109 protein-coding genes and 1 pseudogene (2 of these 110 only partly in view) are annotated in these 113820 nt (G+C 60.4%); 55 read left to right on the forward strand and 55 right to left on the reverse strand.

The window, feature by feature from the left end:
* Nucleotides 1–504, reverse strand: the 5' portion of a protein-coding gene (locus AXG89_RS35130; RefSeq protein WP_075358070.1) for a TetR/AcrR family transcriptional regulator. It extends 174 nt beyond the left edge of the window; only the first 504 of its 678 coding nucleotides appear in the window; the start codon lies at nucleotides 502–504; its stop codon lies beyond the left edge, outside the window.
* 54 nt (nucleotides 505–558) lie between these two features.
* On the opposite strand from AXG89_RS35130, the gene AXG89_RS43935 reads away from it, so the two are divergent.
* Nucleotides 559–1128: a response regulator gene (locus AXG89_RS43935; RefSeq protein ID WP_231941508.1), complete on the forward strand. Its 570-nt coding sequence runs from the start codon at nucleotides 559–561 to the stop codon at nucleotides 1126–1128.
* Nucleotides 1129–1145: 17 nt separating this feature from the next.
* On the opposite strand, the gene AXG89_RS35140 is transcribed toward AXG89_RS43935, so the two are convergent.
* Complete coding sequence (locus tag AXG89_RS35140) at nucleotides 1146–1991, reverse strand: phytanoyl-CoA dioxygenase family protein (RefSeq protein ID WP_075358071.1); 846 nt, start codon at nucleotides 1989–1991, stop codon at nucleotides 1146–1148.
* Between the two features lie 212 nt (nucleotides 1992–2203).
* Here AXG89_RS35140 and AXG89_RS35145 point away from each other — a divergent pair, with 212 nt between their 5' ends.
* The 3 genes from AXG89_RS35145 (at nucleotide 2204) to AXG89_RS35155 (ending at nucleotide 5635) form a co-directional block, all read left to right on the forward strand.
* Nucleotides 2204–3226: a TcdA/TcdB catalytic glycosyltransferase domain-containing protein gene (locus AXG89_RS35145; RefSeq protein WP_075358174.1), complete on the forward strand. Its 1023-nt coding sequence runs from the start codon at nucleotides 2204–2206 to the stop codon at nucleotides 3224–3226.
* Nucleotides 3227–3459: 233 nt separating this feature from the next.
* On the forward strand, nucleotides 3460–4977 hold the full coding sequence (fliD, locus tag AXG89_RS35150) for a flagellar filament capping protein FliD (protein ID WP_062001452.1): 1518 nt from the start codon (nucleotides 3460–3462) through the stop codon (nucleotides 4975–4977).
* Between the two features lie 124 nt (nucleotides 4978–5101).
* Nucleotides 5102–5635: a YbaK/EbsC family protein gene (locus AXG89_RS35155; protein ID WP_075358072.1), complete on the forward strand. Its 534-nt coding sequence runs from the start codon at nucleotides 5102–5104 to the stop codon at nucleotides 5633–5635.
* 100 nt (nucleotides 5636–5735) lie between these two features.
* On the opposite strand, the gene AXG89_RS35160 is transcribed toward AXG89_RS35155, so the two are convergent.
* On the reverse strand, nucleotides 5736–6710 hold the full coding sequence (locus tag AXG89_RS35160) for a sulfonate ABC transporter substrate-binding protein (RefSeq protein WP_119024769.1): 975 nt from the start codon (nucleotides 6708–6710) through the stop codon (nucleotides 5736–5738).
* 224 nt (nucleotides 6711–6934) lie between these two features.
* On the opposite strand from AXG89_RS35160, the gene AXG89_RS35165 reads away from it, so the two are divergent.
* Nucleotides 6935–7756, forward strand: coding sequence for a MetQ/NlpA family ABC transporter substrate-binding protein (locus tag AXG89_RS35165; protein WP_075358074.1), 822 nt, complete (start codon nucleotides 6935–6937; stop codon nucleotides 7754–7756).
* Between the two features lie 12 nt (nucleotides 7757–7768).
* Here AXG89_RS35165 and AXG89_RS35170 read toward each other — a convergent pair whose 3' ends face one another.
* Entirely contained in the window at nucleotides 7769–8668 is a 900-nt protein-coding gene (locus tag AXG89_RS35170; protein ID WP_205583113.1) for a LysR family transcriptional regulator, read from the reverse strand.
* A gap of 105 nt (nucleotides 8669–8773) precedes the next feature.
* Here AXG89_RS35170 and AXG89_RS35175 point away from each other — a divergent pair, with 105 nt between their 5' ends.
* The gene (locus AXG89_RS35175) at nucleotides 8774–9697 is read left to right on the forward strand and encodes an NmrA family NAD(P)-binding protein (protein WP_075358175.1); all 924 of its coding nucleotides are present in this window, start codon (nucleotides 8774–8776) and stop codon (nucleotides 9695–9697) included.
* Nucleotides 9698–9769: 72 nt separating this feature from the next.
* Here the strand turns inward: AXG89_RS35175 and AXG89_RS35180 are convergent, their stop codons facing one another.
* The 4 genes from AXG89_RS35180 to AXG89_RS35195 are packed head-to-tail and all read right to left on the reverse strand — an operon-like array spanning nucleotide 9770 to nucleotide 13747.
* Nucleotides 9770–10576, reverse strand: coding sequence for an ABC transporter permease (locus AXG89_RS35180; protein ID WP_075358076.1), 807 nt, complete (start codon nucleotides 10574–10576; stop codon nucleotides 9770–9772).
* The gene (locus AXG89_RS35185) at nucleotides 10573–11331 is read right to left on the reverse strand and encodes an ABC transporter ATP-binding protein (protein WP_062001445.1); all 759 of its coding nucleotides are present in this window, start codon (nucleotides 11329–11331) and stop codon (nucleotides 10573–10575) included. The genes AXG89_RS35180 and AXG89_RS35185 overlap by 4 nt, the downstream gene beginning before the upstream one ends.
* Nucleotides 11328–12635: an acyl-CoA thioester hydrolase/BAAT C-terminal domain-containing protein gene (locus AXG89_RS35190; RefSeq protein WP_075358077.1), complete on the reverse strand. Its 1308-nt coding sequence runs from the start codon at nucleotides 12633–12635 to the stop codon at nucleotides 11328–11330. The genes AXG89_RS35185 and AXG89_RS35190 overlap by 4 nt, the downstream gene beginning before the upstream one ends.
* On the reverse strand, nucleotides 12632–13747 hold the full coding sequence (locus tag AXG89_RS35195) for an ABC transporter substrate-binding protein (protein ID WP_236873662.1): 1116 nt from the start codon (nucleotides 13745–13747) through the stop codon (nucleotides 12632–12634). The genes AXG89_RS35190 and AXG89_RS35195 overlap by 4 nt, the downstream gene beginning before the upstream one ends.
* Nucleotides 13748–13956: 209 nt before the next feature.
* On the opposite strand from AXG89_RS35195, the gene AXG89_RS35200 reads away from it, so the two are divergent.
* A complete protein-coding gene (locus AXG89_RS35200) occupies nucleotides 13957–15117 on the forward strand; it encodes a GDSL-type esterase/lipase family protein (protein WP_075358079.1) in 1161 nt (386 codons plus the stop codon).
* Nucleotides 15118–15146: 29 nt separating this feature from the next.
* Here the strand turns inward: AXG89_RS35200 and AXG89_RS35205 are convergent, their stop codons facing one another.
* Both AXG89_RS35205 and AXG89_RS35210 read right to left on the reverse strand, forming a co-directional pair.
* Nucleotides 15147–16820 (reverse strand): purple acid phosphatase family protein, encoded by a 1674-nt coding sequence (locus AXG89_RS35205; RefSeq protein ID WP_075358080.1) that lies wholly within the window; start codon nucleotides 16818–16820, stop codon nucleotides 15147–15149.
* A gap of 108 nt (nucleotides 16821–16928) precedes the next feature.
* Nucleotides 16929–17843: an AraC family transcriptional regulator gene (locus AXG89_RS35210; RefSeq protein ID WP_075358081.1), complete on the reverse strand. Its 915-nt coding sequence runs from the start codon at nucleotides 17841–17843 to the stop codon at nucleotides 16929–16931.
* Nucleotides 17844–18009: 166 nt separating this feature from the next.
* On the opposite strand from AXG89_RS35210, the gene AXG89_RS35215 reads away from it, so the two are divergent.
* Nucleotides 18010–18777 (forward strand): SDR family NAD(P)-dependent oxidoreductase, encoded by a 768-nt coding sequence (locus AXG89_RS35215; RefSeq protein WP_075358176.1) that lies wholly within the window; start codon nucleotides 18010–18012, stop codon nucleotides 18775–18777.
* A gap of 18 nt (nucleotides 18778–18795) precedes the next feature.
* Here AXG89_RS35215 and AXG89_RS35220 read toward each other — a convergent pair whose 3' ends face one another.
* Nucleotides 18796–19680: a LysR family transcriptional regulator gene (locus AXG89_RS35220; protein WP_062001438.1), complete on the reverse strand. Its 885-nt coding sequence runs from the start codon at nucleotides 19678–19680 to the stop codon at nucleotides 18796–18798.
* Between the two features lie 118 nt (nucleotides 19681–19798).
* On the opposite strand from AXG89_RS35220, the gene AXG89_RS35225 reads away from it, so the two are divergent.
* Both AXG89_RS35225 and AXG89_RS35230 read left to right on the forward strand, forming a co-directional pair.
* Complete coding sequence (locus tag AXG89_RS35225) at nucleotides 19799–21100, forward strand: aspartate aminotransferase family protein (protein ID WP_075358082.1); 1302 nt, start codon at nucleotides 19799–19801, stop codon at nucleotides 21098–21100.
* Between the two features lie 9 nt (nucleotides 21101–21109).
* A pseudogene (locus AXG89_RS35230) lies at nucleotides 21110–21412 on the forward strand (RidA family protein); the annotation flags it as partial.
* A gap of 20 nt (nucleotides 21413–21432) precedes the next feature.
* Here the strand turns inward: AXG89_RS35230 and AXG89_RS35235 are convergent.
* Both AXG89_RS35235 and AXG89_RS35240 read right to left on the reverse strand, forming a co-directional pair.
* Complete coding sequence (locus AXG89_RS35235) at nucleotides 21433–21741, reverse strand: ArsR/SmtB family transcription factor (protein ID WP_062001436.1); 309 nt, start codon at nucleotides 21739–21741, stop codon at nucleotides 21433–21435.
* Nucleotides 21742–21787: 46 nt separating this feature from the next.
* Nucleotides 21788–22537 carry an SDR family NAD(P)-dependent oxidoreductase gene (locus AXG89_RS35240; protein ID WP_062002303.1) on the reverse strand — a complete coding sequence of 250 codons (750 nt, stop codon included), beginning with the start codon at nucleotides 22535–22537 and terminating at the stop codon, nucleotides 21788–21790.
* Nucleotides 22538–22797: 260 nt separating this feature from the next.
* Here AXG89_RS35240 and AXG89_RS35245 point away from each other — a divergent pair, with 260 nt between their 5' ends.
* Complete coding sequence (locus AXG89_RS35245; RefSeq protein ID WP_062001435.1) at nucleotides 22798–23496, forward strand: peroxiredoxin-like family protein; 699 nt, start codon at nucleotides 22798–22800, stop codon at nucleotides 23494–23496.
* Nucleotides 23497–23520: 24 nt separating this feature from the next.
* Here the strand turns inward: AXG89_RS35245 and AXG89_RS35250 are convergent, their stop codons facing one another.
* The 4 genes from AXG89_RS35250 to lpxA form a co-directional block, all read right to left on the reverse strand.
* Complete coding sequence (locus AXG89_RS35250; protein ID WP_075358083.1) at nucleotides 23521–24423, reverse strand: LysR family transcriptional regulator; 903 nt, start codon at nucleotides 24421–24423, stop codon at nucleotides 23521–23523.
* 37 nt (nucleotides 24424–24460) lie between these two features.
* Nucleotides 24461–24871 (reverse strand): RidA family protein, encoded by a 411-nt coding sequence (locus tag AXG89_RS35255; protein WP_075358084.1) that lies wholly within the window; start codon nucleotides 24869–24871, stop codon nucleotides 24461–24463.
* A gap of 115 nt (nucleotides 24872–24986) precedes the next feature.
* Nucleotides 24987–25460, reverse strand: coding sequence for a VOC family protein (locus AXG89_RS35260; RefSeq protein ID WP_075358085.1), 474 nt, complete (start codon nucleotides 25458–25460; stop codon nucleotides 24987–24989).
* A 154-nt stretch (nucleotides 25461–25614) separates the two neighbouring features.
* A complete protein-coding gene (gene lpxA, locus AXG89_RS35265; protein WP_062001432.1) occupies nucleotides 25615–26403 on the reverse strand; it encodes an acyl-ACP--UDP-N-acetylglucosamine O-acyltransferase in 789 nt (262 codons plus the stop codon).
* Here lpxA and AXG89_RS35270 point away from each other — a divergent pair.
* From AXG89_RS35270 to AXG89_RS35285, 3 genes are all read left to right on the forward strand, one after another.
* Nucleotides 26381–26740 (forward strand): hypothetical protein, encoded by a 360-nt coding sequence (locus AXG89_RS35270; RefSeq protein ID WP_143325541.1) that lies wholly within the window; start codon nucleotides 26381–26383, stop codon nucleotides 26738–26740. The two genes, lpxA and AXG89_RS35270, sit on opposite strands and share 23 nt — an antisense overlap.
* A gap of 163 nt (nucleotides 26741–26903) precedes the next feature.
* Nucleotides 26904–27536 carry a LysE family translocator gene (locus tag AXG89_RS35275; RefSeq protein ID WP_075358087.1) on the forward strand — a complete coding sequence of 211 codons (633 nt, stop codon included), beginning with the start codon at nucleotides 26904–26906 and terminating at the stop codon, nucleotides 27534–27536.
* Between the two features lie 369 nt (nucleotides 27537–27905).
* Nucleotides 27906–28475, forward strand: a complete 570-nt coding sequence (locus AXG89_RS35285; RefSeq protein ID WP_075358177.1) for a cysteine hydrolase family protein — start codon at nucleotides 27906–27908, stop codon at nucleotides 28473–28475.
* Between the two features lie 43 nt (nucleotides 28476–28518).
* On the opposite strand, the gene AXG89_RS35290 is transcribed toward AXG89_RS35285, so the two are convergent.
* On the reverse strand, nucleotides 28519–28962 hold the full coding sequence (locus AXG89_RS35290) for a type II 3-dehydroquinate dehydratase (RefSeq protein WP_062002300.1): 444 nt from the start codon (nucleotides 28960–28962) through the stop codon (nucleotides 28519–28521).
* A 16-nt stretch (nucleotides 28963–28978) separates the two neighbouring features.
* Nucleotides 28979–30346: an MFS transporter gene (locus AXG89_RS35295; protein ID WP_086381644.1), complete on the reverse strand. Its 1368-nt coding sequence runs from the start codon at nucleotides 30344–30346 to the stop codon at nucleotides 28979–28981.
* Between the two features lie 226 nt (nucleotides 30347–30572).
* Between AXG89_RS35295 and AXG89_RS35300 the strand changes: the two genes are divergently transcribed.
* The gene (locus AXG89_RS35300) at nucleotides 30573–31355 is read left to right on the forward strand and encodes an IclR family transcriptional regulator (RefSeq protein WP_062001429.1); all 783 of its coding nucleotides are present in this window, start codon (nucleotides 30573–30575) and stop codon (nucleotides 31353–31355) included.
* 42 nt (nucleotides 31356–31397) lie between these two features.
* The gene (locus AXG89_RS35305) at nucleotides 31398–32303 is read left to right on the forward strand and encodes a LysR family transcriptional regulator (protein ID WP_075358089.1); all 906 of its coding nucleotides are present in this window, start codon (nucleotides 31398–31400) and stop codon (nucleotides 32301–32303) included.
* 44 nt (nucleotides 32304–32347) lie between these two features.
* On the opposite strand, the gene AXG89_RS42635 is transcribed toward AXG89_RS35305, so the two are convergent.
* A complete protein-coding gene (locus tag AXG89_RS42635; protein WP_075358178.1) occupies nucleotides 32348–32971 on the reverse strand; it encodes a cupin domain-containing protein in 624 nt (207 codons plus the stop codon).
* 283 nt (nucleotides 32972–33254) lie between these two features.
* Between AXG89_RS42635 and AXG89_RS35315 the strand changes: the two genes are divergently transcribed.
* Together AXG89_RS35315 and AXG89_RS35320 are read left to right on the forward strand one after the other, a co-directional pair.
* On the forward strand, nucleotides 33255–34136 hold the full coding sequence (locus tag AXG89_RS35315; RefSeq protein ID WP_075358090.1) for a DMT family transporter: 882 nt from the start codon (nucleotides 33255–33257) through the stop codon (nucleotides 34134–34136).
* A 496-nt stretch (nucleotides 34137–34632) separates the two neighbouring features.
* Nucleotides 34633–35490 carry an oxidoreductase gene (locus AXG89_RS35320; protein WP_062001426.1) on the forward strand — a complete coding sequence of 286 codons (858 nt, stop codon included), beginning with the start codon at nucleotides 34633–34635 and terminating at the stop codon, nucleotides 35488–35490.
* Nucleotides 35491–35573: 83 nt separating this feature from the next.
* On the opposite strand, the gene AXG89_RS35325 is transcribed toward AXG89_RS35320, so the two are convergent.
* Nucleotides 35574–36050: a MarR family winged helix-turn-helix transcriptional regulator gene (locus AXG89_RS35325; protein ID WP_075358091.1), complete on the reverse strand. Its 477-nt coding sequence runs from the start codon at nucleotides 36048–36050 to the stop codon at nucleotides 35574–35576.
* Between the two features lie 189 nt (nucleotides 36051–36239).
* Between AXG89_RS35325 and AXG89_RS35330 the strand changes: the two genes are divergently transcribed.
* Nucleotides 36240–37799, forward strand: a complete 1560-nt coding sequence (locus AXG89_RS35330; RefSeq protein ID WP_062001424.1) for an MFS transporter — start codon at nucleotides 36240–36242, stop codon at nucleotides 37797–37799.
* Between the two features lie 63 nt (nucleotides 37800–37862).
* Here the strand turns inward: AXG89_RS35330 and AXG89_RS35335 are convergent, their stop codons facing one another.
* Nucleotides 37863–38477 (reverse strand): TetR/AcrR family transcriptional regulator, encoded by a 615-nt coding sequence (locus AXG89_RS35335; protein WP_062001423.1) that lies wholly within the window; start codon nucleotides 38475–38477, stop codon nucleotides 37863–37865.
* An 82-nt stretch (nucleotides 38478–38559) separates the two neighbouring features.
* Here AXG89_RS35335 and AXG89_RS35340 point away from each other — a divergent pair, with 82 nt between their 5' ends.
* Nucleotides 38560–39687, forward strand: a complete 1128-nt coding sequence (locus AXG89_RS35340; RefSeq protein WP_062001422.1) for an MBL fold metallo-hydrolase — start codon at nucleotides 38560–38562, stop codon at nucleotides 39685–39687.
* A gap of 34 nt (nucleotides 39688–39721) precedes the next feature.
* Here AXG89_RS35340 and AXG89_RS35345 read toward each other — a convergent pair whose 3' ends face one another.
* Nucleotides 39722–40678, reverse strand: a complete 957-nt coding sequence (locus AXG89_RS35345) for a LysR family transcriptional regulator (RefSeq protein WP_075358093.1) — start codon at nucleotides 40676–40678, stop codon at nucleotides 39722–39724.
* A 124-nt stretch (nucleotides 40679–40802) separates the two neighbouring features.
* Here AXG89_RS35345 and AXG89_RS35350 point away from each other — a divergent pair, with 124 nt between their 5' ends.
* On the forward strand, nucleotides 40803–41621 hold the full coding sequence (locus AXG89_RS35350; RefSeq protein ID WP_062001420.1) for an alpha/beta fold hydrolase: 819 nt from the start codon (nucleotides 40803–40805) through the stop codon (nucleotides 41619–41621).
* A gap of 20 nt (nucleotides 41622–41641) precedes the next feature.
* Nucleotides 41642–42433 (forward strand): MBL fold metallo-hydrolase, encoded by a 792-nt coding sequence (locus AXG89_RS35355; protein ID WP_075358094.1) that lies wholly within the window; start codon nucleotides 41642–41644, stop codon nucleotides 42431–42433.
* Nucleotides 42434–42548: 115 nt separating this feature from the next.
* Here the strand turns inward: AXG89_RS35355 and AXG89_RS35360 are convergent, their stop codons facing one another.
* The 5 genes from AXG89_RS35360 to AXG89_RS35380 all read right to left on the reverse strand — a co-directional run bounded on the left by AXG89_RS35360 (nucleotide 42549) and on the right by AXG89_RS35380 (nucleotide 47153).
* Nucleotides 42549–43466, reverse strand: coding sequence for an ABC transporter substrate-binding protein (locus AXG89_RS35360; RefSeq protein WP_062001418.1), 918 nt, complete (start codon nucleotides 43464–43466; stop codon nucleotides 42549–42551).
* A 65-nt stretch (nucleotides 43467–43531) separates the two neighbouring features.
* Nucleotides 43532–44038 carry a flavin reductase family protein gene (locus tag AXG89_RS35365; RefSeq protein ID WP_075358095.1) on the reverse strand — a complete coding sequence of 169 codons (507 nt, stop codon included), beginning with the start codon at nucleotides 44036–44038 and terminating at the stop codon, nucleotides 43532–43534.
* Nucleotides 44039–44088: 50 nt separating this feature from the next.
* Complete coding sequence (locus tag AXG89_RS35370; RefSeq protein ID WP_062001417.1) at nucleotides 44089–45405, reverse strand: LLM class flavin-dependent oxidoreductase; 1317 nt, start codon at nucleotides 45403–45405, stop codon at nucleotides 44089–44091.
* A gap of 51 nt (nucleotides 45406–45456) precedes the next feature.
* Complete coding sequence (locus AXG89_RS35375) at nucleotides 45457–46260, reverse strand: amino acid ABC transporter ATP-binding protein (protein ID WP_075358096.1); 804 nt, start codon at nucleotides 46258–46260, stop codon at nucleotides 45457–45459.
* A 2-nt stretch (nucleotides 46261–46262) separates the two neighbouring features.
* Nucleotides 46263–47153 (reverse strand): amino acid ABC transporter permease, encoded by an 891-nt coding sequence (locus AXG89_RS35380; protein WP_083637802.1) that lies wholly within the window; start codon nucleotides 47151–47153, stop codon nucleotides 46263–46265.
* A 226-nt stretch (nucleotides 47154–47379) separates the two neighbouring features.
* Here AXG89_RS35380 and AXG89_RS35385 point away from each other — a divergent pair, with 226 nt between their 5' ends.
* Entirely contained in the window at nucleotides 47380–48288 is a 909-nt protein-coding gene (locus AXG89_RS35385; RefSeq protein ID WP_119024770.1) for a LysR substrate-binding domain-containing protein, read from the forward strand.
* 298 nt (nucleotides 48289–48586) lie between these two features.
* Here the strand turns inward: AXG89_RS35385 and AXG89_RS42640 are convergent, their stop codons facing one another.
* The gene (locus AXG89_RS42640; protein WP_143325542.1) at nucleotides 48587–49072 is read right to left on the reverse strand and encodes a hypothetical protein; all 486 of its coding nucleotides are present in this window, start codon (nucleotides 49070–49072) and stop codon (nucleotides 48587–48589) included.
* 336 nt (nucleotides 49073–49408) lie between these two features.
* A complete protein-coding gene (locus AXG89_RS35395) occupies nucleotides 49409–51613 on the reverse strand; it encodes an OsmC domain/YcaO domain-containing protein (protein WP_119024771.1) in 2205 nt (734 codons plus the stop codon).
* 482 nt (nucleotides 51614–52095) lie between these two features.
* On the opposite strand from AXG89_RS35395, the gene AXG89_RS35400 reads away from it, so the two are divergent.
* Nucleotides 52096–53088, forward strand: a complete 993-nt coding sequence (locus tag AXG89_RS35400; protein ID WP_162916233.1) for an urea transporter — start codon at nucleotides 52096–52098, stop codon at nucleotides 53086–53088.
* A gap of 207 nt (nucleotides 53089–53295) precedes the next feature.
* On the forward strand, nucleotides 53296–53730 hold the full coding sequence (locus AXG89_RS35405) for a pyridoxamine 5'-phosphate oxidase family protein (RefSeq protein ID WP_062001412.1): 435 nt from the start codon (nucleotides 53296–53298) through the stop codon (nucleotides 53728–53730).
* 185 nt (nucleotides 53731–53915) lie between these two features.
* Here the strand turns inward: AXG89_RS35405 and AXG89_RS35410 are convergent, their stop codons facing one another.
* The 3 genes from AXG89_RS35410 to AXG89_RS35420 form a co-directional block, all read right to left on the reverse strand.
* Nucleotides 53916–54386 (reverse strand): ribonuclease, encoded by a 471-nt coding sequence (locus AXG89_RS35410; protein ID WP_075358101.1) that lies wholly within the window; start codon nucleotides 54384–54386, stop codon nucleotides 53916–53918.
* A gap of 188 nt (nucleotides 54387–54574) precedes the next feature.
* A complete protein-coding gene (locus AXG89_RS35415; RefSeq protein WP_062001410.1) occupies nucleotides 54575–55216 on the reverse strand; it encodes a dihydrofolate reductase family protein in 642 nt (213 codons plus the stop codon).
* 142 nt (nucleotides 55217–55358) lie between these two features.
* A complete protein-coding gene (locus AXG89_RS35420; RefSeq protein ID WP_205583114.1) occupies nucleotides 55359–55874 on the reverse strand; it encodes a GNAT family N-acetyltransferase in 516 nt (171 codons plus the stop codon).
* Between the two features lie 183 nt (nucleotides 55875–56057).
* Between AXG89_RS35420 and nudC the strand changes: the two genes are divergently transcribed.
* From nudC to AXG89_RS35435, 3 genes are all read left to right on the forward strand, one after another.
* Nucleotides 56058–56996: an NAD(+) diphosphatase gene (gene nudC, locus AXG89_RS35425; protein ID WP_075358102.1), complete on the forward strand. Its 939-nt coding sequence runs from the start codon at nucleotides 56058–56060 to the stop codon at nucleotides 56994–56996.
* Nucleotides 56997–57026: 30 nt separating this feature from the next.
* On the forward strand, nucleotides 57027–58088 hold the full coding sequence (locus AXG89_RS35430) for a DMT family transporter (protein WP_075358103.1): 1062 nt from the start codon (nucleotides 57027–57029) through the stop codon (nucleotides 58086–58088).
* 181 nt (nucleotides 58089–58269) lie between these two features.
* Nucleotides 58270–59451 (forward strand): polysaccharide biosynthesis/export family protein, encoded by a 1182-nt coding sequence (locus AXG89_RS35435; RefSeq protein WP_083637763.1) that lies wholly within the window; start codon nucleotides 58270–58272, stop codon nucleotides 59449–59451.
* 150 nt (nucleotides 59452–59601) lie between these two features.
* On the opposite strand, the gene AXG89_RS35440 is transcribed toward AXG89_RS35435, so the two are convergent.
* Nucleotides 59602–60129 carry a GNAT family N-acetyltransferase gene (locus tag AXG89_RS35440; protein WP_075358104.1) on the reverse strand — a complete coding sequence of 176 codons (528 nt, stop codon included), beginning with the start codon at nucleotides 60127–60129 and terminating at the stop codon, nucleotides 59602–59604.
* Nucleotides 60130–60471: 342 nt separating this feature from the next.
* Here AXG89_RS35440 and AXG89_RS35445 point away from each other — a divergent pair, with 342 nt between their 5' ends.
* The 6 genes from AXG89_RS35445 to AXG89_RS35470 all read left to right on the forward strand — a co-directional run bounded on the left by AXG89_RS35445 (nucleotide 60472) and on the right by AXG89_RS35470 (nucleotide 70330).
* Nucleotides 60472–60783: a DUF4148 domain-containing protein gene (locus AXG89_RS35445; RefSeq protein ID WP_062001404.1), complete on the forward strand. Its 312-nt coding sequence runs from the start codon at nucleotides 60472–60474 to the stop codon at nucleotides 60781–60783.
* Between the two features lie 502 nt (nucleotides 60784–61285).
* On the forward strand, nucleotides 61286–62500 hold the full coding sequence (wecB, locus tag AXG89_RS35450; RefSeq protein ID WP_062001403.1) for a non-hydrolyzing UDP-N-acetylglucosamine 2-epimerase: 1215 nt from the start codon (nucleotides 61286–61288) through the stop codon (nucleotides 62498–62500).
* A 227-nt stretch (nucleotides 62501–62727) separates the two neighbouring features.
* Nucleotides 62728–64905 carry a cellulose synthase gene (locus tag AXG89_RS35455; protein ID WP_086386610.1) on the forward strand — a complete coding sequence of 726 codons (2178 nt, stop codon included), beginning with the start codon at nucleotides 62728–62730 and terminating at the stop codon, nucleotides 64903–64905.
* A 9-nt stretch (nucleotides 64906–64914) separates the two neighbouring features.
* Entirely contained in the window at nucleotides 64915–67038 is a 2124-nt protein-coding gene (locus AXG89_RS35460; RefSeq protein ID WP_086381595.1) for a glycosyl transferase family protein, read from the forward strand.
* Nucleotides 67035–67895, forward strand: a complete 861-nt coding sequence (locus AXG89_RS35465; protein WP_231941502.1) for a twin-arginine translocation signal domain-containing protein — start codon at nucleotides 67035–67037, stop codon at nucleotides 67893–67895. The genes AXG89_RS35460 and AXG89_RS35465 overlap by 4 nt, the downstream gene beginning before the upstream one ends.
* Nucleotides 67896–67936: 41 nt before the next feature.
* The gene (locus AXG89_RS35470) at nucleotides 67937–70330 is read left to right on the forward strand and encodes an NfrA family protein (protein WP_075358105.1); all 2394 of its coding nucleotides are present in this window, start codon (nucleotides 67937–67939) and stop codon (nucleotides 70328–70330) included.
* Nucleotides 70331–70409: 79 nt separating this feature from the next.
* Here the strand turns inward: AXG89_RS35470 and AXG89_RS35475 are convergent, their stop codons facing one another.
* On the reverse strand, nucleotides 70410–71159 hold the full coding sequence (locus AXG89_RS35475; RefSeq protein ID WP_062001399.1) for an SDR family NAD(P)-dependent oxidoreductase: 750 nt from the start codon (nucleotides 71157–71159) through the stop codon (nucleotides 70410–70412).
* Nucleotides 71160–71353: 194 nt separating this feature from the next.
* Here AXG89_RS35475 and AXG89_RS35480 point away from each other — a divergent pair, with 194 nt between their 5' ends.
* The 4 genes from AXG89_RS35480 to AXG89_RS35500 all read left to right on the forward strand — a co-directional run bounded on the left by AXG89_RS35480 (nucleotide 71354) and on the right by AXG89_RS35500 (nucleotide 75078).
* Nucleotides 71354–72001 (forward strand): DUF429 domain-containing protein, encoded by a 648-nt coding sequence (locus AXG89_RS35480; protein ID WP_075358106.1) that lies wholly within the window; start codon nucleotides 71354–71356, stop codon nucleotides 71999–72001.
* Nucleotides 72002–72023: 22 nt separating this feature from the next.
* Nucleotides 72024–72677 (forward strand): hypothetical protein, encoded by a 654-nt coding sequence (locus tag AXG89_RS35485; protein WP_075358107.1) that lies wholly within the window; start codon nucleotides 72024–72026, stop codon nucleotides 72675–72677.
* A 396-nt stretch (nucleotides 72678–73073) separates the two neighbouring features.
* On the forward strand, nucleotides 73074–73952 hold the full coding sequence (locus tag AXG89_RS35495) for a LysR family transcriptional regulator (protein WP_075358109.1): 879 nt from the start codon (nucleotides 73074–73076) through the stop codon (nucleotides 73950–73952).
* 229 nt (nucleotides 73953–74181) lie between these two features.
* Entirely contained in the window at nucleotides 74182–75078 is an 897-nt protein-coding gene (locus tag AXG89_RS35500) for a fructose bisphosphate aldolase (protein WP_062001395.1), read from the forward strand.
* A gap of 232 nt (nucleotides 75079–75310) precedes the next feature.
* Here AXG89_RS35500 and AXG89_RS35505 read toward each other — a convergent pair whose 3' ends face one another.
* Complete coding sequence (locus AXG89_RS35505) at nucleotides 75311–75919, reverse strand: NIPSNAP family protein (protein ID WP_062001394.1); 609 nt, start codon at nucleotides 75917–75919, stop codon at nucleotides 75311–75313.
* 61 nt (nucleotides 75920–75980) lie between these two features.
* On the reverse strand, nucleotides 75981–76307 hold the full coding sequence (locus AXG89_RS35510) for a YciI family protein (protein ID WP_075358110.1): 327 nt from the start codon (nucleotides 76305–76307) through the stop codon (nucleotides 75981–75983).
* 130 nt (nucleotides 76308–76437) lie between these two features.
* Here AXG89_RS35510 and AXG89_RS35515 point away from each other — a divergent pair, with 130 nt between their 5' ends.
* Nucleotides 76438–77337, forward strand: coding sequence for a LysR family transcriptional regulator (locus tag AXG89_RS35515; RefSeq protein WP_172811981.1), 900 nt, complete (start codon nucleotides 76438–76440; stop codon nucleotides 77335–77337).
* Between the two features lie 133 nt (nucleotides 77338–77470).
* Complete coding sequence (locus AXG89_RS35520) at nucleotides 77471–77803, forward strand: hypothetical protein (RefSeq protein ID WP_075358111.1); 333 nt, start codon at nucleotides 77471–77473, stop codon at nucleotides 77801–77803.
* A gap of 25 nt (nucleotides 77804–77828) precedes the next feature.
* Here AXG89_RS35520 and AXG89_RS35525 read toward each other — a convergent pair whose 3' ends face one another.
* Nucleotides 77829–78554, reverse strand: a complete 726-nt coding sequence (locus AXG89_RS35525) for a sulfite exporter TauE/SafE family protein (protein ID WP_062001390.1) — start codon at nucleotides 78552–78554, stop codon at nucleotides 77829–77831.
* Between the two features lie 77 nt (nucleotides 78555–78631).
* A complete protein-coding gene (locus AXG89_RS35530) occupies nucleotides 78632–79018 on the reverse strand; it encodes a MerR family transcriptional regulator (protein ID WP_062001389.1) in 387 nt (128 codons plus the stop codon).
* A gap of 86 nt (nucleotides 79019–79104) precedes the next feature.
* Between AXG89_RS35530 and AXG89_RS35535 the strand changes: the two genes are divergently transcribed.
* Nucleotides 79105–80013 (forward strand): alpha/beta fold hydrolase, encoded by a 909-nt coding sequence (locus AXG89_RS35535; RefSeq protein WP_062001388.1) that lies wholly within the window; start codon nucleotides 79105–79107, stop codon nucleotides 80011–80013.
* Between the two features lie 26 nt (nucleotides 80014–80039).
* Complete coding sequence (locus AXG89_RS35540) at nucleotides 80040–80942, forward strand: alpha/beta fold hydrolase (RefSeq protein ID WP_075358112.1); 903 nt, start codon at nucleotides 80040–80042, stop codon at nucleotides 80940–80942.
* Nucleotides 80943–81049: 107 nt separating this feature from the next.
* On the opposite strand, the gene AXG89_RS35545 is transcribed toward AXG89_RS35540, so the two are convergent.
* The 3 genes from AXG89_RS35545 to AXG89_RS35555 are packed head-to-tail and all read right to left on the reverse strand — an operon-like array spanning nucleotide 81050 to nucleotide 84881.
* Entirely contained in the window at nucleotides 81050–83365 is a 2316-nt protein-coding gene (locus AXG89_RS35545; protein ID WP_075358113.1) for a xanthine dehydrogenase family protein molybdopterin-binding subunit, read from the reverse strand.
* The gene (locus AXG89_RS35550) at nucleotides 83365–84351 is read right to left on the reverse strand and encodes an FAD binding domain-containing protein (protein WP_062001385.1); all 987 of its coding nucleotides are present in this window, start codon (nucleotides 84349–84351) and stop codon (nucleotides 83365–83367) included. The genes AXG89_RS35545 and AXG89_RS35550 overlap by 1 nt, the downstream gene beginning before the upstream one ends.
* The gene (locus tag AXG89_RS35555; RefSeq protein ID WP_075358114.1) at nucleotides 84351–84881 is read right to left on the reverse strand and encodes a 2Fe-2S iron-sulfur cluster-binding protein; all 531 of its coding nucleotides are present in this window, start codon (nucleotides 84879–84881) and stop codon (nucleotides 84351–84353) included. Before AXG89_RS35555 ends, AXG89_RS35550 begins: the two co-directional genes overlap by 1 nt.
* A gap of 367 nt (nucleotides 84882–85248) precedes the next feature.
* On the opposite strand from AXG89_RS35555, the gene AXG89_RS35565 reads away from it, so the two are divergent.
* The 7 genes from AXG89_RS35565 to AXG89_RS35595 all read left to right on the forward strand — a co-directional run bounded on the left by AXG89_RS35565 (nucleotide 85249) and on the right by AXG89_RS35595 (nucleotide 94623).
* Nucleotides 85249–86205 (forward strand): NADP-dependent oxidoreductase, encoded by a 957-nt coding sequence (locus AXG89_RS35565; RefSeq protein ID WP_075358116.1) that lies wholly within the window; start codon nucleotides 85249–85251, stop codon nucleotides 86203–86205.
* Between the two features lie 143 nt (nucleotides 86206–86348).
* Nucleotides 86349–86777 carry a cupin domain-containing protein gene (locus tag AXG89_RS35570; protein ID WP_062001383.1) on the forward strand — a complete coding sequence of 143 codons (429 nt, stop codon included), beginning with the start codon at nucleotides 86349–86351 and terminating at the stop codon, nucleotides 86775–86777.
* A 118-nt stretch (nucleotides 86778–86895) separates the two neighbouring features.
* A complete protein-coding gene (locus tag AXG89_RS35575) occupies nucleotides 86896–87513 on the forward strand; it encodes a GFA family protein (protein WP_236873663.1) in 618 nt (205 codons plus the stop codon).
* A gap of 288 nt (nucleotides 87514–87801) precedes the next feature.
* Complete coding sequence (locus tag AXG89_RS35580) at nucleotides 87802–88374, forward strand: DUF2760 domain-containing protein (RefSeq protein WP_075358117.1); 573 nt, start codon at nucleotides 87802–87804, stop codon at nucleotides 88372–88374.
* The gene (locus AXG89_RS35585) at nucleotides 88371–90218 is read left to right on the forward strand and encodes an Hsp70 family protein (RefSeq protein WP_075358118.1); all 1848 of its coding nucleotides are present in this window, start codon (nucleotides 88371–88373) and stop codon (nucleotides 90216–90218) included. The genes AXG89_RS35580 and AXG89_RS35585 overlap by 4 nt, the downstream gene beginning before the upstream one ends.
* A gap of 30 nt (nucleotides 90219–90248) precedes the next feature.
* Nucleotides 90249–93074: an Hsp70 family protein gene (locus tag AXG89_RS35590; protein WP_075358183.1), complete on the forward strand. Its 2826-nt coding sequence runs from the start codon at nucleotides 90249–90251 to the stop codon at nucleotides 93072–93074.
* Nucleotides 93075–93126: 52 nt separating this feature from the next.
* Entirely contained in the window at nucleotides 93127–94623 is a 1497-nt protein-coding gene (locus AXG89_RS35595; RefSeq protein WP_075358119.1) for an argininosuccinate lyase, read from the forward strand.
* Here AXG89_RS35595 and AXG89_RS35600 read toward each other — a convergent pair.
* Complete coding sequence (locus tag AXG89_RS35600) at nucleotides 94617–94886, reverse strand: hypothetical protein (protein WP_075358120.1); 270 nt, start codon at nucleotides 94884–94886, stop codon at nucleotides 94617–94619. The two genes, AXG89_RS35595 and AXG89_RS35600, sit on opposite strands and share 7 nt — an antisense overlap.
* Nucleotides 94887–95221: 335 nt before the next feature.
* Here AXG89_RS35600 and AXG89_RS35605 point away from each other — a divergent pair, with 335 nt between their 5' ends.
* Nucleotides 95222–95419, forward strand: a complete 198-nt coding sequence (locus AXG89_RS35605) for a hypothetical protein (RefSeq protein ID WP_062001376.1) — start codon at nucleotides 95222–95224, stop codon at nucleotides 95417–95419.
* Nucleotides 95420–95498: 79 nt separating this feature from the next.
* Here AXG89_RS35605 and AXG89_RS35610 read toward each other — a convergent pair whose 3' ends face one another.
* From AXG89_RS35610 to AXG89_RS35635, 6 genes are all read right to left on the reverse strand, one after another.
* Entirely contained in the window at nucleotides 95499–95960 is a 462-nt protein-coding gene (locus AXG89_RS35610; protein ID WP_236873664.1) for a DUF6622 family protein, read from the reverse strand.
* Between the two features lie 194 nt (nucleotides 95961–96154).
* Complete coding sequence (locus AXG89_RS35615) at nucleotides 96155–97006, reverse strand: carbohydrate ABC transporter permease (RefSeq protein WP_062001374.1); 852 nt, start codon at nucleotides 97004–97006, stop codon at nucleotides 96155–96157.
* A gap of 17 nt (nucleotides 97007–97023) precedes the next feature.
* On the reverse strand, nucleotides 97024–97932 hold the full coding sequence (locus tag AXG89_RS35620) for a carbohydrate ABC transporter permease (RefSeq protein ID WP_062001373.1): 909 nt from the start codon (nucleotides 97930–97932) through the stop codon (nucleotides 97024–97026).
* Nucleotides 97933–97989: 57 nt separating this feature from the next.
* Nucleotides 97990–99222, reverse strand: coding sequence for an ABC transporter substrate-binding protein (locus tag AXG89_RS35625; protein ID WP_086386611.1), 1233 nt, complete (start codon nucleotides 99220–99222; stop codon nucleotides 97990–97992).
* 34 nt (nucleotides 99223–99256) lie between these two features.
* A complete protein-coding gene (locus AXG89_RS35630; RefSeq protein WP_075358123.1) occupies nucleotides 99257–101212 on the reverse strand; it encodes a beta-galactosidase in 1956 nt (651 codons plus the stop codon).
* 11 nt (nucleotides 101213–101223) lie between these two features.
* A complete protein-coding gene (locus tag AXG89_RS35635) occupies nucleotides 101224–102366 on the reverse strand; it encodes an ABC transporter ATP-binding protein (protein ID WP_119024773.1) in 1143 nt (380 codons plus the stop codon).
* A 281-nt stretch (nucleotides 102367–102647) separates the two neighbouring features.
* Here AXG89_RS35635 and AXG89_RS35640 point away from each other — a divergent pair, with 281 nt between their 5' ends.
* Complete coding sequence (locus AXG89_RS35640) at nucleotides 102648–103667, forward strand: LacI family DNA-binding transcriptional regulator (protein WP_075358125.1); 1020 nt, start codon at nucleotides 102648–102650, stop codon at nucleotides 103665–103667.
* Nucleotides 103668–103671: 4 nt separating this feature from the next.
* On the opposite strand, the gene AXG89_RS35645 is transcribed toward AXG89_RS35640, so the two are convergent.
* Nucleotides 103672–105057: a dihydrolipoyl dehydrogenase family protein gene (locus tag AXG89_RS35645; protein ID WP_075358126.1), complete on the reverse strand. Its 1386-nt coding sequence runs from the start codon at nucleotides 105055–105057 to the stop codon at nucleotides 103672–103674.
* A 76-nt stretch (nucleotides 105058–105133) separates the two neighbouring features.
* Here AXG89_RS35645 and AXG89_RS35650 point away from each other — a divergent pair, with 76 nt between their 5' ends.
* Entirely contained in the window at nucleotides 105134–106150 is a 1017-nt protein-coding gene (locus AXG89_RS35650) for an AraC family transcriptional regulator (RefSeq protein ID WP_236873665.1), read from the forward strand.
* A 4-nt stretch (nucleotides 106151–106154) separates the two neighbouring features.
* Here the strand turns inward: AXG89_RS35650 and AXG89_RS35655 are convergent, their stop codons facing one another.
* A complete protein-coding gene (locus AXG89_RS35655; RefSeq protein WP_075358128.1) occupies nucleotides 106155–106505 on the reverse strand; it encodes a DOPA 4,5-dioxygenase family protein in 351 nt (116 codons plus the stop codon).
* Nucleotides 106506–106695: 190 nt separating this feature from the next.
* Nucleotides 106696–108207, reverse strand: a complete 1512-nt coding sequence (locus AXG89_RS35660; protein WP_086386612.1) for a CoA-acylating methylmalonate-semialdehyde dehydrogenase — start codon at nucleotides 108205–108207, stop codon at nucleotides 106696–106698.
* Nucleotides 108208–108319: 112 nt separating this feature from the next.
* Between AXG89_RS35660 and AXG89_RS35665 the strand changes: the two genes are divergently transcribed.
* The gene (locus tag AXG89_RS35665) at nucleotides 108320–109261 is read left to right on the forward strand and encodes a LysR family transcriptional regulator (protein ID WP_075358184.1); all 942 of its coding nucleotides are present in this window, start codon (nucleotides 108320–108322) and stop codon (nucleotides 109259–109261) included.
* A 24-nt stretch (nucleotides 109262–109285) separates the two neighbouring features.
* Here the strand turns inward: AXG89_RS35665 and AXG89_RS35670 are convergent, their stop codons facing one another.
* A complete protein-coding gene (locus tag AXG89_RS35670) occupies nucleotides 109286–109792 on the reverse strand; it encodes an RrF2 family transcriptional regulator (protein WP_062001364.1) in 507 nt (168 codons plus the stop codon).
* Nucleotides 109793–110043: 251 nt separating this feature from the next.
* Here AXG89_RS35670 and AXG89_RS35675 point away from each other — a divergent pair, with 251 nt between their 5' ends.
* A complete protein-coding gene (locus AXG89_RS35675; RefSeq protein ID WP_075358130.1) occupies nucleotides 110044–111264 on the forward strand; it encodes an NAD(P)/FAD-dependent oxidoreductase in 1221 nt (406 codons plus the stop codon).
* Here the strand turns inward: AXG89_RS35675 and AXG89_RS35680 are convergent.
* On the reverse strand, nucleotides 111195–112469 hold the full coding sequence (locus AXG89_RS35680) for a diaminopropionate ammonia-lyase (protein ID WP_075358131.1): 1275 nt from the start codon (nucleotides 112467–112469) through the stop codon (nucleotides 111195–111197). The two genes, AXG89_RS35675 and AXG89_RS35680, sit on opposite strands and share 70 nt — an antisense overlap.
* Nucleotides 112469–113644, reverse strand: a complete 1176-nt coding sequence (locus tag AXG89_RS35685) for a M20 aminoacylase family protein (protein ID WP_075358132.1) — start codon at nucleotides 113642–113644, stop codon at nucleotides 112469–112471. Before AXG89_RS35685 ends, AXG89_RS35680 begins: the two co-directional genes overlap by 1 nt.
* 146 nt (nucleotides 113645–113790) lie before the next feature.
* Here AXG89_RS35685 and AXG89_RS35690 point away from each other — a divergent pair, with 146 nt between their 5' ends.
* On the forward strand, nucleotides 113791–113820 hold the 5' end (the start) of the coding sequence (locus tag AXG89_RS35690; RefSeq protein WP_075358133.1) for an Lrp/AsnC family transcriptional regulator. It continues 450 nt past the right edge of the window; only the first 30 of its 480 coding nucleotides appear in the window; the start codon lies at nucleotides 113791–113793; its stop codon lies beyond the right edge, outside the window.

Raw genomic sequence — 113820 nt, forward strand, 5'->3', positions numbered from 1 at the left:
CGGTGGCTGCGTCGCTTCCGGGGTGTCATCGGTGACATCGGATAAAGCCATTGCCGATGCACGCCGCGCCTCGACCAGCGATGGACGCGTGTTGTCGAGCATTTCCGCTCGCGACATGAGCCGGAACAAATCCGGGTTCGTCACCGCGAAACTCACGTAGCCGCGCGCAATGGCACGGCGCCGTTGCGGCCCGGGCTGCAGGCCATGCGCGTGTTTCGCCATGGTTTCGGTGAGACGAAGATGGCCGCTCGCTGCGAGTTCGCTCAGGACGCCGGCGGTATCGCCGAAATGATGTTGGGGCGCCGTGTGCGACACGCCGGCTTCGCGCGCGATGGATCGCAGGCTCAGCCCGCCGATGCCGTCATGGCGAAGCACGGTTTCAGCCGCCGCCAGCAGCGCGTTGGGGAGCGAACCGTGGTGATAGGGCTTTTGCTCGGACGTTACATCAGCGGACTGCGTTTTCTTCGACCGGGAAACCGCTGCGGGTTTTCGGCTTTCGTTCATAGGGAATCACGGACAAGGAGATGAGAGGGGCTCTAAAAACTTTCCAACGGAAACATGCTCGCGGCGTGCGCTGCGATTGTCAACTGCTTTTCTCGCGCTTGTAACAATGACCCGCACGCCGCAGACAAATACGCCGGACGTGCGCCACGGCTGCGCCGGCGTCACCTGGCATTGTCGTTGCATAGCTTGTCTGTGAACGCGCGATCTCGTTCATCCCACCTGCCAGCAGGACGAAAACTCCGAGCAGAAAAACCGCTTAATACCGAGGGAATCGTGCATATCCTTTTTATCGACGACCATAAAGATTCAGCCGATGCATTTGGCGAAATAGCCTCGGGCCTGGGACACAAAGTGCAGGTGGCGTATGACGGCCGCGCCGCGCTGGAGCTGACGCAAGCGCAGAGCTTCGACGTGGTTTTCTTCGACATCGAACTGCCGGACGCCGACGGCCGCGAACTTTGCAGGAAGGTGCGCGAAGACGGTGCATCGCGTGACGCGTGCGTGATCGCGGTGACCGGGCGCACCGATCTGCGCGACGATGACCTCGAACCGTTCGACGGATATCTCCACAAACCGATCAGCGCCGGCGCTTTGGAACGGGCGCTGCGGTTTTCCGAAGGGTAAATCGATAAACCCGCGCCCTAACGCCGTGCGTTCGTGCGCCCCTCTGCGTTCGTCGCGACAGCGACGGCGTCGAGATTCTGCGGATATGGAAAATTCAGGCCGAGCAACTGGCGCATCGTCGGACTGGCGTTTTTCACAAACGCCTCGCCGGCCATCGCGCGCAGGTCTTCCATCGGCTTGACGAACTTCGGCAGGTACTGGATCAGCACGGCGCTGCGGTCCTGCGTGCTGTGATTCGGCATCGCGCAATGCCACGTCGCGCCGAAAAACACGATCGCGTCGCCCGGGTCCGCTTCCATCCGTTCGCAGCGTTCGAAAAAGGCATCGCCATCGCCGGGATATCGCAGTTCGTGCTGCGTGTGAGGCACGAACGCGGTCGCGCCGGTCAGCGGCGTGAATGGATCGAGTGGAATGGTGACTTGTGCGTTGAGCGGAAAGCTGGTGTTGATGCCGACCGGAAACGTGCCAGGTGCATGAAAATCCCAGTATGGATAATCGATATGCGGTTCCTGTCCCGGCCCGTCCGGCAGAATCCGGTTGGCGGCAATCGATCCCATGATGAAGTCATCGCCGAGAAAAAGCCGCATTGCTGCGACGATCACAGGATGCTCGGCCATCTCTGAAAATACACTGCCTTTAGCCAGCAGATTCCAGACACGCCGCTGCAAATGCAGCCGCTGCTCTTGTACCGCCTGCCCCTGGAAATGCGTGACGGTCTGCGCGCGATCGTCGGAATGCGCCATCACGACACGGCGCGCCTCCGCGACCTGCGCCGCGCTGAACGCTCCTCGAATGCGAACCGCGCCGGGACCGCGCAAAAGTGCATCGACCACGCCGTCAGGGGTCATGGCATCGGCCTGCATGCTGTTCACGGCTGTCTCCTTGTTTTTTCACCACGGCGCTTCGGCCGCTGGTACGGACAAGCATAGAAGAGCGTTCACGCCAGTGCAACGAAAATTTCACCTGAATTAAACATGGAATTTTCATTCCAATTTATTCTTGCGCGGGAAAGCGCAATGGAATATGCCAAGGGGCTTAAGTGTTTCTCCTGAACGACAGACTTCAGGAATCCGACGTGAAAGCCATACCTAAGAAGCTGCATATCATCTGGATCGGTAACGACATCCCGCAACGCAATCGTGACTGCATCGCAAGTTTTCCGGCTAAAAATCCTGACTGGGAAGTCAATCTCTGGATCGATGCAAAACAGTTGCTGACAGGCGAACGGCGCCGCGCTGCGACCGCGCACTACACGGCGCAGAACAACGGCGCGGGCGTGAGCGCGGACCAGTGGAAAACGGTCGCCGAGCACGTGGGAAAAGACGGCGACGATCGTGCCACGATGAAATACCTGCAGGAATTCCTCAACTACCGTGGTGAAGCATTGCAGGGCATGCGCGTGCAGAAGGTCAATTCGATCATGGCCTTCTGCAACAGCAATCGCATCAAGCTGCGGGAGGTGGAGCGCGACCTGAACATGGGCAAGACCGCGCCGATCTACCGCCGGGAGCTGGTCGAACGCGGCGGCAATTTCGGCGCGGCGAGCGACATCCTGAGAATCGAGATCCTGATGCAGTACGGGGGCGTCTATGTCGATACCGACGTCTCCTGCGCAAGTAAGCTTGGATCGATCGTTTGTCACGAGTCGTATCCACGATTCTCGGCCGTCAATTACGCCTGGAAGGACGGCGTCAGCCAAAGCGACTGGGAATCGGACGCATGGTGGGCGCGCAAGGTCGGCGGCCAGACGCCGGCAATCAGCAATTCGGTCATTGCCTCTCACCCGAGGTGCAAGGGGATGAAGACCTACAAAGCCATGATCCAGAGCAATTTCAAATCGCTCAAGAGCGACACGGCACGGCGCGATCTCTATTTCAACGATGTCCGCAAAAGCACCATTCAGATGACGGGGCCGACCGCGGCCTCGAAAGGATCGGGATTCGCGAAAGCCAAGGAGAAAATGGAGAGCGGTGTTGCCGGAATTACGACGCAGGATAAATTGACGCGAAAACAGGCCAGCGACAACGCTTTCATGCGGGAAAACTGGTACTTCCCGATGTATATGATCGTCGATCGCTATTTCCATGACTGGCTTTAGCATCGAATCAATCGAGCGCATGCCTTTGAACGTTAATTATATGAATAAACTAGCAAGTAAACTGTAAGCTGAATTACAATCCGTTACACGATGTTTGACGCGGCCAGAAAGAGTGAATGCCAGCTGTTTTTTGCGTCCGTCTGTCGAATTTCACACGTTCGTCATATCAGGCAAGGCCACCAACGCATGGCTCCTGCCTGAATCGCGGCGCGACAAAAATAACGGAGCAATGCATGAGCACGATCTCTTCATCCAGCGTGAATCCGAACAGCGCCGTCCAGCAGGCGGCGCAATCGATCATCAGCGGCTCGACCGGAAGCAAGACCGACGTGAACGCGCTCGTCACTGCTCTCGTCAATGCGAAGGTGGCGGGTCAGACGGCAGCGCTCACCAACAAGACCAAGTCGGACAACACCCAGCTTACGGCGCTTGGTCAGTTGAAGTCGGTAATGTCGCTTTTGCAAAGCTCGATCGCCTCGCTTTCCGACGGCACGACCATGTCCGCATTCACCGCAATCGGCGACGGGAAGGGCATCACCGCCAAAGGCACGAAAGGCGCCGTGGCAGGATCGTATTCCGTCCAGGTATCGAATATCGCGACGTCGCAATCGGTTACGTCGGGCGCGTTCAAGGCGGGCAGCACGCTCGGTGCCGGCACGATGACACTGTCGGTCGGCGGCAAGAGCATGTCCATCAACGTGGATTCGAACAACAACACGCTCGCCGGCATTGCCTCGGCCATCAATTCGGGCAAAGGCAATCCGGGGATCACCGCGGCGATCGTCAATGGCACGGACGGCGCGCACCTGGTGCTGCGGTCATCGTCGACGGGGGTGTCCAACGGGATCAATATTTCGATCGCGGGCGCCGGCCCGGACGATGCGCTGAACGATCTGGCCATGACCTCGGGCACCGTGTCCGCGCCGGCAAACAGCGCGGAAACGGCCGGCAATTACACGGGCTCGGCCACAAGTGTCGCGACCGGCAAGTGGTCGCAAAGCGTCGCGGGCCAGGATGCGAACTTCATGATTGCGGGCACCGCCGGCACGAGCGCGAGCAACACGATCACGACTGCGCTGAGCGGCGTATCCATGACGCTCGATTCAGCCTCGGTCGGCACTACGCAAACGCTGACCGTCGCGCAGGATACGACGGGCCAGGCAACCGCCATCAACGCCTTCGTTACGGCGTACAACAACTACATCGGCACGGTGAAGACGCTGACCTCGTTCGATTCGAGCCAGCCGAAGGGATCGCAAGGCGGCACGCTTCTCGGCGACGCCATGATGAACACCATTCGCAATACGCTTGCCGGCGTGTTGAGCAGCGGCGTCGGCAAAGGGGCATCGTCGATCAACCTTGGGTCCATCGGCATCACGCTCAAGCCGGACGGCACGCTCAAGACCGATGCCGACGCGCTGAACGCCGCGTTGAAGAGCGATCCGACGAAGGTATCGCAGCTTTTCAATTCCACCGATGGCGTCGGCACGCAGATGAACGACAACCTGACGTCGTTCCTGTCGACGGGCGGTATCGTGGAAACACGCTCCAGCGCGCTCACCGCCGACCTCAAGAAGCTGGTCACCAAGCAAACGGCGCTCGACGCACTCACCGCGCAGCTCACGACCGCATACAACGATCAGTTCACGTCGCTCAACACACTGATGGCGAATTCGCAGATGAACGCCAGCTACCTCACCGCGCTGTTTGGCGGCACGAACAGCGCCGGTTCGCTAGCGAACAACAAGTAACTCGCAACGGGTTTTACTGATGGAAGGCCGGCCTCGCGAGCCGGCCGCCGAGCACGCCGCCGCGGTTTGCGCTACGCTTGCGGCCGAATAAGGCTCCTTCCATCACGCGACTTTCGCCACGCAAATGAACCTGTACGAGATCAACGCCACAACCGACGTCATCCCCGCCGATCAACTTGACCAGCACCTTCCGGCGCATGTGGCGGCTGCCATAGAAGGCCGGGACGTGGTCGTGTTCGCCGTCGCCGACGACGCATCGGACACGGCCGATTGCAGCGCGCGCTATGGCATTCCGCTGGAGGATTGCGCGAACACCATCGTGCCTCGATACAAAAAGGACGGCGAAGAGCATTTCGCGGCGGTCGTGACGCTCGGTTCGCATCGGCTGGATGTCAACGGCGCCGTGCGGCAAACGCTCGGTGCGAAAAAGGTCTCGTTCGCGCCGCGCGAAGCGGCCGTCGAGCACAGCGCAATGGAATTCGGCGGCATCACCGCGTTCGGGCTGCCCGCCGGCTGGCGCGTGCTGATCGAGTCCGCTGTCATGGCGCGTGCGCAGATCGTGATGGGCGCCGGTATCCGCACAGCGAAGCTGGTGCTGCCGCCGGCCGTCCTTGCGGCGCTGCCGGGGGCGGAAGTTGCATCGATGACCGTCGCCTGAAGCACGCGCTCATATTCTCATGGCGTTTGCGTAGTTCAGGTTCGGCGCATGCAGGTATAAGTCACTATGACCGACATGAGCGGCCGACGGCGCCAAACGCTCAGGCGAGCGTTCGCGGAGCCGCCGCCGTCACGTCGATTTGCGATGGCAACAGCTTGAGCTTGTAGAACGCGTCCGCAATGCGCTGCTGATTCGCCAGCGCATCGCGGGAAATGGGCTCGGTCCCATATTTGAGCCGCGTGAGCGCCGTGATGACGATGGGTTGCGGGATGCCCCACAAACGCGAAAACTCCGCCGCCGCCGGTTCGCGATTCTCCGATATCCAGTGGTCGATGCCACCAATCTCTTCGAGCACGGCGCGCAGCACGTCGTCGTTCTTCTGCACATATGTACGCGACGTGAAATAGAACGCGCGGTTCTGGACCACACCGCTGCCGTCCGCCACGATCCGCGCCTTGCTGGTCGACTGCACGACCGCGAGGAACGGGTCCCATATCACCCATGCATCGACTGCTTTTTGCTCGAAGGCCGCGCGGGCATCGGCGGGAGAAAGAAAGACCGGCGTGATATCGGCGTAGTCGATGTTCGCATTCTCCAGCAATCGCAACAGCAGGAAATGCGCGTTCGATCCCTTGGTCAACGCAATGCGCTTGCCCTTCAACTGCGCAACCGACTTTACCGGCGAGTCCTGCTGCACCACGAGCGCCTCGCTTGCCGGCCGCTGCGCAGTCTGACCGTAGTAGACGAACGGCGCCCCTGCAGCTTGCGCAAAAACGGGCGGCGCTTCCCCCACATCGCCGAAATCGATAGAACCCACGTTCAGCGCTTCGAGTTGCGGCGGCCCGGACGGAAACTCGGTCCATTCGACGCGCACGCCCAGCGGCGTCAGCCGGTGTTCAAGCGTGCCACGGCCTTTGAGGATGCTGAGCAATCCCTTCTGATAACCAATTCGTAACGACCTCGTGGTTTGCGCGGTATTGCCTTGCGCATGAGCAAGCGGCAACGCGCATGAGGCTGCAAGCGTGAGACCACTTGCTACGAAACGACGGCGGCTTGAAGAATGGAAACGATTCATGGATCTGTGGAGACGGTTGCGGGATCGACGCGGGCGGTTGCCGACGCATCGCAAGCATACGGTCGGCTATCCAGCGGGCAAACCAACAAGAAGCGCAATGCTTATTCATTCGTGCCGGATCGACATATCGATATCGAATTTGCTTGGTTCTCAAGCGCCTTTCAAAGGTTTAAGTTGATCGGGGTGTCGCGTCCCTTTCCTCCCTTTCTTCTCGATTCCGAACCATGCCTGATTGGACATTCCTCGCTGCTGCCATCGCGCTCAGCGTGACGCTTGCGTCGCCGGCGAGCCATGCCGCGGAGACGAACGAGTTGCGCATCGGCTTCGTGCCCGGTCCCTATTCCGATGAATTCAAACTCGGCGTTGAACCGGTCTTGCGCCAGAAAGGCTATTCGATCAAGTACGTGGAATTCAGTACGGGACTGGAGGCGAATCAGGCGGTGTATCGTGGAGAGATCGCCGCCGATGTCATGCAGCACGAGGTCTACCTGAAGTCCTACAACGATCGCAATGGAACGGATCTGGTCGGCGTCGTGCAAGTCCCGACGCCGCCCATGGGCCTGTATTCCAAGAAGCATCATGCGCTGACCGAAGTGAAAGCGGGCACGACCGTCGCGGTCCCGAACGACCCGGTCAATCTGGAACGCGCGCTGAAGATCCTCCAGCAGATCGGCTGGATCAAGATCAAGCCGAACGCCAATCCGGTGGATGTCACCGAGCGCGATGTGATCGCCAATCCGGCGGGAATCAAGATCGTGCCGCTGGAATCGGCGCAGGCGCCACGCGCTCTGGACGATGTGGATTTTGCCGCGATCCAGGGGAATTTCGCGATCTTCAGCGGCTACAAGCTGACCGATGCCCTTGCGCTCGAACAGATGACGCCGCCGTACATCAATCAGGTCGTGGTCAAGGCCGCGAACAAGACTGCTCCGGTGACGCAGGCGATTGTCAGTGCGTACCAGTCGCCATCATTTCAGCAAGCGATCGTGAACAACCATTTCTACGATGGCTTCCGCTTGCCCGAGTATTTCGCGCGCAAGCAATAGCTTGACTCTAGGTCAGGAGCCGCTTGCCGGACGTTGCGACAGGTGCTCGCGCAACGACTCGATGAACACGCGGCTCTTGGCGGAAAGACTACGCCGGCTCGTGTAGACCACGTGCACATCGACCGCGTCCGAGACGAGCCTGGGCAGTAGCCGGACAAGCTCGCCGCGAGCAACGGCCGGCGCTGCAAGAAAGTCCGGAAGCCGGCCGACGCCACCTCCATCGATCACGACGGACTGCAGGACGGTCGGCTCGGGAATCACCGTCCCGGGCAACACTTCGAGATCCTGCTCTTCGCCGCTTTCCGTCCTATATCGCCAGCGGGAAATCCGGTTCTCACGGCTCAACAAAGTGTGTCCGGCAAGGTCCTTGACCAAACGCGGCACGCCATGCTTTTCAAGGTAAGCCGGGCTTGCGCAGGTCCACAGTGCAATCGTCGTGAGACGTTGAGCTACGAGATCCGAATCAGGCAGCGCGCCGATGCGGATCGCCACGTCGACCTCCTCGGCCGCGACATCGATGACCTTGTTATCGATATCGAGCACCAACTGGACCTCCGGATAGCGCCGCGTGAACGCCGCCAGCATGGGAGCAAGCAGCCCCACCGCGAACGTGTAAGGCGCGTTGACCTTCAATTTCCCGCGCGGCACCTCGCCGAAGCCGTCCACCGCCGCCTGCGCTTCTTCTACGGACGCCAACAGCAATTTTGCGTGCGGATACAGGGTTGTTCCGGCATCGGTCAGCCGTATGTAACGCATGCCGCGATCGATCAACAACGCGCCGACTTCGCCTTCGAGCCGTGCAAGCGCGCGGCTGATCGACGACTTGGGCTGCTCCAGTGATCGGGCTGTCGCCGAGATGCTTTTCAGTTCGGCAATGCGCAGGAAAACACGTAGATCAGCAAGTTCCATCATTAGACTGTTCCATTTTGGGAACGATACGTTCCGATCATGCCGCTATGGAAGCGTTTGTGCAACGCGTATCGTGAATGTTCATTCACGGACAACAGGCAAAACATCATGGGCAAGATCATTACGGTAGCGGGGGCGACCGGGAACATCGGCACGCGTCTGGTGCGCGCGCTTGCAGGTCAGGGAGCAACCGTGCGGACGCTTGTTCGGGAATCGACGAAAGCCGAAGCGCGCACCGAACTCGAACGGCTCGGCGCGCAAATCGTCCCGGTCGACATGAACAACGCCGCAGTACTTGCTGCGTCGCTGGAGGGATCGGAGGGCGTGGTGTCGACGCTGTCCGGCTTGCGCGACGTTATCGTCGATATGCAATCGAAACTGCTGGATGCAGCGGTCGCAGCCAAGGTGCCGCGTTTTATTGCGTCTGACTTTGCGTGCGACTTCACGCGTCTTGACGACGGGGAAAACCGCAACTTCGATCTGCGGCGCGAATTCAACCAGCGGCTCGACAAAGCACCGATAGCCGGAACATCGATCTTCAATGGCGGCTTTGCCGACATGCTGCTGTCAGGACACGGACCTTTCTTCGATATCGCCAACCGGCGAGTTCAATACTGGGAATCACCGGACCAGGCGATGGACTTCACCACGATGGACAATGTCGCTCATTACACCGCGCTGGCCGCGCTGGATCCGTCGGCGCCGCGTGCATTGAGGATCGCTGGAGACGTAGTCAGCGCCCGCGACATGGCGGCATTTGCCACGGAGATATCGGGTGTTGAATTCAGCCTGTTCCGGCTTGGAACGGCGGACGAACTGGCACGGAGGATCCGCGACGCACGTGCCGCCGATCCGGAAAGCGAGAACGAGGTCTTCCCGGTTTTCCAGCAGATGCAGTACATGCACAACATGTTCAGCGGGCGAGCGAAGATGCTCCATCTGGACAATGTGCGTTATGCATCAATGCGATGGACGACACTGCGGGATTTGCTGGCCGAGAGCGATGGGCTGAAGGGTTTGTCCGGGCGCTGAAGCGTCATGTCAGTTTCGAGCCGGGCAAGTCGCCGCCCGGCTTGGCCGACATCGCCGGCTGCCTTCAAGGATTCAACTCCCGCCCACATCGGCGACCGTTCGCGTGACCTGCTGCTCCCAGAACACCACGCGCCGCTGCACCACGCGCACGATCTGTGCGCCGCACACACCGATCATGGCAAGCAACACGACGCCCGCGAACATCGTCGCCACGCTCATGTTCACCGACGCCGAGCTGATCAGATAACCCAGCCCGCGTTGCGACGAAAGAAACTCGCCGACGACCGCGCCAATCAACGCAAGCGAAATCCCGATCTGCAAGCCGCTGAATATCTCCGATGCCGCCGAAGGCAACTTCACGTGCAGGAACAGATACGCGCGTGATGCAGAAAACGCGCGGCAGGCATCGAGCAGATCCGGATCCGCGCGCCGCAACCCGTTGACCGTGTTGATGAACAACGGGAAAAAGCACACCAGCACCACCAGCACGATCTTCGATGCACTCCCGTATCCGCACCAGACCAGGATGATCGGGCCGAGTGCGACCTTGGGCATCGCCTGCAGGCCGGCCAGAAGCGGAAACACGAAACGCTCGAACAAACGCGACTCGGCGAGCATCGCGCCGAGCAGCACCGCGAGCACCGAGCCAATCGCATAACCCGCCAGTGTTTCGAACAAGGTCGCGCCGATGTGCGGCCACAACGTGCCATCGGCGAAACCGCCGGCGAGCGCATTGAAGACCTGCATCGGCGCGGGCAGCACGTAGTCGGGAATGGCCAGGAGCCTGACCGCCGCCTGCCACGCGGCGATCACCACGATCAGGCTCACCAGCGGATAAACAAAGGCCGGTACCGTCCAGTTTGCGCGTCGGGTGGTCATTGGAAATGTCCCCTCAGGTAACGGCAGGCATCCACGAACGCGGCGCTCGCCATTGTGTCGGCGGTGCGCGGGCGATCGAGCGGAACTGCAAAGTCATCGATGATGCGGCCCGGCCGCGCAGACATCACGACCACGCGGTCGGCCAGGAAAACCGCTTCTGGAATGCTATGCGTGATGAACAGCACCGACTTGCGTTGCGCAAGCCAGATGCGCTGCAATTCAAGCGTGAGCGATTCGCGTGTCATTGCATCGAGTGCGGCGAACGGCTCGTCCATCAGCAGCAGTTCGGGATCGTGCAACAGCATTCGCGCGAGGCCGACGCGCTGCTGCATCCCGCCCGACAACTCCGATGGATAGTTGTCCGCGAACGCGGCAAGCCCGACGAGTTCGAGCAGATCCCGCGCGCGGGTCAATGCGGGCGCTTTCGGCAAACGCAGCGTCTGCGCGGGCAGCATGACGTTACTGAGGACTGTTTTCCACGGCAGCAGGTTCGGCTTCTGGAACGCGACGCCCACATCGCGCCCGGGCCGGTCGAGCTGTTTTCCACCGATGCTCGCGCGGCCTTCCGTCGGCGAGATCAAGCCCGCAGCGACCTTGAGCAACGTGGACTTCCCGCAGCCGGATGGCCCGAGCAGCGCCACGAACTCGCCTTCTTCAATGCGCAAATCGATGTCGCGCAATGCATCGATTACGCCGCTGCGTGTCTGATATCGAACCGAGATCCGTTCTGCGGTGAACGCGGCGGTCGCGCTCATTCCGGATGGCTCGTCAAACAGCTCGCGGCTTCGATAAACAGCAACACTCGCGGCCATGAAGCTTCGTTTGCGTGAGCATTGGCCGAGGCCGATCCACCCGCGGTGATGCGTACGCCGGCGACCGGATGCGGCCGCGCGACGAGCGTAGCCGGCACGTGCGGAAACAGGATCGAATGACCGGCGCCCTCATACCGCAGATGCTCGACAGAATGCGCGAAACCGCGCTGCTTTAGATCATCGACGATCATGTCGGCGTATCGGCTCGATGGCCAGAAGCCGTCATCCGCACCCGAGATGAGAAGGATCGGCCCGGCAATGCGCTCGACTTCGATACGCGATCGCGCGACCGCATCCGCGTCCTCAAGAGCCGATACGAACGCGGGCGCCTGACGGATCGGTTCGCCGGGCGCGGGCGGATGCCTGAACGCACTCCAGTCGGCGTAGCGGTTGTCGTCCCAGACGTGCGGCAGCGCTTTGCCGCCGAGCGTCCATGCAACCGAATCAGGCGCTTCGCCCACGGCGCCCGCACGCAACGTGCCGTGCAACACCGCGCTCGGCACATAGCCAATCACCGCCGAGACAAGGTCCGGATATGTCGCGCCAAGCAACAACGCGAGCTCGCCGCCGCGCGACTGCCCGGCAATCGCCACGAAGCCGTTCCTGGGCTGCACGGCCTGCCGCAGCCAGCCGAGCGCACGCGCAAAATATTCGAGCGGCGTGCGTGAAATGGCCGGCGGTAAACCCGGCGCCTTGAAGTAGCCGAGCGCGAAGGCCGCGATGCCATGCGCCGCGTACAGCGCCGCTCGCGGCTCATTGATGCCGCCACCCGAACCGTTCAGCACGATCACGGCCGGATGCGGGCCAGGCGTTCCCGGAATAAACAACGTACCCACGATGCCCTGCTCGCGAACCTCCCGGCGGGTCACGCCATCGGCGAGGAATTGTTGGGTGAACGAGGCATGCGCCGTAGCGCCACGCGTATCGCGGGCTTCGATCTCGACCTGCAGCGGCTCGATACTATCAACGCCGGGTACTTCCTTCACGCAACGCATCGACCACACGATACCCATTGCCTGCGCGCCACTCCCGGCGTAATCCCCCGAGACCGGCACCGCGGTGCGCAGATCGATGCATCCGGTTTCATCGGCGATAAAGCGGTTGATGCTCTCCCATTCGCTGCCGTCGTGCTGTATTTGCCGCGCGATAGCATCGACCTCCGCGTTCGGCGTGAAGCCCGACAACACAATGTCTCTCGCGACATCGATCAACGCCGTCTGCGGCGTTACATCAATACGCGCGCTCATTGTTGCCTCGCGCGTTCGCGAAGCGCGGCTTCATCGAAGCGGCTGAACTCGGGCACGAACTGGTTCGAGAAGATTTGATCGATGGGAACATCGCCCTTTGGAAATTCCCCGACTTTCTGCATCTCCGCCAGATTCGCACGCACGGCTGGCAGGTTGTACGCGCCCGCTTGCCGCGGCTTGCCGTCGGATGTCAGCAGGACACGGTCGAGCCTGCGCTTGACCAGTTCGACCGCTTCGCGCAGGTTCTTCGTTTCATCGCCTTGCGGTTTCGATTCCGGATGCTCGGCCCAGAACGCATTGACGCAAAACGCCGGGTTCGCCTGGCACACGATCTGCGCCTTCGTATAGGCACGCCCGAATCGCACGATGAGATCCGGATGTTCGGTAAAGGTATCCCGATGCGCGATAAAACCGTTGCCCGCGGTTTCATCGAACACGGACGGGTAGCGGATGCGGCGGATTGGCGTGCCCGAAAGTTCGAGCATGTCGTCCCAACTGCTGTTGAAATTGAGGGCATCGACGGCGCCTGTTTTCAGCGCATGAAAGCCCGCGCCGAGCGCGCCCACCGCCACATACTCGACGTTCGTTCCAGGCTTGAGTCCCGCTTCGCGCAACGCCGCGCGGCTGCCTGGAATCGTGCCCCAGCTCAGCGCGCCGACGCCGATCTTCTTGTCCTTCAGATCACCAAGGGTCTTCACCGGCGACGATGCTAGCACCGCGAACTCCATCGTGTTGGCCGGCACGCCGTTATAGAAATAGCGCACGGGCACAGGCGTGCCGCCGTTCAAATAACTCGATAGAACTGGCTCCGCCGTCGGATAACCGAATGTGATGCGCTTGCTCGCCACTTGCGGAATCAGCGCGCCCGCACCCTGGAAAATGATGAGTTTGACATCGAGCCCTTCTTCCTTGAAGAGCCCGAGCTTGTCGGCTGCGGCATATGGTGCGCCGTCGTGTACGGCTGGCGGGATCGCGAGACCGACGGTGACGGCATCGAGCGCGTGGGCGTTCAATGCGCCAAAGAAGGCGCCCGCAAGCAGCATGGAAGTGACAATGCGCTTGAGCAAGATAGCCCGGATGTTTTTCGTAACGTGTTGTTGTGAGCTGCTCACGTGCTCTCCTTGCAAAACCAACGGACTATCGTAGGCGTTCCTTAAGGAATATATAACGAACAAAAGACGCAATAGATTTGCTGCAAGTTGCTAGCGTGAGCGGCTCAATGGAACGCAGGCGGGATGTCGCGCAAGCAGAGCGCCTGAAGGGAAGGCGCGATGACACCCCAGCTTGCTAAGATGGCGGCTCTTTTTGCCATTTGAACAACATGGTCACCACGCCCATCACCCCGGCGCTGTTACGCGGCGCTCTCGAATACGAACACACCGGACGGGGCGTGATGCCGCATCGCCTGCCTGAGCGTGCGCGTGTTCAATGCGCCGATCCTCAACTGGCGATGGCCGAGGCGCAGCCCTCGGGCGTACGGCTGATATTCCGCACGCACGCGACGAATATCGAACTCGATGTCCTGCCTACCCGTTATTTGTACGCCGGCGCCCCGCCACGGCCGGCGGGCATGTACGACCTGCTTGTCGATGGCAAGCTCCTGCGCCAAAGCAGCGCATCCGGAGGCGACATCGTGACGATCGACATGGCGACTGGCACGGCATCGAAGCAATCGGGTCCGGTCGCCACTCTCCGGTTCAACGACCTCCCTGCTCACGACAAGACAATCGCAATCTGGCTGCCGTACAACGAAATCACTGAGCTGATCGCGCTGCGTACCGACGCGAAAATCGACCATGCCGCCGATACTGGACGAAAGGTCTGGCTGCATCATGGAAGCTCGATCAGCCATGGTTCGAACGGCGACAGCCCCACCTCGACATGGCCTGCGCTCGCCGCCTCCCTCGGCGGCGTGGAGCTGATCAATCTTGGCTTCAGCGGCAGCGCATTACTCGACCCGTTCACCGCGCGAGCGATGCGCGACACACCCGCCGATCTGATCAGCCTAAAAATCGGCATCAACCTGGTCAACACCGACCTGATGCGCCTGCGCGCGTTCACGCCGGCGGTGCACGGCTTTATCGATACGATCCGCGATGGTCATCCGGCCACGCCGCTGCTGATCATCTCGCCGATCCACTGCCCGATACACGAGGACACGCCCGGCCCTGGCGCGTTCGATCTCACCGCGCTTGCAGGCGGCAAGGTTTCGTTTCGCGCGACGGGCGACCCTGACGAGCGCACGTCCGGGAAACTGACGCTGACCGTCATCCGCGATGAACTGCGGCGCATCGCAGAGCAACGCGCCGCCACGGACCCCCATCTTCATTATCTCGACGGACTCGCGCTCTACGGTCAAGCCGATTTCGCCGAGCTGCCGCTGCCGGATCAACTGCATCCGGATGGCCGCACGCATCGGCGCATGGGCGAACGGTTTGCAGAGCTCGCCTTCGGGCGTGATGGTTTGTTTGGCATCGAGTAAACGACGCCACACGCCTCCGCGCTTGCGGTTTAACTACGCCGTTTCTTCGACAACACGATGGTCTCGAAGAGCTCATAGTCCGCGGTCGGCGTCTGGTCGGCGCCGGGCGCGTGATAGTAGTTCATCGTGATCGTCGTATTGCCATGCCGTGTGCCGGGATCGTGATCGAATACCGCGATGCCGTAGCCCGTTCCCGTATCGCGCTGAGCCGACCAGATTGCGTCTTCCAGTGCATCGGCCGGGCGGCGCAAGAACGTATTGGCCGACGTGCCGGGTATGGGGCGATTCGGCTTGGTGAAGATTTGCGCCTGCGGGTTGCCCGTGCCCGCATCGAGCCCGTAGACATCGAGCGGCGCGCTCGTGCCGCCGCCACCGAGAATCAGGTGAACAGTACCGTGCGATGTATCGATAGGTTCGTTCGCGCGGCGAGCCGTCGCGACGGGTTTCGGCTGCAGCGTATCGACGCGCTCGCCGGTGACCGCATCGAATCCTGCATGGTGATTGCAACCGCGCACCGGATGGCTGCGCTCGTAGTCGTGATCGTGGCCGCACAGCACGAGGTCGACGCCGTATTGATCGAAGAGCGGCAGCCATGCTTCCCGGATGCCTTTGTCCGACCCGTTGCCCGTCTTCGATGAACTCAGCGCATCCTGATGCATCTGCACGATGATCCAGTCGATGTCGTCGTCATCGGCCGCATGGCGCAAGGTCTTTTCGAGCCAGCGCGTCTGCTCACCCTTGCTGTAGCCGCGTATGTAGAACGAGGTGCCGGGTTCGACTGACGGATTGCCGGTGCTCGCGGCCGGCACCAGCGGATTGGGCCCGGCCACGAAAGCCGCGGCGTCCTGATAGACGACATCGTCTGCATCCAGCGATACAAACAGGATCGAACTCACACGAAAGCTGTACCAGCGGCCGCGAAAACGCGTGCCGTTGTCGGGCAGTGTGTAGCGCGTGAGATACGAATCGAAGCCCTGCTCGCCGTTGTGGAACTCGACCTCATGGTTGCCCGGACATGGCATCCACGGCCGATTGGCCGCCGACGTCTGCGCGTTGTTGCCGAAATCTCGCCACACTTCCGGTTGATGCGCCGGGTTGAGGTTGGCGTAGCAAAGATCGCCGTTGAGCAGATGAAACAACGGCTGGAAGCGCTCGACGGCTTGCACGGCAAAACGGCTTTGCGGCGATGACAGCACCCAGCCGGTATTGGGCGTCGCGAGGTCGCCGTAGCTCGTGAAGCGAAACGGCGCACGGCCGCGCGGCGCGGTCCGGAACGAGGCGCTGAACGGCTGCCCGGTGTTGCTGTCGTTATCGGCGGTGACTTCGTACTGGTATTCGGTATGCGGCTCCAGGCCGTGAATTACCGCGTGGTAGGTGCAGACAATCTCGCCGTTCAAGCCGTCGGTATAAGTGCGCTGCACGCCGTGCACGACCCTCGCGTGACCATTGCCCGCCGTGCTCACGCGAACGCGCGGATTGGCGGCCGGCGCGAGCGATGCCCAGCTCACGACCACTTCCTTCGATGGATCGTCGCCCCAGGTCAAATGAATCTGCTCGGGTGTGCCATCGGGCGCGGTATCGGCGGCACGCGCTGCGCCGGTCATGGTGGTCGCGGCGCTCGCCAGCGACGACGCGCCGGCAAGCTTGAGGAAGTTGCGTCTCGATACGGTGGCAACGGGATCGGTTCTGGTCTTGTTCGGCATGTCAGGGTCTCGCTCCGGGGATTTTATGGGCCGACAACTGAATCCATTATTGCGAGCGGTATTACCCCGTTATGACATTCGCCATACTTTCCGGGATGGCGAAGCCGATCAACCCGCCGCCGCCCTCAGCGTGACCACGTCACGCCGCGGCGGTGCGCCAAACATGCGCGCATATTCGCGGCTGAATTGCGATGCGCTTTCGTAGCCGACCTGGAACGCAGCCGTCTCTGCATTGGCCGCGTCCGTCAGCATAAGCCGCCGCGCTTCGAGCAGGCGCAACTGCTTCTGGTACTGCAGGGGCGTCATCGATGTCAGCGTCTTGAATTGCCGATGAAACGACGACGGACTCATCTGCGCCTGCAGCGCGAGCTCCTCGATGCGCACCGCTTCAGCAAAACGGTTACGCAACGAGTGGATCACGCTCACCACCCGGTGCGCATGACTGTTGCCTAGCACGATCGCCGCGACATCGGCGGCACGCGGGCCCGTGAGCAGCCAGTAACAGATTTCACGCATGATCGATGGATAAAGCATCGGGATGGCTTGCGGCGTGCCGATCAGGCGCATCAGACGCAATGCGCAATCAGCGAGCGGCCCGTCGAAGTCGGTGACAAAGACGCCGTGCGCCGATTCGCCGTTCGCACCGGCCTCCGGATGGATCGCGCCTTCGGTCGTGGCCAGCCCTTCGAACACATCGCGCATCACGGCCAGGTCGAATTCGACCACGATGCCAAGAAACGGCTCCGTTCTGCTCGCTTCGACCACGCGCCCGACCGCTGGCATCTCGACGCTGACGACCAGCGCCTGACCCGCGCGATAGTGAAACCGCTGATTGCCGAAGATCGTCCATTTCGCGCCCTGCACAATGATGCACAACGCCGGCTTGAAAATGAGGTGCGACGGCTGCTTTTCGCGATTCGAGCGCAGGATCATCACGCCCTTCACGGGCGTCAGGTAGGGGCCGTCACCGGGCTGGGCGTCGGTGTAACGGGTGACGGCTTCAAGCAGGGCATCGTTGGACATGAGCGAAATTCCGTGGGCGCTGAAACCACGATCATATAGGCGTTTCGAGAAAAAAACGCGCGACAGGATCAGGCAAGAAGTGTCCAAGTTCGGGCATTCTGATCTTCGCCTGGCGCGCGTATCGTTGGTCGGACACGAACCCAGTGAAACACAACGGAGTCCATCAATGCCTGATCAAAACACCCCGAAGATCGCAATCGTCACGGGCGGCAGCCGCGGCCTCGGCCGCAACACGGTACTGAACCTGGCGAAGCGCGGTATCGATTCGATCTTCACGTATCACTCGAATCGCGCCGAAGCCGATCAGGTCGTTGCAGCAGTGCGCGAAGCAGGACGCAACGCGATCGCCATTCAACTCGATACCAGCAACACCGCCTCCTTCGATACCTTCACGCAAAACGTTCGTGACGCGCTCTCAAAGCTGGGCGCAGAGCGTTTCGATTTTCTTGTCAACAACGCGGGCACGTCGTTGCACAAAGCGTTTCACGAGACCACCGAAGCCGAACTGGACGCCGTCTACGCGGTCCATTTCAAGGGCGTGTTTTTCCTCACGCAAAAGCTGCTGCCGCTCATCAACGATGGCGGCCGCATCGTGAATATCTCTTCGGGTCTCGCGCGGTTTTCGTTTCCCGGAAGCAGTGCGTATGCGTGCATGAAGGGCGCGGTCGAGGTGCTCACGCGTTATCTCGCGAAAGAACTCGGCGAGCGCCGCATTACCGTCAACACGGTGGCGCCCGGCGCGATCGCGACGGATTTCAGCGGCGGCATGGTCCGCGACAATCCGGACCTGAACAAGCTGATTGCCGGCATGACATCGCTTGGCCGCGTGGGTCATCCCGACGATATCGGCCCGATGATCGCGGCGCTTCTCTCCGACGATAACCGCTGGGTCAACGCGCAGCGCATCGAGGTATCGGGCGGCATGATCATCTGATCCGCTGCGCCCGGTGTTTCATATCAAGGGCAGCGTGAGCCGGATATGCTCGGCGAACACCTTGATCAGATGCGACGGGCGTGCCCGCTCGAACTTCAGCGTAATGCCGATGCCGGGCAACGCGGGAAGTCCGGGATCGCCATTGAGAATGCAGAGATCCGGCGCGACGGCCGTCTGCGTGATGACGGCCACGGCCTGCCCCGAGCGGACCAGGGCCGTAAGACCGGCAAGACTGCTGCTCGCATAAGCGATGCGATACGCCCTGCCCGCGCGCTGCAACGCTTCGCAGGCCGCGACGTGATCGAGCGTGTCCGGATCGGAAAGCGCCAGCGGCAACGGGTCGAAGTGCGCGGCGTCCAGTCCCGGATAACCCACCCAGACCAGCGGCTCACGGCGGATGATGTCGTCGTTCGGGGCACTCTCCGGTAGCGAAATCATCGCCAGGTCCAGCGCATGCATGTCCAGTTGTTCGAGCAATCGAGGCGTGGGCGCGCATACGACCTCCACCAGCGCATCCGGGTGCCGGCTCGAAAACTGCCGCAGCAAATGCGGCAGGAAAACCGTGGCGTAGTCGTCCGGACATCCAAAGCGAATCGTTCCCGACAAGCCTTTGCCGGACAGATCGGCCATTGCTTCGTCGTGCATGCGCAAAATGCGTTGGGCGTGGATCAGCAGGCGTTCGCCGGGGTTGGTCAATACCACGCCGCGACCTGTGCGCTGAAACAGCGGCTGATCGACGATCTCTTCAAGACGCTTCATCTGCTGGCTCAGCGCGGACTGGGTCCGGCCAATCCGGCTGGCCGCGTGGCTGAGCGTCCGGACTTCGGCCACGACGGTGAACGAACGCAGCAGGTCGATTTCGAGTGAAAGGCTCAAGGTATAAGACTCGCTTCTATCTTCCATTAGAACTATTCGATTCTATGAAACCAGAGAGCGAACTAGACTGCAAGCTATTCCCGCCTATTCCGCCTATTCCCGCTTGTCCACGCTTTATTCCTGCCATTCGCCAAGGAGCAGCAAGGTGTCCCGAAACGACGATGCAACCTTCTGGCATAACGCCAGACATCACCTCATCCGCTACGGCGGCACCTTCGAGCCGTTGATCATCGAGCGTGCCAAAGGCAGCTTCGTCTACGACGCAGACGGCCGCGCGATCCTGGACTTCACATCGGGGCAAATGAGCGCGGTGCTCGGGCACAGCCATCCTGAGATCATGTCGGTCATCAACGAATACGCCGGCAAGCTCGACCACCTCTTCAGCGGCATGCTGTCCCGGCCAGTGGTCGATCTCGCGACCCGCCTCGCCGACATCACGCCCGAAGGACTCGACCGCGCACTGTTGCTGAGCACGGGCGCGGAATCGAACGAAGCCGCCATCCGCATGGCGAAGCTGGTCACGGGCAAGTACGAAATCGTAGGGTTTGCGCAGTCCTGGCACGGCATGACGGGCAACGCGGCTTCCGCGACCTACAGCGCCGGTCGCAAGGGCGTCGGCCCGGCGGCCGTCGGCTCGTACGCAATTCCCGCGCCGTTCCTGTACCGGCCGCGTTTCGAGCGCAATGGCGAATACGATTACCTGGCGGAGCTGGACTATGCTTTCGATCTGATCGACCGGCAGTCCAGCGGGAATCTCGCGGCGTTCATCGCTGAGCCGATTCTCAGTTCCGGCGGGATCATCGAATTGCCGGTTGGCTATATGGCAGCGCTGAAACGCAAATGCGAGGAGCGCGGCATGCTGCTGATCCTCGATGAAGCGCAGACCGGCATCGGCCGAACGGGCACCATGTTCGCCTGCGAGCGCGATGGCGTCACGCCCGACATCCTGACGTTATCGAAGACTCTGGGCGCCGGTTTGCCGCTCGCAGCCGTCGTGACGTCCGCCGCGATCGAGGAGCGCGCGCACGAGCTCGGTTACCTGTTCTATACGACCCACGTGTCCGATCCGCTTCCCGCGGCCATCGGCTTGCGTGTGCTGGACGTAGTCGAGCGCGAGGGGCTGGTTGCGCGTGCGAACGTGATGGGCGATCGGCTTAGACGGGGCCTTTCGGGTCTGATGGAACGTTTCGATTGCATCGGCGATATTCGCGGGCGTGGCCTGCTTCTCGGCATGGAGATCGTCAAGGATCGCCGCACGAAAGAACCCGCCGATGGGCTCGGCGCCAAGATCACGCGCGAGTGCATGAATCTCGGGCTCAGCATGAACATCGTGCAGTTGCCCGGCATGGGCGGCGTATTCCGGATCGCGCCGCCGCTGACCGTTCACGAAGATGAAATCGATCTTGGCCTGGACCTGCTCGGCAAAGCGATCGAGCGTTCGCTGTAGTCACGAATGGGGCAAGTCGGCAGCCGTGAAGACAGTTCGCCCGAGCCGGATCTCGAGACGCAGGTCCGGCTCGCGTTCGACAATCTCAACGCGATTCTGGCGGCGGCCGGATGCACATTCGACGACGCGGTCGACGTCACGGTCTTCATGGTCGACCCGGAATCGAAGTTCGAGACAATCTGGAAGGTCGTATCCGAGTACTGGGGCGACGCGCCGCATCCGACACTGACTGCGGTCGGCGTGACCTGGCTCTATGGCTTTCAGTTCGAGATCAACGTGATCGCGAAGTTGCCGGAGAATGCTGAGGCCTGATTGACCGGAGTACGGCCCTCCTACGTGCCGGGAGAACTGCCTCCCGAACCGGCGAGACAGGTTTCACTCAGGAAATCGATGACTTCCTGAATGACGTCCACGCTTGCCGAGTAGTAAATGAACGTCCGCTCGCGGCGCGCGATCACAAGCTTCGCGCGGCGCATGTCCTTCAAATGGAAAGACAGGCTGGACGGAACGATTCCCAGCTTTCCGGAGATCTCGCCGGCAGACAATCCGCGCGGCCCCGTGCCGGCGAGCACCCTGAAAATGGCCAGTCGCGACTCGTGCGATATGGCGCTTAGCGCAAGCATCCTGGCATCTGCGTCCATTTTTATCGTTCGTCGTGATCGACCGGCCAGCCTGTGGGTTCGCTGCTCAAACCTGTGCCATGCCGCCATCGACGGGAAGATCGATCCCCGCGACAAAGCTGCTTTCGTCCGATGCCAGGAACAACGCGGCAGCCGCAAGCTCCTCCGGGCGTCCCATGCGGCCAAGAGGAATGACTTGCGCGAAGGACTCGCGCAGCTTGTCCGATTCTTCCTTCGTCTCGAACTGTGAGTCGATGATCGGCGTATCCACTGGTCCCGGACTCAGCGTATTCACGCGAATGCCGCGATCCTTGAGTTCGAGCGTCCAGGTCCGTGCAAACGAACGGACCGCCGCCTTGGACGCGCTGTATGCGCCGTAAGACTGGAAAGCCTTCACATTGGCAATGGACGACACGAGGATGATCGACCCGCCTTGGCGCATCAAGGGCAACGCCTTTTGCACCGTGAACAGCAGGCCCTTTGTGTTGATACCGAAGATTTTATCGAAATGCTCCGGGCTGATCTGATCAATGCCCTGCAACTCGATAAACCCCGAATTCGCGAACAACACGTCGATCACACCCCTGGTTTCCCTGACCTTGGCGTACAGCCGATCGAGATCGTCCGGATGGGTGACGTCACCCTGAACCGCTGTGACATTCCGGCCGATTGCTTCGACAGCTTTATCGAGTTCCGCCTGCCGCCGCCCGGTGATAAAGACGTGCGCGCCCTCTTCAGCAAACCGCTTTGCTGTCGCGAAACCGATACCGCTGCTGCCACCCGTGATGACCGCGACTTTGCCTTGTAACCTGGACATGATGATTCCCATTTAGAACGTTGTATGCGTGTCGGGCGGTCTTGCCCGACCCCGTGGCAAAGTTATCGAGTTCATCTGGGAACGGCTACGGGCGCTTTCGAATAACGCGAATTCCGCGCGGGAATAAATGCAACTCACCGCGCTCCATGCCCTCTGGGAATGAATGTTATGCGTACGACATGCCTTCCGGATCGTAGGGCCGCGGAAGATGATCTGATCCGTCGGACGCGGATCATCCACTCGCACAGCAAGGGGTACACATGGCACTTCAAGAAAAACTCGACGCCTTGAAGGCGGACTTCAAGGGCGGAAAAGCACCATACTTCGCACCGCCGGAAATTCATCCGGTAATGGAGCGGGCGACTGCGGAACTCATCGCATCGGGTCAGGCACGCCACGCATTGAAAGCCGGCGATATTGCACCGGAATTCACACTGAACGATTCGGACGGCGAACGGGTTTCATCGGCCGCGTTGCTTGCGAAAGGGCCGCTCGTGGTCAGCTTTTATCGCGGCGTGTGGTGCCCTTATTGCAACCTCGAACTTCAGGCGCTCGAAACGTCGCTTGCCGCTTTCAAGGAACACGGCGCCAGTCTGGTCGCCATTTCGCCGCAGAATGCAGTGAATAGCCGCAAGTCGATTCGAACAAACAATCTGAGCTTCCCGATTCTGATCGATACACATAACGATGTGGCCGCGGCATTCGGAATCCGTTTCGCACTTCCGGACTATCTGGTCGATCTCTATCAATCTTTGAAGAACGACCTGCCAGCTTTCAATAGCGACGCTAGCTGGACTTTACCGATGCCGGCGCGATATGTGATTGGACAGGACGGCACGATCCTGTATTCGGAGGTGAACCCGGACTACACGTATCGGCCGGAACCTGACGACATGCTTCCCGTGCTTCGCCAGCATGGAGTCACGGCGGGCGAGTCCGACCAGCGCACCAGGATGTGACGTCGCCCTGGCCATCGCAATACGTCATCCGACGTGCGAGTCCACACCGGCCAGGGTTTCTTCAACGAACGCCACAAACGCCCTCGCTTTCGCGCTCGCCATGCGTCCAGTCGGGAAAAGCGCCCAGAGATCGACGCCGGGAAGGCCCCAGTCGTCGAGCACGGATACGACTTCCCCACTTGCAAGTTCGGGCGCCAGCATCCACTCGGAGACGACCGCCAGGCCCATGCCGGCGAGCACCGCCGCCCGGACGCCCTCCGCGGCCGTGACCCGGACGCGTCCCGAAACCACAACAGACGTCTCGGCCGCGCCGCGTGCGAACGACCACGCTGATCCACCGCCGCCCTGCTCGTAGATGACGGCCTGATGCATGGACAGATCCGCCGGCGTCAGCGGTGTGCCCGCTTTCTCGAAGTACGCAGGCGTTCCGACTACCTTGCGCGGGCTCGTGCCAAGCTTGCGCGCGGTCATGGTCGAATCGTTCAGCGCGCCCATTCGCAAGGCGACATCGACGCCACGTTCGAGCAGGTCGACGTTTTCATCGTCCAGAATGATGTCGATGCTCAGCTCCGGATTGGCCTCCAGAAAAACCGGCAGCCTGGGAACGATGTGAAGCCGCGCAAAGGTCACGGCCGCTGATACCCTGAGGCGGCCGGCCAACCTGCTGGCGGCGCCCTTGGCCGCGAAATCGGCTTCATCGGCCTGCAGGATCGCGCGTCTTGCGTGCTCGTAGTAGGCCTGACCCGCCTCCGTTGGCGTGAGGCCGCGGGTGGACCGGAGCAACAGGCGAACACCCAGGCGATCCTCAAGCTGAGCGACCGCCTTCGATACCGCCGGCTGCCCGACATCGAGAAGCCTCGCGGCTGCCGAAAACGATCCGGATTCGACCACGGATACGAACGTCTCCATTCCAGTCATTCGGTCCACCGTGCGCTCCCTTCTGTCATGTCACGTCGGCCAGGCATCAGCATGCCGCAGTCGAGTCCCGCTTCACCGCCACGCATTTGATCTCGACCAGCAAGCCCGGATGCGCGAGCTCGGATACGCCGATCGAGGTCCACGCGCATGTGCCGCGTGGAAAGACGCGATTCTTCACCTCCCGGAATACCGGCATATGTGTGCTCATCTGCACGTGGTACGTCGTCATATCGACAACGTCTTCGAACGTGCAACCGGCCGCTTGCAACACCGTGCGCAGATTTATCCAGCATGCCAGGAACTGCGCCTCGGGATCGGCGATCACTTCCAGGTCAGCCGTGCGCCCAACTTGGCCAGCGCAGAAAACGATGGCGCCGACCTTTACGGCCGGCGCATATCCTGCACGGGCGACGATATTTTGCATCGCCGAAGGGACGATCACTTCGCGGTCTGTCATGTGATGTTTCCGTTACGGGTTGAAGCAGTCACGGGTTCAAGGGGTCCTTCACTACGGACTGAATTATGACCGCTTACGGACAATACCGAGCGGAGACACTGAGCGCGAAGATGTGTTATCCCGCCGTTCCCGAATACGCGGCCCTAAGCGCCGCGACATCGAACTTCACCATTTTCATCATGGCTTCGGCAACACGCGTGGCCTTTAAGTGATCGGAGTCGGCCATCATTTCGATGAGATCGCCAGGAATGATTTGCCACGAGACGCCAAAGCGGTCTTTCAGCCATCCGCACGCCTCGGGCGCGCCGCCGCCTTCGAGCAGCGCGTTCCAGTAACGGTCGAGTTCTTCCTGATCATCACAATTAACCATGAACGATACCGAGTGATTGAACGGGTCGCCTCCGCCCGAACTCATGGCGATAAACGGCTGCCCGAAGAGGACGAACTCGACGACCTTCGTTGAACCGGCGCTTGTCACCGCGGTTTTCCGGACGACGTGCGAGTCCGGGAAAATACCTGCATAGAATGCGGCGGCTTCCTCTGCTTCGTTCGAGTACCAAAGAAACGGCGTGATTTTTTGAATCGACATTGCAATCTCCTGTCAGTGTTGACTGAATGCGTGGTTAAGCCGCATACCGCCATTGAGACGACGAAGGAAGGCCATCGAGATCGACATGCGCCGGCTGAATTTTTTTTCGCTAGCGAACATTCGCAGCCGCGCGATGCTTCCGAATCCGGACGACTTATCGAATCAAGCCGCGAGTGGACCGGACGAGAAATTCATGGAACGGTTTGACTTCGGCGTGGACGCTTGCAATCTCGGCGATCTCCGGCTTCGCTTCCTCGAGCGTCTTGCCGCTTCGGTAGAGCACCTTGTAGGCGTTCCGGATGGCGTGGATCGCTTCCTTGCTGAAGCCGCGGCGCTGCAGGCCCGTAGTGTTCACCCCGTTCGGTGAAGCGTGATTGCCCTGGGCAATGATGAACGGCGGCACGTCTTGAGCCACGCCGGAACAGCCGCCCACCATGACGTGCGCTCCGATGACACAAAATTGGTGGACCGCGCACATCCCGCCGATGATCACGTAGTCATCCACAATCACGTGTCCGCCCAGCGTTGCGTTATTTGCCAGAATGCAATGATTGCCGACAATGCAATCGTGCGCCACGTGCGCATTGACCATCAGCAGGTTGTCGCTGCCGATCCTGGTGATGCCGCCGCCCTGGACCGTGCCTCGATGTATCGTGACGCTCTCGCGGATCTTGTTACGGTCGCCTATTTCTACTTGCGTCGGTTCCCCGGCGTATTTCAAATCCTGATTGTCCTCGCCGATCGTAGCGAAGGGGTAGATGGTGTTGTCTCGACCCATCCGCGTATGTCCACTTACAACCACATGGGACTTGAGGATCGTTCCCGCGCCGATCGCGGCATCGCTGCCAATGATGCAGTAGGGACCAATACGCACGCCGGCGCCTATTACAGCGCCGTCTTCAATAACCGCAGTCGGATGGATGACAGCCGTTGCATCGATCATCAATGTTGCCTCGCAAAAACGCCGCCCTCGGTGTCGTGGCAAGAAGCTCGATGACGGCTGGGTACAAGGCGATTATATTGACCCTTTGCACACGCTGCCGATGCCCTTTCGTTTCGCTGTCGTTAAGGGCCTCCGGCGCCGCAGAAAGAGCACCGGCACAGTGCTGGACCAGACGCTCATGGTAGAGGTTTTTCGTCTTGGGAAAAAAGAAAGGCCAAGCGGGCGTTTTTTGAAGCAAGACATGCAGAAGCGCCAATCACCCATCGGCTCGCCAGGATTTTCCTGCCGTGCAACAGCGCAAACTGTCAATCCGGGCATGGTCGCGGTCGTGAACTGAACGTCTGTCGCAACTCACTGCGACCGGCCGCCGTTTCCGACAGCAATCGTTCCATCCCCTGTCTCCGCATCTGTCCAGGCAGAGACTTCGAACCCGCTTCGCCCGGCAATCGTGGCAGAATCAAGCTGCCTTCGGAACCATCCAACCACTCAACAAATCACGAATGTCCCTTCATACCTGGTTTCTGTTCGCGACGGCGTATCTCGTCACCACGATTTCACCCGGTCCCAACGTTCTACTCGTGATCCGTAACGCGGTCAGGTACGGTAGCCGGGGAACCGCTTCCACGATCGCCGGGAACCTGCTGGCTCAACTGGTGGTGGTCATCCTTGTTGCGCTGGGCGTGGGCGCCGTGCTGATTGCGATGCCCCCGCTATTCGTCGGCATGAAAGTGATCGGTGCTCTCTATCTCATGTACCTCGGCGTGAAGCAGTTAAGAAGCCAGGCGCCTAAGGCGACGCCTGCTGCCAACGCTCAGTTTGCACACGTGTTGAACAAAGGGAAGTTATTCCGGGAAGCGGTTCTGGTTTCAGGCAGCAATCCCAAAACGCTTATTTTCCTGTCGGCTTTCATGCCACAGTTCGTCACCCATGATCGTCCGTTGCCCGGGCAGTTCATCGTCATGTATTTGACCGTCGCTGCAATCGTGGTGCTTGTCCACACGATCTACTCGGTGAGCGTCCGTCGCTTTCACGACGGACTTGGGACGAGTCGCTGGCTGGACGCAGTAAAACGCAGCAGCGGACTGGTGTTTTTCGCCCTCGGTATCAAGCTGCTGGCGGCCAAGCGCGTTTGATGCTAAACGGGCGGATTGGGCCGCCATTGGTCGAGCCGCGTCGGGCAGAAGACGATCCAAAGCCGCCCCTTGGTTTGCTTCGAAGCCAATTACTTATGGCCCGAAAACGCCTGCTTCATCGAGCATGTCGACCAGCCCTTCCGGATAGACAGTCTCAGTCGTGCTGGCCAGTTCTTCCCGGCCCGACCACCGGTGATCGGCCATCACTTCGCTCTCTTGCGCCGTCCAACCATCACGTCCCCATCATGTTTAACTCAGTAGTCATAGGCTGGTTCATTGCGATTGCTTTCCAATGTCTTGAAATGGTCACTTGCGTCACGGTCAGCATATCCCGCTAAGATACATTCTTCCTCTTAAATGCATCTGTCCATGACTACGTTAGCCAATCGCCCCAACACCGCGCTTGTCGTCATCGATCTTCAGAATGAAGTCGTTGCAAACGCATACCGACGGCATCAAGTGCTCGACTCAGTCCGGATACTTATTGAAAAGGCGCGCAGCGCCCGGGCCCCGGTTGTCTGGGTTCGCCATGCGGATCAGGAGCTGCACGCGGGCAGCGAAGCGTGGCAGATCGTTTCTGAACTTGTTCCGGCGCGAGGTGAAGCGATCATCGAAAAAAGTTATCGCGACGCATTTGAAGGCACCGATCTGGAACAGGTGCTGGCGGCGCTTGGCGTTGGCAAGCTCATCGTTGCGGGCGCACAGACCGATATGTGCATTCGCTCGACGCTGCATGGGGCACTCGTGCGCGGCTATGACGCGACGCTCGTTGGCGATGCCCATACGACCGAAGACATGACGCAAAGAGGCGCACCTCCGCCGGCGGCCGTGATCCGGCACACCAATCTGTACTGGAGCAACCAGAAGGCGCCTGGCCGATCGGGTGCAGTCATCGAGACGAAAGACATCGATTTCACGCGCAGCGTTTCGCAAACATAAGCCGTTTGCGTTCCAGACCGCGTTTCCATGCGCGTCACCCTACTCATGCCCGCTGGATCGCTCCCGCAACCGCACGAACAGCAAGCAGGTATCCATCGACACCCAGCCCGCAGATCACACCGCGCGCCGCCAGTGAAATCAGTGAATGCCGATACTGCTCGTCGCGCTGATGGATGTTGGTGATATGCACCTCGATCACCGGCTGGCGAATCAGCTTGACTGCGTCGAGCACCGGTATCGACGCAAACGAGAACCCCGCCGGGTTGATGACAACGGCCGCATCCTTTTCAAAGGCTTCCTGCAGCCAGTCGACCATCACGCCTTCGTGATTCGTCTGGCGAAACTCGCATTCGAGGCCGAGTTCGCTCGCGAGCGCTTCAGTACGTTCTTTTACCTGGGCAAGAGTCGTCGTGCCGTACAGGTGCGGCTCGCGCTTGCCCAGCATGTTCAGGTTGGATCCGTTCAGCACATAAACAAGTGGCTTCATTTGCGTTGCCTGCATTTCAGTGAGAGGGAGATTGCGTAGATGCATGCACCGATGATCCGATTACTTCCCTTGCAGAGTCGACCCGGTTCAAGTCGATACCCAGCGTTTCGGGCGCGGTCAGAATCGCGGCCAGGGAAATGACGTTGAATGTGACGCACACGGCGACGACACCCCACGGCGAGCCGTTACAAAGGGCGAAGAGCCACACCGCAACAACGGGCATGGGACCGCCTGCAATCAGGTTGGCGCCGGTGTACGCCAGCGCCGAGCCTGAGTAGCGCACATTGGTCGGGAACGCTTCGGCGAATGCAACCGGCTGGATGCCGCTTTGAAACTGAGTGAAGCCGAGAAAGAAGCCCATTGCCGCAAGCATGGGCACGAAACTCTTGGTATCCAGGATCTGGAAGTACACGAACAACATCAGCAAGGTGGCGATCGAACCTATCGCCAGCGCTTTCTTGCGGCCGATCCGGTCGCTCAGCATGCCGCCGGCCAGCGCGCCGACGATCGCACACACGTTGGCCCCCATCAAGAGCAGAAAGCCAGTCTGCTTCGGCACGCCCAGCGTTTTCGTGACGTAACTCAGCGAGAACACGACGATCAGATAAAAGATCGCAGCGGGGCCGCAAAAGAACAGCATCCACCGAAGCACTGTGCGCCAGTGAAGGCGCAGTGCATCGCGCAGCGGACTGCCCACGCGCACGACTTCGGTTTTTCGAAGCGCGACGAACGCGGGCGTCTCGCTGACTCGCAGCCGGATGTAGATTCCGACGATCACGAGAATGAAGCTCAGGAGGAACGGGATGCGCCAGCCGTATGCATCGAACGCTTGCGCCGACATCACCGATGAAAGCGCGAGCAGGACGCCGTTGGCCATGATCTGGCTGAGCGGCGAGCACAACCCGAGAAGGCCGGAGTATTTGCCGCGCCGATCGGAACTTGCGTGTTCGATCGCCATCAACTGCGCGCCCGTCGATTCACCGCCCAGCGCAAAACCCTGCAGGATGCGCAGCACTACGAGCAGTAACGGCGCCCATACACCGATGCTTGCGTAGGTCGGCAGCAGGCCCATCAGCATCGAGCACACACCCATGATGGTGACAGTACCGAGCATCAGGTTGCGTCGTCCCATCTTGTCGCCGAGATAACCGCAAATGATGGCGCCCAGCGGTCGCGCCGCGAGTCCGACGCCGAACGTTGCAAGCGAAGCCAGCAATGCGGACGTCGAATCCATCGAAGGGAAAAACAGCTTGGGCAAGACGGTAGCGGCCAGTGCGCCGTATAACGTGAAGTCAAACCATTCGAGTGCCGTCCCGACAGCGGCGGCGGTCACTGCGCGCGTGCGCATCGCCTGTTGCGCGGGTAAGTGCGATTGCTGATTCATGTTGTCTCCGTTTCCAAACCGGTGTTGGCGCCGCGTCGCGAACCTGGTTTTTAGTCGCGCGTGGTCCGTGTTTTTTGTCATGCGTCCCGTGATACCGCTGTGGAAAAGCATCCGGCCGGGCTGCATACGGCACAGACTACCAGCGTGGCCGGGACGGTATTCCAGGGTGGAATGTCATTCCGTATCGTGCAATCATGGGTACTCTGTCGAGTGGAAGGGAGTCTTCATGCCGGGCGTGACCGAAAGAACTCTGTCGGTGCTGGAATTTCTCGCGACTCAAATGGAAGGGACGCCGCTTGCGTTGATCTCGGACCAACTCGAGATTCCTCGCAGCGCGTGCCATCGCCTGCTCGTCGATCTCAAGCAATGCGGCTATGTCCGTCAGTTACGCGAGCATGGCGACTATGTGCTGACCACGAAGCTCGCAGGACTGGGCCTCAGTTATCTGGCGACCTCCGGCATCATCGACATTGCGCAAACGCTGCTCGACCGGCTCGCGGAAACATCCGGCGAGCTTGTACGGCTCGCTATCGTCGACGGAGACAGGCTGACGTGGGTCGCCAAGGCGCAGGGTGCGCTAAAGGGGCTGCGGTATGACCCGGACATGGGCATGGACACCGTTCTTTCGTGCAGCGCGACGGGGCACGCCTGGATGATGACAATGACCGATGAGCGTGCGCTCGAACTGGTGACGCGCCAGGGGTTCGGGCAACCAAAGCAATACGGGCCGAGAGCGCCGACTACCGTGAAGGCGCTCCTGGCGTTCGTCGATGCGGCCCGCGCCCGTGGCTACGCTACGATTTACGAAGTGTTCGCGCCGGGGATGACGGCGATGGCCGCTCCGGTTCAACGACGGGGTTATCCCGCGATTGGGGTGATCAGCATTGCAGGTCCCGCTGTCCGGCTGACGGAAAAGCGTATGACAACACTTGGCCCTGCACTTGTATCGGCTGCAACCGAACTCGCGGCTGCAAGCCTGGCGTCTCCGCTATTTGGCCGGATGCGTTAGTGTCTCGTACGAACGAAGAATCTGAAACCACCTATACCTCCCATGTCCGACCTGCGCAACCTGACGTTTGAACATCTGCTCAACTACATAGCCGTCGTCGAAACAGGTTCGTTCACGCGCGCAGCGCAGCGGCGCGGCATTGGCAAGACGACAGTCAGCGACAGCATCCAGCGGCTGGAACTGCAACTGGGTGCGAGCCTCATCGTCCGAACCACACGGCGGATCAGCGTGACGGAGGCAGGCGCTTCATTCTTTGAGACATGTCGTGAAATCGTGCGTCTCGCCGACGAAGCCATGTCCGTCGTCAGCCCATCGCAAGACGAGCTGCGTGGAACATTGCGGGTTGCGTCATCGGTCGAGTACAGCGCGGTCGTCCTCGCTCCGGTCCTGGCCCGGATACAAAGAGCACATCCGGCGCTGCGCATCGAGATGGTATCTGCCGACCGCCTGATCGATTTGATAACGGACGGCGTCGATGTGGCGATCCGTCTTACCGAACTTGCTGACTCTAGTCATCGCGCAGTGCGCATTGGCGAATATTCGAAGTGGCTGGTCGCCAGTCCCGACTTTGTCTTGCGTAACCCGCTTCCGGAACAGATCGACGACGCAGCCACCCTCGCCTTCGTCGGGCTCTCAGTCCTGCCCCATCCCGCGCGTTTCAAGGCGCATCGCGCGGATGGAGCAACGCGCGAGATCAATTTCTCTGCCAGCGTGCTGGCCGACACCGTCTACGCATGCCGTGCGGCTGCAGCCGAAGGCGCCGGCATTGCGCTATTGCCCGATTTCTCGGTGCTTGCAGATCTGGCCACGGGTCGGCTGGTTCGCGTATACCCCGACTGGTCGACGACATCCACGGCGATCCATGCGTTGATTCCGCCGGGCAAGCATACGGCGCCGAAAACCCGGGTGTTCATCGATATGCTCAAGGCCGATCGCGGCGTTGCATGACGATGGCCGGCTGCACACCTGTGCGCTACGCCATTGCGTGCCATTCATGCTGCGCCAGCCAGATGACCATGACGGAGCAGGATGACTGTCGGCACTTCGGCATACGGTGCGTGCGTGGCACCCGGATGCAGACGCAACCACGTTCCAGCAGGATAGCATTCCTCAGCATTCCTTATTTCCCCGCTTAGAATGAATAGCTCTTCGCCGCTCGGATGCGTGTGATCGCGGGTCCGCGCGCCCGGTTCCCAGGCGACGAGGCTGACATGCTGAACGCCGTTGGCTAACGAAACTACGCGCATCCGGGGATTGACTCCCTCACGCCAAGCCCGGTCTCGCGCCGTGCGAAGCAGCGGATGACACACCGAAGCACATGCCTGGCGATATACAAGCAAGCGTGCACCGCTCTCGCCTGCGCCCACGACAGTCGCGTTGCACAGGATCAGGAAATCATGGGTATGAAGCGAATGGTCATCGGTTTCGGCATCGCCTTGAAGTACATACAGATCGTGGCGCTTGCCGGCATCGACCGTATATGTGGCGAAGGGGCCGAGGTCGACTACACCAAGCCATTGTGCGTCTTCTGCATGCGTCAGATGGTTGATCTCGCATGTGCCGCGTGGACCGGCGTTCAGATCGACCCAGGCTCGTTCGATCGATTGTGTTTGCATGTCTGCTCCTTGCTCCGCTGATGCGATCTTTGGCTCGGCCGGTTGACCGTCGAAGCGATTGTGCGCAATCACACGGCATGCCGGAAGAGGGCAAAGCGGCAAGACAGAATCCGTGTTTTGCGGACAATGCCGACGGCCAAACCCGATTGTCCGTAAATGTCGGATTCTGTATCGCCACCGCGCCTGCTTATCACGTGCGACGTCCTCCAAGACAATTCGATGACCGAAATTCATTCGAGTTTCATTACGGAGGACCATCGTGAACACATCCGCTTCATTGAGCATGTCCGGCACGTCCGCCTCGCTTCGGGCAACAGGCGCAGTCGCTTTTACGGTCCTTTCGTGGGCTGCGGCGTTTCCTTTCATCCGGCTCGGTTTGCATGGACTTTCGCCAATGCAACTGGCAGCCGCGCGCTTCGCAACAGCGGCGGTCCTGGTCGTGGGCTGGCTTGTTTATCGGCGGCCGAAAAGACCTTCGCTGCGCGATTCGATGCTCTTCGCCCTGTCCGGTTTTCTTGGCATCGCAAGCTATAACGCGCTCCTGAATACTGCGGAGCTGACGGTTGCGCCGGGCGCAGCGGCCTTCATCATGAGCACGTCGCCCATCTTTACCGCCCTCCTGGCGGCCGTTTTCCTTCGTGAAAAGATCAACCTATGGGGTTGGCTCGGCTCGCTGTTCAGCTTTGCAGGCATTGGGCTGATCGCGTGCGGACAACCCGGTGGTCTCGCGCCCGGTAGTGGTGCCACGCTCATCTTGCTCGCCGCCCTGGCATCCTCCGCATACTTCGTGCTGCAAAGACGCCTGATCCCAACTTACGGTCCGCTCGCAAGTACCGCCTATACATTGCTCGCGGGTGCGTTGCTGTTATCGCCCTGGCTGCCTGGCGCCATGGCCGCGCTTGCCGCACCTTCCGCATCAGCGGCGACGTTGGGCGCCGTGGTGGTTCTCGGCGTATTTCCTGCCGCGCTCGGATACGCGACATGGACCATCGGCTTAGGCCATTTCGGCGCGGCACGTGCGTCCAACTTCTTGTATCTGGTACCTGCAATCGCGACCGGGTTGTCGATGTGTCTGACGGGCGAGCGCCCCGGGTTGAGTACTGTCGCCGGTGGATTGATGGCGATTGCAGGCGTCGCGTTCGTCGCGTGGCGCGGCCGGGTTTGATGATGGCGTCGCAAGGTGGCGGCGAGTCCGCTCTGTAAGTTCTCGACGCAAGCCACTGCGCATGGCTTGCAGATTAAAGGCCGATATATCTTCATCAGCATCACTGAGCAAATCACCTGAAGCGCTTCAGGGTTGCCACGAGCGCCTGTAATCGAGCAGGTATTCACTGTGTTGACGCGAACGCATCGAAATAATCTCGGTCAATAAGTTGCGGTCAGGATCCAACTCAGGATCCAACTCAGGATCCAACTTACGCATCGGCGCAACTGAGATCAAATACGCGAATAGCCAGCATCAGCATCCTGCTTCGTGGCCGGCCGACAACGTTGCCGGCCGGCTTGTCGTCGCCAATGGTCGAAAGCCCGAAACCAGCGACTCTCGATTACATCGTCCACATCTACGTCCGTGCGGTCCGCGCTCCCGCGTGCGATACTTTTTACCCCGCTACCCTACCGAGTGGTCTCGCTGCCACGCGGCTCTCGTTGAAAGGAACCTCATGTCATCCGTTCAAACTTCCTCGTCCGCGCCCGTCTGGTTCATTACCGGCTGTTCCACCGGATTTGGCCGGGAGCTCGCACTTGCCGTACTGGATAAAGGCTGGCGTGCTGTCGTGACAGCGCGTCAACCGAGCTCGCTGGCGGAATTCGAGGAGCGCTACGGCGATCGCGCGCTGGTGCTCGAACTCGACGTCACGCAGGCCGGTCAGATCAAACACGCGGTAGAAAAGACGCTTCAGCAATTTGGCTGTATCGACGTGCTCGTCAACAATGCTGGTTACGGCTACCTGAGCGCAATCGAGGAAGGCGACGATCAGGATGTGCGCGACATGTTCGAAGTAAACTTTTTCGGTCTCGCCGACACCATCAAGGCCGTGTTACCCACAATGCGCGAACAGCGCGCTGGACACATCGTCAACATCACGTCGGTGGGCGGCCTGATCGGCAATCCGGGAAGCGGTTATTACGCCGCCACCAAGTTCGCGGTGGAAGGCCTGAGCGAAGCGTTGGCCGCCGAGACGGCCGATCTGGGGATCAAGGTGACAGCCGTCGAGCCTGGCCCGTTTCGCACCGACTGGGCAGGACGTTCGCTGAAGCAAGCAAAGAATCCGATCGAGGCCTATGAGGCCGGCGCCGGCAAGCGCCGCAGCGCCATCTCGGCCGCGAGTGGCAAGCAGCCGGGCGACCCGGCGCGTGCAGCACTCGCAATCATCGCTGCCGTGGAATCGCCGAACCCTCCGGGCCACTTGATCCTCGGCAGCAACGGTCTGGAGCGCGTGAAGATCAAGCTGGACGCTCTGCGCGCCGAGATCGCCGCATGGGAAGCCACCACGCTCAGCGCCGATTTCCCCGAATAGATTTTCGCTGACAGGAATCCAGTCCAATCCTTACGGCGAGATTCCGGGCTCATCGCGAGAAAGAGGCCTTCGAGCAAGCTCGGTTAAGCACCGATGCTCTTCTCGAAGCTGGCGGCGAAATCATCAGACAGCAACAGCTCCAGCATGTTACGCAAGGCTTCGGATTCGGGTTGTCCGAAAGCCTTGTTGAATCCGGTTTGAGCTTTGCGCCACAAGGCATCGGATTCGGCGAGCTTGGTGCGCCCGTGCAACGTGAGGCTGATCAGCCGATGCCGCCGGTCATCAGCATCCACCTCCACCTCAATGAAACCATCGCGCTCGAGTGGCCGCAGCGTATGCGCGAGCGCGCCCGGGTCCATTACCAATGCATTCGCGAGCGCCCCGACATTGGCGGGCTCGGAGCGCCCTATCTGCGCGAGGATTGCGCGCTGAGTCGTCTTCAGACCGCATGGCGCGAGCGCCACGTCGTAGAGCTGTGAAACCCGACGCGTCGCCTTGCGCAGTACCGTGCAATTGCAACCGGCCTTCTTTGCCTTCTTTCCTGCCACTTTTGTAGCCATCGTTCTCATCTGTACCAATCCCGCAAAGCTCGCTCTGAAATGTCAGCATATGCAGGCAATTGACGAAATGCAAGCATATGCAGATAATGAAGACTGGACCGCCCGTTCCTGGAGACGCGTCATGTGGCTTGCCAGTTGTACGAATCGCTTCGTAGTCACAACGTACGCCGCGGGCCAGGATGCAACCACATGAATCGCCCGGTTCTTGCCGCATCCGAAGTTTCGACCAAGCGTCATGAATGGCTGGTGCTGATCTGTACCTCCGCGCCGTCGTTCATGCTGCAGTTGGACGCCAACATCGTGTCGGTATCGTTGCCGTCGATCGCACGTTCCTTGAACGCGAATTTTGATGGCATCGAATGGGTGATCACTGCCTACATGCTGAGCTTCGCATCGTTGCTGATGCCCGCGGGCGCGCTTGCGGACCGCTTCGGCCGCAAACGGTTGCTGGTGATCGGCCTGAGTCTGTTCACGCTTGCCTCATTGCTGTGCGGACTGGCTTGGAGCTTGCCCGTTTTGATTGCCGCACGCGCATTGCAAGGCGCCGGAGCGGCGATGCAACTCAGTGCCGCACTCGCGACGCTATCGCACGCTTTCCACGGCGAAGCGCGCGCACGTGCGTTTGCGTTCTGGGGTACGGTCGTCGGCATTGGAATCGCGAGCGGCCCGGTGGTGGGCGGGATCATCACGCAAGCATTCGGCTGGGAGTGGGCTTTCTATGTGAATGTGCCGATCGGCGCCGCGCTTCTTTTCCTGATCCTGCGTGTGATCCAGTCATCTCACGATCCGAACGCAATGCGGCTCGATCTGCCGGGCGTAGCCTGCTTTTCCAGCGCGCTTTTTCTGATAACGCTTGCGTTGATAGAAGGGAACAGGCGTGGATGGAGCGACCGCTGGATCGCCAGCGAACTCGTTGGCGCACTCATCCTGTTTGCGCTCTTCATCATTGTCGAACGGCGTCAGGCGCGGCCGATGCTCGATCTGTCGTACTTCCGCAAACCGACTTATCTAGGCGCAACGCTCGCGCAGTTCGCGTTCTCCGTGGGCTTGCTCACAATGCTGACCTTCGTGCCGATCTTTCTGCAAAGCGGTCTAGGGGAAAGCTCGGCCACCGCCGGACTGATGATGTTGCCCATGGTCGTACCTCTGTTCGTCGTACCGCGTGTCGTGTCGCGCCATCTGGCGCATCGTCTGTCGGGGCGCGCGTTGCTCACGCTCGGCTTGCTGCTGGTTTGCATCGGACTGTGCTTTTTCGCGGCAGTAGCGACAATGGTTGAGTACTGGCCGCTTGTTGCCGGCATGCTGGTCGTCGGGACGGGCGCAGGCTTGCTCAATGGCGAAACGACCAAAGTCGGCATGACGGTGATTCCGAAGGAGCGTTCCGGGATGGCGTCGGGTGTATCGGGCACGACGCGCTTCACCGGACTTGTGATCGGCATCGCCGCACTCGGCGTTGTGCTTTACGCTCGTATTCATGGCATTGTCGCCCAGGCGTTGCCGTCGATCGATGCGGCCGCGCGCCTGCGTCTCGTACAGGACATCACTGCTGGTCGCCTGGCCAGCGTAGCACTGCCGGGAATCGACGCAGCGACGTTGCACACGTTGGCCGTCAACAGCTTCGCAGGGGGTTATCAGGCGCTGTTTCTGTGTGCGGCAGCGTTCATGGCAGTGGCAACGTGGCTCACGTGGAAGCTGGTCAATCCGGCTGAAACGCCGCCCATCGGCATCGCTGCCGGACAAAGCAAGTAGACACTCCGGCATTGCGGCCAACGGGAATGCTTTCACCTCGCAGACGAGTCACGCATAGCTGAGTCACGCATAGCTCGCAAGAAACATGTCGGCGGCAGACTCCGCTACCCGCCTTTGCTCATCCACGCTGAGCGGCGGTTGCCCCATCGTCACCTGGGGCCAGAACGCAAACGCTTTTACGAGACCCTGCAACTGCTGTGAAGCGAAAGCCGGGTCCGGCGTGTTCAGGCGGCCATCCTCAGCAGCCGCGCGAATCCAGCACGTCAGGTCTTCCTCGCGCTCACCCATGCGCGCCACCATATCGCGCGCGCGTTCCGGCGAATGAATGCCCGCCGCGATCGCAACGCGGGCGAGGGACAAGAACGCCTCATCATTCAAAAGGCTCAGCTTCTTCAGAAGAAGCTGCAGAAGTTGCCCGCGTAATGGATGCCCGGAGGAATACACGGGCGCTTGATCTGTGTCACTTGACTCCCACAACTGCCGCAGGATCGCCGCGAACAACGCTTCCTTGCTTGGGAAATGGTTGTAGACCGTACGCTTGGAGACGCACGCACGCGCCGCAACGCGATCCATGCTGGTCGCATCGAAGCCCGCCGCCAGAAATTCCTGGATTGCCGCGTCGATGATCGCGGCACGCTTGCGGTCGGTAAGACGTAAGGAGGTATCAACGATATTCATTGGCAAATTTTACACCAGGTAGTTTACTTTTCTTGAAAACAAACTACACTGGGCAGTCTACTTCGCATATCGAGGCGCATAGATGGCATCGTTCACCGGTTCAATTCGCCGCACCCTGGGCCTGACAGCGGCGCAACGCGGGCGTGGTCTGTTCAGCGCCTCTACCCAGCACGACGGGACCCGCTTTCGCAACGTCAAGCCGCGTCCGGTCGAGGGAATCCGCAAGACCGCAAGCATCATCTGGAACATCATCTTTCACAAACCGGACGGTACGCGACCGGCACACAGACTTCCCGTCGATGCGCTGTCGCGCGAGCAGCTCGACGCAGCGCCCGATCGGAGTTTGTATCGGCTGGGACATTCGACCATGCTGCTCAAGCTTCGTGGTCAGTTCTGGCTGACCGACCCCGTCTTCGCAGATCGTGCGTCGCCCTTCAGGCGGTTCGGCCCGAAGCGCTTTCATGCGCCACCCATCTCGCTCGAAGATCTGCCTGCGCTTCGCGGTGTGATCCTGTCGCATGACCACTACGACCACCTGGACCGCGAAACGGTACTGGCGCTCGCGGCCAAGACCGCGGTGTTTCTGACGCCGCTGGGCGTGGGTGATCGCCTGGTCGAATGGGGTATCGACGCATCGAAAGTACGCCAGTTCGACTGGTGGCAAGGTACCGAGATCGAAGGCTTGCAATTTACGGCCACACCGGCGCAACATTTTTCGGGCCGCAGTCTGTTCGACGGCAACAGCACCTTATGGGCCTCGTGGGTCATCGTCGATGACGGTTTGCGTCTGTTCTTCAGCGGCGATACCGGCTACTTCGACGGGTTCAAGACCATTGGCGAACGACTCGGTCCGTTTGACGTAACCATGCTCGAAACGGGCGCTTACGACGCCCAATGGCCGTATGTCCACATGCAGCCTGAAGAAACCGTACAGGCGCACGTCGATCTGCAAGGACGATGGCTCGTGCCGGTTCATAACGGCACGTTCGATCTGGCGATGCATCGCTGGCAGGAACCCTACGAGCGCGCGGTCGCACTTGCCGCCGCGCGTGGCATTCCTCTCGCGACGCCGCGCATGGGAGAGCGGCTGGACCTGACGACGCCGCATCACGGTGAGCGGTGGTGGCGAGATGTTGCTGACGTTGCGCACGTGTCGACGGCTCCGCGCCGCTGGTTTTCGTGCGGGCGCACTCGGCAAACCAATCCGTGACACCGTTGCAGCGCCCGCTCTTGCCCGGCTCGCCTCAACGGCCGCTCTCAACCAGCGCGGAACCGTCGCTCTCGAGAGGCTTCGCCGTGCGATCCCAAGGCGGCTCCTCGCCGAACGTTTCGGCCAGGTAATCCACAAAGCGGCGCACCTTGAGCGGTATGCGCTGCGCGCTGGGATAAACCGCCTGGATCGTCAGATTGGCCGTGCGATACGCCGGCAGCAGCGCGACGAGTTCGCCGCGCCGGAGGTGCTCGCCGAACACGAATGTCGGACCGTACGCAATACCGGCGCCGGCGAGGGCAGCAGCGAGAAGCATTTGCGTGTTGTTGGCTGTCATCCGGCTTGGTCCGTCGATGACGTGCGCGCGGTTTTTTGCGTCGAACAATGTCCAGTCGCCGGCCGATACAGCTTCACTGAAAGCAAGTCGTTGCGCACGCATCAAGTCGGCAGGCTTGCGCGGCGTTCCATGGCGCTTCAGGTAGGCGGGAGACGCACACACGATCATGCGGCACGGCGCAAGCCGGCGCGTAACAAGTCTAGGGTCTTCCAGCCGTCCGATCCGGATTGCAACGTCGACGCCTGCATCGATCAGATCGACATAGCGGTCTCCAAGCAGCACTTCCACGTTGACGTGCGGGTGATCGTCCAGATAGCGCGCCACGACCTCGCCCAGATGCATCGCGCCGAACGTGACCGGCGCCGCGACGCGCAGCAGACCGCGTGCCGTGCCTTGCGAATCGCTTGCTTCACGCCTTGCTTCGTCGAAGGCTTCGAGAATCCGCTTGCAGCGTTCGTAATAAGTCTGGCCGGTGTCGGTCAGACTCAAGCGCCGTGTGGTGCGCTGGAGCAACCGCGCATTCAGCTCGGACTCAAGGGCGCTTACGTGTTTGCCGGCCATTGCCGCCGATAGGCCAAAGCGGCGCGCGGCCGCCGCAAAACTGCCTTCCTCGACGGCGGCGACGAAAACGCCAAGGCTCGTGAGTCGATCCACCCCCCCTCCCTTTCTTTTCCAATTCGATAACAGGATTATCGACTGAAAACACCAATCAGCCAATTATCAAATTGAAGACTTGAATCTAACATTTCGCCATCAGCTAACAAACCAGGGCACGGAAATGGAAATCAAGTCGAACGGTACGCGAATCCACGTCACGCAGCGCGGCAGCGGCGAGTTGACGCTGGTGTTCCTGCATTACTACGGCGGCTCGTCGCGCACATGGGACTGGGTAGCAAGTGAATTGTCCGACCGCTATAGAACCGTCGCCACCGATCACCGCGGCTGGGGTGATTCCGAGGCGCCCGCCGACGGCTACGGCATCGCCGACCTTGCCGCCGACGCCGAAGGCGTCATCGAAGCACTGGGGCTGCAGCGCTACGTTCTGGTCGGCCATTCGATGGGCGGGAAGGTTGCTCAACTTATCGCATCGCGTCGGCCGAGCGGGCTCGAAGGCCTTGTACTCGTCTCGCCATCGCCTCCGTCGCCGATGCTCCTTTCCGACGAGCAACGTGCGACGTTGGCCGGCGCGTATCAATCGCGCGAATCGGTTGAATTCGTGATCGATCACGTCCTGACCGCACGATCGCTCGACGCCGCTCGCCGCGAGCAAGTCATCGAGGACAGCCTGAGGGGCGCACCGCAGGCGAAGGCAGCCTGGCCAAACGTGGCCATGCGCGAAGACATTACAGCAGCGATGGCGTCAATCGACGCGCCGACCATGGTCATCTCAGGCGAGCTTGACCAGGTCGATCCCGTCGCAACACTGCAGGCGCAATTGTTGCCTCGCATCCCGCACGCGGCGATGCACGTCCTGCCCGGAACGGGGCACTTGTCGCCGCTGGAGGCGCCCGCCGAGGTGGCGCAACTCATTGCGCGATTCGTCGCTGCGATTGAGGGCGAGTCCGTCGTGTTGGCCCTTCAGGATATGACGCCGTAACCGGCCATAAGGACTACATCATGAACAAACCTTCCATCGCTGCGATTCCTATCCTGCCGTTCGGCATGGTCCACTGCCACCTGATCGTCGGTGCAAGGGGCTGCGTCCTCGTCGATACCGGCACGCCAGGATCGGAGGAAAAGATTGGCCGCGCTCTGATGGAGCACGGTCGCGGATTCCGAGATGTGACGCTGATCGTGGTCACTCATGCGCACACGGATCATGCCGGTTCGGCTGCACGATTGCGTGAACTGACGGGCGCACCAATCCTGGCTCATGCCGGAGATCTGGACTATTACGAGCGGCGCAAGGAGATGACATACTGCGTCGCGCACTGGTGGGGCCCGCTCTTCTTGCGCTCTGGCTTACCCCGCGAACCGTACTTGCCGTTCACGCCTGACATCCTGCTGCAGGACGATGCCAGCTTTGATCTGAGCCCTTACGGAATCGACGGCGTGGCAAGGCACACCCCAGGCCACACGGCCGGCTCCGTGTCGGTCGAACTGGGCAGTGGAGACGCGTTGGTCGGCGACCTCGTCGCATCTGGAGTCTTTCTTGGGGGATTGGTACGCAAGGGACACGCCATGCGCCCCCCCTTCGAAGATGACCCGCAAGCTGTCAGCGGGGAATTGATAGGAATGGTGGACGCGGGTATGCAACGCTTTCATATGGGCCATGGCGGCCCTCTGAATGCTGCGGAAGTGCGCCGGCATGCTCTCTCGTTGCGGAAGCAGAAGCCCGGGCGCAAATACGGGATGGAGGCTGGCGTGTGTACGTGTGCCAGCCACAAGCTCGCTGAGGTTGTCGATTAAGGTGGTGGCATCTTGCCAGCCACGAATTGCTTGGTCAGCACGCGTGCTCGTTTCTTTCGCGCGAACTTCCTTCAACGGTCCACGCAGCTTCGCCCGGACCCTGCAACCTTGACGGCTACAGCTTTCCACCGTTGATTGGAAAAAGCGGCTTTCCGTCTCTGGAAGACAATCCCCACTTTTTAAGCAGCGCGTCGTAGACACCGTCTTTCTGCAGTTTCAAAAGCGCTTGTTGAACCGATGACGCCAGTTGCTTTCCCTTTTCATCGACGCCAAAGCCGATGCCATATGGCGCCAGCGGATTGAAATAGACGACCTTGTATTTTGCGGGCGTTTTGCTGGCGTTGTAATAGCCCACTGGCGAGTCCACCCACGCCACCTCGCTGACGCCCGTTGATAGCGAAAGCAGTGTCATATTGGAGTCGGGATAGGTCGCGACCGTAAGCGGCTTTTTTCCTGCTTTGATACATGCGTCGCTGATCTTGGCACTTGCCTGTCCCGAAGCCGAGCCACGCGGTAGCGCAACCTGGAGGCCACACAGGTCATCGAGCGACTTCATTGACACATTCCTCGCCGGCGACGCGACGATGGTGTCGCCCATGTTCAGGTAATCGACGAACGTAACGACCGTGTGCCGGGACGTGAAATCGGAAAGCGACAGCAACACGTCAAAGCGATTTGCATTCAGCCCGGGGATCAGCGCGTCGAAAGACGACTGAACGAGCTCGAGCTTCAGGTTCAGCACGGCGGCGGCAGCAGACAAGAGGTCTGGTGTAAAGCCGGCGATATTGCCATCGTCATCTACGAACTTGATCGGCACGACATCAGGATTGACTCCTGCGAGCAACGTTCCGCGATCACGATAAAACTTCGGCACGGCCGCCGCGAGCGCGGCATCGGCCTTGACGTTCGGAACCTTGGATGGGTCCTCGCCCCGGGCAACTTGAGCGAGAAACAGCGAGGCGAAGACACACGCCGCCGCCCGGACGATGGTCCGGGACGTGCATCCTGTGCCGGTCAGAGGGTAAGGATTCATTCCAGTCAAACCTCGCTGAGTGAACGTAGCTTGCAACCAGTGAACTGCAATCGGCGCAGACCCTGTTACGCCGCTCTTAGTGTGCTCTGCGCGAAATCGCGCCTGTGCCATAAAAGGCAATCCGTCGCCATGTCCTCATTGACCGTTGCATCCGCCAACTGACCCACCATGATGCTATGTGTGAAACCGTCATGTACGGCGATCAGGTTGCAATCGAATACGACGACCGCCCCGATCAGGATGGGCGAACCGGTGCTGCCGTCTTGCCACTGTCCCGGTTCGAAACGCTCCGCGCCGCGCGACGATGTGAAGCGTTTCGCGACCGCCGTCTGATCTGCGGACAGCAAGTTCACGGCAAACTTCTTGGTTCGTAAAATGACATCATGCGCGGACGCTGACTTGTTGATGCAGACCAGCATGGTCGCGGGATCTACGGACAGGCTGCATACCGAGGTCGCGAGCATGCCCGACGGCAAGCCGGCCTCTCGCGTGGTTATGGCCGTGACACCGCTGGCAAAGCACGTCATTGCGTGGCGGAACGCGTCAGCGTTCACATTGGTCGATATGGGCATGGCTCTTACTCGAAATTGATCGTGATGTTGGGCTTCATAAAGCGCGGCGCTTAGTCGCCGAACTGGAGCGGCTTGAGTCCGAGGTTTCCGCGCAGCGTACTCGACGCATACTCGGTCCGGAACAGGCCACGTTTGCGCAGCTCAGGGAGGATGAATTCAACAAAGTCTTCCAGGCCGTTCGGCAAAATAGCCGGGCAAAGGTTGAAGCCGTCGGCCGCGCCTTCCTTGAACCAAGTCTCCATGTCGTCCACGATATCCGCCGCTGTTCCAATGAGCTGCCGACCACCCGAAGCTCTATGCTTGTACAACTGGCGAATTGTCATGTTTTCGCGCCGGGCCATTTCGATAAGTCCGCCCCCAATGCTGCTGACCGCGCCCGAACCGATATCTGGAACGGGTCCATCCAGGTCATACCCGGAAAGGTCGCCGAGCGTGCTGTGCAGGATTGCGAGGCCGCTCAACGGATCGATGAGCTCCTGCAACTGATCGTACTTGTCCTGCGCCTCCTGTCTTGTCTTCCCGACATAGGTTGTAAGGCCTGGCATGATCAGCATCTGGTCGGCCGTCCTCCCGTATTTTCCCAGACGGCTCTTTAGGTCTGCATAGTATTTCTGTGCCGACGATATATCGAAAGAGGCGCTGTACACGACGTCGGCATTTTTGGCTGCAAGCTCGCGTCCCGCTTCGGCCGCACCCGCTTGAACGACTATAGGCCGGCCCTGGGGCGTGCGAGCCGAATTCAACGGTCCCCGGACGCTGAAGTGCTTGCCCTTGTGATTCGCAACATGCAGCTTCGACTCCTCATAGAAGATACCTGTTTCCTTGTTGCGAATGAATGCATCGTCTTCCCAGCTATCCCATAGCTTCTTGACAACATCGACGAATTCATCGGCCCGCTCGTAGCGCTCCTCATAGCCCAAGTGTTCATCGCGGCTGAAATTCCACGCTTCCTGCTGGGACCAGGAGGTAACCACGTTCCATCCGGCCCGGCCGCCACTGATATGGTCGAGGGATGCATATTTTCGGGCAATATGAAACGGTTCGTTGTACGTAGTGGAGGCCGTCGCCACCAGTCCGATATTCGATGTGTGGGCGCCGATGGCCGCGAGCAGGGTGAGCGGTTCGAGCTCTGCGTTCTTCGAGTCGCGGGTCAGCGAACCCTTTGGTGTATCGGAGGCGCGAACACCAATGCCGTCGGCGAAGAAAATCATGTCGAGCTTCGCTGCTTCAGCCTTGCGGGCGCTATCGAGGAAATATTTGAAATCGATCGCACCGCCTGCAGGCACATCAGGGTGCCGCCAGGCAGCCATGTGATAGCCGAGGTAACGCATCGACAGGCCAATCCGCATCATTTTGTCTTGTTCCATCACATCTCCAGTCATGTCTGGGATTGATTCGACAACCCGTTGCCGCCCATCTCAAACGGGCATATTCGAAATGAAGCGCCGGGTGCGTTCGGTGCCGCCGCCGTTGAAAATATGCGCGGGCGAGCCCTGGTCGACGATCCGTCCGCCGTCCATGAAGACCACGCGGTTCGATACCTTGCGGGCAAATTCCATTTCATGCGTCACGACGATCATGGTGGTGCCGGAAATCGCCAGCCCTTTCATGACGTCGAGTACTTCGTTCACGAGCTCGGGATCAAGCGCGCTGGTCGGCTCGTCAAAGAGCATGACCTCCGGCTCCATGGCGAGCGCCCGTGCGATTGCCACTCGCTGCTTCTGTCCGCCCGAAAGTTGCGCGGGGTAGTGCTTCATCTTGTCGGCCAGGCCCACCCGCGCGAGTAGCGCGCGTCCCCGCTCGATCACGTCCTTTCTTGCTTCTCGGCCGACAATGCGAGGTCCAGCGATGACATTGTCAAGCGCAGAGTAATGGGGAAACAGGTGAAAGCCCTGGAACACCATGCCGAAATAGCGTCGTTGCCGGTCGAGTTCTTTCTTGGGCAAACGGATGCGGCGATTGCCGCGTATTTCGGTGCCAAGCACTTCGCCCTTGAAGGTCACCGTGCCCGAGTCGATCAGTTCGAGCATGTTGATACAGCGAAGGAGCGTGCTCTTGCCCGAACCCGATGGGCCGATGATGGCGACCACTTCCCCTTTGTCCAGTGAGAAATCGATCGCGTCAAGCGCGGTGAACGCACCAAACTGCTTGGTGGCCGTCTGGATCTGGAGCAGTGGGTTGCCCGACCCGGTTGCATTCCTGGCAATGCTGGAGGCGTCCATGACTAGACTCCCTTTCCAAAACGGCGTTCAAGAAGACTTTGTCCGCACATGGCGAGACTGGTGAGCACCAGGTACCAGAGGCATGCAACGGTAAGCAATGGAATCGTCTCGAAGTTGGTCGAATAAATCAGTTGCACTGTTGTGAGCAGTTCCACGTAGCCGATCACCGAGGCGAGCGACGTATTCTTGAACATGGTGATGAGTTCGTTCGCAAGCGGCGGAATGATGATGCGCACGGCTTGCGGCACGACCACGTGAAACATCATGCGAAAGTCGCTCATGCCCATCGCCTTGCACGCTTCACGCTGACCTTTGTCGACAGATGCAAGGCCTCCGCGAAAAATCTCAGCGCTATGTCCGCCGAGATACATCGCCAGGCCAATGATCGCCGCGCTGAAACGCGAGATCACAGTATTCGTGTCGATATCGAACAGAGTCGCGTGCAGGAACGGTATGGGGAGATACAGGCGCGGAACGAGAGCCGACAGGAAGAACAGGAACAGCAGCATGGCAAGCGTCGGCGTAGCCCGGATGATCCAGATATAAAAATAGCCCGCAGCGCGCAACACGAGATTGTCCGCCATGCGGCACGCAGCAATGACAGCGCCCAGGATCAGGCCGAGCACGCTCGCCAGCGCCGTCAGGACCAGCGTATTAGCCAGCCCGCCAAGCACGCGTTTATTGAACAGGTAGTGCGCAACGACGTCCCACTGCCAGCGGGGGTTATCTATAACCAGTTGATAGAAAAGGACCATCGCAATAGCGAACAGTCCATACCAGAGCCAGTCCGATTTCTTCGGTCGCGCGTGAATGCGCAGGTCAGCGGGAGGCTCGCCTTGCTGGTTCATACCCGCCATGAACTGCTCCTGTTGATAGTCGGCGTTTTGATTCATACGTGAATGAGCCTTGTCGATTGTTCGAATCGTATCGGCAGTGTGATGGCCGCCAATCGCTTCATCTTCAGCGGGACCCGTCGTGGGTTGGAAGCCGGAATGCCGGCCGTCGCTCACGAACTTTGCCCGATAAAAAGCTGGAATGAATGCAGAATAGGGAGGCAAAAAACGGTTGGGAAATGCTTTATTTTGCGAATACGATAATGTTTTGTTATAGGACGTCTCAGTGAAAATTCGACAACTCGAGGCTTTCCGGGCGGTCATGCTGTATCAGACGGTGACGCTTGCCAGCGAGATGCTTCACATATCGCAACCGGCCACGACACGTCTTCTCGCCGATCTGGAAAGCTCGTTGAGGTTCAAGCTGTTCGACCGCGTCAAGGGACGCCTTATTCCAACGGTAGAAGCGCAAACGCTTTACGAGGAAGTACAACGCTCGCTCGCGGGAGTCGATCGCATCGCGCGGGTAGCGGATGAAATCAGGGACATGCGGCACGGGACATTGCAGGTTGCGGCCGCGCCCGCGATTGCGCTCTCGTTTTTGCCGCACGCCATTTCGGATTACTTGAAGACGCGCCCGGAGGCCCATATTGCGCTGGCGGTCCACTCCTCACGCTCGGTCGTGGACAGGGTGATCGGTCAGCGCTGCGATGTCGGCTTCGCAATCCTTTCCATGAACCACGCGTCCGCGCATGGCGAGCGGCTGATCTCCGTGCGGATGGTGTGTGCATTGCCGGCGGGGCACCGCCTATGCGCACTCGATACCATTACGCCGACTGATCTGGCCGGTGAGCGTTTTGTAGCGCATCCACGCAGTGTGGAGTCCAGATTGCGGATGGACGCGCTGTTTGCAGCGCATGGCGTAGAGATGAAGGCGCAGATGGAATGCCAGTTGGGTCATGCGATTTGCGCGTTCATTGAGGCTGGCGCAGGTGTTTCTGTAATCGACGCGATCAGTGCATGGGGGTATCGGGGCTCAGGCGTTGTGTTCAAGCCGTTTGAGCCTTCGCTCGTGACGGATTTCGCGTTGCTCACGCCATCCCAACGGCCGGCTCCGTTGTTGCTGAAGCCATTCGTCGCTCATGTCCGCGAGTTTGCAATTGCGGAGTTGGGTCCCGCGGTTCTTGTGGCGTGATATGGATTTTCTCTAGCCCAGGTTTGCGCCGCGCTGCGGTCTCATGGGATTCTGTCGTTTAGCATGTAGAACCGTGTTCGGGTTTTGTCGCATGTCGGAGGCTGCATTCCAGAAATCGGATCGCCGCCGGCCTCCGCAGTGTGCGGGTTTAGACCCCGAATAATTTTGTCTTGTTTTTGTCACACCTTGCAAGATTGCGTGAGTCCGCGAATCTCTTATCCAGTAACGCATTCAGGATAATTACTTCATTTTTAGGTATTATTTACCTTATAAAACTATTTGACTGGGTAATAGCTACCTATGTACTCTTCCAATTAACGGCACGTCTATCACGCCGGAACCTGAGAGAAAAAAACGGACTTGCGCCCATGTAGGCGCAAGCCAACTCAAATACCTTGTCCGGGGCCGTGCGCACATCTTCATAAAACAAAAATGAGCCTCTGAGATTGAGGCCGATATCTCTAATTTGGGGCCGACCTTCTTGATCGCCGATCAGCTCCAATAAATCGGTGATCCGCAATTTGAACCGGACTATAATCGGCAACTGGACGGCGGTAATAAATTTATGGAGGTTCTTTTGAGAGCGGAAACTAAATTTATCTTCTTCCCGGGCAACAATACCCCCAACTTCGTTCGAGCCGCAGTTGCGGTCTATTGGATTGGGTTTGCAGCCTTCTTTTTCCGCATCGTTCATGGAACAGGCGCTCCGCCTTTCCTGACTCGCCCTGAAGTAGAAGGGGCGATCGCGGTTTTTGGGCTGTTCTCTGCCATTTTGATCTTCCATGCGTTTGTCATCATGCGGCTTTCGGCTGGGAAGCTTTGGGCGAGAAACATTGCGCTTCTTTTGACGGCATTCGTCATCACTACAACTCTCTACCGTCTGTTCGCATCCGGACTATCCTACGAGCAGAGTAACGTCTTAAATTTTATAATCATCGCCGCGGAAACTGTCGCCGGGTTATTCTTGCTGACACCCGAAAGTACTGCATGGTTTAAATCCAGGACTAACTAAATGGACTCATTTAAACGGACTGGGATGGTTGCCGTAAGGCGCAACGGCTGGTAAATCACCGACTGGCGCCCTGTACTCCCACCCCATTCCCAGTCGATTGTCAAAACCCTAACGCGCCAAAGCCGCCGCACTGGCGCGCGCCTTATGCAATTTCTTGTAGCTGTCGATCAGGCGGTGGTGCCTGTCGAGACCCTCAAGATTCAAACTCGTCGGCGTTAAACCGTAGAACCGCACGCTGCCGTCTACCGATCCCATTACAGCGTCCATCCGGGCGTTGCCAAACATTCGACGGAAGTTGACCACGTAGTCGTCCAGTTCCAGGTCGTCATCGAGCAGCACCTCCAGCACCACGTTCAAAGCCTGGTAAAACAATCCGCGCTCGACCGTGTTGTCGTTGTACTGCAGGAAGGCACCTACCAGCTCCTGGGCCTCCTCGAATTGCTGTAGGGCGAGATGAATCAGCAGCTTCAACTCGAGAACGGTCAACTGTCCCCAGTCCGTATTCTCGTCAAATTCGATACCGATCAAAGTGGCGATATCCGAGTGCTCATCCAGCTCGTTGTTCTCCAACCGGTCAAGCAATGCTGCCAGGCCGGCATCGTCCAGGCGATGCAAGTTCAAGACATCGGCGCGGAACAACAGTCCCTTGTTCGTGTTGTCCCAGATCAGATCCTCTACTGGATAAATTTCCGAATACCCGGGCACCAAAATCCGGCAGGCTACGGCGCCCAGTTGGTCATACACCGCCGTATACGTCTCTTTGCCCATGTCTTCGAGAATGCCGAACAACGCTGCGGCTTCCTCGGCATTGGAGTTTTCACCGTAACCGGAAAAATCCCACTCGACAAACTCGAAATCCGCTTTGGCGCTGAAAAAGCGCCATGACACGATGCCACTGGAATCGATGAAGTGCTCGACAAAGTTATTCGGCTCAGTCACGGCTTCACTGGCAAAAGTGGGTCGTGGTAGTTCGTTCAGGCCTTCAAAACTGCGGCCCTGCAGCAACTCCGTCAGACTACGCTCCAGCGCAACCTCCAGGCTTGGATGCGCGCCGAAGGACGCGAAAACACCGCCCGTCCGCGGGTTCATCAAAGTGACGCACATTACCGGATACACCCCTCCCAGCGACGCATCCTTCACCAGCACCGGAAAGCCCTGCTCTTCCAAGCCCTGAATGCCGGCCAGAATGCCGGGGTATTTCGCCAGCACCTCCTGCGGCACGTCAGGCAATGCGACTTCACCTTCCAGGATTTCGCGCTTTACCGCCCGCTCGAAAATTTCCGACAGACATTGCACCTGCGCTTCGGCCAGCGTGTTCCCGGCACTCATGCCATTGCTGACATACAAATTTTCTACCAGGTTCGACGGGAAATACACCACCTTGCCGTCCGAATGCCGCACAAACGGCAGCGAACAGATACCGCGCCGTGTATTGCCGGAGTTGGTGTCGATCAGATGCGAGCCACGTAGCTCGCCGTCGGGATTGTAGATTTCCAGACAGTACTCATCCAGGACTTCAGCCGGCAGCGCATCCTTGCGGCCAGGCTTGAACCAGCGTTCGTTCGGATAATGGACAAACGCCGCATCGGCAATGTCTTCGCCCCAGAACGCGCCGGCGTAGAAATGGTTGCAATTAAGCCGCTCGATATATTCCCCCAACGCCGACGCCAGCGCGCTTTCCTTGGTTGAGCCCTTGCCATTGGTAAAACACATCGGCGAGTGCGCATCACGGATATGCAGTGACCACACATTGGGAACAAGATTGCGCCACGAAGCGATTTCAATCTTGATGCCCAAGGCCGCCAGGACGCCGGACATATTGGCAATGGTCTCCTCCAACGGCAGATCCTTGCCCGCAATGTAGGTACTGGCGTCAGCCGCCGGCTTCAGCGTCAGCAACGCCTGGGCATCGGCATCCAGGTTCTCGACCTCTTCGATAACAAACTCGGGTCCGGCCTGGACCACTTTCTTCACGGTACATCGGTCGATGGAGCGCAAAATGCCCTGGCGATCTTTCGCAGAGATGTCCGCCGGCAGTTCGACCTGAATCTTGAAAATCTGCTGGTACCGGTTTTCCGGATCAACAATATTATTTTGCGACAGGCGGATATTTTCGGTAGGAATATTGCGAGTCACGCAGTACAACTTTACGAAATAAGCTGCACACAGGGCCGACGAGGCCAGGAAATAGTCGAAGGGACCAGGCGCCGAGCCGTCGCCTTTATAGCGAATAGGCTGGTCAGCTACTACCGTGAAGTCATCGAATTTCGCTTCGAGACGCAGCTTATCGAGAAAGTTGACTTTAATTTCCATGGGGGAATCCTAAAAATAGCGCTGACGATGTCGTGGTCGCTATTATCCGTTGCCAAGGGCAGTTGCACCAAGCTGAGACGGCACGAGTTCTTCCTGCATCATTCTTCAGACGCGAGAGGGACATGAGAGGGACATGGCGACACTGCAGGTTGCCCTTATCCCTATGTTTGCTCCGGGCTCTTACGGCATCGACACGGATGCCCGGTCAACCGGCAGACCCGAACAGCATGCCGCTCGAAGTGTGCGTAGAACGCGTCCACTGTTTTCGCGAGGCCGCGGCGAAGCGGATGCCACTGCCATCCGCGCGTAATACCCACTATTTGATTCGGCCGAACACTTTCGCCGCGGTACCTGTATCTTTCCTGCGGCCAGGCAAGCGGTGACCGGATACACATTGAACCGGGAAGAAAAGCACGTCCGTCGCGCCGAAAGGCAGCCAATGGTTTAACGCTTCAATCCTCACCATGCAAAACGAACAAAACATGGCGTTACCCTCACCGGGGGCGTCACCCCTGCTGTTCGCGCGAAGCATCGGCCAGATTTTCCTGCAACGAAATGCGGGAATGGGCGTGGCCATCCTGATTGCTGTCTTCAGCGTCAGCCCGCGGCTTGGATGCGCGCTGCTGATCGGCGCGAGTACAGGAAACCTCGTCGGCCATATCTTTGCCGACCTGAATTCAACGGCATCCCGAAGCGATCTGCACGGTTTCAATGGAGCACTGGCAGCGTTGGCGGCGTTCACTTTCATCGACAACGATTCGTTTTCCGGAGCTGTCGCCATCCTGGCTGCTATCGCCGCGAGCGCACTGTCGGCGGCAATGACTCGTGCGCTGCACGTGCACAACTTACCGACTTATTCCGGCCCGGCAATCATCGTCACATGGGCGTGGCTGCCGTTTGTTCCAATAATCCACTCTGGCGGACCGGCGGAAACAGATGCCTGGAACGTCGGCGCAGCAGGTGCTTTCTTCAACGGACCGCACGTCGACGCGCCAGCACTTTTCATCTCGTTCACGTCTCACGTGGTAGCCGGGCTTGCGCCGATTGTCTTTGCCACGGGCTTGCTTGCTGGCAGCATTATTCTCGTCGGGCTGGTGCTTACCCGCCCAGCCGCGGCCTTCTGGGCGCTGATAGGCAGCACGCTAGGGCTTTGTTTATCCGCCATCGCCGGCGCGCCGGAATATGCAATGGTCAGCGGCGCATGCGGTTTAAACTCGGCGCTTGCCGCAATGGCCACTTATCGCCTTGGTACCGGACCAGCGGTTGCTGCGATGGGTTTGACTTGCGCGTTTGCCTGGGTCGGCTCGATGATCGGAATACCACTGCTGACTGCGCCGTTTGTAATCGCTTCCTGGACCGTTCAAGTATTCGTAGAGCGCAGGCAGCTCGCTCTTTTAAGGAAAACGCTCATACACCATGAAAGCGTCTCTCTTGCACTCGACGCGTCGAACGATAAGGCGCAAGAGATGCGCTGATGTTCAAGGAGACGGCCGTTACGGGCAGGATCGAAGTCAGGCCGGGTTACCAGCAATTGGAGTCTTCGCGTCTGCTGGCTTGACGAAAGCCGCCGGCGTGAGATTGGGCAACGGCTTTTCCGGCTGTCGGTCCGGACTTCATTGCCGCGTACGGAAGTAAGGAACAGCGCTTGCGTACACGGTTGACCCGACCTTGATGGAGCAAACATGGCTGCCATGACTCTGGCTGACGTATCAAAAACGATGGCGAAAATCGATTTCGCCATGCTCTCGACCCGTTCCGCAAATGGCGAGATTTCAAGTCGTCCGATGAGCAACAATGGCGACGTCGAATACGATGGCGACAGTTATTTCTTCACCTCGGAAGAAACCCATACAGTCGCCGACATCCAGCGCGACCCCGTTGTTGGACTGACCTTCACGGGCGCAAAACACTTGCTTGGCAAGCCCGGCGTGTTCCTTGCAATAGAAGGGCGCGCGGAGCTGATCCGCGAGAAGCCGGCAATCAAGGCGCATTGGTCGAAGGAGATTGACCGCTGGTTCGAAGAAGGTTTCAACACGCCCGGCGTCGTGCTGATCAAGGTAACGGCGAAGCGTCTTCATTACTGGGACGGCGAGGAAGACGGCGAAGTGGCCTTGTAACAGCGCTCGCGTGCCTTTGAGCACCGGTGTGCAACTCGGCGTCGTGCCCGCATCGCGGCCGGCGGCGAGCCGCAGCCGCGAAATGAATCGCAGCGCCTGTACGGCACACCAAATCAGCGGTCACGCCTGGATGAAAGCCGGGTCCTAGAGATGTCTTGCTGTTCGAACACCGACCGCAAATCCAGTTACGGTGCGATGCGTTTGAAACTGACGTAGTAATCGTCGGTGTAGAAGCAGTCGCCGATCTGCCGGCGCGATCCACCACATACGATCCGGCGCTGCCCGCGGTCCGCAGAGCCAGGCGTGCGAACCGTGTATGCGTGGTAATAGCCCCGCGGATGCTGCGGCAGTAACGATGCGCTATTGCGGAACAGAACACCATCCTCGGAAAAAGGGTACGGGCCACCCGCTTTGATCAGACGTAGCGTTTCGGCTGTTTCCGCCGGCAACTGCGCCGTGGCGACGGTGGCCGGCGCACTCCGCCCCTGTGCGGCCGACGCAGCGAGCGTGTCGCTCGCACCCTGCCCAAGCGGGGCCGAAGCCTGACTTGCGGATGCGCCCGATTCCTGAGTGGTGATTCGTGATCCGTCTTTGCCGCATCCATTGATGACAGCGCTCAGAGCGAGGATGCAAGAGAAAGCCCATGCTCGCTTCATGATACGGTTATCTCCCGGTTGTCTGGCTTGCGGCGATCTCGAACGATTCAAGATTATCGCTAACGGCGGAGCGAATCAACGTTTGGCGGATGCAGGATTTATTTCTTCGACCGATTTTGATCGCAACCTTGAATGCCCGAGCTTTCGAGCGCGGTGCGAAAATGAACAATCAGCCTTGCCCGTCAAGCTTACTTCGCCAGGACGATGTGCGTGGCGCGCTCCGTTGCTACATGCTCGACTGTCCGATATCCCAGGGTACGAAGATCCAGACCGCCAAAGAGCGATTCCCCCTGGCCAAGCGCAACTGGAGCAAAGGCAAGGTGAATCTCATCCACATAGCCGGCTTGAATGTATTGCTTCACGGTCTCGACACCGCCGCCAATCTTGACGTCGTGCGCGCCCGCCGCCTCGCGCGCCTGCTCCAGCGCTTTCTCGATGCCGCCGGAAACAAAATGAAATGTCGTGCCGCCCAGCATCTCAATCGACGGTCGCGGATGATGGGTGAGCACAAAGGTTGGCGCGTGATACGGGGGATTGTCACCCCACCAGCCTTTCCATTGATCGTCCGGCCATTCCCCACGAATCGGGCCGAACATGTTGCGTCCGATAATGAAGGCACCGAAACCTTCCATTGCGCGTCGGGCGAATGTGTCGTCGAGGCCGGTTTCACCACCTTCCTTGCCCAGCATCTGACGAAAGGTCTGCGTCGGGAAAAACCATTGGAAGATTTCTTCGCCTCGCAGACCGAGAGGGTGATCTAGGCTTTGAGCGGTTCCTGCGGCAAAGCCATCAAGCGAGACACTAAACCCGGCAACTTTTATCTTGGTCATCAATTTCCTCGTTGGCGCTGCAAGTGTTGCGGATTCGACGCCAAATGATAATTTGGCTCTCATCCACACGACGCGCGATGCAACTGCAAATCGACAGCGATTCGAGCCGGTGAAAACCCGTATTTGAAATCCGCGCGGCCTGTCAAACGGCGGGGCGCACCATCACCAGATCCCGATGTATATCGTCACCGCATTGGAACGACGTGTCGCCGATGGTAGCAAAGCCGTTTCGCGCGTAGAAGCGTATCGCCTTTGCATTCTGATCGTTCACCGTCAACCGGACACGTCCAGGCAGGCTCGCAACGGTTGCAGAAAGCAGCCTTTGCGCAGATCCGGTTCCGTGATGCGCCGGTAGCACGTAGCACCGGGTCAACTCCGGAATGCCATCGGCCAATGGCAGGTTCAAGGTTCCAGGAGCGTGATTGACCAGACTGAACCCGATGATCGTTCCGGCATCGTCCAGTACACGAATATCGACGTTGCCATCCGCCAAGGCCGATTCGAAACATGAACGCGTCAGGTTCTCGTCGATATACCTTTGAAGTTCTACCTGCGCAGTTCCTTCCGGACAAGCCAGCGCGAATGTCTGAACGGCAACAGCACTGATGGATTCTGCATCGGTGAGCAAAGCTGTACGTATATGCATGGTTCGATTCAAGACTGAAGTTGCCAGCGGCAATAGTGCCACGCTCCGCGCATCATTTGCCGCAGCGAAAGACCGAGCTCGGTCAACTCGGACGAGACGCTCCTTCGACTGGCGCGCGTGGATTCCGGTGCAGCGGCGTGACCAAAGGCCGTGCCATACTTGCGTACCCTCCCCGCTCCTACCTGAACGATCGTGATGACTGCAATCCCCGCGTCCATCGGCTTTGATACCAACCCCCTTGACCGCCGCTCCGACAAGCGGAACGACCACGCCTTTATCGAACGTCTGCGCAACGACCCGGGTTCCCGCTTTCTCGTCTTCAATGGCGACATCCCCTTGCTCAAGCAAGGCAGCGAACGCGATCCGTGGTTCCTGGCGAGCGAAACAACGGCTTTCGGCGAACCCATTCAAAGCGTCTTCCTCGGGGAGGAAAGCGATGGAACTGGACGCTTCGCTCTCGGCTTCACGCTCGTGCCGGAGGATTCATCGGCAGACCCGATCCACGACCGCATCGACCTGCGCTCGATCGCAATGCAGGGTCTCGTTGCGCCCGGCACACTTGGCATACTGGGCGAGGCGAAGTCGATGCTCGACTGGCATCGCCGCCACTCCTTCTGCGCGAACTGCGGCTCCGCAAGCCGCATCGCGGCGGCCGGCTGGCAACGAATTTGCGATGTTTGCAGCGCACACCACTTTCCACGAGTCGATCCGGTCGTGATCATGCTGGTGATCGACGGCGAACGGTGTCTGCTCGGACGTCAGCGTCAGTTTGCTCCTGGAATGTACTCAGCCCTCGCCGGCTTCGTAGAACCGGGTGAGACTGCGGAAAGCGCCGTTCGCCGCGAAGTCATGGAGGAAGCCGGTGTGAACTGTGAAGGCGTTGTCTACTTCGCGTCTCAGCCATGGCCCTTCCCTTCATCGCTGATGATCGGCTGCTTTGCGCAGGCGAGCGACACAAACATCGTCGTCGATACGGATGAACTCGAAGACGCTCGCTGGTTCTCACGCAAGGAGGCTGCGCAAATGCTCGCGGGCACTCATGCGCTCGAGCTGTCAGCGCCCCAGCCGTTTGCAATCGCCCATCATCTATTGCAGGCGTATGTTGCTAAAGGCGCTTCGGTTTTGAGCAGTTGAGCTTTGACGGATCGTTCCTTTCTCTGAAAAATGTCGACACGTCATAACGCGGCGTACACCGCGCTTCTGGCAGCCGCCCTGTTCGGAGCGACCACGCCGCTGGCCAAGATGCTGCTTGGCGCTTTGTCGCCTTTCATGGTCGCGGGTCTTTTTTACCTCGGTAGCGGAATCGGACTTGGGATTGGAATTGTCTTCCAGCGTCTATTCCGGACCGCTCGTGAGCAAAAGGATCAAAGTCACATCCGGCTGGCCGAGGTGCCGTGGCTGTTCGGCGCAATTGCCGCGGGCGGCGTTGCAGGGCCCGCGCTCCTGATGTGCGGATTGAACACGACACCTGCCGCTGCCAGTTCACTCTTGCTTAACCTCGAAGGCGTGTTCACGGCAATTTTGGCCTGGGTCGTGTTTCGGGAAAACGTGGACCTGCAGGTTTTTCTCGGGATGGTCGCGATCGTTGCGGGCGGCGTCGCGCTTTCCTGGCAGCCGGCCTCAGCTGGCGTGTCCCTGGGTGCGTTGCTGGTGGTCGCGGCCTGCGTTTGCTGGGCCATCGACAACAATCTGACGCGCAAAGTCGCGACCAACGACGCAATGATGATCGCCTGCCTGAAAGGGCTGGTGGCGGGGTCGGTCAACCTGGGTCTAGCGTTCCTGCTTGGAGGGCGACTCCCGGGCTTATTCAACACCGCTTCAGCGATGCTGACCGGCTTTGCGGGCTACGGCGTAAGTCTGGTGCTTTTCGTGGTTGCGCTACGCAACCTCGGTACTGCTCGCACGGGCGCATATTTCTCGGTTGCGCCGATCTTAGGCGTCGCTTTATCGCTCGCGTTCTGGCCGGAACTGCCTTCGACTCTTTTCTGGATTGCCGCCACGCTGATGGCTTTCGGCGTGTGGCTTCATATTCGCGAGCGGCATGAGCATCCCCATACGCACGAGCTCCTGGGGCATAACCATCGGCATCGGCACGACGAGCATCATCAGCACACGCATGATTTCGAGTGGGATCCAGCGAAACCTCATTCTCATCCCCATCAGCATCAACCCGTCACTCACAAGCATCCCCACTTCCCGGACATTCATCACCGGCACAGCCACTGATTCCGACGTGACCTCGGCTTGAGAGAGCGCGAATGTAGATCCCGCGCCAGTGCAATACAGGCGCGATAGCGGCGAAACGGTAACGTTTGAAAACAAATCTGTGGGACCGTGCCGGATGTGTCGTTGTTAAACTGCGGGTTTTGCACTGCACCAATGCTTACAAAAGCAAGGGAACGACAACATGAATAACCGGGAATTATTGGACACCGCAGCGCCGAACAAAAACAGCCATGTCATGCCTGGAGCGCGTGCGGCCCTGTCCCTCGCGATCGCTGCAATGCTTTCAGCATGTTCGCTGGCGCCTGGGCAGCACATGATCGAACCGGCTGCATTGCCTGTTACGAGCGCCGACAACGGCGACGTGACGAGCGACATCCAGATTCCGATCAAACAGATCGACCTGACGCTGATCCGCCAGATCCGCGCGGACCAAAAAAACGTGGACAAGACGGCAAGCCAGCTCGGTCTCTTCGCCAAGTCGACCGGATACAAGCTTGGACCGGGCGACGTATTGCAGATCACAGTATGGGATCACCCTGAACTCGCGGCTGCAGTCGGCCAGCCGGCACAGAACACAAAGCCGTCAGATGCTGCGGCCGGCTTCGTGGTGGATAGCGATGGCAACCTGCAGTTTCCCTACGTGGACCGTTCAATCCACGCATCGGGCAAGACTGCCCAGCAAGTCCAGCGCGAGATCAACACCGAGCTGAGCAAGGTGTTCGTAAAGCCGCAGGTCACGGTTCGCGTGGCCTCCTTCCGGTCATCGCAGGTGTATGTGGATGGTGATGTGCGTGCACCGGGTGCACAGACGGTCAATGACATTCCGATGACACTGACCGAAGCGGTGAATCGCGCCGGCGGTTTCGCACCGACTGCCGACCAGAGCCGCGTGACGATCACGCGTAACGGTAAGGCCTACCCCGTGAACGTCGCGCAGATGATGAAGCAGGGCAAGAACCCCGCTGACATCATGCTGCAGCCGGGCGACATGCTTCATGTGGACGCGCGCGAAGACAACACCGTGTATGTGATGGGCGAAGTCAACAAGCCGTCACCTGTACCGCCGCTGCGCGACGGCACGCTCACGCTTGCGGAAGCACTTGCACAAGCGGGTCAGTTGAACCAGGAAACGTCGAATCCGAAGCAGCTTTTCGTGCTGCGCTCGACAGGAGGCGAAACGCCGGTGATTTATCGCCTGGACGCGCGCTCGCCGGTTTCCATGCTGCTTGCGAACCAGTTCCCGCTTGAGTCGAAGGACATTGTCTATGTCGATAACAGCGGCCTCGTCCGTGCGAACCGGGTGCTGAATCTGTTCCTCCCGGCAATCAACGCGGGCCTGACTGCGGCGATCGTTACCAAGTAATTTGCTCGCGGCGCCAAAGGCCGGCGGGTTTTGCGGGATCGTCATTGAACGGCGGGGAGCTCAGTCCAGTCAGTTGTATGGGCTGACTCTCGAATGGCCGAAACAAGGCGCCTCCTCAAAAAGTCGATTCCGCGTCGGTGACTTCGATCTTCATGGTCGTCGGCTCGAGAGCTGAAGGACTGATTTTTCATAAAGTGACCAGATATAGGCGCCAGAGTCCGGCATCGGCTTGAGCCCTACCCGGTTGAAACCGAGCGACTCGTAGTAGGCGCATAGCTTTGCATTTCCCACGTCGCAGTCAAGCCGAACAAAACGGCGGTTCAAGGCGCTCACCTTGCCGGCGCACCAGTCGATTGCGACGCTGCCAAGCCCGCGGCCATTGAAGCCCTTCCTGACGCAGATCCCATGCACATATCCGGCGTCAGGCTCGTGCGGCCCCCAATGCGCTTCGTCATCCCAGTCGAGCGAAAACGTTCCAACGGGCGTGCCGTCCTGCTCGACGACGTAGACGTCTCTTCGAGAGAGGCTGTCTAGTACCCAGGCTTCGCTAAATCCGTCTCCCTCCTTACCCCACGCATAGTCGCAGTGGGCGACCTTTTTCTCGTGTGCATCGTTCCGGATCTGCGTAAGCGCGGGCACGTCCGTGGCCGTTGCCCTGCGGATGCTTGTGAACGTCATCGCTCCTCTCTCTGTTGGCTTCAAATCAGCTCCGCTACGTGAACGATAATCAGCGCGGCTGGCACCAGCATCAACTGTGCGCACAAGGCGTAAGCCAGCGTTGCATGACGTGAATTACAAATGTAAGTCCGCAGATAACGAAAAGTTGGGTATCCATACGATCCCAACAGGGCGGGAGAATTGAAGTCTACCGGAGCATTGTCGCCGCTTCGATTGTTCGATATCGAACATCACTGGCTGGCGAAGGCCGGGATATGGAAAAAGCGCCGGCTCGACGTCCAAGCCTGCGCCCAGGAATGAGCCATGCGCGGTAGACCTTGCATCAATGGAGAGACACGCAAAATGACGAATGCAACCAAGGCCTGGCCGCTGCTCCCGGCATTAACGCTGTTGCTTGCTGCATGTGCCACAGGAGGCATGCAGGCAGGCACGGGGACGCACCTTAGCCCCACAGAATGCCGTGCCTTGACGGAGATCAGGAACAAGGCACCGGTTACCCACGAGCGCAACATGAGTGAACTTGCGGCCCTGGAGAAGGCGGGCTATCACCCAGGGTGGTTTTTTGATCCTTACTACCCAGCTGATCTTCAGGCAGCACAGCGTCAGGTCAATATCTGGTATGCGACGGATTGCCCGCAAATCGCTCCCGGTTGAGCGGAAGCCGGGTGAAAAAAACAGGCGCTAGAGTATCCATGCCTTAAGACACGAGAAGCATTTACCGAACCAGTCGTCTTTGCGGCTCGCTGGCGCTCGTTAATAATCTGATAAATAAAACTATTGAATCGCTCAGCAATCTCGCGCATGATTTTTATGTGAATAAAAACAACTTTCAAATGCTTTTTTTGGAACTCACATAAATCCCGGACGTCGTTGCGCGATTAACTGCCGGACATCACCTCATTTACCCTGCCCCCATTCCAACGCTCCCCTCAGCTCCAACATGCGGATTTAACCGTCATACAATACGGTTATCAAATCGTCAGGAAATAATTATCGATTTTCCGCCGCTAATAGGAATGTCCATTTTTCGTCGATCATTGCAGTTACTATCAATTACACTCATTACCATGTTTTACGAATTATTTAAGCTGAAACTTCAGTTGATTAACGCATTTCTCTTAGACTTTCCATTACGAAAACGACAACCCGAAAATCAATGGCATTGAAAAAGGTATTGTCTATCTTCGGGACCCGGCCCGAAGCCATCAAAATGGCGCCGCTGGTGAAGTGGATCGAAGCGGACCCGGACCTGGAATCCATCGTGTGCGTGACGGGGCAACACGAGTCGATGCTGCAACAGGTCCTGGACCAGTTCGATATCACGCCCGATCATCGCCTGAGCGTGATGAGGGAAAACCAGACACTCAACGGACTTGCAGCGCGCGTGCTGGATTCGCTTAACGGCGTATTCGATATTGCCAAGCCCGATCGTGTGCTGGTTCACGGCGACACGACTACGGCTTCGTTTGCTGCTATCGCGGCGTTTCATCGGCGAATCCCGGTTGCACATGTAGAAGCCGGCCTGCGTACGGGTGATCTGTCGCAACCCTGGCCCGAAGAGATGAACCGGCGTGTTGCGGACATCGTTTGCGACCTGTTGTTCGCGCCGACCGCGGGAGCGAAGGCGAATCTCGAAGCTGAGAACCTGCAGGGCCGCGTGGTGGTCACGGGCAACACAGTGATCGACGCGCTCATGATGACGGCTGCGCGCATCGATGCCGACGCACATCTGCGCAAGCGTCTGGACGCGGCCCTGCCGTTTGCCAGCGATGGCAAGCCGATCCTGCTGGTCACGGGGCATCGGAGAGAAAATTTCGGCGATGGCTTTCATCAAATCTGTCTCGCGCTGCAGGACATCGCGCGACGCGACGCGGTGCAGATCGTCTATCCGGTTCACCTCAATCCGAATGTCCGCGAACCCGTGCTGGCCATGTTGCGAGGCGAGCCGAATGTGCATTTGATCGAGCCGCTCGATTACCTGGGGTTCGTGCGGCTGATGCAACGAGCGGCGATCGTGCTGACCGACTCGGGCGGCGTGCAGGAAGAAGCGCCGGCGCTCGGCAAGCCGGTGCTTGTCATGCGCAATATCACCGAGCGGCCGGAGGCAGTCGAAGCCGGCACGGTGCGCCTGGTCGGCACGAGCCGCGTGGCGATCGGATCGGCGGTATCGGCGGTACTCGGGTCATTGACGTCGTTGACCAAGCGCCCGGCAAGAAATCCTTCCCGCCTCGCCAACCCCTATGGCGATGGCCGCGCGTCCGAACGAATCGTGGCCGCCCTCGCAGGCCGCCATTTCACGGAGTTCGGTGCTTCAACGCCGGTGATCGATGCGCCGACGCTCGCACGCACACGGCGGGTCTCGGGCGGCTGACTCACCGCGCCATCACGCCCGGCTTGCACTTTCTTGCGGCATCCAATCGCAGCGTCGCGCCTTATTCACGCGCGCTGCATCGGGTCGTCGTTACTTAAAATAAACTCATTGCGCTACCGACCGTGACCCGAGCCAACCCATCGCATCATCGTCACAATCGACGTTTTTCATGGCACCTGCCGACCCTTGTCCGCGTGCTTCCGTGTATTGCCCTGGCTGCGGGGTCATTGAACGCAGCCGCAGCCCAGACTTCGTCACAAGCCCCGGATTTCGCCGACGCCTTCGATACCGCCAGCCACGCGCCCATCACGCGCACCGTCGAGCTGAAACGGCTTGGCGTGCGCGACACGGTGGCGCTCGGCGCGCCTGACAGCCGCCGCGAATATTACTTTCCGGTGCCGGCCGGCGTTCCGATCACCGACGCCGCCTTGCAAGTCGATGCGAGCTATCTGCGCGGCGATGGCGGCCGCACCACCATGCTCGTGTCCCTCGACGGCTCGCCGGTCCTGGCGCGCGCACTCACGCAGCCGCAAGGCAACGCGGCGGCGACCATCGGCGTGGACGGCTCGCCGCGCGCCAACGGATACGTGCGCGTGGGGTTCGAATATGCGTCGGTGATCAACGACGCCGTGTGCGCCGATCAGACAGCAATCGGCAACGTGCTGCGGCTCGCGCCGGGCACGCGCCTGAACTATCGCTACAACAGCGGGGACATCCGCGATCTGCGGACCGCGTGGAGTGCGCTGTCGCAGACGCCGGCGATCGCCATATCGTCGAAACGGATCGGCACCGCCGCCTACGATACCGCCTGGCGCGCCGCCGCGATCATGCAGCGCGATGGCCGCGAGCCGTCGGTAAGCGGCTGGCCCGCCGTAGGCGACACCGTGAACCTCGGCACGCCCGATGTACCCGCCGCGTTGCGCGCCATGCCCGCGTTCGCGGCACTCGCGGCCGGTGGCGAACACCGGCTGGCGAACGCCGCCGAAGCCGGCGCGCTTTTGGCCATCTCGGCCCCGACGGCTTTGCCGGCGGATCTCATCGTCGCCGACAATGCGTGGCGCACCAACGTGAACGCCTCGCTCGACGCGCTGCGCGTGCAAGCGGCGGTGGTATCGCCGGAAGCTGCAAGCGCCTTCGATGACTGGCGCGCGCGCGTCGTCGCCCCGCTTGTCACGCCGCTCGCGCCCGGCGAAGCGCGGCTCGTGCACGTGGCGGGGCAGGCTGCGATCGTGGTCGGCGACACGCGTTCGGTCGGCGCGCTCGCGCAGGTCTGGCGCGCCGTGGACGGATCGAATCAACTGGTCGTGCATCAGATCGACAGCGCAGCCAACGGCCGCCATGACGTCGTGCCGCTCGCGGCGCTCGGCGGCGTGCCGCGCACGGTGAACGTGCTGCGCCAGGCATCGTGGACGGCGGATTTCGACCTGGGTGCGGTCGCCGGCGCAGGACGCCTGCCGGATGACGTGGTGCTCGATCTCGCCGGTTCGCCCAATGGCCACAATTCGGGCGTGGTGGCGTCGGTGTTCTTCAACGACACGCTGATCGGCTCGAAACTGCTCGATGCCAATGGCCGCGCCCAACGGGTGACATCGCATATTCCGCGAACCGCGCTCAGCTCGCGCAACCTCCTGCGCGTCACCTTCACGCGCCAGTCCGACTCCGGTTGCGCGAGCGACGAAGGGTATCCGGCAGCGGTCCTGCCGACCAGTCATCTCACGCTCGTGAAGGCCGACGCCGACGACAACTTCACCGGCATGGTCGCGCGCTTTGCGACGAGCGCGAGCGTGCTGGTGCCCAGCGCGTATCTCGCCGATTCCACGACCACCCTTCCCCGCGTGGCGCGTCTTGCCGACGCGACCGGGGTGGATCCGCAACGCGCGACGCTCACGGTGACATCGGGCAGTGCTGCAGTCACGCCGGCGGGACCATTCCTGGCATTCGACGTGGCGCTCGCGGACCAGAAGTCGCACGTGCAGGTCGCGGACGCGCGCCTCGCCATCACCGGCAACGACGACGAGACGCTCTACGATGTCAGCCAGCAAGGCGTCGGGGTACTCGATGTCGCTCACGCCGGCAACACGCGCGGCGTGATCTGGCGCAGCGTCGGAGCACGCGCACCGATCGTGCCGGTGAGCCTGCAACTGGCGCAAGCCGACGTGGCCGTGCTGGACGGCACGGGCGTCCTGAAAGAGATCGATACCCGCGATCCGGCCGGCATGATCCGTATCGATACCGGCAATGAAGCAGGCGCGCCCTGGTCGGAGCGATGGTTGTCGTGGACAGTGCCGGCGTTGCTGGTCGGCATGTTCATCCTGCTGCTGATGTTCGCCGCGCTGGTGCGCAGCCGCAAGCAGCAGGCTGAAAAGCTGGCCGAAAAGCAGGCTGGAAACCCGTCGTCGAAATGAGGACACGCCATGGACCTGTATCCCGGTTACTACGCACAACAGTATTACTACGGGCTGCAATATTGCGCGGGCATCATTGCCGTGATCATTTTGATATCCAGCGCGGACGATCTGTTCATCGACCTGTATTACTGGGTCCGGCGGGCGTACCGGGCGCTTACGGTCAAGCGTGAATACACGCCGCTGAAAGCCGCGCAGTTGCACGAGCGCGCGGAGCAGCCCATCGCCATCATGATTCCCGCGTGGCAGGAATACGACGTGATCGCGGCAATGCTCGAAGACGCCGTGCGCGTGCTCGACTACCGGAACTACGTGATCTTCGTGGGCACGTATGTGAACGATGCCGCAACCAGCGCGGAAGTCGAGCGCATGCGGATGCGCTACAAGCAGTTGCATCGCGTTGAAGTGCCGCACGATGGCCCGACCTGCAAGGCCGATTGCCTGAACTGGGTGGTGCAGGCAGCGTTGCAGCATGAACGTAACGCGGACCTTGAATTCGCGGGCTTCGTGCTGCATGACAGCGAAGACGTGCTGCATTCGCTCGAACTGAAGTTCTTCAACTTCCTCCTGCCGCGCAAGGACATGATCCAGTTGCCGGTGGCCTCGCTCGAGCGGCACTGGTACGAGCTCGTTGCGGGCACGTACATGGATGAATTTGCCGAGTGGCATGCAAAGGATCTCGTGGTCCGCGAGAGCATGACGGGCAGCGTGCCGTCGGCAGGCGTGGGCTCGTGCTTTTCGCGGCGCGCGATGCTTGCGCTTATCGATACCACGAAGAACCAGCCGTTCAATACCGATTCGCTGACCGAGGACTACGACGTCGGCACGCGCTTGCTGAAGCTCGGCATGGAATCGATCTTTGCGGTATTTCCGGTGCAGTACCTCACGCGTCGCAAGAGCATGTTTGGTCTCAGCGAAGATCGCGAAGTGACCGTGACGGTGCCGCTTTCCGTGCGCGAATTTTTCCCCGACACGATTCGCACCGCCTATAGGCAACGTGCGCGCTGGGTGCTCGGCATCGGCATGCAGGGGTGGCAGCAGACCGGCTGGAGCGGCTCGCTCGCCAATCGCTATCTGCTGTTTCGTGACCGCAAGGGTGTGGTGACATCGTTTGTCGGCATGCTGGCTTATGTGCTCGTGCTGCAGTTCATTGCGTTCATGTGCGCGGCGTCGTTCGGACTGACGAGCGACTTGCTGCCCTCGCCGTTTGTCGATTCTGCGTGGATGAATACCGTGCTTTTGCTGAACACGATTGCAGTTGCGCTACGGGTCGTGCAACGGGTGTATTTCGTCTCCCGGCTCTACGGCTGGGAACAGGGCATCGTCTCCATCCCGCGCATGATCGTCGCCAACTTCATCAACTTCCTGGCGGTATCGCGCGCATGGCGCCTGTTTTCGTCGCATCTGGTCACGGGCAAGCGGCTTGCATGGGACAAGACGATGCACGATTTTCCATCGGCGGCGGGGCTTTCCGAAAAGCGCCGTCAACGGCTGGGCGAGTTGCTCGTCTCCTGGCAGGCAATCAACGAGGACCAGCTCAAGACCGCAATGGAAGACGAGCTGGCAAGCGAAGCGCCCCTTGGCCGCGTGTTGCTGGCACGTGGCTGGCTCGACGAGGAGACGCTTGCCGAAGCACTGTCGTTTCAATCCGAACTGCAGCGGGCCGCGCTTGACCCTTCCCTGCTCGATGAAGGCCAGACGCACGTGCCGCTCGAACATGCCATCCGATACCGCATCCTGCCGCAAGGCACCGACCATGCGGGCCGCCGGATCGTGCTGGCGGCAAGCCCGCTCGAGGACGAAGCGCTCAAGGAAATCGAGCGCGTCTCGGGCGGACCCGTCACGCAGCGGATCGTACGCGAGAGCGAAATCGCAACCGGCTTCCGGTTCTTGCGCGGCGCCGGCAACGCGCTTGAACCGAACGAGACGAACGTCCCGCTTCTCGGCGATCTGCTGATCCAGATGGGCTACATCACGCGCGATAGTTTCAATGAAGCGCTCAAGGTGTACAGGCCTGAACGCGATGGCCGCATCGGCGAATTCATGGTCGCCTATGGCGCGATCTCGGCGCGCGCGCTGAGCGACGCTGTGCAGACCCAGATCCGCGCACGCGAAGCAGGACAGCATACGTGAGCGGCAGTCGTGACGGCCGTTGTGCGTTCGGCATGAGCCGCCGCGCGTTCTTGCGCGGCAGCGCCGCCGGCGTGCTGGCGCTCGGGCTCGCGGGTTGCCAGTCCCCGCCGCTCGTCCAGGGCGTTGCATGGCAACTCGACAATACGCATGCCAATGCTCACGGCGACTGGAACCGGCTGGGGGTGACCGACTTGCTCCTGCAATGGACCGCCGTCGACAACACCGCATATGTCGCCGGCACGCAGATCCCCGTGGCGCCGCGCTTGCCCGACTGGAACCGCATCGCGCTGGAACCCTGGGCGCAGCGCGTGCTCGTGGGCCTGGCCGGCCGCTTCAACGAAGCTGATGCACGCGCCAACGCCGAGCTGCTGGTCGAGCAATCTCTGGAACTGGTGCGCGCGGCGCCGCACCTGAATATCGAAGGCTGGTATTTTCCTGTCGAAGTCGATCCAAGCTGGCAGGACGCCCGTTCAATCGCGCCATTGCTCGCACGCCTGCCGCGGCCCTTGTGGATCAGCGTCTATGACCGCGGCAACATCGGCGGCGCGGCGCTGGCGCAATGGCTTTCGAGCTGGCTCCCGAGTGACGTGGGCGTGTTGCTGCAGGACGGCGTGGGTGTCTATGCGCGCGAACCGCGCATTGCCCGGACCTATGCCGATGCCCTCAGCGCCAAGTTCGGACGTGAGCGCGTGCGGGTCATCGCAGAAGCTTTCCGCGTGGCGCCCGGGTCAGCATTTCGCTCGGCCACGGCGCAGGAACTCAAGCTGCAACTCGATGCCTATCGCGGTTATCGCACGTACCTTTTCGATGGCCCTCACTACGTGCCGCCTCAACTCGTGGACAGTCTCCTGCAGTGAATATCATTCAGTCTCTGGCTCACCATGTTCTTTCCAGACGCATGCAAGCGTCCGCATTCGGCATCGCGATTTTGTGGTCCGTCCCCGGCATGTCCCAGGCCGACCAAACGCTGCCGTTGCCGCTGACCGGCAGCGCCTACAGGGTCGCCCGGCAGGCGTACGGAAGCTACGACAGCCATCGCTACCAGGCGAGCGTTGGCTATGCGCGCGAAGCGATCCGTCAACGACCCGATGTGATGTCGCTGCGCCTGCTGCTCGCCAGCGCGCTCGAAGCGCAAGGCGACAGGCGAGCGGCAGTGCGTGCAATAGACGATGCCATCAAGGCCCTCGGTCCCGAACCCGCGTTGCGCGCTCGCCGCAGTGCGCTGCTTGCGATCATTGCGAGCGGCGCGAACAGTCCTTCCGATCCGAACGCGCTGACCGGCAACATGGCGAAGACGGCGCAGCGTGCTTACAGGGCGTATGCGAAGCATGACTATGACGACGCGATCGCAGCGGCAAACGAGGTGCTGGCCGCGCGGCCCGACGTCATGCCGCTCTATCTCCTCGTGATCGACGCACTGACCGCGCAAGGGCGCGACCTGGATGCGTACAACGCGGTCATCGCAGCAACGCAGCGTGGCGGCGATAAACCTGGGCTGCGCGCACGGCGCGGGTTCATCGGCGCACGGCTCGGTCCTGTCGCGGCATCGGAAGCTTACGACGCGCTCAGGCGCGGCGATACGGACATTGCGATCTCTCGCGCGCGGGCCGCTATCGGTTATGCGCCCAATGTCCCAGGCGCACGGGATTTGCTGATCGATGCCTTGATCCAAGCCAATCGTTTCGATGAAGCCGACCAGGCCGCGACCGATGCCATATCAGCCAACCCCTCCGCACTCGCACCGTGGTTGCTGCGCGGCGCGATCCGCGAACGCCTCGGTCAGCGTGATGCGTCGCTTGCGGATTTCGCGCAGGCGATGCAGCTTCAAGACGCCACGCAGCAAGAACAACGTAACGGCCGGATCGTGATTGCGGACATGGCGCTTGCAACCGGCGATCCGCAACGCGCGCTCGATGCACTGAACGGTCTCGATCCCGACGGCGACGCGACCGACCTGATGATCGCCGTGCGTCGCCAAAAAGCGCGGCGTGCGCTGACATCGTCCGTTGCGGCCAACACCGCCGATCTGCCGATGCCGCAGCTCGATTGCACGCGCATCGATTCGGGCATCCTGTGCACGCTGCATCCGTTCGATCCTGCCTACGCGCAATACGCCGCGGCGGCGCGCGCCTACGACCAGCACGACTACCCGCTTGCGGTGGCGCAGGCGCGCGAGGCGGTGCGCATTGCGCCCGATGATCCCGTGCATCGCTTGCTGCTGATCCAGGCGCTCGCATCGAATGGCGATCAGGCCGAATCGAAACAGGAAGCCGCGAACCTGATCGAGAGCGGCATGATCGATACCTTGCCGAGCATGAACGCCGCGTATTTCGCATCGAATGCGGAACAGCCGGCGCTTGCCGCGCGCTACTACAACGAGGCCGTTCGCAACGACGAGCTGCCGCCATCCAGCCTGCTCGATGCGGGCTACGCAAACCTGAATGCGGGTGCGGCGCCCGTCGCAGCCAGTTATTTCAGGCGCGGAATCGATGCGGACAACAACGGCGATATCTCGCTGCAACCGCAACAAGCCTTCGAGACCCGCCGCACGATGTCCGAGCTCGACCGGACCTGGGGCGTGAATGCGTCGGTGGGATATCGTCCTACAGGCGACCAGACGACGTTCGTGGCCAGTCCCGGAAGCACCGCCGATAAAAGCGTGCAAGCCGGCGCCGAAGCCTATTGGCGCCCTTTCGGTTATTTCGATGGACACACCATCGAACTCTACGCACGCGCCTACGAGACGCTTTATTCGAAGGCGGGCAACACTACAGGCACGCCGAGCCTCGAAGGGGCGCTGGGTGTGCGCGCGAAACCGTTCGCAAGCCAGAACCTCGTGTTCGCATTCGAGCGCATCGTGCCGCTTGGCAGCGCGGTGCAGCCGGACTGGCTTGGACGTATCGCGTATTCGAACGGGTTCGGCACGGATTTGCGCGTGGACACGCCGAGTTGGTGGACGGGGCAGCTTTACGCGGAAGCAGGACATTACATCACCCATCCGGACAACTACGCGACCTTTAGCGGCGAACTCGGCCGAAGCTACCGGCTCGATGCGATCGATCCGCATCTCGTCGCGTTTCCGTACGCGGTGCTTGGCGGCGACTACAACACGCAGATCAACAACCGTGCATCGATGGGCGCAGGCGTGGGCGTGAACCTGCGCTACTGGTTCCGTGAGGACGCGTATCATGCGCCGCGCTCGTTCGTGGATTTCTCGCTGCAATATCGATTGAAGATTGTCGGCGATGACCGTGCGAAGGGCGTGTTTTTCAACGCGAGCTTCAGTTATTAGCGTCGGAGGTAATTGTTGGGTGGGCGCAGGGGTACGGCGACACACCCCTGCGCACAGGACGAGCTGGGATGACGGTCCATCAAGACGCCGTTTTCCCGCCGTTCACTCTCAGGATCTCGCCGGTAAAGAAGCTTGCTTTCCCGGACGCGACGAACACGATCGCGTCCGCGATTTCTTCGGGCGTCCCCGCTCGTTTGAGCGGCACGCTCGCGAGGAAAACAGCTTTGCGTTCTTCGTTGCCGGTCAGTCTCTGCAGCATGGCAGTCTCTACCGGACCGGGCGCAACAGCGTTGACGCGCACGCCCGACGCGGCCCCCTCGATCGCCGCCGATCTGGTCAGGCCTTCCACTGCGTGCTTGCTGGCCACATAGAGCGACACGTTGGGCGCGCCGCGCGATCCCATCGTCGAGGAGATATTGACGATACTGCCACTGCGTTGCGCCAGCATCACGCGCATCTCGTGTTTCATGCTGAGTACGGTGCCCAGCACGTTGGTATCGAAGACGGCTGCATAGCGCTCGGGCGTCAGCTCCGTCACGGGTCCCGATTCGCCCTCCGTGCCCGCCGAGTTCACGGCCACGTCCAGCCTTCCGAAGCGTGCGACGGTCCGATCGACGAGTTCGCGCACCGAGTCTTCGAGGCGGACATCGGCCTGAACAAACTCGGCCTCCGATCCGAGCGCGCGCAGCTCGGCCGCAAGTTGCTCGCCTTCTTCCGCGCGGCGCCCGGACACCACGACGCGCGCATGCTCATGCGCAAAGGCAAAAGCGGCGGCCCGGCCGATACCCGTCAGCGCGCCGGTGATCAGTACAACAGGATGCTCGGACATATTCGTTCTCCAGTTATTCATCGATAACGTGGCGTTTGCGGCCAGCGCCAAGTTCTTTCAAGCCGGGTGCACAGCGTGCCGGCGACAGGACTCATGCTAAGGCGCATATCATTGGAGATAAATGGGCTGTGATTCCGAACATTCCGGACATCGCTGTCCGAACTGTCGAATCAGCGCCTCCACATGCGGGAACCATGAAGTCACAAAAAACTGTTGCCGGAATCGATATAGGCGGAGAGGCTAAGGGCAATCATCTGGTCATCATGCAGGGCACCCGGATCGTGTGGAACAACCCCGGCCGAGAAACGCCGGAGCAGATGCTCGAAAAATGCATCGAGTTCGATGTTGCTGCCGTGGGTATCGATGCGCCTTGCCAGTGGAGAATCGAAGAGACTGGAAGACAGGCCGAAAAGATGCTGGCCAGAATGCGCATCTCCTGTTTTGTTACGCCGACACGCGAACGACTGAGCCAAAGCCGGTTCTACGATTGGATGTTCAACGGGGAGTCCGTGTACAAGGTCTTCGTCGAGCGCTTTCCTCTTTTGAATGACGTGTTCGCGATCGGGAACCGGGTTTGCTTCGAGACGTTCCCCCACGCCATCACGTGCGCCCTTCGCGGCCGGGAAGCCACATCGGCGAAGGCGAAGAACATTCAGCGCCGGGAGACCCTCGAAAGGGCGGGCGTTGAAACCCGGCCGCTGAGAAACATCGATGAAGTCGATGCGGCGCTGTGCGCGCTGACAGCGAATTTCCTGCTCGAGGGATGGGTCGACGTCTATGGCGACAGTGCAGGAGGGTTCATTGTCGTCCCATCCTCAACCGCCAGTAGCGGCAATAAATGATTCAGGAGAACTTGTGCATCTGATGCGGCATTCGACATTGTTATTGTTATTGGCACTGGCTGCGCTGAGCGTAGTTGACGCCCGGGCGAGCGACATTTCGTGCGCGACCACGCAGCAACCCGCCGAGCGTGTCATCTGCGACCACGCCATTCTGAACAACGAATACGAAGATATCGTTTCGCAACAGCAAACCATGCTGAGCGCCGGGAAGCTTTCGCCTGGCCAGCTATCCCAGTGGAGACAGTCACGCAACGCCTGTACTGACGTCCACTGTATCGATACGGTATTTGCGCAGTGGAACACCACGGTGCGGGCGATTGCTTCTACCCCCAGCGCTGCAGTGGCTCCCGAGATTGCATCCGCGAGTGCGTCGGCGCCCGTTGGACCGGACCCCGATGCCGTACCATCCCCTGCGTCCGCAGCAGTTGCAACATCGGACTCGTCCGTGGTGCAGCGGGGAAGCGCCGCAGGCGTTGCGTTGCCTCAGCCGGTTGCGAGTCAGACCTCTGCGCCTGTGGCGGCATCCGCCGCGTCAGATGCAAGCGAATCCCGCAACGGAATCGGCATAAGTGGAGGCATGAGCAGTGGCGTGATGGCCGCAATACTCATCGCGATCGGATGTGGTGCGTTCGTCAGTCGGCGAAGGAAGAACGTTCGGCCTACCCGGAAACAATGAAGACCTTGCCAGTCGAAGCACGGCGGAGCAATGCAGCGTACCCGCGCAAGACGTTTCTCGCCGTCAGTGTTCGCCATAGGGCAATCCTCTGCCACTGACGCGCCGCCAAACCTTAGTCCACAAGAGACATTCTTCAACGTTCGCGCCTGGCCTGCGCAAAGCTCATGGCAATTGCGCCGGTTCGGTGAGGCTGGTGTGTTCTATTCGAAGCATCGCGGCCACCCGTTGCAATCGCCTCACGCCGAACCATCGCAACAGCAATTGCAGCGTCGCTTTGAGCGAGTCTCGTCTTTGGGTGGATTTTGGTCATATCGTCCTTCCTGCGAAGAACCCATTGGACCGCTGCCGCCGTGATCCGTAAAATGAATGTTTTGATCGATATCATTACTCTGCGGAATGGAACTCAAACTGCTCCGTGCGTTTTTGACGGTCACTGAATTGCGCCATTTTGGTCGCGCTGCAGACGCACTGCATGTCAGCCAGCCGGCGCTCAGCAAGCAGATCGCGGCGCTGGAGACGGTGCTCGGCGGCCGCCTGTTCGAACGCGGCCGTCACGGCGCCGACCTGACGGCATTCGGAGAATCTTTCCGGCCAGGTGCGTTGTCATTGATCGGCGAAGCCGATGACCTGCTGATTCGCGCGCGCGAAGCAAGCAGCGGCCAGCGGGGACAGTTACGGGTCGGCCTAGGGTTATCGGTGCTTACGGTGGCGCCGCAATGGCTCGCGAGCTTCCGGTCCATGAATCCAGGTGTCGGCGTGACGGTGAAAGACTTGTCGTCGTTTGATCAGACACGGGCACTGCTTTCGGGCCAACTCGATGTCGGGTTCTTGCGACTGCCGGCTGACCGCGGATTGGCATTCGTGCCGGTGCTGGCCGAATCGCTGATCCTCGCCGTTCCGGAGCACGCGAGGTGGAAGCGCTTGCCGGCGGACCTGAACAAGCTCAATGCGCTGGGCATCGTCGCCCTTTCACGCGGTATTGGTCCCGGACTCGCCGCGCAAATCAAACAATGGTGCGCAAGTCGCAATTTCATTCCGCGCGTGATCCAGCGGGCCGATGACATCCAGTCTGTTCTTGCAGCCGTTGCAGCAGGTGTGGGCGCGGCATTCCTGCCCTCAGGTGCGCAATATCTACTGCGCGACGCGACCATCATTGCCTTGCATGACAGCCAGACCAGATGGCAAGTCGGACTTGCGTGGAACACCATGCGTAGCGATCCGGTCGTGGACAATTTCGTCGCCCATGTCCAGAAGTCGATCGAGAATCCGTTGTAAGGGCGGTGGCCGCTTACGGCCCAGCACTTGCTCCGATGACATTGATCGAAGTTGCTAAATGCTGGCGTAATCGGCCTGACTTCGTCGGATCGGCGTGAAGCAACGGCGCCGACCGCTTTTCGTTGTTCCGGCATATGCATTAACATCGATACCTGAACGTGTTAAATGCAATGTGTCCCGACCAGACGTGCTGGTTTCGATATTCCGTTGTCTAGAGAGGAAGGCGATCGTGGCAAATGAAAAAATGTTGGCGCAAGTACGTGAAAAGCAGGGCTTTTTCGCGGCCCTGGACCAGAGCGGCGGGTCCACACCCGGCGCCCTGAAGCTATACGGCATCCCGGAGACTGCATACAGCAGTGACGCCGAGATGTTCAAACTGATACACGAGATGCGGGTGCGCATCATCACTGCGCCCGCCTTTACAGGGGACAAGGTCATCGGGGCCATCCTGTTCGAAGCAACCATGGACGGACAGGCGCTCGGCAAACCCGTTCCAACCTTCTTGTGGGAAGAGCGTGGCGTGGTGCCCTTCCTGAAGGTGGACAAGGGCCTGGAAAACGAAGCCGACGGCGTGCAACTCATGAAGCCGATTCCCGGGCTCGACGAGCTGCTCGCCCGCGCCGCGAAGCTCGGTATCTGCGGCACCAAGATGCGTTCAGTCATCAAGCTGAACTCGCAAGCGGGTATTGCTGCGATCGCCAGGCAACAATTTGCGGTGGGAGAGCAAATCTCCGCACACGGCCTCATTCCGATCCTGGAGCCCGAGATTTCGATCAAGAGTCCGGACAAGGCTGGAGCGGAAGCCACCCTCCTCGCGGAACTGACCAAGGGCCTCGATGCGTTGCCGGAAAATCGTCAAGTCATGCTCAAGCTGACAATTCCGGACGTGGCGGACTTTTATCGTCCGCTGATCGAGCACCCGCGCGTCGCCCGGGTGGTTGCGCTTTCCGGAGGCTATGCGCGAAGCGATGCGTGCGAACGGCTTGCTTCGAATCATGGAATGATCGCCAGCTTCTCGCGGGCTTTGATCAACGAGCTCAAGGAACAAATGAGCGACAGTGAATTCGACGAGACGCTCGCGACTGCTATCGACGAGATCTATCAGGCCTCCGTCGAGAAAGTTTGATGCAACTTTGAGAGGGCGGCTCCGGGCTCGCATGAACGAGCCTCGAATCGCCTGATACGGAGATGCTGTTTTGCGCGGGCCACGGCTATCAAAGCTCGTGGCCCCGCATGTCACGAATCGCCCCCTCCCGTTTGCATGAAGCACTGAATGCCCCCTTCGCCGATCCTTCAGCGACGCTTCAGATCGCCTCTGATTCGCGCACCGTATCAAGTAAAAAGCAGTACGGGCGGCCTCAGCCAAGCGGCGAGTACGCTTCCGGAATGCAGATCGTCGATGTCGCCCTTGCAATCTGTTGCGGACCGCCTTTCGGTGGCCACAGGCCTTCGGCGTAATGGCGTGCACGCAGCGCAGCGCGTTCCTCCAGGCTGGAGAATCCCCAAATATGTGTGATCCGGGGCGAGCCATCCAGCGCATACATATTGATCACCAGATGCCGTGTGTAGTCGTGAGCCGGACCGATTGCCTGCTCCCAACCCGCCAAGGTTGGCGGCAGACCACCCGGCTTCAGATGGTAAGTCCGGAATTCATAGAATCGCCCGAATGAGGAACGCTCGACGTCGGGCAGAAACGGGAAACGCGCGTACTGCTCCGTGATCAACCGGCTCGATGGATCGTCGACACCGAATGGACGGGCGCTCATCAGCGCGCGCAACCGTTCCCGTTCGAGCGCCTCCGCGGTCTCGAAGCCACGCAGCAGCTTGATCTGGAAGAGTTCACCGATCTCCGTGCGCCACGCGCCCAGGAGCTGGCCTTCTCCATCCAGAACCCAGTTGTGCGCGCCGGCAGAGACCGCGTCTTGCTCCATCGGTGGGCTGGAGAGTGTAATCAGTTCATAAAGCATGATGTCTTCCTTGACTAGGCGGCTGCCGCGCCGCGGTAAGGCCTGCGCGCAGGCCGGCGAGTCAGAACAGCGATGCCAACTCGGGCGGCGGCTGCTTGCTGGATTGATCGACCAGCATGCCGAAGAGCGGATCCCACTCTTCGATCGTAAGCCCGCAGATCAGGTCTTCGCGGGAAAACGGATCGCCCTTGACCATCGCTTCCACTTCCTCGCGATTCTCAGCCCGCATGATCAGAAAGCCTGCACGCAACGGGGTTGCTTTGAGCGGTCCGGAAGCCAGCAGGCGGCCCTGCGCGATCAAGTCCTTGAGATAAAGAGCGTGTTCGAGAACATGCTGGTTCCAGCGGTCGCCGTCGGGATGTTCCATTTGAACGATGTAAATCGGCATATCGAAAGCCCCTTGGAATGTGGACTGTCCGCCCGAACCGGAGGTCCGGGATAAGTCTATCCACCTTAATTGACTATTGGCGGATGATAAATAGGCGTACAGTTTCCGATTTCACAACTGGGAGTTGTCAGTGCTCGATCGACTCACCAGCATGGCGGTCTTCGTACAGGCAACCCAGACGGGGTCATTCGCCGCTGCAGCCGACAAGCTTGGCATGTCGCCGCAAATGGTCGCCAAGCATATCGCTGCCCTGGAACAGCATCTTGCGACCCGCTTGCTGAATAGGACGACCCGCAAACAGAGCCTGACGGAGTTCGGCCGCGCCTATCTGGAGCGGTGCCAGACCGTGCTGGCGGAAGTGGACGCAGCCGATGCCCTGGCCCAAGCCGTTCAGGTCAAGCCTCAAGGCCGCTTGCGCATCAGTGCGCCGGTGACCTTCGGTCGTCATGGCCTGATACCGGCGGTGACGCAGTTCCTGCGAGATTTCCCGGAGGTGGAACTTGAACTGACGCTATCGGACCGACTGGTGGACCCTGTCGAAGAAGGCTACGAGGCCATCGTGCGAATCGGGCCAATCGATGAAAACCTGCCGATGGTGGCGCGTCCGCTAAAGCCATATCGTTTGGTCGCTTGCGCATCGCCGGCCTATCTGAGCGAACATGGAACGCCGCTGGAACCCGCGGATTTGGATCGCCATGAGTGCGTGTTATTCGCTCCATGGCCAACGGACCTCAACCATCGGTGGCGCTTCCAGCAGGGCGGCCGCGAAGTCGAGGCGACCGTTGGGAGCCGCTTGAGTATCAACGATTGGGGCGCCATTCACAGCGCTGCCCGAGACGGTTTCGGTATCGTGCTCGGGTCTGAGCATGCCGTGGCAGAGGATCTGGCGGCAGGCCGGCTGATTCGGGTGTTGCCCGATTTCGAAGGGCCATCCCGCCCCATGCATCTGCTCTATGCAGCGGACCGGCGCATGACGCCGAAACTGCGTTGTTTCGTCGACCGGATGATCGGAACTTTCGGAGATGGCTAAAAGAGCATGTCATCTCGAGAGTAGCTAAAAGCAAAACTGCGAAACGGTACGAGGGTGATTGACGAGGAAGAAATGAGAAGCTAGCGGGAACGATTTTTGTTGGTCCAAGGCAGGTCCACTCCGCATAAGCATCATGAAAGCTACCATTTGTGACCACTACCAATTGCCCGAAGGGCATGAAGAAATCCACCGGTTCACGTTCAAGCTGGAAGAAGGTGGGAGTCATGCGCCGTCGGAAGAGACTATCTCGTTACGAACCGCGAAAGTGATCGTGTCTCATCTCGAGGACGGCAACGCGCTTATACAAATGCTCCGCGCCGTAGCGAATGCTCACCCGGTCGACTATGACGGACTCATCGGCCGGGTATTCGAGGACGCATTCGTCAAGGACGGGCCCAGCGAACGCATGACCGATCACGGTCTGGCATTCAATAACGCTACGAAGGCCGAATCGGCGCGGCGCTGAATCCGAATGCGAAGTACAGTCAAAACTATTGGCCGACCGCCGCCCAGAGCAACGAAATGCCTGATGACAGCATCAGTCCATCGACCAGAAGCCTGAACGTGGACGGTTGCATCCGGACCACGACAGACTTGGCGAAAAACGATCCTGTCATCAGTGCAGCGCCCGCCACCAGACCCTTTACAACGATTCCGACCGGCAGCGCGCCGAACTCCTTGAACGCCGCGATCTTTGCCGCATAAACCCCCAGCGATCCGGTCGCTTCCGTCGCGAGAAAGGCGCCTTTTTCGAGGCCGTACGACGTGAACACCGGAACGGTGATCGGACCCGTCGACACGACAATCCCTGTCAAAAAGCCGACGGGGCCTCCGATCAATGCCAGATCCCACAGGGTGAACTTGATGGAGCGGCGCGCGAGCCAGCGCCGCGTCGGAATCATCGCAACGAAGAAAACGCCGAGCGCAATATCGACAATGCGCGCAGGGAGCGCCAGCAGCGTGTGAACGCCCAACGCCGCGCCGGGGATTGCGGTTGTGCAATAAGCCGCGCAGGCCTTCCAGTCGATCTCACGCCACCATGCGACTACCTTGCCGAGATTGCCCATCACCGCTCCGATCGCCATGATCGGCACGGCCTGCTGCGGCCCGAAGAACAGGACGAGAACCGGCATGAGCATCATCGACGACCCGGTGCCGATAATGCCGCTGAGCATGCCGGCAGCAACGCCGACGAGCAGAACAAGTACGTAACCCATCGCGGCGTTTTCTTGGAAGGTTGAAATTGGTCGCCGCTCGGAAGCGTACCGTGAGCTGCACCTCCGCTTCGGGAAAATCAGTCCAAAGGTGGAACGGCCCCTTCAGCCAGTGTCTTGAGCAGGCGTGTACGACGTCGTTCGAGGTCTTCTATCTGGCGCTCGATCGAGGCCAGTCGCTTGCGCTGGGCATCGGAGGTCTCGGGGCACGAGCCCGCGCCTTCGATCATGCGCATGCAATCGGGAAACGAGCGGATATCAGCGAGGCTGAAGCCCGTCGCGATCATGCGCTGGATTTGCCTGACCTGGGTGACGGCTGCAAGCGGGAACGCCCTGTAGCCGTTGCTGGCGCGAACCGATGTCAGGAGGCCATGTTCGTCGTAATGGCGGATCGAGCGCACGCTTGCGCCAGTCTCGCGAGCGAGTTCGCCAATGGTCAGCAGATCGTGTTCGATGGATTGGATCATGAAAAAGCATAGCACTTTTCGCTTGACCCTCACATCAGTGTAAGGGTTCAAGGTGCTCCCATGTCAACGATCATGGAGCAACCCGAATGTCGCGCAACTTCTTTAGTCACACGCTTTCCGCCCTGCTGGCAGCAGTCGCCGCGCTTGCGATGTCATCCGCCGCTATCGCAGATACAAAAAACTATTCGGTCACCGCGCCGGACGGCGTCACCCTTGCCGTCCAGGAGTCCGGCGATCCGGCCGGGCCGCCTGTCGTGCTGATCCACGGCTTGCTGGGCAGCCGCCTGAACTGGAATGGACAAGTCGACAGCGCCGACCTCCAGCGGTATCGCATCATCACGTACGATTTGCGCGGTCACGGCCTGTCCGGGAAGCCGACTGAAGCCGAGGCGTATTCCAACGGACGCCTTTGGGCGGACGACCTTGCAACAGTGATCAAAGCGTCGCATGCAAGCCGTCCCGTGCTCGTCGGATGGTCGCTGGGTGGCGCGGTCGTATCGAATTACCTGGCGGCATATGGCGACAGCCAGATTGCCGGAGCGGTTTATGTCGATGGTGTGATCGAGTTGAAAGCGGACCAGATCGTGTCTCATCCGGAGGTTTATCGCGACATGACTTCTCATGATTTGAAGACCCATCTGGATGGCGAGCGCACCTTCCTCAGCCTGTGTTTTCACACGCAGCCCGACAGGTCCACAACCGAGCGCCTGCTCGCCAACGCGGCGATGGCGTCGTGGACCATGCAGAGCGCAGTCCAGTCCATGACGGTCGATGCGTCCGGCGGTTTGAGCAAAACCACGGTGCCCGTCCTGCTGCTGTATGGCGAACGCGACGCGCTGGTGAATACGAAAGGCGCGATTGCACGGGCAAAGGAACTCGATCCGCAGGTTCAAATCAAGTTGTACGCGAATTCGGGACATGCGCCTTTTATCGAAGAGCCGGATAGGTTCAACCGTGATCTGGCCGCTTTCGTCGATACCGTCGCGCGTCACTGACTCGACACCGCAAACGTGAGGAACATATGGCATACGAACTTCCCCCTCACCATTCGCTTGAGTCTTTCCCGGGATTGTCCGGTCTGCAAGTCGACGCGGGAGGTGTGTCGTTCAGCGGCGTGACCGGCGGCTCGGGACCGGCAGTGCTTCTGCTGCACGGGTATCCGCAAACGCATCTGGCATGGCGGTACATTGCTCCGCAACTGGCGCGTTCATTCACTGTCGTTGCGCCGGATCTGCCCGGGTATGGCGACAGCAAGACGGGCGCCGATACTCCACGCTGGACCAAACGCCGGGTCGCCGAAGCACTTACCTCGATGATGAAACAGCTCGGCCACGCAGAGTTTGCCGTCGTCGGCCACGACAGAGGGGCGCGGGCCGGATACCGGCTGGCGCTGGATCATCGGGATCATGTGACTCACTATGCGTCGCTCGCCGTGGTTCCGACGCTCGATGCATGGGACGCCGCCGACATGCGCTTCGGGCTGGCCAATTTTCACTGGTTCCTGCTGGCGCAACCGTTCGATCTGCCGGAGCGGCTGCTGTCGGCTGATCCCGATGCGTTTATCGATGCTGCTCTAGCCAGGATGGCAGGCGGAATCGATCATATCGATACGGTTGCCCTCAGCGCCTACAGACGGGCCTTTCGAAACCCGTCGGTGCGACGTGCGATGTGCGAAGACTATCGCGCTGCAGCGCATGAGGATCTCGCGCACGACACCGCCGATCGTGCAGCCGGAACCATGCTGTACTGTCCGGTCCTTGCCTTGTGGCCCGATTCGTTCGGCGGGGAACACTCACCGCTCGACATCTGGCGGCGCTGGGCAAGCAATGTCAGCGGCAAGGCACTTCGCGCGGGTCATCTTCTTCCGGAGGAGTGTCCGGGAGAAGTCACGGCGGAGCTTCTTGCGTTTCTCGGGGGTCGTTAGGTTGGTGGCGCAAAGACGCGCCGGGATCGATCTGATCGAGCAGATACCGGGCGCGTAAAGCAATGACGCGCCCGGAATCCGCCAGAAGTTCTAGCCCCGCTCGCCACCTAACCCATCACCTTGTCCAGCGTGATCGGAAGATCGCGAATGCGCTTGCCGGTTGCATTGAAGACCGCGTTCGCGACGGCCGCGCCCACCCCCGTTATGCCGATCTCGCCAACGCCGCGGGCGCCCATTGGCGTGTGAGGATCGGCTTCCTCGCTCCAGATGATGTCGATCTCCGGCACGTCGAGATGAACCGGCACGTGATAGTCGGCAAGCGATGGATTCATCACCCGGCCGGTTCTCTCGTCGAACTCGGTTTCCTCCATCAGGGCAAGTCCGAGGCCCATGATGATGCCGCCGCGAAACTGACTGGCGGCGGTCTTGGCGTTGATGATCCGTCCGCAATCGAACGAACCGAGGAAGCGGCTCACCCGGGTCTCGCCGGTAATTGCATTGACCCGTACCTCGCAGAAGAGCGCACTGTGGCTATGCATGGACCAGTGCTGCAGTTCAAACGGCATCGGCGCCTCTGCCTCGACACTGACTTCGTCGAGCTTCGCGCGAGCCAGTATGGCACCGTAGCTCTCGAACCGGCTTTCATCTTCCAGCGCACAGAGACCGCCGTCGCGACCGCCCACCTCGTCGGGTAACAGGCCGGAGAGCGGCGAACTGTTGCCGGCGAACCGGAGCAGTTCCCTGACGAGCTTGTGATGCGCCGCAATCACCGCGGCCCCGATCGCTGCCGTCTGCTGCGAACCCCCTGCCAGCACCACGCCCGGCAACCTGGAGTCGGCGTACTCAAAGTCGATATCGTCCATGGTCAACCCTAGGCGGTCGGCAGCCACCTGCGTCTGAGCGGTCGATGTACCCATGCCCATCTCGTGCGCGGCGATGCTTACAGTAGCGCGCCCTGCCTGGGTCAACGTGATGCGTGCCGCGCCGCCGGGCATCCGGTAATACGGATACGTGCCCGTGGCGCAGCCCATGCCGACAAGCCAGTCGCCCTCGCGCCTTGCGCCCGGCTCCCGGCGCGCGTCCCAGCCGAATCGCTCGCGGCCGGTCTTCCAGGCCTCGACGATCCCCCGTTGAGAAAACGGAAGCCCCGTCGTCGGATCTTTTTCCGGCTCATTCCTGATCCGCAATTCGATGGGGTCCATGTTCATGGCGTGAGCGAGCTCATCGATGCCGGATTCAAGCCCGAAGGTGCCGACAGCCTCGCCAGGCGCCCGCATGAAGGTATTGGCCGTCATGTTCATTTTGACGGTCTCGACGTCGAGCAGAAAGCTTCGGGAAGCATAGGCGCTCTTGGCCGGCAAGATGAAGGGCTCTGGCATATTGTTGTGCGGAGTCATCGCGACCGTGCCGGTGTGAATCAGGGCGTCCAGGGTGCCATCGGCCTGAGCCCCGAGCGCCACGCGCTGTTCAGTGAGCGTACGGCCGCCGACAATGCGGAACACGCCCTCCCGGGACACCATGATCCGCACGGGCCGCTGTGCCAGTTTCGCAGCGGCCGCTGCCAGCACCTGATGCTGCCACACCGTTTTCGATCCAAAGCCCCCCCCAACGTATGGCGAAGTGACGTGGACATTCTTCTCGTCCACACCGAACACCTGCGCGATGGTCCACGCTTCGTGCGCGACTGCCTGCACGGTGTCGTGGATGCGCAGCTCATCGCCCTTCCACACGAGCGTCGCTGCATGCAGTTCTATAGGGTTGTGGTTGTGCCGAGGGGTCGTGTAGCGCACGTCGATCTTGTGCGGTGCTGCGGCCAGCATGGCCTCGGCATCCTTGATCTCGAGCTTGAGCGGCTCGCCCTGGAAAAGGCCGGGCTCCGAACCATTCGCCTTTGCCGCATCGAGAGACGTTACGCCATCGCTTGCCGCTTCATAGGTCACGCGGATCAGGGACTGCGCGTGGTCCGCCTGCTCCTGGGTCTCGGCCAGCACCAGCGCGACCGGCTGGCCATTCCAGTGAACCTGGTCGTCCTGCATGATCGGCACGTCATCGCCGCCCGCGGCCTTTTGCTTGGTCATGAAGGCTGGCATGGGCTGGAGGCGAGGCGCGTTCCGGTAGGTCATCACCAGTACCACACCCGGTGAAGCTTCCGCGGCGGCGGTATCGATATCGACAATGCGCCCACGCGCGATGGACGAATACTTCAGCGCCGCGTAGGTCATTCCTTCAAGCGGAAACTCGGCAGCGAAGGTCGCGCGGCCGGACACCTTCAATGGGCCATCGATCCGGCTTATCGATGCACCGATCAGGCCGTGCTTGTGTCGAATCAGCGGATCTGGCTTGCCGCCGGGAATGAAGCTGTCAGGGGCGAGTGCGATGGCCTTTTTCATCACCGCTTGCATGGCATCTTTGAGAATAGGCATTAGCGGATCTCCTGAAGGGCTGTCAATTTGACCAGCGTGTCGGTGATCACGCGCTGAGCCAGTTCGATCTTGAAGGCGTTATCGCGAAGACCGCGAGCGGGAGCAAGCTCCGCCTGCGCCGCCGCGCGGAATGCCGCCTCTGTCGCGGGGGCGCCCTTGAGGGCCGCCTCGGCTGCATTCGCGCGCCACGGTTTGTGCGCAACGCCACCCAGCGCGATACGCACTTCCTTCACAACGCCATCCTGCACTTCCAGGACCGCAGCCACCGAGACGAGCGCAAAGGCATAAGACGCGCGATCACGCACCTTCCGGTAGCTGGAACGCCCCGGCAAAGCGGGCGGCAAGGTTACGGCGGTGATCAACTCGCCGGGCTCCAGCACCGTTTCGATCTGTGGCGTATCACCGGGCAGTACGTGGAAGTCGACCAGCGGAATGTCGCGTGCGCCGCCGGGACCTTCGACGGTTACTACCGCATCCAGTGCAGCCAGCGCCACGGCCATGTCCGACGGATAGGTGGCGACGCAGGCATCGGAGGCGCCAAGGATGGCGTGCATGCGGTTGAAGCCCTCCATGGCGTCGCAGCCCGTTCCGGGCGAACGTTTATTGCAGTGCGCCGCGTCGTCATAGAAGTAACCGCAGCGAGTGCGCTGCAGGAGGTTGCCGCCGACTGTGGCCATGTTGCGGATCTGGGCCGAAGCACCTGCCAGAATGGCCTCGGACAACAGCGGATAACGCTCGCGCACGATCCGGTCAGCCGCCGCTGCCGTGTTCCTGACCCCGGCGCCGATCCGCAGGCCGCCGTTGCCGACAGCTTCTGTTGCACACGAGAGTCCGGTTATGTCGACGAGTACCGCCGGATGCTCGATAGTCTCGCGCATCAGGTCAACGAGATTGGTTCCTCCGCCCAGGTATTTGGCGCCCGATTGAGCGCCAAGCGCCAGCGCCGCTTGCGAGTCCGAAGCACGTTCATAGGTAAAGGGATTCATCAGGCGGCCTCGCGCGTGCTGGGCTCGGCCTTGTCGGCACCGAACGTTTCCTGGATCGCATCGACGATACCGTTATAAGCGCCGCAGCGGCACAGGTTGCCGCTCATTCGTTCGCGCAGCTCGGTGTCAGTGAGTTCAAAGCCCTCCGCAGCCACGTCGTCGCTGACATAGCTCGGCACGCCGCGCTTCAATTCCTCGACCATGCCGACCGCCGAGCAGATCTGCCCGGGGGTACAGTAGCCGCACTGGAAACCATCGTGTTCGACGAAGGCGGCCTGCAGCGGGTGAAGCTTGCCCGGTTCGCCCAGTCCTTCAATCGTGGTGATTTCGCAATCTGAATACTGCACCGCCAACGCGAGGCAACTGTTGATACGTGTCCCGTTGACGAGCACGGTGCACGCGCCGCACGCGCCCTGATTGCAACCCTTTTTTGCGCCGAACAGGTGACGCTGCTCACGCAGCAAATCGAGGAGCGATGTCCTCGGGTCGAACTCCAGCTCTAGCTCGTTGCCGTTGATGACGAAGTGCATGCTTGTTCCCTCAAGTTAGGGATTACGTCGTGGGGTGATGTCTGCCGGCCGTAACGTCGAAGAACCGATGTCGGGCGGCTCGGGGCTTGGCGGGGCCGGGGGCGATCGCCGGGAGCCGACGGTGGAACCACACCGGCTGATCGATACTGCCACCCAAGCTTTCGAACGCAGCAATTCCCGGGCCTTGGCGTGCTGGATGGCGTTCGCAGCCAAGGCGCGTCAAAGGCGGCTCTAATCAAACCGATTCTTGGCGCAAGGATGCCGATTCGTCGTCCAGTATGCGACCTATACTAATTCCAAGAACGTAACCGGCTAAAACGCACAACTTTCCCGCGATTTTCGAACCCTCTGCCTGGAGCTTTGAATCATGGATCCGTTGACATCGGCATTGCCCGCAGCGTTCAAGGCTGTCCAGATCGATAGTTTCGGCGGTATCGGTTCAATGCAATACCGGAACGTCCCGCTCGAACGCCCTGCGGCAGGTCAGGTTCTGCTGCGTGTCGCGGCTGCCGGAGTCGGACCATGGGACGCGTGGATCCGCTCGGGCAACAGCGTCTTGCCCCAACCGCTTCCTCTGACATTGGGTTCGGACATTGCCGGAACCGTCGTGACCACAGGAGAAGGGGTAAGCGGATTATCGGCAGGAGACGATGTCTTCGGCGTGACCAATCCAAGATTCACGGGTGCATATGCCGAATACGCGCTTGCGGATGCGGGCATGATCGCGCGCAAACCTTCCACGCTGAGCTTCGAGGAAGCGGCGTCCGTGCCCGTCATAGCAGTCACGGCGTGGCAGATGCTTTTCGAACAGGCACGACTGAAGAAAGGCGACCGGGTTCTCGTATTGGGGGGCGCCGGCAACGTCGGCGCGTTTGCCGTTCAACTGGCCCGCCGTGCAGGCGCCTTCGTTATAGCCAGTGCATCGCACCGGGATGCGGACCGTGTGATGTCGCTTGGCGCAGATCAGGTGTTTGATACCCGCGAACAATCATTCGATGAATACCGGCATTCCGTCGATGTCGTGATTGACTTGATCGGCGGGGAGACGCTTGACCGTTCCTTTGAAACTGTCAAACCTGGGGGCAAGGTGGTATCGGCTGTCGCTGAACCCAATGCCGAGCGGGCAGCGGCGGCTGAAGTAAGCGCGAACTTCATGTTGGTCAGGGTCAACACTGCAACGCTTATCGCGCTTTCCGAGTTGCTGGAAACGGGAGCGCTCAAAACACGTGTTGGTGAAGTTCTGCCGTTGCCGGAGGCTCGGGTAGCTCATGAGATGCTTGAGGGCCGCAAGCATGCGCCGGGGAAAATCGTGCTTGTTCCGTGACACCGGCATTGAACCGCTGACGAAATACGCATCAATTCGTACTGTTTCACTATTTAGGTTAACGAAGGATATCGCGCCGACTGAAAGTCGCCATTGGCTCGCATTGTTGCATCGCAACTTACCTAAAACCTGGAGGTCGCCAAATGACGATCAATACACTTGTATCGGCCGCGGCGTTGGCGGCGTCGATGGCAATCATCCCTGCCGCTGCGGTCGCGCAGAATGAGGACCTCGTGCGCGAAACCATCACGCCTGCGTTCGCGGATGCGCTTCCCAACGTGCCCGGCAAGACCATCTCCGCGATCGTCGTCGATTACCCGCCCGGCGCCAAGTCCATTCCACACCGTCATGGGCAGGCCTTTGTTGTAGGCTACGTACTCCAGGGCCAGATTCGCAGCCAGTTGGGCAATGGCGCGTCCCGTGTCTATAACGCCGGCGAGCATTGGACTGAAGCGCCCGGCGTTCATCACACCGTCAGCGAAAATGTGAGCGCTTCCGCGCCGGCAAAATTGCTGGCCATCTTCGTCGCCGATACAAAGGACAAGAATCTGGTCATCTGGGACAAGAAGTGAATCTTCGTTCCGTGGTGTGCCTTGCCCGCCTCGGCTCCTGCAAAAGGGCAGTTTTATTCAATACACGAAGAGAGCTTGGCGCCACGGATGTTTCCCCCGGTCTTGGATAAGTCACGCAATGTTTGACAACGAACGCCGCCCATGCAGACACGGCGCCGGACGATTCTATCGTGGGTCATCAATGCCCCTCTCGAATCAATCGAGCGTTCGACTTCGGCATACTACTTCTCTGAAGCAGCGCATCGGCGGTCTGAAGCGCTTTATGAAGCCCTTTATGAAGCGCCTGATAAACCCCAATCCGATGCGATCAAAACCTTTGAGCCAGGGAGAAAAGATGAAAGTCCAAGGTAGTTGCCATTGCGGTGCAATCGCTTACGAGGCCATCATCGATCCACAAAAGGCCGGCGTTTGCCATTGCACCGATTGCCAGACGCTCTCCGGCGCGCCCTTTCGGGCGAGCGTTCCCGCTGCGGCCGAAGACTTCCGGATCTTGCGCGGCCAGCCGAAGATCTACATCAAGACGGCCGAATCCGGTTCACGACGCGCCCAGGCCTTTTGCGCCGATTGCGGCACACCGATCTATGCCTCGGCCGCCGATAACCCCACCCAGTTCAATCTCCGCCTCGGCGCGATCGCGCAGCGCGCCCGCATCCCCGGGCTAAAGCAAGGTTGGTGCAGCTCGGCGCTTGCGTGGGCGCGGAACATTGAAGATCTGCCCGAATCGTCGCAACGCTAAAATCCGGGCGATTGGCGCCTGGAAACACACCAGAAAGCTGCGGTACTGGGCGACGGCTTGGTCGCCCAAATTACGCTCATCGAACGGCCGATGCCCGCCTCAGGGCAAAATACGGGTTTCGCGGCCATAACGCGCCCCGGCAATCTGCCGGTGGCGCGCAGCTTGCAATCGCATTACCGAACCGGAAAACGCCGCCGGGCTCCGGGCCTTTGTCCCTGCCGGCGCAAAAGGACAGCCGCGGACAGCCAGTCCCGGCGCGTTCGTCGAAGAGCACATCAGGAGTCGTTTATGAGTGATTTGAATGCGTCGTTCCTCAGCAGGTTTTCTCTCGCCGTGGGAACGTTCTTCGCCATTTTGGGCGACCGCGAAGTCGCAGCCGGCGTGCGCCGCGTGCGCAACGGCGAAACCGTAGCGCCGGCGCCCACCGCAGCGCCAACGCCGGCACCAGCGCCCGCCCACGTCGTCCGGACCATAAAAGAAGCCACCCCTGACGCCGCCCTCCAGCTTCTCGGCCTGCTGCAACGCGATGCGCGTTTTATCGATTTCATCGAGGAAGACGTGGCCGCCTATTCCGATGCCGAGATCGGCGCGGCCGCGCGCCTCGTGCACGACGGCTGCCGCACGACCCTGCGCGAACATTTCAGCATTCGCCCGGTGCGCACGGAGGCCGAAGGCAGCCGCGTGACGCTGCAGGACGGCTTCGATGCCACCGCCGTGCGTCTCACCGGCAACGTGGTCGGACAAGCGCCGTTCAGCGGCAACCTGAGCCATCGCGGCTGGAAAGTCGATCAGGTGCGCCTGCCGAAGCTGACGGAAAGCCACGATGCATCGGTGATCGCACCAGCCGAGGTGGAGTTATGAGCGACGCACGATATTCGATCGGCATCGATCTGGGCACGACGCATTGCGCGCTGTCGTATGTCGATCTCACCGCGAGCGAAGGCGAGAAGACCACGCAAAGCGTGTTGCCGATCACGCAACTCACCGGGCCAGGGGCGATCGAAGAACTCGAGTTGCTGCCGTCGTTTCTGTATCTGCCGCATCCGAGCGAATTGGCTCCCGGCGACCTGAACCTGCCGTGGACCGCCGAGCGTGATTTCGCTGTCGGCGAACTGGCGCGAAATCGCGGCGCGGCGACGCCGATCCGGCTGGTATCGAGTGCAAAAAGCTGGCTGTGCCATCCGGGCGTCGACCGGCGCGCGGCCATTTTGCCCAACGACGCGCCGCCCGAAGTCACGCGCGTCTCGCCGCTCGAAAGCTCGGTGCGCTATCTGACGCATCTGCGCGAAGCGTGGAACCACGCCCATCCCGATGCGCCGTTCAGCGAGCAGGAAATCACCGTCACGATTCCCGCCTCCTTCGATCCCGCCGCACGCGACCTGACCGCCGAGGCGGCGGAGGCAGCGGGTTATGGCCGCATGACCCTGCTTGAAGAACCGCAAGCCGCGCTTTATAGCTGGATCGAGATGAGCCAAGGACAGTGGCGCAAGCAAGTCCGGGTCGGCGACGTAATCCTTGTCGTCGATGTCGGCGGCGGCACCACCGACTTCTCGCTGATCGCGGTGATCGAACGTGAGGGGAATCTCGAGTTGCACCGGATCGCAGTGGGCGAGCACATCCTGCTCGGCGGCGACAACATGGACCTCGCGCTCGCCTACGTGGTCGCGCGCAAGCTCGCGACGCAAGGCACGCAGCCCGACGCATGGCAACTTCGCGCGCTCACTTACGCGTGCCGGTCGGCCAAGGAAACGCTGCTCACCGATCCCGCCACGGAAACCGTGCCGCTCGTCGTGCCAAGCCGCGGATCGAAGCTGATCGGCGGTTCGATCCGCACGGAACTCACACGCGCGGAACTCACGCAGACCATTCTGGACGGCTTCTTCCCGCAAGCCGACCGCGCCGACCGGCCGGTAAGCCGTGCGCGAGTGGGCCTTACGCAACTCGGTCTGCCGTATGCGCAGGACGCCGCCATTCCGCGCCATCTCGCCGCATTCCTGGGCCGTCAGGTCAATGCGCTCAACGAGATCGAAGGCCTGCAGAACACGCTTGCCGAAGGCGCCAGTTTCCTGCATCCGACCGCCGTGCTGTTCAACGGCGGCGTATTCAAGTCGGACCTGCTGGCCGGCCGCATTCTCGATACCGTCAACGGCTGGCTGACGGCCGAAGGCACGCCGCCGGCCCGTTTGCTCGCCGGTGGCGACCTCGACCGCGCGGTCGCGCGTGGCGCGGCGTATTACGGCTACGTCCGTCGCGGCAAGGGCGTACGGATTCGCGGCGGCACGGCGCGTTCGTACTACGTCGCAATCGAATCCGCGATGCCCGCCGTGCCCGGCATCGAACCGCCCGTGCAGGCGTTGTGTCTCGCACCCTTCGGCATGGAAGAAGGGACCGAGGCCGCGTTGCCGCCGCAGGAATTCGGCCTCGTTGTCGGCGAGCCGGTGCATTTCCGGTTCTTCGGTTCATCGGTGCGCAGGCAGGATCAGGTCGGCACGTTGCTCGATTTCTGGGGGCCTGAGGAATTGCAGGAACTCGAAGAAATCCAGGCGACCCTTCCAACCGAAGGGCGCACTGCTGGCGAAGTCGTACCCGTCAAGCTGCACGCACGGATCACCGAAGCCGGCACGCTCGAACTGGAAGCCTTGCCGCGTGATTCGGGCGAGCGCTGGAAAGTCGAGTTCGATGTACGCGCGAACGCAAACGGCTAAGTGCCGATAAGCGCCAATGAAGCGACGTCAATGAAGCAATACATCGTCGGGATCGATCTCGGCACGAGCAATACGGTCGTGGCGTATGCGGACGCCTCGACCAAGGACGGGGCGAAAGCGATCCGCGTCTTCGATATCGACCAGCTCGTGAGTCCCGGCGAAGTCGCGGCACGGCCGCTGCTGCCATCCGCGCGATACCACCCGGCGCCGGGCGAGCTCGATCCCGACGACCTTCGACTACCTTGGGGCGACGCCAACCCGGCCGAAGGTCCGCAAGCGGTGATTGGCCGGCTTGCGCGTACGCTCGGTGCGCAAGTGCCGGGACGGCTCGTGGCGAGCGCCAAAAGCTGGTTGTCGCATGCATCGGTGGATCGCGTTGCGCCGATCCTGCCGTGGGGCGCGCCGGATGACACAGGCAGGATCTCGCCTGTTACGGCGAGTGCGAGTTACCTGGCGCACGTGCGCGCCGCGTGGAATGCACATTTCCCGCACGCGCGCCTCGAAGACCAGGACGTGGTGCTGACCGTGCCCGCTTCCTTCGACGACGGCGCCCGCGCCCTCACTCTGGAAGCGGCCCGAATAGCCGGCCTGCCGGGATTGCGCCTGCTCGAAGAACCGCAAGCGGCGTTCTACGACTGGCTGTTCCAGCATCGCGCCACGCTCGATACCGAGTTGGCCCACACCCGTCTCGTCCTCATTTGCGATGTCGGCGGCGGCACGACCGACCTCACGCTGATCAAGGTCGAGCTGAAGGACGGCGAGCCGGAGCTGACGCGGATCGGGGTCGGCAATCATCTGATGCTCGGCGGCGACAACATGGATCTCGCGCTCGCGCATCTCGTCGAAACGCGGATGGTGACCGCGCCTGCCCGTTTGTCTGCGGTGAGTCTGTCGCAACTGGTCGAGCGGTGCCGCGCCGCCAAGGAGCAGCTTCTGGGTGCGAATGCGCCCGAGACCCTGTCGATCACGCTGCTTGGCGCGGGCTCGCGGATGATCGGTGGCGCGCGTTCGGTGGAAGTGACGCGGCGGGAAGCCGGGCAGATCATCGTCGATGGATTTTTCCCGCTGGTTGCATCGAGCGAGCGGCCGCGGCGTTCGCGCAGCGCGATCGTCGAATTCGGACTGCCCTATGCAAGCGATGCCGGAATCACGCGGCATATCGCGGCGTTCCTGAATCAGCACGCGGCGCAATCGCGCGATGCGCTGGGTTCGCCCGTAGCCGAAGCCGGAGCCGGAGCCGAAGCGGATACTGAAACGCTGCCCGTCCCCGATACGCTGCTGCTCAACGGCGGCGTGTTCCGCGCGCATGCGCTCGTCGAGCGTCTTGCCGATACCCTCGGCTCGTGGCGCGGCAAACCGCTGCATGCGCTGCACAACGACAACCCCGATGTCGCCGTCGCACGCGGCGCCGTGGCATATGGACTTGCGCGGGGTGGAATCGGACCTCGCATCGGCGGCGGCGCGGCGCGCAGCTATTTCCTCGTGCTCGAAGATGAAAGCGGCGGCGAGCGCAAAAACCAGCAAGGCATCTGCCTCTTGCCGCGCGGCACGGAAGAAGGCCGTGAAGTATTTTTACAGGATCGTGTATTCACGCTGCTGCTTGGACATCCGGTGCGGTTTCATCTGGTTTCATCGACGGGAGACAGGGCCTATCAGCCTGGCGAGCTCGTCGATCTTTCCCAAAGCGACTTCGTCCGCCTTCCGCCCATAGCCACCGTGGTCCAGCCGCGCTCGGCCAAAGGTCCGCGCGAGACGCCGGTGCAGCTTTCGGCGTCGCTGACGGAGGTCGGGACGCTGGAGGTGCATTGCATCGACGAGGCGGACCCGTCAAAGCGCTGGCAGCTCGAATTCCAGCTACGCCGCGAAGCTTCAGCCGGCACCACGGTGGGAGAAGTCCTCCATCCAGCGTATGAAAAAGCCATCGAGCAGATCGACCGCGTATTCGGCGACCGTGCCCACAATGTCGACCCGAAGGAAGTCAAGCGCCTGCGCGCGCAACTCGAACATCTGCTCGGTCCGCGCGATACATGGGACAGCGCGCTCCTTCGCGAACTGTTCGGCGCGCTGTGGGAACGCGCCCGGCGGCGGCGGCGTTCCGCCGATCACGAGCGCCTGTGGCTGAACCTCGCCGGTTACTGCCTGCGCCCGGGTTTCGGTTATCCGCTCGATGAATGGCGCGTCGAGCAACTCTGGTCCCTTTTCGATGACGGCATCCAGTACCTGAACGACGCCCAGGTCTGGTCCGAATGGTGGACCTTGTGGCGCCGCGCGGCGGGCGGCTTGGGCGAGGCCGAACAAGTCGCCGTGCTCGATGCCGTCGACTACGTGCAGTCCATCGCCGCGTCGCGAACGAAAACCAAGGCGCCCTTCGATGCATCGAAAACCGGTTACGCCGATATGGTGCGCCTTGCGGCATCGCTTGAACGCGTGCCGGTCGCGCGAAAGATCGACGCCGCGCAAAAGCTGTTCGCGCGGCTCGACAAGCCATCCGGGAACCATCAGGGATGGTGGGCGATCGGGCGCATCGGCGCGCGCCGGCCGTTCTATGGCAGCGCACATGGCGTGGTGCCGCCGGATATCGCGGCGCAGTGGCTTGAACGAATTGTCGCGCTCGACTGGAAGAAGGTCGAACCGGCCGCGTTCGCCGCGGCGCAGATCGCGCGTTTGACCGGCGACCGTTCGCGCGATCTGCCTGAAGACCTCCGGGTGCGCGTGGTTCATCGGCTGGACAATGCGGGCGCGCCAAAAAGCTGGGGCGAAATGGTCAGTGAAGTCGTGGAACTCGATAACGCCGACGAAGGCCGCGTGTTCGGCGAATCGTTGCCGCCGGGATTGAAACTCGTCACCAGTAGGTGAAGATAACGGCGCTTTTATAATCGCGGCTTCCCAACCCGCGACCATTCCTATCATGAGACTGCATGGCTGGGCATTCCCCGCAGCCGTTCTGCTTTGCGCTTCGCCGGCATTTGCACAACAGATCCCGCCACACGACGAATTCTTCTGGCTTGGCGAAATCAACAAGGCGACCGTTGTCATCAACACGGACGAAGGCCTGCTCGACAAATCCATGGCCCCGCGTCTCGCCGCGGGCGTGGCCAAGGTGATCGCGGATGGAAACCAGCCCGGCGCCAAGCGCCCGAAGACGGTGATCACGTTCGAGCCGCTCCTCATCAAGGCCGCGGGCGAGGACATCACGCTGCTGCACGCCGGACGTTCGAGCCAGGACATGCACGCCACCTACCGCTCGGCCATCCTGCGCGACGACCTGCTCAACCTTGCCGACCAGCTCAACACGACGACCGCGACCATCGTGCGTCTCGCCGATAAGTACAAGGCCACCGTCGTGCCGAACTACACGAACGGCGTGGCCGCCCAGCCCAACAGCTACGGCCACTATCTGCTCGGCTTTGTTGCAGGCCTCGACCGCGATGCACAGCGAATCCGCGAAGCGTACAAACGTGTGGACCGTTCATCGATGGGCACGACCGTCCTGAACGGCACAAGCTGGCCGCTGGACCGCGAGCGCATGGCGAAGTATCTCGGCTTCAATGCAATCGTCGATAACGCCTACGACGCGTCGCAGATTTCTTCCGTCGATGAACCCGTCGAAGCCGGCGCGATCGTCACGAGCGTGGCGCTGCATACCGGCAGTTTCATCGAGGACGTGATGACGCAATACGCCGAATCGCGTCCGTGGATTCTGTTGCAGGAAGGCGGCGCGAACACGTATGTCTCGAGCGCGATGCCGCAAAAGCGCAATCCGGGACTGCTGATCCGCACGCGCACGGATGCATCGACGGCGATATCGCAGGCCGAGGGCGTTGTCATGCAGGCGCATAACCTGCCGCCCGGCATGAGCGATGCGAAGGACGTGAAGGCGAATACGGAGATGATCGAAAGCGGTATCGACGCGCTCAAGGGCTGGAACGAAGTGATGAATTCGCTCGTGATCAACCCGGAGCGCGCGCTCGAAGAACTCAACAGCGACTGGACCGCATCGCAGGAAGTTGCCGATATACTCATGCGCAAGTACAAATTGCCGTTCCGCGTCGGCCATCATTTCGCGTCGAACGTCGTGGAATATGCGCGGCAAAAGGACATCAAGCCGCTCGACTTCCCTTACGCCGATGCACAGCGCATCTACACGCAGACGGTCGCGGGCACACCCTACGCCGGCGATCTGCCAATGAGCGAAGCGGAGTTCCGCTCGACGCTCAACCCGGTGGCGATCGTGAACAACCGCGCGACCACGGGCGGGCCGCAGCCCGTCGAAATGGCGCGGATGCTAAAAGAAGCGAATGCGCGCGTGGCCTATGAGGACACGTGGATCAAGGACAACCGCGCGCATATTTCAAGTTCGCTTGCCCGGCTCGACACCGACTTCAGCAAGGTATCCGGTCAGTGACCAAAGAAAACATCGCATTGCACTGAACCGCCCACGCATTGGCGCGGGCGCGACATGCTGCTCGTGGCGCTGCGTGTATCGGGCATGCCGCCATACGATGTGTCGGACGTGGCCTGCGCCGAGGTGTTCGCGTCGTGCAGGACGCCAGCCTGGCCGCTCGGGCGAACCTGGGGCCGGGAATATTGCTGGATGTCCTGTGCGACAGCGCTTCCCGACATTGCAATCAGCAGCGCGCTGCTTAGAAAAAACAAACGGGTTTTCATTTCGATGCTCCTCGAAACCAGGCGCGTCACCCGGGAGCTTTCCTGAGCAGCTCGCCACTTTTCTGTATGTGCTTCGCCAAATTGTCGCAGGGCAGACAGGCGTGAAGTGAAGTCAAGTAAAGCGGTAAGTGCGCCCTGCACATTGAGTTATAGGCCGCGCATGGTCGATTTCACAGGGATTTGCACATTTGCCGAGTCAGGACTCCGCTTCGCGGCACCCTGCGTAAGTAGGGCTGCGCCAAGCGCCGCGCTCGTCTATTCTGAAGATGACCGTTCGTGGCGCGCTCATTGCTCTTGTCTTCCCGAGCGCTCGAACCTGACCCTGGAGAAACTCCATGATTCACGTCACCACATGGCTGGCATCCATACTCATTGCCATGCTGGCCGTCTTTTTCATCACGATTGCGTTGCCGAATTCGGCATCGGATGAACTGAACCGCGCATCCGCGGCCCAGGCGATATTCACTGGCACGGGTGCGAGCGTGCCATCAAAGCTTGGGCTTCCCAATCCGGTGCGGCGCAAAGCCGATTGAAAACAGGCGCCTTGGCTTCAAGCTCAGGCGCGCTCTCCCATCGTCGCTGCCGATACCGGCCGGAACGCGAGGCAATACATCAGGAAACGCCCCGCAAAGATCCCGGCGACCAGGCCGGACACCAGACCCCGAGCACCACATACATCGAATCCGGCCCGGCGTGCATGACCGCCAACTCGACACCCAGCCAGAACTTCGATACGAACGTCAGCAGCATCAGCACTAGCGGCAGCACCGACCCCGGCAGCGTGACCGTCTTCAGCGCACGATCCACCGTCATTCCGGAGCGGCGAGCCAGCACGACGCCAATCCCGATTCCGAACACCGCGCCGAGAACCCAGGCGAGCCCGGTATTCCATCCTGCAGCCGGTTCCTTGAACAGGTTCAGCAAACCCCAGCCGGTGAAAATGACGGGCACGATCGCCAGTTTAGTGAGCGGCGCGGTGCCGCCTTTCATCGCCTTGAAACCGCGTGAAAGGAGATAGGCCAATAGAATCCAGACCCAAACCGGTGTGCCGTGCAAAATCGCTTCGATAGACATGAGCCTCTCCTTGATCGCAGCCGTCGGCCGCGTGAAATCCGAAATGAAACCGCTTAATCTTTACAGTGGAAATATTCTGACGCGATTCAAAACGATCGTCAATGTATCTTTCCATTGTAAAAATTTATGAAAACAGATAGATCAATTCGTATGCAGAACCGCCGGCGGACCCGTCGGCGTCAAGATAAGTCTTCTTAGCCCTTGGTCGCACCGAATGTCAGTCCGGCCACGAAATGCCGTTGCATCGCGAAGAACATGATGACCGACGGCAACGCGGCCAGGATCGACCCCGCCGACACCAGGTTCCACGCCGTCACCCATTGCCCCTTGAGCGCGGCCACGCCGACCGTGATTGGCGCAGCCTCGTCGCCCTGCGTGAGACACAACGCCCAGAAGTAATCGTTCCAGACGAACGTGAAGACAAGAATGGCGAGCGCCGCCAAAGCCGGTCGAATCAACGGCAGCACGATTCGAAAGAAAACCGTCCACTCGTTCGCGCCTTCAATGCGCGCCGCCTCGACCAGTTCGAACGGCAATTGCTTGATGAAGTTGCGCAGGAACAGCGCGCAAAATCCGGTCTGGAACGAGATATGAAAGAGGATCAGCGCGCCGACCGTGTTGAAGATGCCAAGCTGCAACGACAAATCGCGCACGGGAATCATCAGGATCTGGATAGGCACGAAGTTGCCCGCGACGAAGGTCGCAAACAACGCCGTGTTGCCGCGAAAGTTGTAGATGGCCAGCGCAAAGCCGGCCATCGATGCAAGTACGATCGACCCGATCACCGACGGCACCGTGATCAGCACGCTGTTCCACAAGTAGTGGAGCATGGGCGATGTCGTCAGTGCATCGCTGTAATTGGCTATCAGGGAAAAGTGCCGTGGCCAGCCCCAGTAGTTGCCTTCGACGAGTTCATCGGAGGAACGAATGGAGGTGACCATCACCGCGATCAGCGGCAACAGCCAGATCACGAGCGCAACCGGCAACGACAGCTTGTAAAGCGCCCGGTTGACGGGCTTCCATTTGGCGACGGGCATTGGAAACATAGTGCGCTCCTGACTTCTTAACGTTCGGTCCGCAGCATTCTGCGCAAGTGATAAACGATGTACACCATCATGATGGCGAACAGCACGACGGCAATCGCGGCCGAATAACCAATGCGGTAATACTTGATCGCCTGGTCGTACATGTAATAGGCGAGCACGGTCGAGCTCTCGTACGGACCACCGCCGCTCATGACGGAGATCAGATCGAAACTGCGCAACGCGCCGATGATCGTTACCACGATCGCCATGAACGTGGTCGGCCGGAGTTGCGGCAGGATCACGTGCCACAACATGGTCCAGCCCTTCGCGCCTTCCATGCGCGCCGCCTCGATCTGCTCGGAGTTGAGCGATGTGAGGCCGGTCAGGTACAGGATCATGCAATACGCGGTCTGCGGCCAGAGCGCCGCGAAGATGATGCCGAAGGTGACGTATCGTGCGTCGCCGAGTACGGGCACACCGTGCCCGAGAATGACCTTCAGCAAGCCGAAGGTCGGGTCGTAGAACCAGCTGAACATCAGGCCGACCACAACGCCCGACAACACGAACGGCGCGAAAAACAGCGACTTCACCACGCGAATGCCGCGCACCGCCTGGTTCAGATACAACGCGACGGCAAGACCCATCGGCGGCGCGAGCAGGAACAGGATCAGCCACAGCACATTGTTCTTGAGCGCCGTATAGAACGTCGGAGCATGGAACAATTCGATGTAGTTATCGAAGCCCGCGAAGGTCTTCTCCGTCATCCCGTCCCAGTTGTAGAAACTGAGTGTGACACTGGAAATGATCGGCCAGATCACGTAGATCGCGACCATGATGCACGCCGGCGCCAGGAACAGGAACGCGGCCAGCCGCTGCTGCCGCGCAGTTGCCGACATCCGCTTGCGACGCTTCGGTTTGGCCGCCGCAACGCTGAGGGTTTCAGACATACAGTGCTCCCTGTCCTTCAAAAAGGCGGCCCATCGCACGCGGGCCGCCGTCCCGCATCACTTCTTGTAAATGCGCTTACGCGTGGCTTCGAGCTGCGCCAGGATTGCATCGAGTTTCGTCGGATCGGAGACGAACTGCTGCATGCCCTTCATGCCTTCATCGGCCATTTCCTTGGTCATGTCGCGGTCATAGAATTGCGCGATACCGCCCTTCGTCTGCGACAAGATCTGGAAGCCGATCTTCGAAATGGGATCGTCCGGTTCCGGCGCCTTGCTGTTCGCCGGCAGGGAGCCAAGACCCTTTGCGAGCTGCGCGCTGATCTCGGGTGTCTCCACGAAAGCCAGGAACGTATGGGCGTCCGCCTTGTTCTTCGCCTTCGACGGAATGTGCAGCGACTCCACCGGACCATCTTCGGCGGTCGGCACATTGCTGTCGATGATCGGGAACTGGAAGTAGCCCATCTGCGGCTTGATGTTCTGCGGGAAGCCGGCGGTGATGAACGTGCCCATCAGCATCATCGCGGCCTTGCCCTGGAACAGGAACGGCTGCACGGCGTCGAGATCGTAAGAGAGCGAGTTGTCGATAAAGACCTTGTTGTCGATCAGCTCCTTCCATGTGGTATAGACCTTCTTCACGCGCGGGTCGGTATAAGGCACGTCGCCTGCCATCAGCTTCTGATGGAACGCGTTGCCGTTGATGCGCAAGTCGAGGTAATCGAACCAGCCTGCAAGCGTCCATGCATCGCGGCCGGCGACCGCGACCGGCGCAATGCCCGCGGCCTGGAGTTTCTTGCAGGCGTCGAGGAATTCGGGCCAGGTTTTCGGCTCGGCTGCGATGCCGGCCTTCTGGAACAAGTCCTTCCTGTAGAACATGCCCCACGAGTAGTACACGGTCGGCGCAGAGTACTGCTTGCCGTTATACGTGGACGATTCTTTCGTCGACGCATACATGGCGTCCCAGTTGTTCTTCTTCCAGTCCGGCGTCAGGTCTTCAAACAGCCCGCGCTTCGCGTAATACGCCATGCGTTCGCCGTTGTGCCAGTTCACGATATCCGGCGCGACAGTCGAGAGCCAGCCGGGAAGCTGGACCTTGTACGCTTCTTCATCGACGAAGGACACCTTCACGTCGATATCCGGATGCGCCTTCTTGAAGGCATCGAAGGTCTGTTGCCAGACCGTGCGCTGGCTTGCCCCCTTGAACGCGATGTTCACGGTGAGCGTTCCTGCTTGCGCAATGCTCGCTGTAGCCAGCGCAACGGCCAGAGCGACGCCGGTCAATCCGTTGCGCATTCCATTACCAGTGAAAATTTTCATGCGTGTCTCCTCATTGATGAGTGTTGTTTGCTTTGTAAATCGCGACGCCTTGCGGTTCTACTTCCTCCTGCCCGACTATGAAGCTGGCTGCATCAGTGATTCTGTGAGCCGTTGAGTTGTAATTGAAGAGATACATAAGCGGCCCGCGCCGGCTAATGCGAATGCCTTCGGGCAGCGGTTCTGCATCGAGTCCCGCTGCTTTCGCCGCATCCTGGAAGATCGATTGCGTCAGGGCGTCGTCGAAGAGACTCGCAAGGTAACGGATCGATCCATGACGCAGGATCGCGGGATGACCATCGGCGAAGTTGCTCTCGATCTGCACGCCTTCGCCCGCTTCAATCAGGTCACGCCAGTGACGGCTTTCGCCGCGTTGCCCGACCTTCTCGGTCACGTTGGGACGCATCGATTCAACGCGCCAGACGCGCATTGGAATCAACTGGGCGAGTTCTGCGCCGGGCGGCAACGCATCGGGAATGGTGAGATTCTGCGTCTTCGATCCCGTGCGTGGTCCCAGCACGACTTGCGCACCGCTTGCGGCAAGCCTCGCGGCAAAGTCGTCAGGCACGACCGGCAGCGGCGGCACCACGATCAGCTTGTACTTGTCCAGGGGCGCGTCGGCCGGCACGATATCGACGTCCAGTCCCAGGCTTCGCAACGCGCTGTAGTACTCGAACGCGAATCGCGGATAGTGGAAATCGACGCCTTGCGGATGAATCTCGAACAGCCACTTCGCTTCATAGTCCCAGACCAGTGCAACTTTCGCAGCGACGGGCAGCTCGCCGTCTTCTGTCACGACACGATCTATTTCCTTCGCGACCAGCGACGCTTCCTCGCCACCCAGATCCAGCTGGTTATCGGGCGTATTCAAACCCGCATGCATTTGTTCCTGTGCGAACGGCGCCTGACGCCAGCGGAAATACGAAACGCATCCCGCGCCATGCGCGAACGCTTCCCAGCTCCACAGCTTCACCATGCCCGGCAGCGGCGCCGGATTCCAGTGCGCCCAGTTCACCGGTCCGGGCTGTTGCTCCATCACCCAGAACGGCAGCTTCGACATCCCGCGATACACATCGTGATTGAACGATGCGAAATCCGGATGCCCGGTACGCAGCCACTTTGCCTTGATCGACGGGTCGAACCACTGCTCTTCGAGCGCACCCAGCGGATAGCTGTCCCACGTCGCGATGTCCAGGTCCGCGGCCACCTTGTAGTGATCGAATTCCGTGAAGAGCTGCATGAAATTGTGCGCGACCGGACGCTCCGGCGAATGCGCACGGATGATGTCGGTTTGCATGCGGTTGAAACGCACGACTTCATCGGAGGAGAAGCGGCGGAAATCCAGCCGGTGAGACGGATGCGCTTCCGTCACGGTCGCGACCGGCAGATCGATCTCGTCGAAGTTGCGGTATTCCATGCTCCAGAAGACCGTGCCCCACGCGGTGTTGAGCGCGTCGATGGTTGCGTAGCGTTGCTTGAGCCACGCCCGGAAGCGCTGCAGTGCAGCCGGCGAATAACTGACCACCGTGTTGTGGCAGCCGTACTCGTTATCCGTTTGCCAGAACGCGACGGCTGGATGCTTGCCGTATCGCTTGGCAACCGCCGTGCAGATTTTCTGCGATGCCTCGAAGTACGAAGGCGACGAAAAATCGTAATGACGGCGCGAGCCGAATGCACGCGGACGGCCATCGGCGCCTATGGGCAAGATGTCCGGATGACGGTCGATCAGCCACTTCGGCGGCGTTGCGGTCGGCGTGCACATGACGACTTTCAGGCCTGCATCGGCGAGCGTATCGATCGCCTGATCAAGCCAGTCCCATTGATATTCACCCGGCGACGGTTCGATCCGGCTCCACGCGAATTCGGCGATCCGGACACGGTCGATGCCCAGCGCCTTCATGCGCGCCGCATCGTCTTTCCACATCGATACGGACCAGTGTTCCGGGTAATAACAGACTCCAAGACGCATGCGAAGCGCTCCTACGCAAAGTGGGGAATGACGGCCGACGTGACGGCGAAGCCGTCCTCGGTGAAAAGATGACAGCAGGCGGCCGGCACTTTGAACGCGACGTTATCGCCTTGTTTCGGCGTCCTGTCGCCTGGCGCCTTGGCAATCAGAACCACGCCGCCGGCTTGCTCCAGATGGAGATAGCTGTGCTCGCCAAGCTGTTCGACGAGCGACACCGTGCGCGTGATCTGCTGTTTTGACGCGTTGCTTGCGATCGGTTCAAGATGCTCCGGACGAATGCCGAGCGTGATGGTCTGGCCCGGCGTCAACGCATCGCCGTTTGCCTGGACTTCGAGTTGTTCGCTGGTGCCGTCGAGCGCGATCAACACGCTTTCCGCATTGCCCGAGACCACGCGCGCGGGCAGGAAATTCATTCGCGGCGAGCCAATAAACCCAGCCACGAAGCGGCTCTTCGGCCGGTGATACAACTCGAGCGGCGCCCCCACTTGCGCGATGCTGCCGTACTTCGCGGTATCGGCGCCGGCGTGCAGCAACACGATCTTGTCGGCCAGCGTCATGGCTTCGATCTGATCGTGCGTCACGTAGACGACGCTGGCTTTATCGAACTGTTTATGCAGCCGCGCGATCTCCACGCGCGTTTGTCCGCGCAGCGTGGCGTCGAGATTGGAAAGGGGTTCGTCGAAGAGAAACACGCTCGGGCTGCGCACGATCGCGCGGCCGATCGCCACGCGCTGACGTTGTCCGCCCGATAACTCTTTGGGCCGTCTTTCGAGCAAGGCGTCGAGTTGCAGTACGCGAGCAGCTTCCCTCACCTTCTTGTCGATGACGTCTTTCGGCGTCTTCGCGAGCGTCAACCCGAACGCCATGTTCTGGTAGACCGTCATGTGCGGAAAGAGCGCGTAGCTCTGGAACACCATCGCTACGCCGCGTTGCGCGGCAGGCACCTCGTTGACCAGTTTTCCATCGATATAAAGATCGCCGTCCGTGATGTCCTCGAGACCGGCGATCATGCGCAGCAGCGTCGATTTCCCGCATCCCGAAGGACCCAGGAACACGCAGAACTCATGCGCGCCGATTTCCAGATCCACATCGCGGATCACCGGCGCGTGGTCGCCGTACGCTTTCTGAACTGACCGTAAAGAGATGCTCGCCATGCCGACGTCTCCGTGTTTTACCGAGGAGACAAAATAAGGTTAAGCGCTTAACCTTCCGCCAGTGAAAAACGATCCCTGTACAGGATCGCCTTGTCTGGCTGTCTCCGTCTTTGTGTTTTTGAACTGCCTTGGACGCAAATCTAGCCGCCTCCCCGGAATTATACAAATGCCGGGAAGCCATCCCAAAATATGAGACATGGCGACGATGCTTGCACATAACCGTGCGTTCGCGGAACTTAGGCGACGTTCTGACTCGCGTTAACCCTTCCCCTAGAGATTCGATGACCACTTTGGCCGAAGTTGCCGCGCGCGCAGGCGTCACGCCCGCTACCGTATCGAACGTACTGCGCAAGCGCGGCAAGGTCGGCGAGGCGACGCGGCAACGTGTGCTCGATGCAGTGGATGCATTGGGGTATCGGCCGCATCTGACTGCGCGCGCACTTGCCGAAGGCAGCGCGCCGACGCTCGCGCTGATGGTGTCGAGCATCGCGAATCCGTTTTATCCGGAATTCGCGCTCGCCGCCGAACGCGCGGCGCGCAAGAACGGCCGCTTTCTGATTGTGTGCAACACCAACGAAGATCCGGTGATTGCGCGTGCGTATCTCGATCAGATTGCGGGGACGTTGTCGGAAGGCGTGCTGGTGATGAACGCGAAACTCGACTTCGAGGACCTCGAGAAGACCCTCGCGCGCGGCACGCCGATTGTATTGTGCATGTGGGAACGGCCGGATGTATCGCCGGGAGTGCCTTGTGTCGCTGTCGATTTTTTTGCGGCCGGAACGCTCGCCGCGCAACACTTGCTGGACCTGGGGCACACACGCATAGGCGCGATCGTCGCAAGCCAGCGTGACGGTGTGCAGGCCGCGCGCTACGAAGGGTTTTGCCACACGTTGCACGAGGCCGGCGTTGCGCACTTGGAAGAGGACGTGCGTTTTACGCGCGATGAAGTGCAACATGGCTACGATGCCGCTTGCGATTTGCTGAGCGCACAGCCGGACCTCACCGCCCTCTTCGCGACCAACGACCTGCCCGCGCTCGGTGCGATGCACGCCGCCGCCGATCGCGGCATGCGGATTCCGCAGGACCTGTCGGTGATCGGCATCACCGATATTCAGCTCGCACGGGAATCGCGGCCGGGTTTGTCGACCATAGCCGTTCCCACCGATGCCGCCGCCGCAATGGCCGTCGAATTGCTCGAAGCGCTGATAGAAAGCGGCGGCCGCGACCAGGACGCGCCGATGCGCGTTGCGCCCCAACCTGTGCTGGTGCAACGCGCATCGACGGGACCCGTACGCAGGTAGCTTTTTACGCCCGTTCCGGAACCTTCGCGAACAACAGATTCAGCCCTTCTGCGATAGTCGGATGCGCGAGGATCGCGTCCCTCAACGCGGTGTACGGAAGCTTGCCGAGCATCGCCATTTGCACCACGGCTACGACTTCGCCTGCGTTCGAACCGAACATTGTGAAGCCCAGGATGCGGTCCGAATCCGCCGCTACGACAGCTTTCATGAAGCCCTGCGTGTCGCCCGTCGTGCGGGCGCGCGGGATGCCGGCCATCGGCAATTTGGCGACGCGCACCGCGATCCCCTGGCGTTGCGCATCACTTTCATTCAAGCCCACGCGCGCCAGTTCCGGTTCAATGAACAACGCGTACGGAATTTCGCGATCGCGCGTGGTCAGCGTGCCGCCTGCAAGTTGTGACTTCAGTACGCGGTAGTCATCGAACGATGCGTGCGTGAACATCGGCGTGCCGGCCACTTCGCCGATCGCCCAGGTGTTCGGCGCGGAGGTAGCAAGGCGCTCGTCGACCCTGATGAAGCCGCGTGTATCGAGTTCGACGCCCGCGACCTCCAGACCGATGTTCGCCGTGCGCGGCACACGTCCCGTCGCTACGAGGATATGCGAACCGTTGAGGCTCGAACCATCGGCGAGGTCCACCGTCACCGAATCGCCCGAACGACCACTTACACGCAGCGCCTTCACCGAGACGCGGACATCGATTCCTTCTTTCGCGAACGCGGATTCGATTGCATCGGTTACGTCGGCATCCTCGCGCATTGCAACGCGCGGCGCCTCTTGCAAGACCGTCACCCTGCTGCCAAGCCGGCGAAACGCCTGCGCCATTTCCAGCCCGATATAACCGCCGCCGATCACGATCAGATGTTCCGGCAAGGCGTCGAGCGCGAGCGCTTCCACGTGGGTCATCGGATTGGCATCGCGCAGACCGGGGACGTCGGGAACCGCTGCATATGTACCCGTGTTGATGAACACATGTTCGCCTTCCACCACACGTTCGTTGCCATCGTTCATGGCGACCTGAATGCGGCGGGGCGCCACGAAACGTCCTGTACCGAGAATCAGATCGAAGCCTGACGCAGCGAACGCTTTCGCATTGATATCGACCATGCCGTCCACAACGTCACGCACATACCGATGCACCTTCGCCATATCGACCTTGTTGTCATGCGCGCCGCCTTGCAGGATGTCGGCAGATTGAACGGCATGCATGATCCGTGCGCTTTGAATCAGCGCTTTACTCGGGATACACGCAATGTTGATACACGACCCGCCGATCATGCCTTCCTCCACCACGGCAACGCGCTTGCCGGATTTGGCGAGTTCCATGGCGAGCGTCTTGCCGCCTTTTCCGCCGCCCAGGAATACGTATTCGAACTTTTCGACTGTAGACATTTCAGCTCCTTTGAATTTGGTCGCGGGCCACGCCCGTGCTGTGACTGAAATGTAGACCTCGCAGCATGGAAAGCCCATGTCGAGTCGGCTCGAATCACTGCTCGCGCGTCTCATGGCGCTGAAACACGCGCTGGTAAGATCGCTACGCCATCCCTTTCTACCTGGTAATTACATGGAAGCGCTCGACCGGCTGATCCAGTTATCCCGCCTGCAAGGCGCGCTCGATCTGCGCTGCCTCCTGAGCGGCGAGTGGACACTCGACCATCCGCCAGCGCCGCCGAGCGAGGCCGTGTATCACGTCGTGCTTGCCGGAAGCTGTCTGCTCAAGTTTCGCGGACAGGCGGATGTAAGGCTGGAAACCGGCGATATCGTGATGTTGCCGCGCGGCGATGCGCATGTGCTGCAGGGCGAGGAATCGTCGGATCAAAGCGTGCCACGCGAGATGGAGAGTCACTACAACGGCGCGGTGACCGTGCGCACGAACTGCGGGCCGAATGCGGCTAGTCTCGATCTGCTATGCGGGAAATTCAACTACGCGGCGAATGCGTTGCTGATCGATGTGCTGCCTGACATCGTGAAAATGTCGTTCGAGCGCGATGACGTTCCCGACCTCACGCGCATGGTCGGCATGATGCGGCGCGAGTCGAGCGAGGCGGGGCCGGGGGCGCACTCGATCATATCGGCGTTTTCCACTGCGCTTTTCACGATGCTGCTGCGCGCGCATCTGGCGCAACAGCCGTCGAAAGCGGACGTCCTCGCGCTGCTTGCGCATCCGCGTCTTGGATCATCGGTCATTGCGATGCTGGAGCGGCCTGCAGAGAAGTGGACGATCGAAATGCTGGCACAGCAATCGGCGATGTCACGCGCGACTTACGCGCGAGCGTTCGGTGCGTTGACCGAAGACTCGCCGATGAGCTTGCTCACACGCATCCGCATGCAGCTCGCGGGAATGTTGTTGACGCGAACGGCGAAGAGCATCGCGGAGATAGCCGACGACGTGGGGTATCAATCCGAATCGGCGTTCAGCAAGAAGTTCAAGGATACGTATGGTGTGGGCCCGGGCGCATACCGGCAAGCGCGAGCGGGTGGCTAGGCGATTACATCAGGCTGCCGAGCACCAGTTCGTGCGAGTGTCCGATCCAGACGGCGGCATCGCGATGATCACGAAGTGCGTTGCCGGTATTGGGATGGATGAAGACATCGAGTGAACCGTGATTCAGCGTGAGCCATTCCACGATAACGGCGAACTGGCCGGGCTCGAACGCGAGCTGATACGACCATTGCGGATGTGGACCGACAGGTTTCTCGTGAAAGCGTCCGAGTTGAAGGATGTCGCCCAAGCGGCTAGCGATTTCCTCGCGAAGTTGCCAGGCGGCGTCGCGGGTCGAAGCGTTGAAGTAGACGTGGGCATGCCACGATACGACGGGAGAAACGGTGGGCGTGTTCATGGATGGCGTGGGACTCGGGAGGTGGCTGCCGCACGTGTGCGGCGATTCCTGAGTTTAGCCAAAACGGATGAGGGGTGCTTGGGGTTGGCGGAGGACATGCGACTAACAACGACCGCGCGAAAGCCTTGACTGCAGCAACCCGGCACCGCCCCAACCAACAGTGCCGGCCCCGGGCTACAAACCAACCCCCTTACTTACTCGTAGGCATCGCAAACTCGGCGCCCTTCTCGGTGCTCTCCGGCCACCGTTGCATGATCGATTTCTGCCGCGTGTAGAACCGCACCCCTTCCTCGCCGTAAGCGTGCATATCGCCGAAAAGGCTGCGCTTCCAGCCACCAAACCCGTGCCAGGCCATCGGCACAGGAATAGGCACGTTGATCCCGACCATCCCGACTTCAATACGCCGACCGAACTCACGTGCAACGTGGCCATCACGTGTATAGCAGGCCACGCCATTCCCAAACTCGTGGGCGTTGATCAGATCGACAGCTTCGGTAAAGTCCTTGACCCGCACGCAGGCCAGCACCGGACCAAAAATCTCTTCCTTATAGATGCGCATCTCGGGTGTCACGTTATCGAACAGCGTGCCGCCGGTAAAGAAGCCTTCCTCGTGCCCCGGCACCTTGAAACCACGTCCGTCGACGACCAGTGAAGCGCCCTCCTCCACACCCAGCGCGATATACCCTTCAATGCGTTCCAGCGCCTGACGGGTCACGATCGGGCCCATCTCGGCATCGGCTTCCATGCCGTTCTTCACGATCAGCGAACGCGCCCGCTCGGCAAGCCGCGGAATCAACTTGTCAGCGACATCGCCCACGAGCACCGCAACCGAAATCGCCATGCAACGCTCGCCGGCTGATCCATAACCCGCGCCGACCAGTGCATCGATAGCCTGATCCAGATCGGCATCCGGCATCACGACCATGTGATTCTTCGCGCCGCCCAGCGCCTGCACGCGCTTGCCGTGCTGCGCACCGGTCTGATAGATGTAGTTCGCAATCGGCGTGGAACCCACGAAGCTGATGGCCTTCACATCGGGATGCACGAGCAGCGCATCGACCACGACCTTGTCACCCTGCACGACGCTGAACACGCCATCGGGCAAACCGGCTTCCTTTAACAACCCCGCCATGAATAACGATGCCGACGGATCGCGTTCGCTCGGCTTCAAGATGAAGCAATTGCCCGCTGCAATCGCGACCGGGAACATCCAGCACGGCACCATGCAAGGGAAGTTGAACGGCGTGATTCCGGCAACGACGCCCAGCGCCTGACGCGTGGTCCAGTTATCGATACCTGTCGACACCTGCTCCGTGAAATCGCCCTTCAGGAGTTGGGGAATACCGCAAGCAAACTCGATCACATCGATACCGCGCGACACCTCACCCTGCGCGTCGCTGAAAACCTTGCCGTGTTCGGCCGTGATGATCGCGGCAAGATCGTCGCGATGCTTGTTCATCAACTCGAGGAAACGCAGCATCACGCGTGCACGGCGAATCGGCGGGGTTTCGCTCCAGCCGGCAAACGCTTTCTTCGCGCTCGCGACGGCTGCGTCGACATCCGCAACATCACCCAGGTGCAGCGTGCGCGCTTCGGCGCCCGTCGCCGGGTTGAAGATCGGCTGGGTGCGCGTTCCCGTGCCGGGTACACGACGGCCCTGGATGAAATGGCCGACGTCCGCGCGATCGCTGAAGCTTTGCATGATGAGGCACCTGATTGGTTTGGTGGAAAGTCTGTCGAGTGTAAGAACCCGGGACACGTCTGCAAAGACGTTATGATTGAAATGATTGTTTTCTATGGTGAACAATGGGCATATGGAAACGCAACGAGTCGAGGCTCTCTGGACGCATCTCTACTGGCTGACAATCCTCGCGCAGCAAGGCAGCTATACGCGCGCAGCCACACGGCTTGGCGTGAGCAAGGCGGCCATGAGTCAAAGAATAGTCGAACTGGAGCGCGCCGCAGGTGTGTCGTTGGTGCAGCGCACCACGCGCAGTGTGCGGCTGACGGAGGCAGGACAACGTCTTGTCGATCAAACGCGCGGGCAGTACGAAGGCATTGCGCAGAGCTTTGCGGGCGTACGCGATTCGGCAGGAATTGCACGTGGAGAGCTGCGTGTGACTGCTCCGGTTGCCTTTGCGCGGCAGCAACTCGTGCCGCATTTATCGGCGTTTCTAAGGGCAAACCCTGAAGTGCGCGTGCAACTGGAAGTATCGGACAGGATCAGCTCGCTCGCGAGCGAGGGTTTCGATCTCGCGATTCGACACAGCGCCGTCGCGCCCGAAACACATGTTGCCTGGACGCTGTGCAAGACGCGTTCGGTGATCGTGGCGACACGCGCGTATTTGAAGCGTCGTGGCACGCCTTCGACGCCGCAGGAACTGGCCGCGCACGATTGCCTCTTTTACCCGCGCGCGCAAGAGGCCCCCGCGTGGACCTTCGAACGCACGACCGGGCGCAAGTCCGCTACGGGACGCGTCACGGTGCCTATCAACGGACCTTTCTCGGCGAATAACAGCGAGACCCTGCGCGACGCCGCCCTCGATGATCTCGGCGTTGCACTGGTCCCTGACTTCAGCGCCCAAGCCGCGCTACGCGCCGGTCAACTCGTGCGCCTGTTGCCCGATTGGCAACCTACCGGCGTTTTTGCAGAGCAGCTTTATGTGGTACGTCCGTATGCTTCCCACGTGCCACGCGCGGTGACGGCGTTTGTATCGTATTTGCGCAAGACGTTCGAGGATGGATTTTCGGACTAGCGTCGGTGTTTGAAGACCAGCGCTTTAGCTTGCGGCGCGTTTGTCGATCCAATTGACGATCTCGGCGTGATACGTGCGCGGCGCTTTCGCCACGGTGCGCGCCGCGAGTCCCGCGAGTGTCTGCGCTTCGAGCACCTCTTGCATGCTCTTCTCCGCCTCGATCATGACCGCATGAATGGAACATGTGCCGCTTGTGGCCCACTTGGGAGCGGTATCGCCGAAAATCGCGCAGCGCGCGCGAATCTCGCGGCAATCGAAAAGCGGCTTGGGTCCGTCGATGGCTTGCACCACGTCAAGCACTGTGATGCGTTCGGCAGGACGCGCGAGCGTAAATCCTCCACGTGCGCCTTCGGTAGCGACCGTCAAGCCGGCCTTATGAAGCTTGGTGAAAAGCTTCGCCACGTAATCCACCGACAATCCCTGCAGTTCCGCCAGATCCCGCACGCTCGCCTCGCTGACACCAGCCGGCGCGTCGGTCAGATACAGCAGGCAATGCAGCGCGTACTCGACGCCTGAACTGATGTGACTCATTCCATCTCCGACTCATCAAATCCTAGTTTAGGCATTCTATTCCATCCGGAGGCGGGAGGCAATGCTCGTCTTCTCAGCGATGAAAATCGCGTCATTCTTCATATTCATGATGGCTATCTCTCCATATAGCAACATGCAATATTCGGATCGATGTGCGACATCATCGCACTTGCAAGATATATCTACGACTTGTACAGTCGTAGTTATCGCAGGAAATTACGGCGACCCGATTAACGAATTGAAAGCGAAAAATGACTGATAGTCCCAAGAGAATTCTGGTGATAGGCGCCGGCTTCGCCGGCATGTGGAGCGCGCTTGGCGCAGCTCGTTTGATCGATGCCGCGAATACGAACGGCGAGCCCATCGAAGTTGCCTTGATTGCGCCCGAACCCCAGTTGCATGTTCGCCCGCGCCTTCATGAAACCAACCCGCTTGGTCTGAAAGCGCCGCTGTTGCCGCTCTTCGATGCAACCGGCGTCCGCTTCATCCAAGGCAGCGTGCGCGATATCAAGGCCGCGGATCACACTGTCGAAGCAGTGAATGCGGACGGCAGCACATTCACCGTGCACTACGACAGGCTGGTGCTCGCCAGCGGCAGCGCGCTGTTTCGTCCGCGCGTTCCTGGCCTGGACACGGCCGTGTTCAGCATCGATCAGATCAGCGACGCCGCGCGTCTGGAAGAGCATCTGCGTGGCCTCGCCAATCAGCCTGATTCGTCCGCGCGAAATACGGTTGTTGTCGTAGGCGCGGGTTTCACCGGGATCGAAATCGCGACGGAATTGCCCGAACGCTTGCGTTCGTTCCTAGGCGCGAACACTGCAGTCAGGGTGATCGTGATCGAGCAAGCGGGCGCGGTGGGTCCGGACCTGGGCGCCGGGCCGCGGCCGGTTATTGAGCAGGCGTTGACCGGACTCGGCATCGAGGTGCGTCTGAACGTTGCGGTGAGCAGTATCGATACTGACGGCATCGTTACGTCGGACGGCGAGCGTATCGAGGCGAAGACGGTGATCTGGACAGCAGGCATGCGCGCCAATTCGCTGACGAAACAACTCAACGCCGAGCGCGATCCGCTCGGGCGTCTACACGTGGATGCGAACTTGCGCGTGCTGGGAGTGGACGATGTATTCGCCGCCGGCGACGTCGCTTTTGCCACCACCGACGACCTCGGCAATCACGCGCTCATGTCATGCCAGCATGCAATGAACATGGGCCGGTTCGCGGGACATAACGTGGCGGCCGACATGCTTGGCAGCGAGCCTCTACCTTATCGTCAACCGGTTTATGTGACGTGTCTCGATCTCGGGTCGTGGGGCGCGGTCTTCACGGAAGGATGGGACAGGCAGATCAAGCTCGTTGGCGACGAAGCGAAAGCGCTCAAGCGCCAGATCTGTACCGAGTGGATTTATCCGCCGGCAGCGGATAGAACAGCCGCGTTCGATGCCGCCGATCCCAATATCACCGTCGTAGCTTGAGCACCTTGCCATTGTCGTTGCGCGTGGAGCACGTCCTCTGCGCGCAACGACGTCAATTGCCGATACAACGCTGGCGCGGTTGCGCCTTCAGTATTCAGCAAGAGCACGTGCGAATGCTCATCGAGTGCAAGCGCAACGCGCTCTTTTGCGTCGCCAGTTGCTTGAATCAATCCCGCAAGTCCAGCCGCTCCGGACTCCCCCGCCACGACGGGAATATCGCGCGTTGAACCGGCAGCAAGAATGCGCATGGCTTCGATGGCGGTTTTGTCTGACACGGTCATGAACGCGTCGGCGAGAACGCTCAGAAAGCGCCACGCCAGCGGCGACGTTTCTCCGCATGCGAGTCCGGCCATGACCGAATCCACGGAACCCGTTGCATGGGCTGCATGTCCTCGAAGCGCGCTTTGATAAAGACATTCGGCCTGATCGGGCTCCACGATGATGAAACGCGGCCGTTGCTCACCGTCGCGCTCTGCAAAATAGCTGATCACCCCGGCAGCCAATCCACCCACCCCGCCTTGAATGAATACATGCGTATAGGGCCGGCCATCGTTTTGTTCGATTGCTTCCGCAGCGATGGTTCCATAACCCTGCATCACGTCGCGCGGAATCGTTTCGTAACCGTCGTACGAGGTATCGGACACGACGTGCCAGGCATTTTTCTTCGCAAGCCGCGCGGCTTCCTTCACCGACTCGTCATAGTTGCCCTCGATCTGCACGATCTCCGCGCCGAGTGCTGCGATTGCCAGCCGCCGTTCATCGTTCACGTACTTGTGCAACACGATCACACATCGGCAACCGATACTGCGCGCCGCCGCGGCCAATGCGCGGCCATGGTTGCCATCGGTTGCGCTGATCACGGTGAGGTTGCGCAGCAGCGTCGTATAGTGTCTATCGATCAGTTTTGCAGCGTCAAGATCGTGGCCCTGGAAGAGCCTTTTAATCAGCCGCATCAATGCGATCGGCGCACCAAGCGCCTTGAAACTCCCCAACGGCGATCGATGCCCTTCGTCCTTCACGCGAATCGATCCCACTCCCAGCCTTGAGGCAAGATCCGGCAAGTCCCAAAGAGGCGTCGGTCCCGCGTTCAACCCGTCCCATGCCGATAACCACGCGCGGCTTTCATCGGCGGCATGGATGTTGAGAATCTGGCGAAGCGAATCGTCGTAGTCATTGCGGCGCGCATTGGCGTTGATTTGAAGCATCAGACTGTCCTCTGGACGTTTTCAACGGGTAATTTCAAACGCACGATCTCCGCAAAATAGCGCGCGCCGGTGGACAGGATGGCGTCGTTGAAGTCGTATCGTGCGTTGTGTAGCGGAGTCGCACCGGCTTCGCCTCCGGCACCATTACCGATAAACGCAAAGTTGCCCGGCACCACTTCGAGGAACGCGCCGAAGTCTTCGGAGATCATCAACGGTGCGACGTTGCTGTCTACCTTGTCTGCACCCACAATAGCCGTGGCCGCCGCAATCGCGGTCGCAACGCATGAAGGCGTGTTGACGGTCGGCACGAACTCATGCGTGTACTCGAACGTGCATTGCGCGCCGTGCGCAGCACAGATGCCTTCGCACACGCTACGCATGCGCTGCTCCAGCAGCCTTTGAACCTCGGGCGTATAGCTGCGCGTATCGCCCTTGATCACCACCTCGCCGGGAATCGCGTTGCGGATGCCATCGGTGAAAAGCTCGGTGCAGGAAACGACCGCAGGCACGCCCGGTTCCACGCTTCTCGATACGACCGTCTGCAACGCCAGCACGATTTCCGCCGCAATCACAATCGGGTCGATCGTCATATGCGGTCGTGCCGCGTGGCCGCCACGCCCGTTGACGCGGATTACGAAGTTGTCTTCGCTCGCCATGATTCCACCGGCGCGCGTCGATATGGTGCCTGCGCGAAGCCCTGGAATGTTATGAACGCCGTAGATTTCATCGACGGGAAAACGTTCGAAAAGCTTGTCGGCGATCATCGCCTTCGCGCCCTTCCCGTGTTCTTCCGCCGGCTGGAAGATAAAGCGCACCGTGCCGTCGAAGTCGCGCCGCTCGAACAGCAACTTCGCGGCGCCGAGAACCATGCTCATATGGCCGTCGTGACCGCATGCATGCGACTTCCCCGCATGAACCGATGCATGGGCGCGCTCAGGCGCCTGCTCGTGGATATTCAGCGCATCCATCTCGGCACGCAGGCCGATCACGCCGGGCCCGTCGCCGCAAACAAGGTTCGCGACAAACCCGGTCCCGCCGATACCCCGCGTCACCTCCAGCCCAAGACCTTCGAGCACGCCGGCCGCGAACACACTCGTCCCGTGTTCCTCGAACCCGGTCTCCGGCACACGATGAAACCAGTGCCGCCACTGCGTCAATTGCTGCTCGAAATCCATCTCGGGTCTCCGATGCCGTGTATGGACTCAAGTATAAGAACCCGGCATGAGAAAAAATCCCGCGAATACGCCTATCGCCGATAATTCGATTCTATTTCCGGCGTTTAGACTCAAAGAACACTGCATCGATCAAACAGGACCCGCATATGGCACTCGATCGGCTCGACGTCCGCATC

The sequence above is a fragment of the Burkholderia sp. PAMC 26561 genome, assembly GCF_001557535.2.
Lineage (GTDB): Bacteria > Pseudomonadota > Gammaproteobacteria > Burkholderiales > Burkholderiaceae > Caballeronia.

Coding starts and splice junctions, on each gene's coding strand:
- AXG89_RS43935 (WP_231941508.1), top strand. CDS start 559: ATGCTCGCGGCGTGCGCTGCGATTGTCAACTGCTTTTCTCGCGCTTGT.
- AXG89_RS35140 (WP_075358071.1), bottom strand. CDS start 1,991: ATGCAGGCCGATGCCATGACCCCTGACGGCGTGGTCGATGCACTTTTG.
- fliD (WP_062001452.1), top strand. CDS start 3,460: ATGAGCACGATCTCTTCATCCAGCGTGAATCCGAACAGCGCCGTCCAG.
- AXG89_RS35155 (WP_075358072.1), top strand. CDS start 5,102: ATGAACCTGTACGAGATCAACGCCACAACCGACGTCATCCCCGCCGAT.
- AXG89_RS35160 (WP_119024769.1), bottom strand. CDS start 6,710: ATGAATCGTTTCCATTCTTCAAGCCGCCGTCGTTTCGTAGCAAGTGGT.
- AXG89_RS35165 (WP_075358074.1), top strand. CDS start 6,935: ATGCCTGATTGGACATTCCTCGCTGCTGCCATCGCGCTCAGCGTGACG.
- AXG89_RS35170 (WP_205583113.1), bottom strand. CDS start 8,668: ATGATGGAACTTGCTGATCTACGTGTTTTCCTGCGCATTGCCGAACTG.
- AXG89_RS35175 (WP_075358175.1), top strand. CDS start 8,774: ATGGGCAAGATCATTACGGTAGCGGGGGCGACCGGGAACATCGGCACG.
- AXG89_RS35180 (WP_075358076.1), bottom strand. CDS start 10,576: ATGACCACCCGACGCGCAAACTGGACGGTACCGGCCTTTGTTTATCCG.
- AXG89_RS35185 (WP_062001445.1), bottom strand. CDS start 11,331: ATGAGCGCGACCGCCGCGTTCACCGCAGAACGGATCTCGGTTCGATAT.
- AXG89_RS35190 (WP_075358077.1), bottom strand. CDS start 12,635: ATGAGCGCGCGTATTGATGTAACGCCGCAGACGGCGTTGATCGATGTC.
- AXG89_RS35200 (WP_075358079.1), top strand. CDS start 13,957: ATGGTCACCACGCCCATCACCCCGGCGCTGTTACGCGGCGCTCTCGAA.
- AXG89_RS35205 (WP_075358080.1), bottom strand. CDS start 16,820: ATGCCGAACAAGACCAGAACCGATCCCGTTGCCACCGTATCGAGACGC.
- AXG89_RS35210 (WP_075358081.1), bottom strand. CDS start 17,843: ATGTCCAACGATGCCCTGCTTGAAGCCGTCACCCGTTACACCGACGCC.
- AXG89_RS35215 (WP_075358176.1), top strand. CDS start 18,010: ATGCCTGATCAAAACACCCCGAAGATCGCAATCGTCACGGGCGGCAGC.
- AXG89_RS35220 (WP_062001438.1), bottom strand. CDS start 19,680: ATGGAAGATAGAAGCGAGTCTTATACCTTGAGCCTTTCACTCGAAATC.
- AXG89_RS35235 (WP_062001436.1), bottom strand. CDS start 21,741: ATGGACGCAGATGCCAGGATGCTTGCGCTAAGCGCCATATCGCACGAG.
- AXG89_RS35240 (WP_062002303.1), bottom strand. CDS start 22,537: ATGTCCAGGTTACAAGGCAAAGTCGCGGTCATCACGGGTGGCAGCAGC.
- AXG89_RS35245 (WP_062001435.1), top strand. CDS start 22,798: ATGGCACTTCAAGAAAAACTCGACGCCTTGAAGGCGGACTTCAAGGGC.
- AXG89_RS35255 (WP_075358084.1), bottom strand. CDS start 24,871: ATGACAGACCGCGAAGTGATCGTCCCTTCGGCGATGCAAAATATCGTC.
- AXG89_RS35260 (WP_075358085.1), bottom strand. CDS start 25,460: ATGTCGATTCAAAAAATCACGCCGTTTCTTTGGTACTCGAACGAAGCA.
- AXG89_RS35270 (WP_143325541.1), top strand. CDS start 26,381: ATGACAGCCGTTGCATCGATCATCAATGTTGCCTCGCAAAAACGCCGC.
- lpxA (WP_062001432.1), bottom strand. CDS start 26,403: ATGATCGATGCAACGGCTGTCATCCATCCGACTGCGGTTATTGAAGAC.
- AXG89_RS35275 (WP_075358087.1), top strand. CDS start 26,904: ATGTCCCTTCATACCTGGTTTCTGTTCGCGACGGCGTATCTCGTCACC.
- AXG89_RS35285 (WP_075358177.1), top strand. CDS start 27,906: ATGACTACGTTAGCCAATCGCCCCAACACCGCGCTTGTCGTCATCGAT.
- AXG89_RS35290 (WP_062002300.1), bottom strand. CDS start 28,962: ATGAAGCCACTTGTTTATGTGCTGAACGGATCCAACCTGAACATGCTG.
- AXG89_RS35295 (WP_086381644.1), bottom strand. CDS start 30,346: ATGAATCAGCAATCGCACTTACCCGCGCAACAGGCGATGCGCACGCGC.
- AXG89_RS35300 (WP_062001429.1), top strand. CDS start 30,573: ATGCCGGGCGTGACCGAAAGAACTCTGTCGGTGCTGGAATTTCTCGCG.
- AXG89_RS35305 (WP_075358089.1), top strand. CDS start 31,398: ATGTCCGACCTGCGCAACCTGACGTTTGAACATCTGCTCAACTACATA.
- AXG89_RS42635 (WP_075358178.1), bottom strand. CDS start 32,971: ATGCAAACACAATCGATCGAACGAGCCTGGGTCGATCTGAACGCCGGT.
- AXG89_RS35315 (WP_075358090.1), top strand. CDS start 33,255: ATGTCCGGCACGTCCGCCTCGCTTCGGGCAACAGGCGCAGTCGCTTTT.
- AXG89_RS35320 (WP_062001426.1), top strand. CDS start 34,633: ATGTCATCCGTTCAAACTTCCTCGTCCGCGCCCGTCTGGTTCATTACC.
- AXG89_RS35325 (WP_075358091.1), bottom strand. CDS start 36,050: ATGGCTACAAAAGTGGCAGGAAAGAAGGCAAAGAAGGCCGGTTGCAAT.
- AXG89_RS35330 (WP_062001424.1), top strand. CDS start 36,240: ATGAATCGCCCGGTTCTTGCCGCATCCGAAGTTTCGACCAAGCGTCAT.
- AXG89_RS35335 (WP_062001423.1), bottom strand. CDS start 38,477: ATGAATATCGTTGATACCTCCTTACGTCTTACCGACCGCAAGCGTGCC.
- AXG89_RS35340 (WP_062001422.1), top strand. CDS start 38,560: ATGGCATCGTTCACCGGTTCAATTCGCCGCACCCTGGGCCTGACAGCG.
- AXG89_RS35350 (WP_062001420.1), top strand. CDS start 40,803: ATGGAAATCAAGTCGAACGGTACGCGAATCCACGTCACGCAGCGCGGC.
- AXG89_RS35355 (WP_075358094.1), top strand. CDS start 41,642: ATGAACAAACCTTCCATCGCTGCGATTCCTATCCTGCCGTTCGGCATG.
- AXG89_RS35360 (WP_062001418.1), bottom strand. CDS start 43,466: ATGAATCCTTACCCTCTGACCGGCACAGGATGCACGTCCCGGACCATC.
- AXG89_RS35365 (WP_075358095.1), bottom strand. CDS start 44,038: ATGCCCATATCGACCAATGTGAACGCTGACGCGTTCCGCCACGCAATG.
- AXG89_RS35370 (WP_062001417.1), bottom strand. CDS start 45,405: ATGGAACAAGACAAAATGATGCGGATTGGCCTGTCGATGCGTTACCTC.
- AXG89_RS35375 (WP_075358096.1), bottom strand. CDS start 46,260: ATGGACGCCTCCAGCATTGCCAGGAATGCAACCGGGTCGGGCAACCCA.
- AXG89_RS35380 (WP_083637802.1), bottom strand. CDS start 47,153: ATGAATCAAAACGCCGACTATCAACAGGAGCAGTTCATGGCGGGTATG.
- AXG89_RS42640 (WP_143325542.1), bottom strand. CDS start 49,072: ATGGAAGATCAAAATGGCAGAGAACAGCCCAAAAACCGCGATCGCCCC.
- AXG89_RS35395 (WP_119024771.1), bottom strand. CDS start 51,613: ATGGAAATTAAAGTCAACTTTCTCGATAAGCTGCGTCTCGAAGCGAAA.
- AXG89_RS35400 (WP_162916233.1), top strand. CDS start 52,096: ATGGCGTTACCCTCACCGGGGGCGTCACCCCTGCTGTTCGCGCGAAGC.
- AXG89_RS35405 (WP_062001412.1), top strand. CDS start 53,296: ATGGCTGCCATGACTCTGGCTGACGTATCAAAAACGATGGCGAAAATC.
- AXG89_RS35410 (WP_075358101.1), bottom strand. CDS start 54,386: ATGAAGCGAGCATGGGCTTTCTCTTGCATCCTCGCTCTGAGCGCTGTC.
- AXG89_RS35415 (WP_062001410.1), bottom strand. CDS start 55,216: ATGACCAAGATAAAAGTTGCCGGGTTTAGTGTCTCGCTTGATGGCTTT.
- nudC (WP_075358102.1), top strand. CDS start 56,058: ATGACTGCAATCCCCGCGTCCATCGGCTTTGATACCAACCCCCTTGAC.
- AXG89_RS35430 (WP_075358103.1), top strand. CDS start 57,027: ATGTCGACACGTCATAACGCGGCGTACACCGCGCTTCTGGCAGCCGCC.
- AXG89_RS35435 (WP_083637763.1), top strand. CDS start 58,270: ATGAATAACCGGGAATTATTGGACACCGCAGCGCCGAACAAAAACAGC.
- AXG89_RS35440 (WP_075358104.1), bottom strand. CDS start 60,129: ATGACGTTCACAAGCATCCGCAGGGCAACGGCCACGGACGTGCCCGCG.
- AXG89_RS35445 (WP_062001404.1), top strand. CDS start 60,472: ATGACGAATGCAACCAAGGCCTGGCCGCTGCTCCCGGCATTAACGCTG.
- wecB (WP_062001403.1), top strand. CDS start 61,286: ATGGCATTGAAAAAGGTATTGTCTATCTTCGGGACCCGGCCCGAAGCC.
- AXG89_RS35460 (WP_086381595.1), top strand. CDS start 64,915: ATGGACCTGTATCCCGGTTACTACGCACAACAGTATTACTACGGGCTG.
- AXG89_RS35470 (WP_075358105.1), top strand. CDS start 67,937: ATGCAAGCGTCCGCATTCGGCATCGCGATTTTGTGGTCCGTCCCCGGC.
- AXG89_RS35475 (WP_062001399.1), bottom strand. CDS start 71,159: ATGTCCGAGCATCCTGTTGTACTGATCACCGGCGCGCTGACGGGTATC.
- AXG89_RS35480 (WP_075358106.1), top strand. CDS start 71,354: ATGAAGTCACAAAAAACTGTTGCCGGAATCGATATAGGCGGAGAGGCT.
- AXG89_RS35485 (WP_075358107.1), top strand. CDS start 72,024: ATGCGGCATTCGACATTGTTATTGTTATTGGCACTGGCTGCGCTGAGC.
- AXG89_RS35495 (WP_075358109.1), top strand. CDS start 73,074: ATGGAACTCAAACTGCTCCGTGCGTTTTTGACGGTCACTGAATTGCGC.
- AXG89_RS35505 (WP_062001394.1), bottom strand. CDS start 75,919: ATGCTTTATGAACTGATTACACTCTCCAGCCCACCGATGGAGCAAGAC.
- AXG89_RS35510 (WP_075358110.1), bottom strand. CDS start 76,307: ATGCCGATTTACATCGTTCAAATGGAACATCCCGACGGCGACCGCTGG.
- AXG89_RS35520 (WP_075358111.1), top strand. CDS start 77,471: ATGAAAGCTACCATTTGTGACCACTACCAATTGCCCGAAGGGCATGAA.
- AXG89_RS35525 (WP_062001390.1), bottom strand. CDS start 78,554: ATGGGTTACGTACTTGTTCTGCTCGTCGGCGTTGCTGCCGGCATGCTC.
- AXG89_RS35530 (WP_062001389.1), bottom strand. CDS start 79,018: ATGATCCAATCCATCGAACACGATCTGCTGACCATTGGCGAACTCGCT.
- AXG89_RS35535 (WP_062001388.1), top strand. CDS start 79,105: ATGTCGCGCAACTTCTTTAGTCACACGCTTTCCGCCCTGCTGGCAGCA.
- AXG89_RS35540 (WP_075358112.1), top strand. CDS start 80,040: ATGGCATACGAACTTCCCCCTCACCATTCGCTTGAGTCTTTCCCGGGA.
- AXG89_RS35545 (WP_075358113.1), bottom strand. CDS start 83,365: ATGCCTATTCTCAAAGATGCCATGCAAGCGGTGATGAAAAAGGCCATC.
- AXG89_RS35550 (WP_062001385.1), bottom strand. CDS start 84,351: ATGAATCCCTTTACCTATGAACGTGCTTCGGACTCGCAAGCGGCGCTG.
- AXG89_RS35555 (WP_075358114.1), bottom strand. CDS start 84,881: ATGCACTTCGTCATCAACGGCAACGAGCTAGAGCTGGAGTTCGACCCG.
- AXG89_RS35565 (WP_075358116.1), top strand. CDS start 85,249: ATGGATCCGTTGACATCGGCATTGCCCGCAGCGTTCAAGGCTGTCCAG.
- AXG89_RS35570 (WP_062001383.1), top strand. CDS start 86,349: ATGACGATCAATACACTTGTATCGGCCGCGGCGTTGGCGGCGTCGATG.
- AXG89_RS35575 (WP_236873663.1), top strand. CDS start 86,896: ATGTTTGACAACGAACGCCGCCCATGCAGACACGGCGCCGGACGATTC.
- AXG89_RS35580 (WP_075358117.1), top strand. CDS start 87,802: ATGAGTGATTTGAATGCGTCGTTCCTCAGCAGGTTTTCTCTCGCCGTG.
- AXG89_RS35585 (WP_075358118.1), top strand. CDS start 88,371: ATGAGCGACGCACGATATTCGATCGGCATCGATCTGGGCACGACGCAT.
- AXG89_RS35590 (WP_075358183.1), top strand. CDS start 90,249: ATGAAGCAATACATCGTCGGGATCGATCTCGGCACGAGCAATACGGTC.
- AXG89_RS35595 (WP_075358119.1), top strand. CDS start 93,127: ATGAGACTGCATGGCTGGGCATTCCCCGCAGCCGTTCTGCTTTGCGCT.
- AXG89_RS35600 (WP_075358120.1), bottom strand. CDS start 94,886: ATGAAAACCCGTTTGTTTTTTCTAAGCAGCGCGCTGCTGATTGCAATG.
- AXG89_RS35605 (WP_062001376.1), top strand. CDS start 95,222: ATGATTCACGTCACCACATGGCTGGCATCCATACTCATTGCCATGCTG.
- AXG89_RS35610 (WP_236873664.1), bottom strand. CDS start 95,960: ATGTCTATCGAAGCGATTTTGCACGGCACACCGGTTTGGGTCTGGATT.
- AXG89_RS35615 (WP_062001374.1), bottom strand. CDS start 97,006: ATGTTTCCAATGCCCGTCGCCAAATGGAAGCCCGTCAACCGGGCGCTT.
- AXG89_RS35620 (WP_062001373.1), bottom strand. CDS start 97,932: ATGTCTGAAACCCTCAGCGTTGCGGCGGCCAAACCGAAGCGTCGCAAG.
- AXG89_RS35625 (WP_086386611.1), bottom strand. CDS start 99,222: ATGCGCAACGGATTGACCGGCGTCGCTCTGGCCGTTGCGCTGGCTACA.
- AXG89_RS35630 (WP_075358123.1), bottom strand. CDS start 101,212: ATGCGTCTTGGAGTCTGTTATTACCCGGAACACTGGTCCGTATCGATG.
- AXG89_RS35635 (WP_119024773.1), bottom strand. CDS start 102,366: ATGGCGAGCATCTCTTTACGGTCAGTTCAGAAAGCGTACGGCGACCAC.
- AXG89_RS35640 (WP_075358125.1), top strand. CDS start 102,648: ATGACCACTTTGGCCGAAGTTGCCGCGCGCGCAGGCGTCACGCCCGCT.
- AXG89_RS35645 (WP_075358126.1), bottom strand. CDS start 105,057: ATGTCTACAGTCGAAAAGTTCGAATACGTATTCCTGGGCGGCGGAAAA.
- AXG89_RS35650 (WP_236873665.1), top strand. CDS start 105,134: ATGTCGAGTCGGCTCGAATCACTGCTCGCGCGTCTCATGGCGCTGAAA.
- AXG89_RS35655 (WP_075358128.1), bottom strand. CDS start 106,505: ATGAACACGCCCACCGTTTCTCCCGTCGTATCGTGGCATGCCCACGTC.
- AXG89_RS35660 (WP_086386612.1), bottom strand. CDS start 108,207: ATGCAAAGCTTCAGCGATCGCGCGGACGTCGGCCATTTCATCCAGGGC.
- AXG89_RS35665 (WP_075358184.1), top strand. CDS start 108,320: ATGGAAACGCAACGAGTCGAGGCTCTCTGGACGCATCTCTACTGGCTG.
- AXG89_RS35670 (WP_062001364.1), bottom strand. CDS start 109,792: ATGAGTCACATCAGTTCAGGCGTCGAGTACGCGCTGCATTGCCTGCTG.
- AXG89_RS35675 (WP_075358130.1), top strand. CDS start 110,044: ATGACTGATAGTCCCAAGAGAATTCTGGTGATAGGCGCCGGCTTCGCC.
- AXG89_RS35680 (WP_075358131.1), bottom strand. CDS start 112,469: ATGCTTCAAATCAACGCCAATGCGCGCCGCAATGACTACGACGATTCG.
- AXG89_RS35685 (WP_075358132.1), bottom strand. CDS start 113,644: ATGGATTTCGAGCAGCAATTGACGCAGTGGCGGCACTGGTTTCATCGT.